Here is a 98,515-nt window from a genome sequence, read left to right on the forward strand (position 1 = left end):
GATTGACTGCGGCGAATGTCATTAAATACTTTGACATCTGATAACTGAAAAACACGTAAATAAAGCGTGTGAGGTTTACCATCTTGAAGATTCAATTGCTCAGGCGAGGTAAAGCGAAAAACCAAGGCTTGCGCATCGAAATCCCAAACTGTGTCTTGTTTTTTTATTTCTTCTGACCCACGGTAAAACCAAGCATTTCTTCCATCCTCCCAAATCCAGTCATTTGCTTGGTGTTGCTTATCATCAATATGAATAGGAGGCTGCTCGGTGATATTAGCCTGCCAAGTTGGCAGTTGACTTGCACATCCCGATAGCAAAGCAGCTGAAAGTAAAGCGATTGCAGAAAGCTTGCTCATTGTGTTTTTAACCATCAAATAATTCTTTAAATAAGGTGCAGCGCAACACTGCACCTACCTTAAGACTAAAATTAGTCTTCGAATGCTACTAGGTCAGCATTCTCACCGTTTGATGCAGTATCAACAGTTTCAGTACCACATACATCGTGCTTCCACGCTACTGCGTTGAAGCTGAAACGTAATGTTTCAGTTGCCATGATGTGGTCGTTTGCTGGATCCATTGCATTTGGAGAGTTAGTAACGATTTGCGTTAATTTCGCTTCTGCTACTTTAACCTGGTAGTAACGAACTGGCTCACCACCACTTGTTTCATCTGGAGAACGGTAGAACTCAACATGAATGTTTAGATCAGTTGGTTGAGAAAGTAATTGATTTAGAAGCGGGCTGCTCTTATCGATTAGTTTCGTGATTTCGATGTACTCGTGACGACGAACACCAGTCACTTGACCATTACGCTGATCGATTGGTAATACGCTGCTCTTTTGGAAAGCTTGTGCAAAGATTTTGTCTGCGTGATCTTCTTTGTAGTAAGAGCCAATGCTTTCTTTCGAAGATGCGCCTTCAGTTAGGTTATTACCTTCTGCGTCTTCAATTGTTACAAAAATTTCATTAGGCATAATGTCTATCCTTCTGATTTATAATAATTGATTAGCGCTGATGCGCTAATCAAGCTCGTTTCTTCTATACAGGCTTATGCTTTATCTAAGATACCGCTCAAGCTTAGCGTGAAGTTAGCACCCATAAACTTGAAGTGAGGCGTTACGCTTAGTGATACTGAGTACCAACCTAACTCGCCTTCAGTTTCTGACACAGTGATGCTCGCCTTACGTAAAGGACGAGAACTACGCGTTGCCGGGCTTGGATTCTCTTGGTCAGCTACATAGCGACGTAGCCATTTGTTTAATTCAGTTTCTAAATCTGAACGAGACTTCCAGCTACCTAAGTTTTCACGCTGAAGTACTTTGATGTAGTGTGCTAAACGGCTCACAATGAATAAGTAAGGCAGCTGTGTACCTAGCTTGTAGTTCATTTCAGCCATTTTAGACTCTTCGTCATTACCAAACTTCACCGCTTTCTGGATTGAGTTTGACGAGAAGAATACGGCGTGATCACCATTCTTACGAAGCGTCAGTGGAATGAAGCCAAGTTCAGCTAATTCATATTCTTTACGGTCAGAGATCTGTACTTCTACTGGACCAAATACTTCTTCACGGCCTTCTTGCTCTACGATATTGATAGGTAAATCTTCTACCGCACCACCAGACTGTGGACCGATGATATTCGGACACCAGCGGAATTCAGCAAAGCTATCAACTAAACGACTTGCATAAGCAAAAGACGCATTACCCCATAGGTAGTCTTGCTTTTGTGAAACGGTTTCTTCGTAGTTGAACGCACGTACAAGTAGGTCTTCACCGTATGTAGGACGTAGCATGAAGTTAGGCAGTGTTAAACCTACATTGCGTGAATCGTCATGTTCACGTAATTCGTGCCACTTACGGTACTGTGCACCTTCAAATACAGATTCAAGCTCTTTCAGGTTTGGTAATTCAGCGAAGTTATCTACACCGAAGAACTCATGATTTGCGTTACCAATGAATGGCGCATGTGTCATTGCTGATAATGAACCTAGTTGCTTAAGTAAGCGCACATCGCTTGCTTGATGTGTAAATTGGTAATCACCAATAATTACACCGTATGGTTCACCACCAAACTGGCCATATTCTTCTGTGTATACACGACGGTATAAACCGCTTTGTGTAAGATCTGGTGCGTCATCAAAGTCTTCTTGAAGGTCTTCTTTCGTCACATTTAAGATTTCGATCTTAATGTTTTGAGAGAAATCAGTACGCTCAGTTAAGAACTTCAAACTTCTCCAAGGACGCTCAAGCTCTTTGAACGCTTCATTATGAAGAATTTCGTCCATTTGTTGACTTAAACGTGCATCAAGCTCGTCGATTAAGTCATTTACAAATGATTTATCTACGCGTACAGCGCTGTCATCTTTTTTCAGGGCTTCTTGTAATAGTGCTTCTACACCTTGTTTTACAACCGGGTAGCTTTCATCCTGTTCAGCGATGCGAGTAAAGCCAAGTACCTCTGCGATAAGTGGCGTTTCCGTCATGGTTTCAGTAGTTGCCATTGTTTCCACCTTATTTTTCGCTAGTGCCGATCTCTTTGATCAGCTTTTCGCGCGTTTCACTATCTTGAATTAACTTTTGGATATGCTTACGCATTTGCGGCACATTTCCTAAAGGTCCTTTCAGTGCTTTAAGCGCAGCACGTAGCTCAAGTACACGCTTTAACTCAGGTACACTTTCAGCTAACTTGTCAGGTGTGAAATCACTGATTGATTTAGGAGAGAAGTTCACTTCTAAGTCTTCACCGCCCTCAGTCAGGTGGTTTTTAACCGTGAAGCTTGTATTTAGGTTTAAAGAAGCCATCACGCTATCAATGTTGTTATTGTTCACATTGATAACATCACGCTCTTCAACGATGCGGTCATCAGGTTGGTTAGTAAAGTCACCTAAAACAAGTAACTTCATTGGTAGTTCAATTTGTTTTTTGCCATCACCAACAGCTGGTTTATAAGAGATATTTACTCTCTCTTTTGGTGCGACTGAACCAGTATTTTTTTTACTCATTACATATCCCTAGCTATATGCATAATTCAAGTGTTACGAACAAGGCTCTAAGCATTAACTAAGGGAAAATTACTCAGTCTCGCAGAGGTTTGTTAAATGAATAAAAACCAATCCTTTGTGACTAGCTTTTAAATCAACGTAACAACTTAGCAACTTATTACTCAGAAAAACTAAATTACCGAGCAGGCGGATTTTACATGAATTTAAACTGAATACCATTACAGCCAATTACAAAATGAATAGAGCAAAGATTAAAAGAACACTTTTCAATCAGTATGTTATATAAACAAATCGTGATTAATTTATTCATAAACAGATTTTACCGAAGATAACTGTACATGATAAACAGCGTAATCATTCCGAAAAGCACAAGTAATAAACAGTTATTTAGGACTTAACTACTGCATTGTTTTTTCTAAAATTTGAGGGTTTGATTATTAAAATGTTATCAACAATATATTTATTAAATAAAACTGCATAAATTTTAAAGTGATTACTTTAATTTGAAGAGAAGAAATAGCGCTTCATTTTTTCGCTATAGTAAAAATATATAAGAAAACGACAATTTATAAATTGCCGCTTTCTTATGCAAAATTATTCTAAAAATGAAATGACACAACATTGATATAGATCACTTAAGCTCAGTAGAAAATGACCGTAAGTAAGATAAAGATGGTTTGCTTTCTAGTTCTGCCTAGTATGTTTCTTAAACCACCTTTTAATTAATGGGTATTAGCCAACAACTCTAATACTGCACTAATCACAATATCAGGGTGTTCAAAAAACACTTGGTGACTGGCATCTTCAAGTGCGTAGTATTTTCCTTGGGTTTTATTCGCAATATCTTTACTCCATTGCGTGCCCTCTTGTTGCCATTTTATTAGACCCGGCTTTTCATCCTCATTAGCATTGGCTACATCTAAGCGCTCAAAGTCGCTGTCAATGACACTAATAGGCACATTAATATTGTGCTGTAATGGCTCAGCAATATTCAGATCATCATGATAGTTCATCATTTCTTTTATTCTTGTTACTTGATTTTCGACTTGTAATCGCTTCTCAGTTACTCGGTCATAGTAGACCCAGTCCATTTTCTCATGATGATTTGAAGGAATGAGCTTGATGATCTCTTCACGTTCAATGGCAATACGCTCACGGCTCTTTTCTGTCCAATTTCCGCCACGTACATGCTCAACATATTCGCTTTTATATTTTCGCAGGCCTGCAACCGCACCACTTTGATATTGAGCAATCGAGTGAGGTAGTAAAATATCGGGATCAGCCCACACAACACCATTCACCTGAATTTCAGGGTTGGGATTATGTAAATACATTAGAGTCGCTAAGTTACTGTTGGCGAAACTCAAGAATGTCACTTTTTTAGTGCCTATTAAGCTGAGTAGTTCAGGTAAATCTGCTGCCAATTGTTTGAATGAAGGCTCTTCTACATCGGAGCTCCAAGCATTCCCTAACCTGTCTATTACATGGACTCTCGCATGCTCTGCAAGTAATGGTTGCAAAAGAGAAGCCCAAGCGGAATCACTGTGAAAAAACTTGTTCGCACCAGAGAGGATCACCACATCTCCCTGTTCAGTTTGTTTGCCCATACTTCTAACGTGGTAGTTTTTAGTATTCACCGAATAAAGAGCGGAGTATTCAGGTAAAGCGTACGCGCTGCTTTGATTAAAAAAGTCTAATAGTTGGTTTGAGGTTGAGTAGTGCTCAAAAGACCAAGCATGCCCCCCCCCATCAATGCTGACTAATTTGCTCAATAGTTTAGCGTCGATTGAAGAACGATATAGCTTCTCTGTAACGCGCTCACTGGGCGTACTTTCAGACACTATGGCATCAGGTATGGTCTGGCTAGTAATCAATTCGACTGCTTTAGGCGCCGAAATAAGCCCAAAGTTATGATGCACCAGACCTTGATAAGGTAACACTCTATCAGCGGTGCCTTGCACTAACATATAACTTGTTGGATCGGAAATACTGCACATACTCGATAGTCTATCTGACATAGGTGATGCCACACTTGCGACAGCTTGAAACTTTTCACTGAACTTACACAGCATGTTTTGACTGAACAGCCCTCCTTGAGAAAAGCCCACCGCGTAGTTTTCACCTTCCAATAAATTATATTCAGCATGCATTTTATCAATCAATTGAACGATAAATTCGACATCTTTAGCACCTAAACGATGTGCTATATTGCACTCACACCCTTCATCCCACTCTATCTCCTTTGATTTGGGGTAAATTACTAGGTAATCATCGCTTAAGAACTCAAATCGCGTCATGCGTTGCATGCCCTTTTCTGTTCCTCCTGAACCATGAAAAGCAAATAATAACTTGTATGCTTTTCCTTCTTTAATCCCTCCTTCAGGGAAGGCCAAGGTATAAAAATGACCTCCCAAACTTAAATGTAAATCACTTGAGGCTTCATCTGGTGTTTCATTAAATTCAACCTGCTCTGTGGGGTGGCTCTGGCTTCCACAAGCTTGTAGCAAACCAGACAATATAAGGGCTAATAATAACTTTTTCATTTGTCTCTCCTGTTTTGCCAAGAGACTAAAATTGCTGCTACATTATTGTCACAACCTTTAATCGAATTTATCGTTACCTTTTGCTTACCTAAAAAATAAGTATAAAAAACATTAGGCTAGGTATGAAATATCAAATCCACGACATCATCTTTGATACTCAAGAAAAAGCGCTTTTTCATAATGGAGAAAGCGTTTTACTGGAGGCCAAGTCTTACCATCTATTATTAGTCTTTATTCAAAGTGATGAACCTGTTCTATCGAGAGATAAATTAATTGAGTTAGCCTGGCCACAACAAGTCGTCTCTGACGGTGCGGTAAATAAAGCGATTTCTAAACTTAGAAGTCATCTAGAGCAGCTATCACCAGATGTCGAGTTTGTTGTCACTAAACCTAAGTTTGGATATCAATTTTGCGCACCAGTGAAAGAATTACCTGAGTCCAATAACAAACTGAGCTCGGCAACCATAAAACCGCCTGTACGACTTCAAAACAGATGGATACCCATCGTCATTAGCGCTATTTTTCTTGTCTCGCTGTTTTTCTTCTACATACATAATACTGTGCAAAACACAGTAGAAAAAACCACACAAACTGAGTTTAGCCAGTTTAGATTTACTGCACTCGATGGTGTAGAAACCAAGCTCAGCAGTGGAAAGGACGGGCAAGTGTTATTCATTAATACTGATGTAAATGGTCAAGCATCACTTTACTTGAGGGTAAATAAAGACATCCCAAAAGTATTACCCATAAACCTTACTGACGTTCGAGATATTCGACTTGCTCCAAATGGGAAAGTCATAGGGTTAGTCTCTCAAAATAGAGAAAGCTGTTTAATAGAACAGGTATCTCTCGCTGCTTTTGATAGAAAGACATTGCTCGATTGTAGTCAGTTTTCGGATGTAAAAATTGCATGGCACTACGATATGCAGAGGCTCTTTATTCAAGCCAGAAAGAATAATGCAATGCCCTATAAAATATATCAATTTAAGATAGCAACTCAGGTACTAGAGCAAATATCCTTGCCACAAAAGCACGCTGCTTTAAATGGCGACTTCCGTTTGGCCGCTCACCCCACTCGACCTCGTTTAGCATTTGCTCGATACCTTGAGTCTGATCGCAGTGAAATTCATGTATTGAATACTCATACATTAGAAAAGCTGACAACTTATCCTGTGCCTTATGTGGTTGATGCTTTAGCCTGGGACGCTGAAAATGATGTGCTATTTTTTACTGCAGAAAAGACCTTACTACAAATTGATACTCAAAGCGGTTCTGAACACGTCATCAAACAGCTGAGCTATCCGGTTGAGTCAATTACCAGTACCTTCTTTCCTAATGGCAAGGTATTACTCACGACTCAATATCACCCTAGCAGTCGTATAAAAAGATATGACCTCAACACACAGAAAACCCAAACTATGCTTAACAATGCTGCACTCAACCGTTTGCCAAAGCAAACTGATAATCAGTCATTGTTGTTTCTCTCAGATATGATGGGCACGCATGATTTATGGCAACTTAAAGGCGACTATTTACACAAGATCCCGCTACCATTTGAATTTGGCTTTAGACGCTTTCAAACTGATAACCAAGAAGAGCATATACTTTTTGAAAAACAGGGTGCTTTATATGAGCTTAATTTACTCACCAATGAAGTGAATAAACTCATAACTGCTGAGCACAAAGCGTATGTTGCAAACTATAGCCAGAACGATAAAAACATCATCTATAGCAGTCAAAAAAGCGGTGAATGGCAATTATGGCTATTTAACAAAACGACTTTGACACACACTCAATTAACACAATATGGTGGTTATAGTGGCTACCAATATCAAGGTGGACTGATTTACTCAAAAAGAAACCAAGCTGGACTATGGCGCTTATTTGAGGGAGAAGAGACTTTACTTATCAAAGATTTTAGCAACATAAACTGGCTAAACTTCCAGATAATAGAAGATGATGTTTATTTCTATCGCAAGAGCTCAGGCATTTGGCGCTATAACTTAACAACCAAAGAAACTGAAAAAGTCATGGCGGCTAATCAACATTTCATCAACCAGTTCCATGTTAATTCAACACAAAATGCAATTGTATTTGCTGAGCTCAAACCTATTCAGGGTGATGCGCAAGGTTTTGTGATCAACTAGTAGCTATATGCTCTAGTTGATCACTGTGAATTATATTTATAGATCCCAAAGCAACATTAAACCAACACTAGTATTGGTTGTTTCGCCTTCAGGAAATTCCACAGCAAAAGTAGATTCTCTATCAACTAAAGTGCCCGTCCATTCAACTGGGCCTTCTTGGCCTCTGTCTAACATTGAATAGCGTGCATAAGCACCTAGATGAATACCTTCAGTGACTTTAAAAGAGACATTCGCTTCTAGATTGTAGCGTAAAGTGTCAGTCGCGAAGTCTAATCCATCAAATTGTGTGTTATATGTTTCAGACCAAACTGTATGACCCACTGTCGCCTTTAATCCATAACGCATACTTTCTGACAGCTTACCACTTTCGTAGGCTATACCTGCATCAAGATAAATCTCGTTCGACTTTTCTTCTTGCATACCGCCTTTGATCACCGAGCCATCTTGTAAATTTAAATTAATGCCCGTTCTCTTATAAGTAATCAGTGACAGTGCTGTGCCACCGATAACCCTAAAGTTTTCAGTCAATTTATAGTGCAACGCAAGGTTCGTGCTGGCGTGAATGTATTCAAATTGATTACGTTGATACACCCCTAATGTTTCATGGGTCCATGCTTCATTGTCAGAATTCGGTGAGAAAGTCGCGAGCGCATCCACTGAGAATGCAAAGGTTTCATTAATGTCGTACAAGCCACCGCTGTTGAGCATCAGGTTGCTCACACTCGCATCTGATTTAACTGGCACAAGTGTGGCCGTTTCTTTATAACTGATAGATTCATTACCCACGGTCAGGTAACTATAAGAAATACCTTCACTTTGGGCATATGTATTGAAAGAGTTTAATAGAGAAAGTGCGGCTAACCCATATAGAAGCTTCATTGTTGCGTCCTTAATTTGCAAACAAAATTTACTAGAAAATCAGCTTTATAGGTTAGCAGCTTTTTGCATTTAAACGAGTAAATGAGACAACTTCTGATATTAACAACACTTACATTCTGGGTCTTTAAATAACCCAAAGGACTTTTGCTCTAACGTTAAGCCATCCACTTGCTTAAACACGCTACCACTATGGTGGCCTAAAATCATGTTCACCGTATAAAGCGCCTGCATTGAACCTATGACGCCTAACAACGGGCTGATTACTCCAAAGTTATCGCAGTTTTGCGATACTTGCTCGCCTCCTTCTGGGAATAAGCAGGCATAACAAGGACTTTCGCTTCTAAAGTCAAATACCATTACCTGACCTTGGGTTGCGATGGCTGCACCTGAAATCAGTACTTTTTGCTTCGCAAGACAGTATTCATTCAGTAGATAACGGGTTCTAAAGTTATCGCTACAATCTAGGATAAAGTCGGCATCAGCCAATAATGCATCTAAATTTTCTGCACTTAAACGTGCGTGCACAGGGTTTAGTGAAATTTGATTATTTAGACTGGTCAGCACTTTGCCTGCAGCTTTAGCTTTGCTTTGACCAAGGTGGTTTACCTTATACATGATCTGACGTTGAAGGTTAGACAGCTCAACCTCGTCATCATCAATGAATGTCAGTTGCCCTATGCCTGAGGCCGCCAAATACAGTAAAGCTGGGCTGCCTAAACCGCCACAGCCGACCACGGCAACGTTGGCACTTTTCAGCTTATTTTGCCCAGCTTCGCCAACTTCTTTGAGTAACAAGTGGCGGCTGTAACGTAGCCGCTCTTTGTCATCCAATGCCATTAAGTTTCACCTCGTCCTTTGCGAATTGCAGCTTTGAGCTCAAGAACCGCATTTTGGTGGTCATCAGCTAAAGTGATAGCACGTACAACCGCGACACTGCCCACACCGGTACTGGCAACTTGCTCAGTACGCGCAATATCAATACCGCCAATGGCTACGGTCGGATAGTGTGCTTTCATTAACGGCACAAAATGCTTAAGCTTTTCAAGCCCCTGAATTTGCCCTGTCATGTCTTTGGTTGTGGTTGGGTAGATCGCTCCGAAGGCTAAGTAACTTGGGCGGTAGTTGTGCGCTCGCACCATTTCATAAAAGCCGTGTGTCGATACACCTAAACGTAAACCCGCATTTTGAATTGCTGATAAGTTAGCTTCACTTAAGTCTTCTTGACCAAGATGTACACCATACGCACCATGCTCGATAGCTAGCTGCCAGTAATCGTTGATAAATACTCGGCCTTGATATTTCTCACCCAGCATAATGGCGGTTTTAATTTCTTCCTCTAGGTTTGGATCGTTTGGATCTTTAATCCGCAGCTGTACGGTTGGTACGCCGGCGGCTAGACACTTTTCAATCCAATCTGCGGTATCAACAACCGCATAAAGCTCCAGCTCACCGTTAGTGTCGGCAAAACCTGCCGCAAAGTTAAAATCATCCGGAGCAGCCAGTTCTAATTCATCGGCTAACCAACTGCCCGGCTCTATCACTTGTGGGAAATGCGTTAAATCTTCTGGAAAGCCGGTATGAGCCACAGGGCCAATGCCTTCGCCATAACGCACGGCACTTGCTAAACCTTGGTTGATATACGCTTTGCCTAAAATAAAGGCATCTTTTAACGGGTAATCTTTAGCAAGACAAGCCGCGATACATGACGATAAGCTACAACCAGTGCCATGAGTATGAGGGGTGACTACTGCCTCGTTTCCTAGCCAGTATTCTTCTTGGTTATCACTGCGACAGTAATCTATACAGTAACCTTTCGGGTAATCCCAGTGACCGCCTTTGATAACCGCAGAGCCTGCACCAAAAGCCTGTAACTTTTCGGCAGCTTCAACCACTGAGCTTGGGCCAATAAGATAAATACCTGTGAGTAACTGTGTCTCGTGTGTATTCGGGGTGATCACATCCACCAGCGGGAAAAGATATTTCTTTAGCGCGTCAACCGTGTCTTCTTCGGTTAAGGTGTCACCACTGGTTGCAATCGCAACCGGGTCATATACCACCACAGGCGGCACCGCCCACGTTTTTTTGTAGTGGGCGATATGCTCGGCGATTAACTCTACCTGCGCGATATTGGCGAGCAAACCTATTTTAATCACTTTTGCAGGCATATCTTGCGCCAATGCATTGAGCTGAGACTCAATCACGGCATTACTAACAGGGTTTATGGCCTCAACCCCAAGGCTGTTTTGTGCGGTAAGTGCCGTGATCACTGTACAGCCGTGTACACCAAAACTATGCATGGCTTTAAGGTCGGCTTGAATACCCGCGCCACCACCACTGTCTGAGCCTGCAATACTCCAAACAACTTCTGACATGTCAGACTCCTAAATTATTTATCTATTTCTATTTTTCAATCTTGATGCCAAAACGGCATGCCCATGGTCGGCGTAGAAGGTGCTGCCACCTCTTTTTCAGGCATGGCTTTGGCTTCATAACTAAAGCGCCCTGCTTCTACTGCTGATTTAAACGCTTTGGCCATGGTCACCGGGCAACCCGCACCAGCAATGGCCGAGTTTAATAGTACCGCATCATAACCTAGCTCAAGCGCTTGGCAAGCGTGAGACGGAAAACCTAAGCCAGCGTCCACAATGAGAGTATGATCTGGCAGGCGCTCACGAATGGTTTTTAAGTTATAAGGATTTATTAACCCTTTGCCTGTGCCAATTGGTGCGCCCCAAGGCATCAATACCTCACAGCCTAAATCGGCCAGTCGCTGACAGATCACTAGGTCATCGGTGCAATAAGGCAGTACTTTAAAGCCATCTTTGATCAAAATGTCAGTCGCTTCTAATAAAGCCACGGGATCAGGCTGCAAATTATACTCATCACCAATCAGCTCTAGTTTGATCCAATCAGTATCGAAGACTTCGCGACACATTTGCGCCAAGGTCACCACTTCTTTGACACTGTGGCAACCTGCTGTGTTAGGCAATACGCGCAGCCCTGTATCTTTGATTAATTGCCAAAAATCTTGCCCTGCTTCGACTGAATTTTGACGTCGCAACGACACAGTCACAATTTGCGACTGCGATGCCACCAGCGATTGCTGCATAATTTGCGGTGATGGATATAGCGCTGAGCCTATCAATAAGCGGCTATCAAAGGTTTCGCCATAAATGGTGAGTGGTTTATGCATGTTTAGCCCCCTTGAATAGGCGACAATAACTCGATTTGATCGCCCTCTTTTAATTCAGCCACAGCACATTGGCTGCGCGGTACAAACTGCCCATTCACAGCCACAGCAAATGGCGGCACTGCGCCTTGTGATTCAATAAATGCTTGTAAATTAGTATCGGTTAACGCGACTTGTTGACCATTGAATACGACGTTCAAAGTAACCCCTTGCTCAGTGCTTGCTGCACCACAAAAGGTGCAAGTAAATAACCATGGCGATATAAGCCATTAATTTGGATGAGGTTGCCATTCACCTCAATATTTGGACGATTATCAACAAACGCAGGTCTTAGCCCAGAATTAATCGACATTACACGGCCTTCACTAAAGCCGCTATGTACCGTGTAGGCTGCTGACAACAACTCAAGGGTAGAGCGCACCGTGATCGGGCCATTATCTTGCGACTCAATTTCAGTCGCACCAATCACAAACTCGTGATTTGGTTTCGGTGCAATGTAAATTGGGTAGCGAGGATGCATTAAACGCACAGGACGGGTTAATGTCACTTCTGGTGCGTATACGCGCGCGACTTCACCACGTACGCCACGCAGCCCTGTCACTTCGTCTTTGGCGCCTAAGCCGCGACAGTCGATGATCCAATCGAATGCTTCACCGTTAACTTGCCCCTGCTCGCAATGCACAGACTGACCAAAATGAAACTCAACATCTTGCTGTTGCAAGGTCTCAAAACTGGCGCGATAAAAAGCCAAGTTATCGAGCTGGCCTTCACAAGGTAAAAATATGCCTTGATGAAAGCGCCCTGCAAGTTCTGGCTCTAACTGAGCAATGTCTTGGCTATTGGCTATATGTGCTTGGTGCCCAGCGAGTGGTTTTAATCGTTGTGAGAAGCTTTGTAGGTCGCCCTTGTCTTGCTGATGCGCAACAACGAGAGTACCTGCTTGTTGAAAAAATACTGGGGAAGAAAGTTTTGCCAAAAGTTCAGGCCAAAGTGCCATGGCTTTTAAGCCATCTTCGGCTAAATCTGCTTCACAAATGACCGACTCAGCCAACGGTGCTAACATGGCCGCCGCTAACACACCTGCGCTGTTATTTGCTTGTGCGTCATCTTTTTCGAAGATACTCAGCTGATAGCGCTCCATCAGCATCAATGCTGCAACACGCCCCAACAAACCAAACCCTAAAATCGCAACTTTTGGTTTACTCATTTCTGCCCCTAAAAACCCGAAGGTTAAGACCTAAGACGCAATCATCTCAGGTCCAAAAAACAATGCCATGCGCGAAGCATGGCATAAATTGCTAAATCGCTTTGTGATATAGCTCAGAGCCTGTTTGTTTAAACTCTTCAGACTTGGCTTTCATTTCAGCTTCAACGTCGATCATCTTGATTTGGATCGCATTGTTATCAGAGATATCAACACCTTGTGCTTCTAAGTCTTTCGCGTAGTCACGTACTTCTTGGGTGATCTTCATTGAACAGAATTTAGGACCACACATAGAGCAGAAGTGCGCCACTTTGCCCGACTCTTGCGGCAGTGTTTCGTCGTGATAAGCAAGTGCACGCTCAGGATCTAGACCTAGATTGAATTGGTCATGCCAACGGAACTCGAAACGCGCTTTTGATAACGCGTTATCACGAATTTGCGCACCTGGGTGACCTTTCGCTAAATCGGCAGCATGTGCGGCAATTTTGTATGTGATAAGACCTTCTTTCACGTCTTCTTTGTTTGGAAGACCTAAGTGCTCTTTTGGCGTTACATAACACAGCATCGCCGTACCATACCAAGCGATCTGCGCAGCACCAATACCAGAAGTAATATGGTCATAACCCGGCGCGATATCGGTCGTTAATGGGCCAAGCGTATAGAAAGGCGCTTCATGACAATGCTCTAGTTGCTCGTCCATGTTTTCTTTGATCATATGCATTGGCACGTGACCTGGACCTTCGATAAACACCTGAACGTCATGCTCCCACGCAATCTTTGTCAGCTCACCTAAAGTACGAAGCTCTGATAATTGCGCTTCATCGTTGGCATCTGCAATTGAGCCCGGACGTAAGCCATCACCCAGTGAGAAACATACGTCATACTGCTTCATGATCTCACAGATGTCTTCGAAGTGTGTGTATAGGAAATTTTCTTTATGGTGCGCTAAACACCACTTCGCCATAATTGAACCACCACGCGATACAATACCGGTGACACGTTTTGCCGTCATTGGTACGTAGCGAAGTAATACACCAGCGTGAATCGTGAAGTAATCTACACCCTGCTCTGCTTGTTCAATCAGCGTATCGCGGAAAATTTCCCATGTTAGGTCTTCAGCAACACCGTTTACTTTTTCAAGGGCTTGGTAGATTGGTACCGTACCGATTGGCACTGGCGAGTTACGTACAACCCATTCACGCGTTTCGTGAATATAACGGCCTGTAGACAGATCCATTACCGTATCTGCACCCCAACGCGTTGACCATACGAGCTTCTCAACTTCTTCTTCGATTGAAGAGGTAACCGATGAGTTACCAATGTTAGCGTTCACTTTTACTAAGAAGTTACGGCCAACAATCATTGGCTCTGATTCTGGGTGGTTGATGTTGTTAGGAATGATAGCTCGACCACGTGCCACTTCTGAACGAACGAATTCTGGTGTGATGAACTCTGGAATTTCAGCACCAAACGACTCGCCTTTGTGCTGTTGCGCTAATAATTCTTCACGAATTTTTTCACGACCCATGTTTTCACGAATGGCTACGAATTCCATTTCTGGAGTGATAATACCCTGACGCGCATAGTGCATTTGCGTCACGTTCTTACCTTTTTTAGCACGGCGAATTTTAGGTAAATGTTCAAAACGGATGTGATCTAGGCCTTCATCCGCCATACGTTGCTGAGAGAACTGTGAGGTTACCGATTCAAGCTCTTCTGTGTCGTCACGCTCTAAGATCCACTGCTCACGGTATTTAGGTAAGCCCTTGCGAACATTTAGTTCAAAGCCCGGCTCTGTATAAGGGCCTGATGTATCGTACACACGGATTGGGTCATTTTTCTCAAACACAGGGTTTTCTTCTGTGCCACCAATAAAGCTGTCGCTTAGAGTGATTTCGCGCATACCCACACGAACACCCGCCTGCTCACCTTCTACATACACTTTTTGTGAGTTCGGAAACGGTTGACCAGTAAGGTTATAAATATATTCTGATGCCGCGGCACGGGTTTCGCGACGGCTTGGCTTGCTACTATTGTGTGACATGACTTGCCTCATGGTTAGTTAAGGTGTCTTGTCAGATCTCCAGATGGAGAGAGATGGGTGTTAGCCCAATTGGTCCGAGCTAAATGCATGCACGACGCATAATAGCTTTTTGCAGCCAGCAAAGGTATTTGCTTGCAAGGCAGCTTGTTCCCTACGCAGGTTTTAACCTGATCAGGTTCACGGATCCCGCAAATAATGCGATCTCAGCCCGAAGGCACTCCGACAAGTAACGAATTGAGTGCAGTCTACTTCATAAACAATGGCTTATTCAAGACCATCTAAACGTTTAAAATGTAGCACTGGCTTACCATTTAGTATTAGCGCCTTATCTGACACCGTAAAAGGCACACCGATTTCTAACATATTCAGTAGCATACGCTCTTGTTTATCGAGCTCATCGGAGCAGAGCATTTTTGTCATGCCGATTTGCTCAACATACAGCTGATTGTCTTCAATACGGGTTTTACCAAAGAAGCGGTTGCATCCTGTGTGGCCCATGATCTGATTGTCTTCAACGAGCTGAATGCGCATCTCACTACTAGTCTGCGCAACCTTATCAATCTGACTTAATTGCCAATGCCCTTGCGGTAGCGTCTTTTCAGAGAAAGGGTTAAGGCTATTTGGGTCATCCCACACCATGGTACAACCAGATAAAACAGCAGAGCCTGCTAAGCCCAAAACAATGGCCAAAGTAGATAACTTATTTTTCATGCAAGGTTTCCTATGTTTAGGGCTTAATTTTTTATGTAAATAACTGCTCAAGTTGCTCAGGCACAAACGGACGACCTTTTGCATTTACCGATGTGCCTGTCACAACTGCATCCAGCATCAGTTTATTGTCTGCTGAGCGGATCACCTTTTGATTAAAGGCGAATTTCAAACGGCTTAAACGTTCCACTTCGACTTCAACGTAAAATGCATCGCCTGGCTTTAATGAGTCTTTGTAGTTCATTTCTGAGCGGATCACCACTAAATTGACCTTATCACGGGCAAGTTGCGCAAAGTCGATATTTTTAGCTGCCAAAAACTCATGGCGTGCATGCTCTAGATAATTGAAATAGACACTATTATTGACGATGCCTTGTAAGTCGCACTCGTAGTCGCGCACTTTAAACTCAACTTTGAAACTCATTTAATCCTCATTAACTCGGTAGTCTTCGCCGCAGTTATAACACAATTAAACATAGTTTCACTTCTCTGTATGGTCTGATTTGTTAGAATAGCCAACGCGTGCCGAACTTAACTACTGATTTTGAATTGAACAAAACTGACATTCATAACGTATGCACGCTTCACTATTAAAACGGAATAGCCTGAAAATGAAAGCAAAAATCTCTCTGTTATGCGCAGCCATGCTGCCTTTATTTGCCACTAACGCGGTTGCTGAACAAACTAGCCTTGAAGTAATTGAAGTCACAGGTGACTTTAAAAAAGAAAGTATTCAAACCTTGAGCGCCAGTGCCAGTGTATTAGGCGAACTTGAAATTACACAGCGTGGTGCAAGCTACCTAGATGAGATTTTAAATTCAGCGGCTAATGTCAACTTCACAGCTGGCGCTTCGCGCGGCCGTTATGTGCAGATCCGTGGTGTTGGCCTTCGCTCTCAATTCCAAGACCCAATCCAGCCAAGTGTGGGCTTACTTATTGATGGCGTTAACTACTCAGGCCTTGGTGGCAGTGCATTGCTATTCGATGTTGAGCAAGTGGCGGTTTATCGCGGCCCACAAGGTACACGTTATGGTGCTGATGCAATGGCAGGTATGATTGATATGCAAACCACTGCGCCTAGCCAAGACAAGGCATTGAAGGTGAAGCTAGGTGTTGGTAACTATAATAGTTATGAAGCAGGTATTGCTGCAGGCACAGGCTTAACTGATAGCTCAGCAATCAGAGTGAGCGCGTTCCAACGTAAGTCAGATGGCTATACCGATAACTTATATCTAAATCGCCCAACTCAAGAGCAAGATGAGCAAGCTTTTCGATTGAAGCTCAGCAATGAGTGGAGCGATAACTTTAATACTTCACTTGCTGTACATCACATCAATATCGAAAACGGTTATGACGCATTCACGCTTGATAATAGCCGCAACAGTGTTGCTGATGAGCCAGGTCAAGATAACTTAGAAAGCGATGCTTTCTCTTTAACTGCAAATTACACCGGCTTTGAAACAATCAATATCACAGCAACAGCAACGGGCCTGCAAGCAGACTCACTGTATAGCTATGATGAAGATTGGGTATGTAATAACGCCAACCAAGCAAACTTATGTGCAGCAGGTCTTCACCCTTGGGGTTATAGCTCTACAGATAGCTATGCACGCGACACTGAAAAAGGCACTTTCGACCTGCAAATTAGCTCTAAGCAAGATGATTGGGTTGTGGGTCTTTACTCTGAGCGTCGTGATGTAGACCTTACTCGTGCTTATACTTGGCAATCACAAGATTTTCATTCAAGTTTCGATATTCGAAATACAGCACTTTATGGTCAAAAAATCACAGCAATCGCAAAAGATGTAGAGCTGATCACAGGCCTACGTGCGGAAAGCTATGAAGCTGACTACAAAGACAATAATGGCTTTACTGAGACAACCGATAAAACCATGCTGGGCGGTAAGGTAGCGCTAGAGTATCAAGTTGTCCCACGTACAATGATTTACACAAGCTTATCTCGTGGCTACAAAATCGGGGGTGTAAACGGCGAAGCGCTTGCAAAAGCAAAAGATGATGGCTTAAACATTCAATCAGAGAACTATACCTTCGACCCTGAATATTTATGGAATGCCGAGTTCGGTGTAAAAGGCCAATCTGAAGATAAGAGCCATACTTTACGTGTCACTGCCTTCTATATGAAACGTGATGATATGCAATTAAAGCAATGGCAAGTTCAAGACCAGCAATTCGCTGGATATTTAGATAATGCCAGCTCAGGCAAAAACTATGGTTTTGAAGTCGAAGGCACTAAACAATACACTGAACGCCTTACACTCAACTATAGCTTTGGCTACTTACGCTCGAAAATTAAAGGCTTCACAACCTCTGACGGCATCAACCAACACGGTAGAGATCAAGCGCAAGCCCCTAAATATCAGTATGCGTTTAGCTTTAACTATGCACTAACAGATAACTTAGAAGCGCAACTTGGCTTTGAAGGTAAAGATAGTTATTACTTCTCAGATAGCCATAACGACCAAGCGCCTAATCAAAACCTGATTAACGCCAGCGTCAGCTATCATAGAGAGAACTGGTCACTAACCGCTTGGGGTAGAAACCTAGCTGATAGAGATGTGCCTGTTCGCGGCTTTGAGTTCGGTAATAACCCACTTAAGGAATATGCCACTGAAAATTACTACCAGTATGGCGAGCCTCGCCTTGTAGGTTTGACGTTTAAATACGAGTTATAAATGAATTACCCTGTGACATAAAGCACGGGGTATTTTTTACCTCGCCAATAAAATTTAGGCACAAAAAAGCGCGCAATTAAAATGCGCGCTTTTCTTTTTCTGAGAGATTAACCTAATTCAGGCAGGTTACGACCATAGAATACTTCTTGGATCTCACGCTCTACTTTCGCGCGGATTTCTTTTTCTTCTTCTGCACTTAAATCATCTGTGCTTAATCCGAATAGATAAGTATTTAAATCAGTCTCTTTTAACATCATTTTAGTGTGAAATAAGTTTTCTTGGAAAACATTCACGTCCACCATGTGATACGCTTCTTTGGTGTCTTCAGTCATGTAATTCTGAATTGAATGAATTGCATGATCAATATAGTGTTTTACCCCTGTGATATCGCGGGTAAAGCCACGTACACGGTAATCGATTGTCACCACATCCGACTCTAGAGAGTGGATTAAGAAGTTCAACGCTTTAAGTGGAGAGATTACGCCACACGTTGATACTTCGATGTCTGCACGGAATGTACAAATACCATCGTTAGGGTGCGCTTCAGGATAAGTGTGAACACAGATGTGACTCTTATCTAAATGTGCAACCACTGACTCAGGAAGTGGTCCAGGTGTTTCGTTACTATCAAATGTCTGCTGCTCTACAGGCTCTTCAGACACCAAGATAGTTACACTTGCACCTTGCGGATCATAGTCTTGGCGAGCAATGTTCAGCACATTTGCACCAATGATATCGACAACTTCTTTTAGAATATCCGTTAGGCGATCAGCGCTATATTGCTCATCAATATATTCTAAGTATTCTTTACGCTGTTGCTCCGTTTTAGCGTAACAAATGTCATAGATACTAAAGCTTAAACTTTTCGTTAAGTTATTAAAGCCATGGAGCTTAATTTTATCAAAGGGCTTGTTCACTATACTCAACCTTTAAACAATAAATCTGCAACGCAGAACTCAAAGAGGGCGGATTTTATACGAAAAATCCGCACTGAAAAAGCGTTATTTTGCAACGCTTTCAACAACCTCATGACTGTGAGTAATTTCTACTGTTTTATCAAGCATTAAGGCCACAGAACAGTACTTCTCAGCAGACAGCTGAACCGCGCGTGCAAGGTGCTTTTCAGAAACATTTTTACCAGTAACTACAAAGTGTAGATTCATTTTGGTAAATACTCTAGGCGCACTTTCTGCTCGCTCTGCTGTTAACTTGACTTCAACATTCTCAACCTGTTGTTTTGCTTTTTTTAGAATGCTCACAACATCCACAGATGAACAGCAGCCCGTCGACATCAATACCATTTCCATTGGACTAGGCGCAGCACCATCAGCGCCTGTATCAAATACCACATTATGACCAGACTGCGAGCGGCCAATAAAAGTATCACCATCAACCCACTTAATATTTGCTTCCATTTTTTAACCTCTATAAATACAAACACCGCCTTAAAGCGGCGGTGTTATAAAATGCTATAAACTGTTTGAGACTGCAATTTTTTTAGATTGCTGCGTCGAATAGATTTTTAACCAAACCTGCAAACTCTTCGATAAACTCTCGTTGCTCTTTGGTCACTCGTTGCTCAGTGACACTAGACAGCACTTCTTGCAAGTCATAGACGATACCATCTACCTCACGGACAATTAAGCTGCGTTGTTCAGTTGTTAACTCTGTGTTTTGCTCACAGATTTTAATTACGTACTCAGCGATGACATCTTCAATTAACTCCATCACCCTTGGTGCACCCGGCTCAATCTCACCAGGCTTTTCAAACAAGGTTAAATTGTGGGTTAAGTACATTACTAACTCATCATAGCCCTGTTTATCTAATACCATAGTTTGTCCACCTGAAACTCTCAAAGCATCTCCTATTGATTTAAGCAGAAACTCACATGCATTGCTACTTTTACAGCTAACGGATGAAAAAAAAGCAGCCTAAGCTGCTTTTTTTAATACTTTTATTCTACCTAAATAGATAGAGCCTGTGAATTAGTCGATTGATAAACCTGGGCTTAATGCACCTGGTAATGTCACTTTTTCTAACTCAACAGACGCTACAGGGTAAGCACAGTAATCTGCGGCATAGTATGCACTTGCTCTGTGGTTACCTGACGCGCCAATACCACCGAATGGTGCAGCACTTGATGCTCCTGTAATTGGGCGGTTAAAGTTAACAATACCTGCACGAATACGGCGTAAGAAGTGGTCGTAATCTTCAGCATTGTCACTTAATAGACCTGCAGATAGACCAAAGCTTGTATCGTTCGCTTTTTCGATTGCGGCATCAAAATCTGTGTAACGGAATACTTTTAGTAATGGACCGAAGTGCTCATCATCTGGGAAGTCAGTAACATTTGAACACTCTAGGATACCTGGTGTTACAAAGCCTGTGCCTTCTTTATGCGTAAGTTCGATGATAGCCTCAGCACCTAAGTCAATCAGTTGCTGCTGTGCTGCAACCATACCCGCCGCCGCTTGATTTGAGATCATAGAACCCATGAATGGCTGATCTTCATCATCAAAGTTACCCACTTTGATTGCTTTTGTTGCACGTACTAGGTGCTCAAGGATCGCATCACCCTGCTCGCCTGCAGGTAAGAATAACTTACGCGCACACGTACAACGTTGACCGCTTGAGATAAATGCAGATTGAATAATGTCGTGTACAACCGCTTTTGTATCAGACGCATCTTTTACGATTAATGGGTTATTACCACCCATTTCTAGTGCTAAGATTTTACCCGGCTGACCAGCAAACTGCTCATGAAGGATATGACCTGTACGAGAAGAACCTGTGAAGAACAAACCATCGATACCACGGTGAGAAGCAAGTGCTTTACCAGTTTCTACTTCACCTTGTACTAGGTTGATCACGCCTGCTGGAAGGCCTGCTTTTTCCCAAAGCTTAAGCGTAAGCTCAGCAACATAAGGTGTTAGTTCTGACGGCTTAAAGATAACCGTGTTACCCGCTAACAGTGCAGGCACGATGTGACCGTTTGGTAAGTGACCAGGGAAGTTATATGGGCCAAATACAGCGACGACACCATGTGCTTTGTGGCGAATAACCGCGCGGCCAACTGGCATTGCGTTCTCAACCACACCAGTACGTTCATGGTATGCTTTTTCTGAAATGGCAATTTTACCAACCATAGCACCCGCTTCAGTACGCGTTTCCCATAGTGGCTTACCTGTTTCTTTCGCAATCGCAATTGCCAGCTCTTCGCTGTTTTCTTTTAACTGCTCAGCAAAACGCTTAACAACCTCTAAACGCGCTTCAAATGCCATGTCGCTCCAGCTATAAAAAGCTTCACGCGCTGACTTTACAGCTGTATCAACTTGCTCAGCCGTTGCTGAGTTTGCTTGCCAAATAACTTCGTTGTTCGCTGGGTTCAGTGATGAGAATGCCTCACCTTGACCTGCTAACCATTCACCATTAATAAATTGTGCGGCATGTGTTGTCATAATAAATCTCTATTCTTATATAGTTGCGATGCTGACTTTGTCACCATCCACTAAATTCAATGCGTTTGCCAACTCTGCTGAGATAACGACGGTATCAGTATTGTCCTCGATATGAAGTTCAGCAACGGTTGCACGATACCCTTGAAGTTTATCATTAGCAATCATCACAGGGGAACCACCCGGGTTATCACCAATTGACACTGTTCTAAAGCTTGATGAACGTACCGTGCGAATGTTATCTACTTTTGCTTCAACCGTCGGACCTGCGTCAAAAATATCTACATAGCCGTTAAAGGTAAAACCTTCGCTCTTAAGTAGCTCAATTGCAGGGCGCGTGTTGTCATGTACTTGGCCAATCACTTCTTGTGCATCTTTACTCAGCAGATTCACATAAATTGGGTATTTTGGCATAAGCTCAGCAATGAACACCTTCTGACCGATACCTGTTAGGTAATCTGCCGTTGGGAAATCCATTGAGAAGAAGTGCTCTTCTAGCCATTGCCAAAATGGGCTTTGACCATTTTCATCTGATACACCACGCATTTCTGCAATAACCGTATCTGCAAAGCGCTGCTGATGTTGTTTAATAAACATAAAACGCGACTTTGACAATAACTTGCCATTAAAGCCTCGACGATGCCCTTCTTTCAAGAACAAAGTACATAGCTCAGTTGCGCCGGTGTAGTCGTTACACAGAGTCAGAATATCAACCGCTTTATAAACATTTAAGGTGCGTGATGAGTGGATCACCTTACTCAGGTGGTAATGATAAAACGCATCATCTAAACCAACTGCTGCTTCAATCGCGCTGGTACCCACTACTTCGCCAGTTTCAGTGTCTTCTAAAACAAACAAATAGCCTTCATCAAAAGGGACATCCGTTTCTTTTTTGAAAGACGCTTCAGAGCGTTCGATTTTGCTTTGTAATAGCTCTTCATTATTAGGTAATGAAGTAAAGCCATGACCTGATTCATGGGCAATTTTTAAAAGCGCTGGATAGTCGCTTTGCTGGATTGGGCGAAGGATCATCATGAGTCCGCTTACTCCTAAAAAGTTAACTTGACGGTAGACAAGGCCAAGCAAGCTTGGCCACTCAAGGAATTAAGCGTTTGCAGCTACAACTGCAGCAACTGCTTTTTCGAAACGAGCCATACCTTCACGGATATCCGCTTCTGGAATAACCAATGATGGCGTGAAGCGAACAACATCAGCGCCTGCCACAAGTGACATCACACCTTCTTTAGTGCCTGCTACTAAAAATTCTTTCGCGCGGCCTTTGTATGTTTCGTTTACAACACCACCTAATAGTAGACCTTTACCACGAATTTCGCTGAATACGTTGTACTTGTCATTAATTGCAGTAAGTAGTTCGCGGAATAGTGCTTCTTTCTCTTTAACACCGTTTAATACAGCTTCATCATTTACCGTATCGAATGCCGCTTCTGCAACAGCACAAGCTAGCGGGTTACCACCATAAGTAGAACCGTGCGTACCAATCTTTAAGTGCTTCGCGATTTCAGTCGTTGTGATCATCGCACCGATTGGGAAACCACCGCCTAGTGCTTTTGCAGTTGTTAGAATGTCAGGAATAACATCTAAGCCTTGATAAGCGTATAGATCACCAGTACGACCAACACCTGTTTGTACTTCATCAAAAATAAGCAGCGCATTGTGCTTAGTACATAATTCGCGAACACCTTTCACGAAATCAGCTTCTGGAGATACGATACCACCTTCACCTTGTAGTGGTTCCATCATCACAGCACATGTGTTGTCAGAAATTAGCGCTTCGAATGCCGCTAAATCGTTATAGTCACAATGTACGATATCACCCGGCTTAGGACCGAAACCATCAGAATAAGCAGCTTGACCACCCACAGTTACGGTGAAGAAAGTACGACCGTGGAAGCCTTTATTGAATGAGATGATTTGTGATTTTTCAGCGCCGAAGTTATCTAGTGCAAAACGACGTGCTAGTTTAAGTGCTGCTTCGTTCGCTTCTGCACCTGAGTTTGCAAAGTAAACTTTCTCTGCAAATGTTGCGTCTGTTAATTTTTTCGCTAAGCGCAATGCTGGTTCGTTTGTCATTACATTTGATAGGTGCCAGATTTTTTCACCTTGCTCTTTAAGCGCATTGACTAATGCTGGGTGACAGTGACCTAAACAGTTAACAGCGATACCACCTGCAAAGTCGATAAACTCGCGGCCTTCCTGATCCCAAACGCGAGACCCATCACCTCGAACTGGAATAACTGCTGAAGGTGCATAATTAGGTACCATTACCTGATCGAATAATTCACGATTAATAGTCATTTTCTATCCCCATAAAGTTGAGTTAGGTGCGCTAAAACTAACACTCAGTGTTGCTAGTTTATGGCTAAAAATAGCCATATGGCACAAATTTCATTCACCCATTATTTCAGAAAAAAGCCTTAAAGTCTCATTTAAAACTTTCATAGAGGCCTTGATATTCAAGGGTTTGGGATAGTTTTTCATAGTGAGTGAATAACTATTTAAATGTCTAACGTTGATTTGTCTGTTTAGAAAAGGAAAAGCCACTAATCGAGTTAATTAGTGGCTTGAATGAATAGTCGCAAAAAAAATCTTAAATTTTACAAAATTGTTAGCTGTAAACTATTAAAGTTACATTTTGCTAGCGTAGTGAGTTCCTCTTTTGATAACCCAAGGTGAGCAAACCAATGAGCTGCTTCATCCTTTTCGATAAACTGGTTGTCTTTGAGGACCATGTACAAACTATAACCATGTGCCTTACGTAATACCTGACTTAAGGGTAAATAGTCGGCTGACTGACTATGCGACTGAGGTAAATAATTAGCTGAAAATTCTTCCATCGGCGCCATAAATGGCAAATACCTAAACGCCATTTTTTCTATTAGCTTAGCCGATAGGTTTGCAGAGTGATTGAGTAAAAGCCCCCTTAAAAAGAGTGGATCTGGTGATAACTCTAAAAGTGCTGAGTGAAGGTCTTTATGGCTTTTATCGCGGGCGATGCGCACCTTTTCCTGCCATACCCTTTCAAAAGTTCTTAAATACAAGCGCGTTAAAGCGACCTTACCCACATCTAATAGCATACCAAGGGTAAAAGCATGTTGCTCTTTCACACCGTTCAATTCAGCTAAATGCTTTGCTGCAATTCCCGTTGTCATACTATGATCACGAAGTTTGCGCTTTAATAAAGGAAATGGCGATGTATCGTGCGGCATCCAGTGTCGCATAGCAAAAGTCGGGATCACCATTTGTAAATTTTCAAGCCCAAGATAGCGAAGTGCCAGTGCTGGCGTGTCAACTTTGACTGTGACACCTTTTGAACTTTGCTTACGATATTGCGGTAAATTAACTAAGGAGACCAGATCTCTGCCTAACCAGGTTAATTCGTTAACGAGCGGTTCTAGTCGTCCAACCGAAGCTGACTTCACACCCAGAAGATCTAAAATAGTCGGTACAGCATCCTGAATACCTACAATCTCATGATAGATATTATCGATATCGTCAATTTGCTTTTGAATTGATGTCTCAATAATTTGATGTAAGTGATTACTAGCTTTGGCAATGTACTTATGATGGCTAGTGCTGCTTTCTTTTCGTTTGGCAGCCGCTGCTATTTCTACCTCAAGCATAGTGCGTTGCGGTATCTTTTCACCATAATTGATCTCAAGAGTATGAATATACCCCATTTGCATTTGCGCAAAGTTATGGCTAATAAACAGATCGTGCGCACGTTCATTGAGTGCGATTGCCGTCCTTAATTGCCGAGATTGTTCAGTCATTGAGCGTTCTATTGAATCCTATTAAAGCTTTGCTTTTACTTAGAAAAGCGGCGAATAAAGTTATTTAACAATGCCAAACCTTGCTCTGTGAGTATCGCTTCAGGGTGAAACTGCACTCCCTCTAAGGCCATTTCAGTATGGCATAAGCCCATAATTTCATCCACTTGTTGCCTGTCATTCTCTGTCCATGCAGTAATCTCGAGGTCTTCGGGCAGACGCTCTTTAGCAACAATCAAAGAATGATAGCGACATACGGTGAGTGGATCTGGTAAACCTTGAAACACGCCTTTATTTATATGGCGAATTTGCGACGTTTTCCCATGCATCACTTCTCTGGCTCTTATCACTTGTGCGCCCAGGGCTTGTGCAATCGTCTGGTGACCAAGGCAAATCCCCAGTATTGGAAACTGCCCTTTTAATTGTTCAACAACAGACAAAGAAATGCCCGCTTCATTGGGACTACAAGGTCCAGGAGAGATCACAATATGCTCAGGGTTAAGCGCTCGTATATCAGCAATACTCAATTCATCGTTTCGTTTTACTACAACGTCTTGATCTAAGCGTTGGAAATACTGCACTAGGTTATAGGTAAACGAGTCGTAATTATCGATCATTAATAACATAGAAATTTCCATAAAAAAGCCAGGCGATAAAGCCTGGCCTAAATTATAAAACCAAATTATGGGCGAGGTATGAAACCTACCGCATCATAAACCGCTTTTAGCGTTTTCTCAGCACGAGCACCTGCTTTTTCAGCACCATTACGCATGATGTTATCTAACAGCGTTTGATCTTCACGAATTTCTTTGAAACGCGCTTGAATTGGTTCGATCATATTCACCACCGCCGCAGCAGTATCTTTCTTCAAATGACCATACATTTTGTCAGCATATTCTGGCACTAAGTCTTCTACTGAGCGCTTAGTCGCCACTGACAATAAAGTAAGAAGGTTTGATACACCCGGCTTTTCATCGCGGTCGAAGTAAATACGTGCTTGCTCATCTGAATCAGTGACGGCTTTTTTCAGCTTTTTCTCGATTTTCTTTGGCTCGTCTAACAGCATAATGTAAGCATTTGGGTTTTCATCCGACTTAGACATTTTCTTCAGTGGATCTTGCAAGCTCATCACGCGCGCGCCAAGTTCTGGAATATAAGGTTCTGGTACTTTGAAAACATCACCATATAGGTTATTGAAGCGTGCTGCGATATCACGAGTTAACTCAAGGTGTTGCTTTTGATCTTCACCGACTGGTACTTGGTCTGCTTGATATAATAAGATATCTGCAGCTTGTAACACTGGGTATGAGAATAGACCCACATTCACATTGTTCGAATGCTTTGAAGACTTATCTTTAAACTGCGTCATGCGGTTTAGTTCGCCCATTTGCGCGTAACAGTTAAGTACCCATGACAACTGTGCATGTTCAGGCACTTGAGACTGTACGAACAGTGCTGACTTTTCAGGGTCAATACCACAAGCAGCGTACAATGCAACGCCATCTAACACGCGCTCGCGTAGCATTTTAGGATCTTGGCGAACAGTGATCGCGTGTAAATCTACTAGCATAAAGAAACAATCATGATCTTGTTGTAACTTAAGCCACTGGTTTATGGCGCCTACATAATTGCCTATCGTCATACCACCGGTTGGCTGAATGCCACTTAACACTACTGGTTTAGTCATGTTGTTCCTTTATTAAATTTACTGATTTATTGCTGATTAATGATTGGGATTATATCTAAGAACCCGTCGCATAGGTACTCGGGTTCAAGCTCTTTTAAGTTGAATCCTTGATTGTAACCATAAGTCAACGCGAGTACATCAATTTCTGCGCTTTTAGCCGCGATAATATCGCTTTTTGAGTCTCCAATCATGATTGCCTTTTCTGGCGAAATATTAAGTGCCTCACAGGCTTTTAAAAGTGGCGAAGGTGACGGCTTTTTCTCACCATCATCACCACACACTAATACTTTAAAATGTGACGTTAGGTTTAACTTTTCTAAAAGTTGCTCGGTAAAAACGCGATCTTTATTAGTCACAATGGCTTTTGGTAAATGCGCTGTTGCTGCTAAGCCTGTTTCAACATGTTGATAAAGCGAAACATAGTCACCCGCTAGTTGCTGGTAATGGCTTTTGAATCTCGCGACCGAATCGGTAACTAAGCGTGGAGGTAATTCTGGATTTACTTCCATGTCACCGCTCAATGCTCGCTTCACGAGCATTTCAATACCATTACCGACCCAAGTGGTTACTTGCGCATAACTTACGATTGGAAACGCCACTTCAGTCAAGGTTAAATTCAGCGCCATATACATATCTTGGGCGCTGTCGACTAAAGTGCCATCTAAATCAAATAGCACACCTTGATATTTCATCGTGAAACCTTCGCTAGCTCTTCACGCATTTGCGTAATGACTTGCGCATAATCAGGTTGATTAAAAATAGCTGAGCCAGCGACAAACATATCTGCACCCGCAGCAGCAATTTCTGCGATATTTTCAACTTTCACACCACCGTCTATTTCTAAACGAATATTACGACCCGATGCGTCAATACGCTCACGAACTTGTTTTAGTTTGTCTAAAGTCTGAGGAATGAAGCTTTGCCCGCCAAACCCTGGATTCACCGACATCAATAAAATGACATCCAATTTATCCATCACATAATCAAGATAATGTAATGGAGTGGCAGGGTTAAATACTAAACCCGCCTGACAGCCATGCTCTTTGATCAATGAAATGGTTCTATCAATGTGCTCGCTGGTTTCTGGATGAAAAGTGATGATACTCGCGCCCGCTTTAGCAAACTCTGGAATGAGTGCATCAACCGGCTTTACCATTAAATGCACATCAATCGGTGCCTCAATACCATAATCACGTAATGCCTTACAGACCATAGGACCAAATGTAAGGTTTGGTACATAATGATTGTCCATCACATCAAAATGTACGACATCAGCGCCTGATTTTATGACACGCTCAACGTCTTCGCCGAGTCTTGCGAAATCAGCAGATAAAATAGAAGGAGCAATAAGGTATTGAGGTTGTTTTTGCACGGTAAACTCTCTTTAAATGATACATCGGTTGTCAGCGTTACTTTACCGCAATTCATGCCTTGTACCCAAGTTTTATTCTACTCCTTCCTACATGGAAAATAGACTAAAAACTCCAATCATATTACTTCTCTTTATGGCGATTAACGCACAAATTTTTACGTTATCTATGTTTGTTTTCTGAACAGTAGCGGTGTATTATATTGAGATAACTGTTGGGTGGAGTTACACATGTTTAGTCGGCTTAAAACACGGATGCTTGCGGTGACAGCTGTTGTTACATTATCAGCGGGAGTTTACTCTGTTGATTACAGTGAAGAAGTTGCCAGTAGCACATGTTCATGTAGTACAAATACAATTCAAGTTAATAGCAATTTGCTTGAACAATGCAAACTTGAAGCACATACAAGCTGGTACGCTTGGTTAACAGGCGAGAGTAGCAGTGCGCAGTTTCATTATTTAGATTTACTTGAGTTACTTTTAGGGTCTGATGAAACCGAAAGTAACACTGAAAGTTTCACTTCACACTTTTAATTAAAATGCAGCTGCTAAGCATGATCCAAAGTGTTTTAGCAGCTATGTTTGGTGTCCAGAGCCAAGACAAGCGTCATCAAGACTTTTCAAACAAGCACCTCTTTATCTCATTCATACTGATTTCAATTGTATTTGTATTTCTTTTAGTGCTTTTACTTGTTTGGCTGGTAGGTATTATCACCAACTAAATATTTAATATTTTTTTATAGATGAGCGAAGGTGATTTTCTCAGAGTTGAAATTTGAATTCAGCCAGTACCTCGCGTCCTCAAAGTAATTTCGCATGGTTGAACATTGTTCTAAATTTTACGCTTTATACAACGCCATGACTTCTTCAATCTTGCTACGAACACTACCTTTGCAGCTTATATTACGTTGAACCTGCAAGGTACTTATTTTATCAGCACTTCGGTAAAGCTGTTTTGTAAAATCAACATAATGGTTTGAAATAAGTGTCGATACGCCTCGCTGTTTAGCTACAATGGCACATTCAACTAAACGAGTTTGATCTTCGTCCGTAAATTTATTACCGGCATAAGCCGTAAAACTTGAAGTGCGATTTATAGGAGAATAAGGTGGATCGCAATAAACGACGTCGTGTTTATTCGCTCTGCTAAAAGCATGCTCAAAATCATTACATACAAATGTCGCGCGCTTAGCCACATTAGCAAATTGCAGTAGCTCTTCTCGCGGGTAATAAGGATGCTTGTAACGACCAAACGGTACATTAAAGCCACCTTTTTGATTGTAACGACATAGGCCGTTGTAACCATGGCGATTAAGATAAATGAACAACAATGAACGCTTGTATGGATCTAAGGTATCGTTAAACTCTTCTCGTAGCTGATAATAGCGGGCTTCTTCGTTATGATCACCAATAAACAAATACTCGGCTTCGCGAATAAATTCTTTTGGTGAGTCTTTAAGAATATTAAATAGGTTAATTAGGTCTTTATTTACATCAAGTAGCAAATATTCTTCAAACTCAATATTTAAAAACACAGAGCCACCACCGACAAAAGGTTCAATTAAACGCTGTTTACCCTTTAAAGGTAAATTCGCTTTAATTTCTTCTATTATCCGCTTTTTTCCGCCCGCCCACTTCAATGGAGAACGACGATTAATGACCGATGAGCCGTTTGCCACTTTAGACCCTTACATTCTTTTTATTCTTTGCATACACAGCGCCACTAGTAGAAAACGACAGCTTAAAACATTCACAGCGATGCGACACTGTAAATAAAGTAACGTCATATTTAACCACAGATAGCGACATAAAAACCATTTTTGTTGTGATGCATTTAAAGTTGGGCGATTCTACACTAATTCACGCTAATTACCGAGCAACAAGCTGAATTTCCTGCTTGATACGCTCGAATTTTTTAAAAAAAGGCTGCCCTGCCAGTACATTTTCAGGCAACTGCTGACGCGCATTTCTTGCTTCATCAATATTTGCAAACGGCGCTTGAATAACAACCCACCAAGGCGTACTGTTTCTCACTGTTTGATAGACATACACGTCTTTTAACTCATTTGTTAAAACAAAGCTATTTGCTATCGCTTTGTCTTTCACTGCAAGTAACTGAATAGCCCATACGCTGTCATTTTGCGTCAGTAACCATTCTGTTGGAGATAAATCCAATTCGTGTTTTGTTGCTTCCACCGCTTCTTTTACAGGCTCTGATTTAAGAGTCAACTGTGTCGATTCAGAGGCGGCTACACCTTGCTCAACGTCATTACTTACTGAAGTTACTGTCTCGGCAGCCATGTCAGCTTCTCCACTTTTAACTGACTGTGAGCTATTTTGTGGTCTAACAACCTCAGCATCTTTACTTGCTCTTGGAGTTTCAAGCGCAGTTAAAACGGCAGAGACGGTATCTGAAGTTGAACCTTTAGATACTGCTACTAAAGTTTCTTTCGGCACTTCATCCATAGCTTCGTTAGCTTGTATCGCTGGCTGAGCTGCTATAGTGCCTTGTTGCTGCAATGACTTATCCGTTTGTGTTTCTGTACTATCTAGATTTAACACCTGCTCTGCAGGTATCACAGTTGCTAGAGGTTCAGCATCATCCACTTGACCACTAAAATAGAACTGAATTTGCTTATGATACATAAATGCGACAAGCAACAAAGCCAACAGCACTGTCAAAGCAGTTAAATGCCAACGATAACTCTTTTTAGGTTGCTGTGTTCTCAACTGGCTCTGTTGCGATACCTGCCAATTCAGCAGTAACGCAGGGTTGCCATGAGACTCTTGCAAAAACGCCTGAAAAATAGGGTCTTCTTCCATTGGCAAGTCTTTGAAGAACATCGCCATCAGTTGTTTAGACTCAGACAGTGACAAACGTTCTAAGTGAATATCGAGTGCACTAGGCAACATTCTAGGCGCTTGTGCTGTTACCAAAATAAACAGCTCAACAGGGCTTTTTGCTGACAATATTCTCAACTGTTCAATGATTTCATCTGAAAGATGCCTTGCACCATCCAATACCCAAAAACAAGGGCCACACGGCTGTGTTTGATAAAGTTGAAAAAAGTTGTCAGAAAGCGTTTGTGTTTGGTCGACCAACGGCGCTCTAAAGCTATTTTGTAGCAGCTGAGTCATCAACTCAGTATCTTTCATCTGTGCCGTTACTTGAATATAGGCTTTATTAAATTCAGGATACTTTTCAGTGATTAAGGTCTCTGCTAAATAGCTTTTTCCTAACCCTGAAGGACCAACCAAAGCAATGAGATTTTGCCCATATTCGAATTGCATCGCAATTCGATCAACCAAGGCAGCTCGACTCGGCAATATTTGCGATTGCATTAGCGCCCTATTAGCTGACTCACGGCTTCATCAGACACATCATCAACGAGTGCACATTGCCCTAGTTGTGTAGGGACAATGAATCTGATCTTGCCTTGTTGGTTCTTTTTATCTTTGCGCATATGACCAATAAACTGCTCGCTAGTCATGGTTTCTGGGGCACTCACTGGTAGGTTATAACTTGCAATCAGCGCTTCAACTCGAGCAACTTCAGAGTCAGTAACAGAACCTCGCATGTTCGCAAGCTTCATTGCTAACATCATCCCCGCAGCAACCGCTTCACCATGTAACCAGTTTCCATAGCCCATTTGTGCTTCAATGGCATGACCAAATGTGTGGCCTAAATTAAGAAGTGCTCTCAAGCCTGCTTCTTTCTCGTCTTGAGAAACAATTTCGGCTTTGATTTCACAACAACGATAAATCACCTTTTGCAGTACATCGTTTTGTAAATTACTTAAGGCTTCATGTTGCTCTTCTAAAAAGCTCAGAAGTGCTAGGTCGTAAATTAAGCCATATTTGATAACTTCAGCCATGCCCGCTGCGAACTCTCTACTAGGTAAAGTTTTCAAGCTGTTGATATCGATAAAAACTGCTTTTGGCTGATAAAAGGCCCCAATCATGTTTTTACCTAGCGGGTGGTTCACTGCTGTTTTTCCACCGACGGATGAATCAACTTGTGATAGCAAAGTCGTTGGAATTTGAATAAATGGTACACCGCGTTGGTAGCACGCCGCCACAAACCCTGTTAAATCTCCAATTACCCCACCGCCAAGCGCGATTAAACAGGTATCTCGTCCACAATTGTGCTCAAGTAAAAATGCTGAAACTTTTTCAAACCACTCTAGGGTCTTAAATTGCTCACCATCAGGGAGAATAAAATGCAGAGGATCTAACCCGTTGAGTTGGGTTAATAGTGGGTCTAAATATAGAGGGGCAACCGTTTCGTTGCTGATGATCACTGGGCGAAATTTACCTATGTGTGATAATAATCGCCCACTGTCGGTGAGAAGGTTTTCACCAATATAAATGGGGTAGCTACGCTCGTTTAAATCTACATTAAGTTCAAGCATCGGCTACTCCTTTTATAGTTTAGAAATCTAACTTCTCAATAATTTGATTTGCTACTACTTTTGCGCTTTGCTCATCAGTGCGAACAACAAAATCAGCAACTTCTTGGTATAAAGGCTCACGCTCTTCAGCTAAGCGCTCTAGTACATCACGCGGCGCTTCTTCAGTCTGCAGAAGTGGGCGACGCTTATCTCTTTGAGTGCGAGCAACTTGTTTTTCAATTGGTGTTTCTAGGTAAACAACAATGCCACGCGCTGACAGTTTGTTACGAACTTCTTTGCTCATAACTGAACCACCGCCAGTAGCTAATACAATACCTTGCATCTCAGTTAGGTCAGAGATCACGCCCTCTTCACGACGGCGGAAACCTTCCTCACCTTCAAGATCAAACACCCACGCAATATCTGCGCCAGTACGACGTTCGATTTCTTGATCTGAGTCGAAGAATTCAAGGTGTAATTGGTCTGCCAAATGACGACCAATTGTGCTTTTACCAGCCCCCATTGGGCCTACTAGAAATATATTACGTTTCTCAGCCATATCTATTTAGTACTAACGAACTCTAAAATTTGAAAATAAACCCCGCCTCACGACCTGGCCCCAAAAATTAAGGAGGGGATTATCTCAGTAATCCGTGCGCAATTTCAAGTCAAATCATTTAATTTACCGTAAACCACGCAGAATATAATCATTAATGCGCTGTTACTGGCCATCTAACATGATTTTCGGGGTAACGAATATCAGCAATTCTCTTTTTTCATTAATGTGACGCGTGTTTCTGAATAAAGCACCTAGGTAAGGTACGTCTCCTAATAGTGGCACTTTTGTCACAGCACTGGTGATTTCTTGCTGGTAGATACCACCTAGTACGATGGTTTGACCATTTTCGACCAATACTTGCGTTTCTATTTGCTGAGTATTGATCGCCACAGCAGGACCATTAGGTGTTTGTACGTTATCACCACGGGTATCTTGAGTAATAATTAAATCCAAAATGATCTTATTATCAGGGGTAATTTGTGGCGTTACCTCTAAACTTAACACTGCTTTTTTGAAGCTTACTGAAGTTGCGCCACTTGATGCCGCCTCAACATAAGGGATCTCAGTACCTTGCTCAATACGTGCTTTTTTCTGATTAGCCGTGGTGATGCTTGGCGTAGCGATAATTTCGCCTTTGTTTTCTTGCTCTAACGCAGAAAGCTCTAAGTCAATTAGCGTACCATCCGCTAATTTAGCAAGATGGACCCCTATGCTGCCAGCTGGGTTAGTGACCGGTAAATTGACATTTAAACGGTCTGTAAAGGCAGGAATAACACCGCCTGATAATTGGTCAGCACTAGACAGCTTACCAGAGATTGCATCTGACCCTTGTTGGTCACTAAAGCCCCAACGAATACCTAGGTCATCTGAAACGTTATCGCTCACCGTTACCATACGAGATTCAATGCGAACTTGCTTAACCGGTACATCAAGTGTTTCGACCATACGACGCACATTTTCAATACTTTTCGCAGTATCTTTGATGATCAAAGTATTGGTTCTAACATCCACAGAGACATTACCGCGATTACTGATAATGCTGTTAATTTCTGTTTTTAGTAAGTCTGCAAACTCTTCCGCTTTGGCATAGTTTAATTGCATATACTCGCTATATAGTGGCTCTAACTCTTCAACCTGACGCATTGCTTGCAATTCTTTCGCTTCCCTTGCGGCAAGTTCCTCTGCAGGCGCGACCATTAAAATTGAGCCTTCGGTACGCTTATCTAACCCTTTGACGCGCAGTACAACATCTAGCGCTTGATCCCATGGCGTACCTTCTAAACGCAAAGTGATATTGCCCGATACTGAGTCACTGGTTACCAAATTGAAATTGTTGGTGTCGGCAATAATCTGCAATACCGAGCGGATTGGAATATCTTGGAAGTTTAAGGTAATTGGCTCACCTTGATATACTTTTTCTTCACCAAACTTTTTAGTCTTATTATCTTTTTCGATAGTCAGTGTGAAGATATTGTCGAGTTGCTCATACTTAAACGCAAATGCGCTGTTTGGCTCAATCACCAAACGGCTTTTATTACCTTCTGAAAAGGTCTCGATTTTACTGACCACAGTACCAAAATCAACCACATCTAATTCATAAAGTAACTCGTCTAAAATGTCGATATGATGGAAGTCCGCAATGATTTTTCCACCACGCTCCTGCACATCTATCGCTGCTTGTGATGTTTCTAGAAACACTAATACTTTCGCTTCGCCTTTTTCACCACGGCGGAAGTCAATTGATTGAATACGATTTATGTGATGAGTGAGCTGACCTGTACCTTGCTCTGAAGACTCTGAAGACTCTGAAACGTCATAAATTGGATTTTCAGAAATTTGCAGGTATACCAAATTGTTTTTAACTTCCGTTTTATAAAGCTTCAGTTGATCCATTTCGATAGTAACAATAAACCCATCTTTGACCATAGTGCTTTGGATCTGCTTAATTCCCGCTTTATTTACCTTCAGTTGCTGCAAGCTCTCTTCAAACTCAGCGCCCGAGAAGAACAATTCTAAACGTGCAGGATCATTCAGCACAGAGACTTTGGGTTCCAAATTTAATTGCTCATCAAACACCAACTGCAATTCTGTTTCTGAATTAGAAATGGGGTTATAGCGCACATCATATAACATGGGTAAGGCATTAACTGAGCCAGATAACACAAGTAAAAGGCTTGAGAAAATGGTAGTTTTAAGCAAATTCGCAACCATGCGAGTCATAGTAGTGTACCTTTATTGTTATTCGCTTGCTGAAAGTTGAGTCGATTCAATAATCTCAACTTTAGTTAATCGTTCTTTCCAACAACCTGTTCCATCGGGGATCAGCTCTAATAATTCTACATGGTCATCATATATACCAACTACTTCACCATGATACAGACCCATGTATTCCCCCTGCTTCACTCGGAAAAGGCCCTGATCAGCAGCTCGGATCAATGCCCAAGTAACGCCAGATAACGCTATTGTGCCTTTCATCACAAGATTATCAATAGGATACTTTTCAAGAGGATCTCGAGCACGATTTTGATCTGGCTGTAAACAGTTTTTGACCTGAACTAACCTGCTTTCAATCACTTCAGGTTGAGGCGCATCAAATGGGCTACGCAGTGAACCGGCGCTATATGGAAAGTATTCAAATTCTTTCATATTAGGGATCGGCTCAACTTTCGGTGTTGCACTGGCTTGCACTTGATCAATAAATTCTTTCTGCTGCGCCGTATCATCATTGCAAGCAGCCAAAAAAATTAGGCTTAAACTGATTGCTATACTTTTAAGGTGCATCTATTTAGCTCCTTGTTCATAGCGATAAGTTCTTGCAACAACACTGAATACTAAGTCACGCTCGTTGGCTCGTTCTATTCTAAAATCATGCAAACTGACAATTCGTGGCAATTGTGCAACTTTACCAACAAACTCACCAAACTCATGGTAAGTACCGACCACCTCAAGATTAATCGGTAACTCTGTATAAAACTCTTTCTTTATCTCTGGCATCCAACCAATTTTTAAAAATGTTAAACCACTTGAAGTACCCACATAAGTCAAGTCATCTAATAAACCAGGTGTTTCGTTTGATGTAGGAAGTCGTTGCAAAAGTTGAGAGAATTGCGCTTCCATATCTTGCATTTGCTGCTTGTATAAATCTAAATTGTTCGCCCTTGCATACTTAAAACGATAAGAATTTCGTAGCTCTTGCTCTTTATTTACTGCAAAGTCATACTCATCAATTGCTGAAGATACTAAAATTGAATAGCCAATAAACAGCATGATCACAGTAACCAGAACGACACACATGGCTTTGACAGGCTTTGGCCATTCACCAATATTATCTAGTTCTATCTCATTCCAATCGATGTCTTGTAACGCTTTAAGATCAAAGTTCATCTAACCATTCCCTCACTTTTTCTCTTTGGCATCTTCAAGCTCTTGATAAGACTTGACGTAAAAGTGCATGGTAAAATCGCTCAGCAAACGATTAGTTTGTTCGCCAGCAATAATCCCCTGAATCGTAGGTTTTTCTAATAGATAAGAAGACTCAACCTGCCTTAGCATTTGTGACAGACGGTTATTAGATTCACTACGACCTACCACTTTTATCATGTTGCCATCACGCTGGAGACTGGTGAGATAAACGCCTGAAGGAACAACACGCGCCACTTCATCTATAATTTGTGTGCCAAGATTACGGTTACCTTGTAACTCTTCAATTAAGCGAATGCGACGTTGTAAATTACCCTTTTGCTTGTTTAGGTCGTTGATTTCTCGTATGCGTGTATCTAATTTTCGTATCTCAGATTGAAGGTAGTTATTTTTTATTTCTTGTCCTGTACGCAGGCTATCGTAAAAGCTACCAATTAAATACATCACAAATAAAGAAACACCCACAATACTGCCAATCAGAATTAGGAATTTTTGTTGTGAAGCTTGTCTTTGTTGCTCGCGCCAAGGTAGGAGGTTTATATGTGGCATGTGGTGAAACTCCTAAGCGCTAGACCTGTGGCAAGGGTAAACTGAGGTTTGTGCCTTAACAGTACGTTTCTGTCTACTTTAGGTGCAATTTCCATATCTGAAAACGGATCTGCAATAATCGTGTGTATCCCCAATTCATCGACCAATAGTCTATCGAGACCTTCAACCAAAGCCGTGCCACCTGATAGCACTAAATAATCGACATGGTCTTTACCACTGGTGGTCATAAACATTTGTACTGCTCGGCGGATCTGTTGTAACAAAGCAGTTTGGAATGGCGCTAGTACTTCAAAAGTATAATTTGGCGGTAAGTCCCCGGTTGTTTTTGCCAACTCGGCTTCATCGAACGTCTTGTTGTAGTAAGCAACAATACTATTGGTATATTGCTCACCACCAAAGACCTGATCTCGGGTATAAATAGTCTTGCCTGATTGAACCACGCTCATCAATGAAATCACCGCACCGATATCAACAATCGCAACGATTTTATCAAATGCATCGGAAGGAAGCTGACCATATAAAGTATCAAGTGAACGACTCAAGGCGTAACTCTCAACGTCAACCACTTTGGCTTTGTAGCCTGCCTCTTCTAATGCACTTACTCTTGCTAGTACACTCTCTGTTCTGGCTGCAGAAAGCAGTACATTCACTTTCGACGGGTCGGCTTCATTGACCGAGATCTTTTCAAAATCTAGACTAACTTCGTCTAATGGGTATGGAATTAAGCTGTCGGCCTCAATGGCAATTTGCGACTCTAGTTCAGCATCGGTTAATGAAACGTCCATAAAGATCACTTTGGTGATAACCGTTTGACCTGATACAGCAACTGCTGCGAAAGGGGCATGTTTTGGAAAGCGTTTTTTTAGTTTACTGATTGCACGACCGACCGCTTCAATATCTTGTACGGCTCTTTCAGTAATTGCACCTTTAGGGATAGGTTCAATAGCAACAGCCTCAACGCGATAACCGCTGTGAGTTTGCGAAAGCAGGACAGCTTTAACACAGTGAGAGCCTATATCTATGCCAACCATGAGTGGGGCGTGTGCTTTGAACAATTTACTTAACATACCCTGTGTATTTATCCTTTATTTTAATTTAAACAGGTTATTATTTATGAACAAAAAATACTAATCGAATTTTGTTCAAGCTATACTAGCAGCCTCTACCCACAATTGGGAGTCTAACTAGGGAATATTACGTGACTTTATTAAAAAGATTTTTACAGTTTATTATCGTCTGCGGGCTTTTAGGCGTACTCACGTTACTAGCACTATATTACTACGTAAAATCAGATATCCCTAGTGTTGAGGTACTTAAAGAAGTTCAACTTCAAACACCTATGCAAGTTTTTACCAAAGATGGAAAATTAATCAACCAATTTGGTGAAAAGCGCCGTATTCCCGTTAAGATTGACGACGTGCCTAAACCTTTACTCAATGCATTTTTAGCAACAGAAGATAATCGTTTTTATGAGCATTTTGGGATAGACCCCATCGGGATCGTCCGCTCGGCTATTGTATTGATCAGTACCGGTCAAAAGAAACAAGGTGCCAGTACTATTACTATGCAGCTGGCAAGAAACTTCTTTTTAACCCGAGAAAAGGCTTACATTCGTAAGGTAAAAGAAATCTTCATTGCGCTACACATAGAGCAATTACTTTCAAAAGATGAAATCTTAGAGCTGTATTTAAATAAGATTGAATTGGGCCACCGCTCGTTTGGCATTGGTGCGGCAGCACAGGTTTATTACGGTAAAGAGTTACATGAGCTCACATTACCCCAAATGGCCATGATCGCAGGCTTACCAAAGGCTCCTTCAGCGCTAAATCCTATCAGTAACCCAACTCGCGCCAAATCTCGCAGGAATGTTGTTTTAGGTCGAATGCTGACAGAAAAGTACATCACTCGCAGTGAATATAATGAAGCAACCCAAGCTCCTATCACTGCAAAACGCCACGGCGCTGAAATAGAGCTTTATGCACCTTATATTTCTGAAATGGTCCGTGCATATATGGTAGAACGCTATGGCGCTGACAAAGCCTACAACACTGGCTTTAGAGTTTATACAAGTGTTGAATCTGATATTCAACTTGCCGCACAGCAAGCACTCATTAACAACTTACATGATTACGACATGCGTCACGGCTATCGAGGGCCTGAAGCTGTGTTATGGCAACACGAGACAGATCCTATCCCTGCCCGTACAGAGCTACTTAAAACACTCAATAGCGTTAACGAAATTGACCCACTCGTCGCCGGCATTGTCACGCATGTTTACGAACAAAGTGCTGAGGTGCTATTAAAATCAGGTCAATCTGTAGTCATTGAATGGGATGGCCTGAAATGGGCACGCACATACATCAACGAAAAACGACAAGGTAATGCCCCTAAAAAAGCGGCCGATGTACTTTCGCCAGGTATGCAGATTTGGTTACGAGAAAATAATGGCTGGCAATTAAGTCAGTATCCACAACCATCGAGTGCCATTGTATCTTTAGATCCAAAAGATGGCCGCATCAAAGCCTTAGTCGGTGGTTATAGTTTCGCACAAAGCCAATATAACCGTGCAGTGCAAGCGAAACGTCAAGTTGGTTCAAACATTAAACCTTTTATTTATTCAGCGGCATTAGAAGACGGTTACACACTTGCTTCAATTATAAATGATGCGCCTATCAACCATTGGGATAAAAGCCTAGGTGTTGCATGGCGACCTAAAAATAGTCCTGAAGTTTATAGTGGTCCGATTCGAATTCGTCGCGCATTAGCGCAATCAAAAAACGTCGTTTCAGTTAGATTACTTAGAGGCGTTGGCTTGCATCGCTCTGCCGATCATTTGCTTAAATTTGGCTTTGCTGATGAAGACATTAACCGCAGTGAATCTTTAGCATTAGGCAGCGCCGCAATTACACCATTAGAAATGGCACGCGGTATGAGTACCTTTGCAAATGGCGGTCATCTAATCGAGCCATATTTTATCAGTGAAATAACAGACGCATACGGTAACTCGCTGGGTAAAGCTCAGCCATTAATCGCATGTGATGAAGAGCTGCGTCTCGAAAATACCATGCAATGTGCACCACAAATTATCAGTGAACAAAATGCTTTCCTCGTCTCAAGTGCATTACATAGCGCGATTTGGGGTGGCGGTAGCTGGAAACACAAAACAGGATGGGTTGGTACAGGTTGGCGAGCGCAAGCTTTAAAGCGTAGAGACTTATCAGGTAAGACAGGTACCACCAATAACTCAGTGGATACTTGGTTCACAGGTTACAACCGTAATGTATTAACCACAGTGTGGGTGGGTTTTGACGATGCAAGTAAATCTCTTGGTCGCGCAGCCTATAACAGCAATTTAGGTAAAGGCCAATCAGTTGGTGCTGAAGCTGGCGCGATTACCGCACAGCCAGCTTGGGTGCGCTTTATGAAAACGGCACTTCAAAACGAACCGCTCGCACCGATTGACCCAGCACCAGGCTTAACTTCTGTTAGAGTTGATTTAAAAACTGGCTTATTAAGTTCGAAAAACGATCATACTAGCCGTTTCGAATACTTTGAGTCTGACACTGTACCGACTAAATATGTACAGCAAGATAAGTCAAAAACCCCATTCTCTTCTGACTCTTTACCTGAACAAGATGAGCTGTTCTAACAAATCAGCTATATCTAACGGTTAAACAAAAAATGCGAAGTGTCAAAAACACTTCGCTTTTTTGATTTTAAGCAACAGTCACTCGTGGCTATTTAAGATTCTGACATAACCAGAATAAGTCTGAGTGAATACCTGCTGCAGTCACTTCTTTACCAGCGCCTGGCCCTTGAATAACCAGAGGATTCGCATCATACCATAGGGTTTTAACTACAAAGATATTATCGCCTGGTGTTAAATTGGCAATCGCAGAGCCTTGTTCAGCAAACGCAATACCCACTTTTGCGTCAACCTTGCCATCTTCAGTGATACTTAATAAACCGGTATAACGCAGTTCGCAATTATTGGCTTTCGCCTGTGCAATCTTAGTCTCATAAAACGCGTCTAGCTCGTCTTTCTTAGCAAGAAAGTCTTGCCAGCTACCTGTAGCTAAATGCTCAGGCATTAATGGTTCTAAACCAATATCATCTACATCCAGTGAAAGACCAAGCTCTCGAGCTAAGATTAACAACTTACGCTGCATGTCTCGACCTGATAAATCTTCGCGTGGATCTGGCTCGGTATAGCCCATAGCTTGCGCTTCTAGCACTAAATCTGAGAAAGCTTTGCTGCCATCATACTCGCTGCACAGCCAAGACAAAGTGCCCGAAAACACCCCTTCGACCTGAGTGATTTTATCACCACTATTTTGCAAATCAGCTAATGCAAAGTTAACTGGTAAACCCGCACCAACACTGGTGTTATAACGCCAGAGTAAATTGCGCTCTTCAAGTTGCTGACGCAAAGATAAATACCAATCTTGTTGCGCTGTGCCTGCATACTTATTAGCACTGATAAGATGACAGTCACGCTTCACGAACTCTGGATATAACAAGCTAAATGACTCACTCGCAGTGATATCAATCACCACTTTATGTTCGTAGTCGAGCTCTTCAATACGCTCTAGCACTTCATTTTGCTCGTATGCTTGCGCTTCATTTTGCCACTGCGTTTGCCAATTATCTAAATTTAAACCACTGGCTGCAAATAGCATTTGCTGCGAGCGTAATAAACCAACGACTTTTAAATCAAATTGCGCTTGTAAACGAGCAACCTGAGTTTGGCACTGCTCAAGGAAAACCTCACCGACATTACCTAGACCCGCAATGATAACAGCCAGCTCTCGACCTTTGTTAACTAGTTTGTCATGTAAAATAGCCAAAACATCGCTGTCAATCGCTTGGTCAGTTAAGAATAGTGCATAATCTTCGTCACTGTGCGCAAATCTGAGTACTACGTCTTGATCTGCTAGTACTGATTTAGCCTGCACTTCTAACGCAGCTATGTCCGCCTTTGGTGCTACCAACGCAAAGCCTTGTAAATGGCTTTCAACCAAGGTGACACGGCCTGCAAAATATTGGCTGACTTGATGTGTAAAGGCACCTGGTAACAATAAAAACTCTTCGCCATTTTGAACAAAGTGATGAATGCTATGCTGAATAAGCTGACTCACTTCACGCACTTCATTTACACCTAAACGATCAACACGCACAAGATCTAAGTTATCAAATGAAGTAATAAAACGTTTCGCCTTACTGTAACCCGCTTTGACGATTTCAGTACCTGGTGCTTCAGGATCAAAACTGCTACGAACCTGTAACTTGATGCTGGTATTTTTCAAAGGCGATAGGGTTTTAGCATGCAATACAGGGTTACCTAAACGCGCTAATAAATTTGCCTGTTCACGACATACTTTAGGGTATTTAATTGCATTGCTGACTTTACGCGGATCGGTGCTGAACACACCTTGCGTATCTGTCCAGATAGAAACTGCTTCTGCATCGCTATAATTTGCTAACAATGTTGCGCTGTAGTCGCTGCCATTGCGTCCCAACGTCACAGTATTACCTTGGTCATCTGCAGCAATAAAGCCTGTGACCACAAAGATGTGATCGTTATCTAAGGTCGCTAAGCACGCTTGCTTATTTTGCTGATGCACTAACTGACCATTATGCACTGTAAATAACGTTCTGGCATCAATCGCTTGGGCTTGTAAACCGCTTTCAGATAGGTAGTTTGCTAGAATGCGCGCAGACCATAATTCACCATGTGCTAATAGCTCAGCTTCATTTAGAGTTTTACTGTTCGCGGCTTGGGTGATAACTTGTAATTCAGTCAATAGAGTATCGGCTAGTTGGCGCTGCTTTTCACCCTGGAATAATGCATTAATCAGTTCGATTTGATGGTTCTCAACCTGCAACAAAATATCGTTAAAACTTTGCTGCTCTTGCTGCTGATAGCTTTGCCATAGTTTAACTAGGGTATTGGTGGTTTTACCTGCAGCAGAAACCACAACACAATCGCCCAACTGACACTGACCAACCACGATTTGTGCGACAGCCTGATAACGCGAGGCCGAGCTTAAGCTCGACCCGCCAAATTTATGTACTACTCTTGTCATTTTCTTTTACCAAAGTGCCGGATGGGCAGGTGTTAACTTACAGGCTTTGCTATCAGCAGACGCAGGCGCTTTACCTGGCTGTGTTTTAGAAAAAGCCGCTTCGAGGTCTGCAAGTAGGTCAGCGACTTCCTCAATTCCGACAGAAATACGGATCAAAGTATCGCCGACACCCGCTTCTAGGCGTGCTTTAGGTTCCATGCCTGCATGTGTCATGGTCGCTGGGTGACAAATTAAGCTTTCAACACCACCTAAAGACTCAGCCAACGAGAATTCTTTCACTGTTGTTAAGAATGCCGCCGCATCTTCAAGACCACCTGCGATATCAAAACTCACCATGCCACCAAACCCTAATTGCTGCTTTTTAGCCAGTTCATGTTGTGGGTGTGATTCAAGACCTGGGTAATACACTTTGCGTACGTACTCAGATTGTTCTAAGTATTTGGCGATAGCTAGGGCATTTTCTTCATGCTGTTTAAGGCGCACTTTAAGGGTTCTTAAACCACGTAATGTCAGATAGCTATCGAATGGTGCGCCAGTAATACCAATGTTATTTGCCCACCAAGCCAGCTCTTCACCTAACTCTTGGGTTTTCGCAATCACGGCCCCACCAACGACATCAGAATGGCCGTTAATGTATTTCGTGGTCGAATGCACCACAATATCAACACCAAACGAAATTGGGTTCTGTAGCGCTGGAGATAAAAACGTATTGTCAGCCCCCACTAAAGCGCCCACTGCATGGGCTGCATTCACAACCGCCTCGATGTCTGTAAGACGAAGAATTGGGTTACTCGGCGTTTCAATCCAAACCAGTTTAGGTTTGATCTCTGCAATTTGTGCAAGACTGTCAGCGCGGGTTAAATCTAAAACCTTTATTTTTAACAAGCCACGCTTTTCAAGTGAGGTGAATAAACGATAACTACCACCGTAACAATCATGCGGAATAACTAAGGTATCATCGTGATTTAAAAGTTGTGTTACTAGGTGTACCGCTGCCATACCGGTCGCTGTGATGATGCCTTTTTCTCCGCCCTCAAGCTGGGCTAGTGCTTCAGCTAGAATATCGCGATTTGGGTTACCGCTACGACCGTAATCATAATCACGCTTAGTATCGAAATCAGCGAACGAATACGTTGTTGAAAGATAAAGAGGAGGCACAACCGCACCATGATGCTTATCGGCTTCGATACCATGTCTGACTGCGACTGTTGATTTATTGCGTTGGCTCATATCACCACCTAGTATATGGATGTTTAGACGTCTAAAAGGTTAGATGATCAAATTGGAGAAGTCAAAACATTTATACTGCTAAATGGCTATTTAACTAGAATTTGACTATCTTTTTTAAACCGATAAAATTTCGCCACCTCGTTAACTAATATTGTTAATAAGACTGGGTTTTTGACCATAAATCGGTACATTAACCTTAGTTTGAGTTGGGCGTTAGTCAAACTAAGTCAATTAAAGCCGTCGCAAACGAGCGTAGTCTTATTGGCAGTAATTACTCTTAAGGCATCAGAAAAATATTATGGCTAAATGGAATGGTGAATACATTCACCCTTATGCAGAGCATGGCAAAAAATCAGAACAAGTGAAGAAGATCACCGTATCTATTCCTTTAAATGTATTAAAAGTATTGACTGATGAGCGTACTCGCCGTCAGGTGAACAACTTGCGCCATGCAACAAACAGCGAGTTACTGTGTGAAGCATTTCTGCATGCCTTTACGGGTCAACCGTTGCCGAGCGATGAAGACTTACGTAAAGACAACCCTGAGAAGATCCCTGTTGAAGTGCGTAACATTATGAAAGAGATGGGCTTAGAGATCCCAGAGATTAACGAAGAAGGTTAGTCAGCTTTCTTGTTATTACAAAGAAAACATAAAAAAACCTCGCCATTGCGAGGTTTTTTATTAATCTAGTCTTTTCTAAGATTAAGATTCAAATTGTGCCATGTAGTTTTCTGGTAAATCGATTTGCGCAACGCCAGAATCAATCGCAGCTTGTGCCACAGCTTTAGCAATGCGAGGCAATAAACGCGGATCCATTGGCTTAGGAATAATATACTCAGCACCGAACTCTAGCGACTCAACATCGGCTGCTTTAAGTACTTGCTCAGGCACAGGCTCTTTCGCAATACCACGAATAGCTTCTACCGCAGCGATCTTCATTTTATCGTTAATCGCTGTTGCACGCACATCTAGTGCACCACGGAAGATAAACGGGAAACATAAAACATTGTTCACTTGGTTTGGATAATCCGAACGACCTGTCGCCATAATTAAATCGTTACGTGCACCATGTGCAACTTCTGGATTAATTTCAGGGTCAGGGTTTGAACATGCAAACACGACTGGCTTGTCTGCCATAAGCTTTAGGTCTTCTGGAGAGAGTAAGTCAGGGCCAGATACACCCACAAACACATCTGCTTCTGCAATTACGTCTTGCAGCGTACGCTTATCAGTGTTGTTAGCAAATAGCTTTTTATATTCGTTTAAGTCATCACGACGCGTATGGATAACGCCTTTACGGTCTAGCATGTAAATGTGCTCACGCTGTGCACCACATTTAATCAGCAGCTCCATACATGCGATTGCTGCAGCACCTGCACCTAAACATACAATGATAGCGTCATGAATGTCTTTGCCTTGTACTTCCAATGCATTCAACATACCCGCAGCAGTTACAATTGCAGTACCATGCTGATCGTCGTGGAATACAGGAATATCACAACGCTCTATGAGCGCTTTTTCAATCTCAAAACACTCAGGTGCTTTAATATCTTCAAGGTTGATACCACCAAAAGTGTCTGCAATATTCGCAACCGTATTAATGAAGTCTTCAGTGGTGCGGTGCTTTACTTCAATGTCGATTGAATCTAAGCCTGCAAAACGTTTGAATAGTAGCGCTTTACCTTCCATTACTGGTTTAGAAGCAAGTGGGCCTAAGTTACCTAAACCTAAAATTGCAGTACCATTACTGATCACCGCAACCATATTGCCTTTACCTGTATATCGGTAAGCATTAGCAGGATCTGCAGCAATTTCTCGAACTGGCTCAGCCACACCTGGGCTGTAGGCCAACGCAAGATCTTTAACTGTTTCGGCTGGTTTAGTTAATTCAACACTGATTTTACCTGGAACGGGATGAGCATGGTAATGTAAAGCTTGTTCACGAAAGTCTGACATGACGCGATTTTTTCCTGCAAAAGAAGTTAAAAGTGAGAGTGAAATAATTCGCAATAACTAAAAGATACTCGCTTTCTAGATATATTCAAGCAATTTCAGGTCTATCCACTTTTTAGCGAAATTTATCTGCAAGATACCGCAATTTTGCAGATTTTATGAAACATTCTTTTAGCTTTTTTGACATTTCATTGACCTAAAAAAGGGTCAATACGTTTAATAAACCAGCAATTTATACGACTAAAAATGTCACCATGCCAACCACAGAAAGAAAACTAAACTTAGCTACATTTACTGAATTTTAGACTCTTTTAAACACATTTAGGTAACTTTAAATCTCAATCAAAACCAGTTGAAGCAACCATTTCTTTGAGAAAGCTAAAGTCAATCTCGATAAAAAGTGCAAAGTTATGCATTTAGTTATTGCGCCATTTTCTACGGCTGCGCTATGAAAAAGGTTTGATGTATCAGAAATAATTTTGCAGAAGAACGATCAGATAAGCGATGCTAAGCCAGCAGGAAATAATGAATATTCAGAGGATTAATGAGTTTTATACCAATCCTCAATAATACTCAATAATACTCAATAATACTCAATAATACTCAATCATTTTGAGGGACTAAAACTGACGCTAGCTTCATTAAAAATTTCTTATTTAGAACAACTAAAAAGCAAAATTTTCGCCTTGCCTACATGGAAGTAGGTACCTCAGCGATAGCAGGACGCGTGAGCGGTGCTATCGACCAGTTTTCCTTGCCTCAAAATAGTTCGCTTAATTAAAAGGATTGGTATTAGACATAAAAAAAGCACCCAAATGGGTGCTTTTCTCAAACAAGCGATGCTTATTTCTTGCTGCTAAGAGCACCGAAACGCTTGTTGAAGCGATCAACACGACCACCTGTATCAAGGATCTTCTGCTTACCTGTGTAGAACGGGTGACATGCAGAACATACGTCTAGGTGAATGTCTTTACATAGTGTTGAACGAGTTTCGAATTTGTTACCACATGAACAAGTTGCTGTGATTGACTCGTACTTAGGGTGGATACCTTCTTTCATAGTAAACCTCTAGGTTAGGCCGTATCGCTCTCCAAACCCGAAGTTTGGCACCATACGTAGTTATATTCAAATTAGTGGACGCGTATTTTATTGAAGTAGCCAGAGATCTACAAGCAATAATTGCACAAAAAGTAAATAAATCCCCCGTTCATTACACCTAATCCAATGAACAGCAATTTACCGAGCGTTTTTCACTGGGATTTCAAGGTCTGCTTTAGTACATTATAACCATCTACTGCCATGTTCGAACATTCATGCTATTTATTGAAGTTGCCCTAAAAGTCCCACTACATAGAACCTTTGATTATAAAATCGACCCGAATATTACAGTTCAAAAAGGCTGTCGTGTATGGGTGACTTTTGCCAATAGAAAATTGGTCGCCATGGTCGTTGACATCAAGACTCAGTCAGATGTGCCCGATAATAAAATCAAAGCCATTACCTCTGTCATTGATCAGCGCCCTATTATCAGTGATGCTTATCTTACCTTTTTGAAATTTACAGCACGTTATTATTGCCATTCGCTAGGTGAAACTATTTTTACTGCGCTACCAGCATCTCTGCGTCAAGGTGAGCATCCAGATAAAACCCAAGTGCCCGATTACACACTCACTGAGGAAGGAAAAGCATCTCTCAAGCTTCGCGCTAAAAAGCAATTAGCACTGATTGAGCATTTAAAAGGCTCGGGCGTTACGAGCCTCACTGAGTTAAAAGCATTAGGGTTTACAACACAACAAATAAAACCGCTCAAAGAGAAAGGCTTTATTATAGAAGCCATTAATCACTGTGAAGCTTGGTCGTCAAACACACTTAAGATTGCAAGCAAACCGCGTCTAAATGAAGAGCAAGCTGCAATTTGTGCCGCCGTGAATCAACAAGTGGGTTATCGTACTTTCTTAATCGAAGGCGTTACAGGCAGTGGTAAGACTGAGGTCTACTTACAATGTTTAGAAAAAGTACTTAATGCTGGTAAACAGGCATTGGTTTTAGTACCTGAAATTGGCCTAACGCCACAAACCGTCAATCGCTTCAGGCGCCGCTTTCCAAATACTCCGATTGATTTATGGCATTCAAATTTAACTGATAATGAGCGCTTACACACTTGGCGACGTGCTGAACAAGGTAGTAGCGCTTTGGTTATCGCAACTCGTTCAGGGATTTTCTTACCTCTTAAGGGGTTAGGCATGGTCGTGGTAGATGAAGAGCATGATGGGTCTTTTAAACAGCAAGATGGACTGCGTTATCACGCTCGAGACTTGGCCGTTTACCGCTGTGCGACACAGCAAATACCACTTTTATTAGGCACTGCAACCCCCGCACTCGAAACCCTACACAATGCACTCAATGACAAATACCAATTGGTGTCGCTGACTAAGCGTGCGCAAACCAAAGTTGATAACGCCTACTTGTTGGTTGATATGAAAGGCCAACCGCATCAAAATGGTTTTGCACCAACTACTTTACAGCATATTGAACGTACGCTTGCACGTGGCAAGCAAGTGATGGTGTTTTTAAACCGACGGGGTTATGCGCCTACTTTAATGTGTCATGAGTGTGGCTGGCTCAGCGAATGTCACCGCTGTAGTGCCAGTGCCACCTACCATAAAGGCATGTCACGCTTAGTGTGTCATCACTGTGGTGAGCAAAGCTATGTGCCACCCCAGTGTGTTGACTGTGGCAGTACCAATATTTTGCCAGTGGGTTTGGGCACTGAACAAGTTGAACAGTTTTTAGAAGCACAGTTTCCCGACACGCCACTGAGCCGTATAGATCGAGATTCAACCCGCCGTAAAGGCGCACTCGAAGAAGCCCTCAATGAAATTAATGAAGGTGGCGCACGTATTCTGGTTGGCACTCAAATGCTGGCGAAAGGTCACCACTTTGCCGATGTTAGCCTAGTGGTAATTTTAGATGTCGACAGTGGTTTGTATAGTAGTGACTTTAGAGCCACTGAGCATATGGCTCAATTAATCACTCAAGTCGCAGGTCGTGCTGGACGCAGTGGTGAACCCGGCACGGTATTATTACAAACTCATTATTGCGAACACCCGCTGTTACAAGATCTAGTCAATAATGGCTACGGCGACTTTGCCCGTTATGCACTCAAAGAGCGTGAAGAAGTTGCCTTACCACCATTTTCTTTCTTAGCTTTAATACGCGCCGAAGCTAACAATGCCAAATTAGTCATCGACTTTTTATCGGATCTGGTTCCTGCAAGCCCATTCTCTGGTATACAATTGCTTGGACCAATTCCCGCGCCGATGGAGCGTGTGGCAGGAAAATATCGATATCAATTACATATTCAAGCGCAGGATCGTGCAATTCTTCATAGTTACTTAACTCAGTTATTAGCCTATGTAGATAAGCATCCATTAGCAAACCGACTGCGCTGGAGTATAGACATAGATCCTATGGATACTTATTAAGTAACTTATGGCACAACACGACTTTATAAATAAAAAGCCCAAAGGCAGAAACACCAAAAAAGCGGCACCTAGCCCAAAACCCGTCTCAAAATTGCTTATCTTGCTGGCTTTATTGCTCGTTGGCGGTTTTGCATATGGCCTCTGGTATATCACACAAAATGCCGACCCTAAAAAAGTAGAAGAAGCCGCCAAACCAGTCGCTAAAAAAGAGCAACCGGTGGCGAAGCCAAAACCTAAAGATCCTGATTTTATTCAAGAGATTAAAGACGCTGAGATCAAAGTAGAAATTAAAGAAGTCAAAAAACGCGGTCCATACCAGATGCAATGTGGTTCATTCAGAAAACACGAAGACGCAGAGAGCATGAAAGCACAAATTGCTTTTGTTGGCCTAGTGGCTGAAATCCGCAGAACCGAAGGGTCAAATGGTGTCTGGTTTAGAGTACGTCTAGGCCCTTATGAAAGTAAGCGACAAGCGGAAAGCGATAAAAATAAGCTCAAGCGTATCAACATCGTAAGCTGTGGAATTTGGGGCTGGACTTGATTTCTCACTAACAGCCCATATACCTACAGCAATCTAAGATATTTAAGTAAGACAAGTGTGAGTTAACGCACAGTAAGGAATTTTATGACTACTATCGTAAGCGTGCGTCGTGACGACAAAGTTGTTATCGGCGGCGACGGTCAAGTGTCACTTGGCAATACTGTAATGAAAGGTAATGCCAAAAAAGTACGCCGTCTTTATAACGGTAAAGTATTAGCGGGTTTTGCCGGTGGTACTGCAGACGCATTCACTTTATTTGAGCGCTTTGAAAGCAAACTAGAAATGCACCAAGGCCATTTAACCAAAGCTGCAGTGGAAATGGCGAAAGATTGGCGCAGCGACCGCGCCCTTCGTAAACTAGAAGCCCTACTGGCAGTTGCCGATGAAACCGCTTCATTGATCATCACAGGTAACGGTGACGTAGTGCAACCAGAGCATGACTTAATCGCCATTGGTAGTGGTGGTAATTTTGCACAATCTGCTGCAACAGCACTATTAGAGAATACAGATCTAAGTGCACGTGAAATTGTAGAAAAAAGCCTAAAAATTGCTGGCGATATTTGCGTATTCACTAATAATTTCCAAACCATAGAAGAACTATAGAGGATTGCCATGACTGCGATGACCCCAAGAGAGATCGTGCACGAGTTAAATCAGCACATTATCGGTCAAGATAAAGCCAAAAAAGCCGTGGCAATTGCACTTCGTAACCGCTGGCGTCGTATGCAACTTGACGACGATTTACGCGCTGAAGTTACACCAAAAAATATTCTAATGATCGGCCCTACAGGTGTCGGTAAAACGGAGATTGCACGCCGTTTAGCAAAACTTGCCAACGCGCCTTTCCTAAAAGTTGAAGCAACTAAATTCACTGAAGTAGGCTATGTAGGTAAAGAAGTTGAAACTATCATCCGTGATCTGGTTGATATCTCAATCAAAATGACGCGTGAGCAACAAGCGAAAAAACACCAACATCGTGCTGAAGAAGCCGCAGAAGAACGTATTCTTGATGCGCTTCTTCCACCTGCAAAAGACGCATGGGGTGAAGCTCAGCCTGCAGAAAATAGCAGTACACGTCAGGTATTCCGTAAGAAGTTACGTGAAGGCCAACTGGATGACAAAGAAATTGACATTGATGTTGCTGAAGTCCCACCACAAGTTGAGATCATGGCACCACCTGGCATGGAAGAAATGACCAATCAACTACAGGGTCTTTTCCAAAATATGGGTGGCGACAAGCGTAAGAGCCGTAAGCTGAAAATCAAAGATGCTTTCAAGCTTCTTGTTGAAGAAGAAGCCGCTAAAATGGTGAATCAAGAAGAGCTAAAAGAACAAGCTATTTTTGCCGTAGAGCAAAACGGTATTGTATTCATCGATGAAATCGACAAGATCTGTAAACGCGGCGAAGCACAAGGTCCAGACGTGAGTCGCGAAGGTGTACAGCGTGATTTACTGCCTCTAATTGAAGGCTCAACGGTCAGCACGAAACACGGTATGGTTAAAACTGACCACATTCTTTTCATTGCCTCTGGTGCATTCCAAATGGCTAAACCTTCAGACTTAATTCCTGAGTTACAAGGTCGCTTACCTATTCGTGTAGAACTAGAAGCACTTTCAGCTGCTGACTTCAAACGCATTCTAACTGAGCCACACGCGTCGCTTACTGAACAGCAACAAGCACTTCTAGGCACTGAGCAAGTAACTATCGACTTTACTGATGATGCGCTCACTAAGATTGCAGAAGCCGCATGGCAAGTGAACGAGAAAACAGAAAACATCGGTGCGCGTCGCCTTCATACTGTGATGGAAAAGCTGATGGAAGAAATCTCTTTCGATGCTTCTGAGAAGACAGGTTCAACGCTGTCTATCGATGCAAGCTATGTTGAGCAGCATTTAGATATGCTGGTACAAGATGAAGACTTAAGCCGCTTTATTCTTTAAGTCTAGCAAAGAATATGCGTTACTATTAAGCGGGGCCTGTGCCCCGCTTTTTTGTAAGACAAAAAATACTCATTGAGAACAGTCATGTATATTGTCAATAAACTTCACTATCATACCGCTTCCAAAGCGCTCGACATTCATTTCGATGATAAACAAGTATTCACATTAAGCTGTGAGTATTTACGAACACACTCTCCTTCTGCTGAGGTGCAAGGCCATGGTAATCAATCTAAAGATCCACTGAATCTAGTATTGAATAAACAAGAGGTGGCCATCAAAAAACTTGAGCCTGTTGGGCATTATGCCATCAGACTGATTTTTGATGACGGCCATGATTCTGGGCTGTATAGCTGGCAGTATTTACGTGCCTTATCAGAAGAGCAGACTGAACGTTGGCAGAGATACCAAGCGAGGGTTGAGGACTATCACGCCAATCAAGATCGTATTCCAATCAAGTTCACGCCTTAATACCAATCCGCAATAACACTTAATCATTTTGAGGGATTAAACCTGACGCTAGCTGCGTTAAAGATTTCTCATTTAGAACAACTAAATAACGAAATCTTTGCCTTGCTACCAACAAGGTTTTCTTGCCTCAAAATAGACCACTTAGTTAAGCGGACTGGTATAATCTGGAGTGCTAAAACTTGAATATAAAAAAACGCAGCAAACGCTGCGTTTTTTAGTTTTATTAGCAATCTAGTAGCGGTACTTAGCAACCGCCTCATGTAGTACTTTGGCTTGTTCTGAAACCTCTTCACTACTTTGAGCGTTACTCTGTGCATGCTCAGATGCAACTTGCGCAATATCGCGAATGCGAACTACGTTCTTATTCACCTCAGACGCAACTTGATTCTGTTCATCAATGGCTGTTGCGATGTGCGTGCTCATTTCCATAATGGTTTGAACATCTGCCGTAATCGAGCTAAGCAACTCACCAGCCTTCTCGGCCTGAGAGACACTCTCACTACCTTGAGAACGGCATTGTTGCATGATACTTACAACAGACTGAGTGCGCTCTTGCAGAGTAGAAATGATACTCTCAATTTCTTGTGTTGAATCTTGCGTACGTTGCGCAAGTGATCGAACCTCATCTGCAACTACCGCAAAGCCTCGACCTTGCTCACCTGCACGTGCGGCCTCAATTGCTGCATTCAAAGCAAGCAAGTTTGTTTGCTCTGCAATACCACGAATAACGTCTAATACTGAGCCAATTGTTTCAGCGTCACGCTCAAGCTGCGAAACCACATCTGATGCGCCACCTAATGAATCAGATAAGGCCATAATACGCTGAATTGTCGCATCGACTTCTACTCTACCTTGTTGCGCATTGCCATTGGTTGACTCAGCTTTATTCGCTGCAGCTTCAGTATTATGCGAAATATCTTGAATCGTCGCCTGCATCTCAGTCGCTGCAGTCGCCACCATATCCGCCTCATGCAGCTGCTCATGCATACCCGCACTGGTTTGTGCGGTGGTTTCACTTAAATGATGAGTCGCTTCATTAATTGTGCCTAAAGCCGTGTTTACTTCTGAGATCAGAATCTTAAAGTCATCTATCAAGCTATTAAAGTCTTCTGTCATCGTGGTAATTTCATCATTACCTGTCGATTCAATTTTAATCGCTAAATTGTTTTCACGGCGAATTCGCTCAATGGTTTGATAGACACGCTCCACAGGCCCAATGATTGAACGACTGGTAGAAAGTACCAAAATCATGACGATGATCGCTGCGACTACAAATATACCTATGGCAGCAGCTTGCGTTGATTTCGCGTTATCTTCGATAGCTTGCTTAGTTTGCAATACGATATTTTCAACCGTTGCATCACCTTGCTTGACGATTTTAACCATCTCACCCAGTGCACCGCTATCAAGTGATACGCCTAGCTTAACTTGTGCATCAACCAGGTTGGTAAATTTATTTTTATACTCTAAAAGTAACGGCGCTAAACCGTAGGGCTGTAGTTTAGGGTAAAGCTCATCGTAGGTTTTATTAAATTTACCTAAGTATTTGGTATCTAGACGAAGCATAAAGTCTTTTTCTGCACGTCTTAGTTGTAGCATCAAGCTTAGTAATTCGAAGTTGTTATGCTGCTTCAATCCTGTTTCGACTTCATGCACAGCAGAACGTAACGCACCATATAGCGCATCTTTAGGATGTAAACCGATTTTCTTTTGCAAATCGACTACAAGATCAAACGTTTCTTTGTAAGATCGACTTAAACCTAGAAATTTTTCAAGCTCTCCTTGGTCTATAGATAAATCATTTAATAGAGCGTTTAACTGATCTATTTTTGTAATTAAGTGCTGATATTCTTTATCAAATTGACTAAGCGCTTCCGTGTCCTTATAGAATAGAAAATTCTTTTCATACTTGCGCATGGATAACTCATGAATTTCAAGCTCTTCAGCGTACTGAATTGCTTCATTGAGTTTAAGCATTGTGCGAGCTTCAAAGATAATCACCGCTAGCATTACCAGCATTGCAATGCCAACAACAATTGCATTGAGCTGTAAACGCCTTTTGATGGTTAAATTTTCTAATAAGGCCATACTGTTACCTAAGGTTATAAAACATATCTTTAGTATAGACCAAGGCTGAAAGTTAGGCTTTTAGATTTCACGTAAAAACAATAAAAAAGTGCCAACATGTGCAATAATTAAACGACTTATTCTTTGGAACTATCCAACCTTTAATGAATTCCAAGCAAAATCATGCAATGCGCTGACATCATGCCATTGCTCAGCTTTAATCCACTCAACAAGGGCACATGGATCTGCTGAAAAATCCACCGACTTTTTAGGCGCTGTGTCCAAAAAATCTTCAACCGCATTGGCATTTAAGTAATGCATCTGTTTTGCCCAGCCAAGCTTAATTAATAAACTTGCATCAATCACCTGTGTGAGCTCTTGCTCAAGCGGTTTAATTAATAAGCTTTTTCCCATATTCAGTGCCGCATTCAGCACTTCAAATTGCGCATGTGCAATCACGCCTTTGCAACTTTTCATATCATGTAATAACTGCTCATGATCATCGGGCCGGTAATGAATATTACCCACCGACCTCACCTCTGCTACTGGGTGAAAACAATAAAATTCCGTATTTGGAAAACTTGTCAGCAATGCCTCTATCGCCTCTAACTTTTCTGACGGCAAATAAACGACCACCTTATTTTTAATACAAGTCGTGTCATAGCTTGGCACAATAGGCGGTAAAATATTTTTCGCAAAAGGGATCCAATGAAACCCTAGACGGTAATCAGCAGGGACTAACCATTGCTGCCAAATTCTAGTTAGATTCGCCCCTTCAAAAGGCAGTTGGTGATGATTTACTGCAACATGATGCCCCAAAGCAAGCACAGGGATCCCTGAGAGCTTTGCCGACCAGGCGACAATCGACTCATTGTCAGTGATCACTAAGTCATAATTTGCGACTTTAAAATACGCTCGATGAGTGAAAATATCTGAGACTTTTTGCCTAAAGGTTTTAGTAAAGCGATTTGGCTTATGTCGCACCAAGCAACTACCCACTTTGAGCGCTTCAATTTCAGCAATTACTTGCTTACTCATAGGCTTTGACAAGCTATTGCCTGACAGGATCACGTCTGTGTTTACCTGATGCGCTTTGAAGCATTTAATCAACAAAAGTGTTTGCTGTAATTGTGCAAGATCGATGATTTTTGCTGCATATAACACTTTCAATGCAATTCACCTTATTCATTCCTTGTGGCAAGAACACCAGGACGTTGTCATAACTGGTACTTCTTACACAAAACCGTTGTCTACTGATTAAACTTTAGACTTTAAAAATAACAGTTGGGTGAACTTTTTAAGACACTATTATGGAATTCAATAGAGTTTGATTGAACGCACAAAGTGCCTGCTTTTACAGCAATTTTGCCATTGCTATGAGCTTGCATCAGAGTATACTTGAACAAACACATACTCTCTGGAGAACTCAATATGGACTACAGCACATCTGACTTATGCGATCATTTTGCAGATGCAATCGATGTACTTGAACCCATGTTCATTAACTTTGGTGGACACTCTGCATTTTGCGGTCGCATCGTCACAGTGAAATGCTTTGAAAACAGCGAACTAATTCAAGAGATTTTAGAACAAGACGGGACAGGCAAAATTCTATTAATCGATGGCGGAGGCTCTTCGCGCCGTGCACTGATTGATATCGAACTAGCAGAACTGGCTGTAGAAAATCATTGGCAAGGTATTGTTGTTTATGGTGCAGTTAGACATGTTGATGAGCTCGAAGAGTGTGAACTAGGCATTCAAGCGATAGCTTCTATTCCTGTCGCTGCAGATAGCCAAGGTAGTGGCGAGCAAGGTGTCCCCGTCAACTTTGCAGGTGTTTCGTTTTATGAAGACGATTATCTATATGCTGACAGCACAGGGATTATCATTTCCGCCGAAGAGCTGGTACTCGAAGATGCGCTTGAAGAAGTCGAAGCATAATGAGTCATTGGTTAATTCGATATAGCGAAGCTGACATAAAGAGCTTTACCACCAGCAGAACGAATGAAACTCGTTTTTGGCAATCAATCTCTTATTTAGACCAATCAGCGCCTTTAGAAAGTGCACTAAAAGATGCGGCAGAGTTTGGTATTAAGTATGTTTTACTCGGTATTAACGAGGACATAGGTCCAAGAGCAAACTGTGGTCGCGGAGGCGCAACACAAGGTTGGCAAGCATTTTTAAAACGCTTTATAAACTTACCTAGCAATGAGTTTTTAGATCCAAAATCAGTATTGCTGTTAGGCGAAGTCAATTGTGATGATTTGCAATCGCAAAGTGAAACATTGGATAACGCAAATGTCGAAGGTTTAGCACAGTTAAGAAGACTATGTGGCGAATTAGATGAACGAGTAACAGCCGTTTTGAAACCGGTTTTTGATGCTGGTTTAGAAGCCATTGTCATTGGTGGTGGCCACAATAATTGTTACCCAATTTTAAAGGCCTTAAGCACCAGTGAAGCTAAGTCATGTAATGCCATTAACTTCGACCCACATGCTGATTTTAGGGCCATTGAAGGTCGTCATAGTGGCAACGGTTTCAACTATGCATATCAAGACGGATATTTACATGATTACCATGTGGTTGGTATGCATGAGCAAAAAAATAACCAAACCATTATCAGCTCACTGACTAATGCCGGGTTTACATACACCACTTACCAAACTCTACAAGTTATGCGCAGCCGTAGTTTAACTTCAGACTGCACACACAGTTTAGCCCGCTTTAAAATTGATAAACCATTAGGTATCGAAGTTGATGTAGACGCCATTAGTGGCATGCCTGTTAGCGCTTTCACGAATTGTGGTTTTTCTGTCAGCGATGCAGAACATTTTGTTTATCTGGGTGCAACGCACAGTGCTAGCCGTTATTTACACCTGTGTGAGGCAGCACCTGCGACACATCCGAACGGTTTAGAGCAAGGCATAACTGAAGCTGGGCAAGTTTTAAGTGGTCTAGTCTGTAGTTACTTGTTGGGTAAACAGCAAGGGTAGCACAACGCTACCCCTTTTTAGTGATCAACTGAATGATGGTGCTCAAGCTGATACTGCTTTATCCAGCTCAACATACCCACACTACTCAACGGCCTTTCGAAATAGTACCCCTGAGCGGCAAAGGTATTTAAGCTTTGCGCAAAGTTAAGCTGCTCTTGGCTTTCAACGCCCTCACAAATAACCGCACAATCTAACTGATGCTGCATGTCTACCAACCCTCTGACAATGCCTCTGAGTGCACCTTGATGTTGATGATCTCGGGTAAGAGACTGCCCTACTTTGACGTAATCAACGGTTAGTTTAGGTAACTTAGCCAATACCAGCGGAGCCTCACCGAAGCCGTCTACACACAGACGAACACCGATGCTGCGAAGACGTGCTATCATGGCCACGCCCTGTGCATCCAAAGACATAAACAGAGCTGAAGGGCACTCTATTATTAAATCACCGGCTTCAAGATGGTGAGTCAGCAGTACATCGTCTAAAAACTCAATAAATTCTTCATGCAGCATTTCTGGACCAAAAACATTGACGCTCAACGCCATTTTGATCCCTTCCATTTTTAGCGCCATCGCAATCTCCGCTGCTCGCTCTATCACAAACTGAGCAACAGGCAAGGCTAACCCTGCAATGCGAATATCATCGATGAACTTACCAGCAGCTAAAATCCCCTGCTTTGGGTGCTGCCAACGTAACAATAGTTCTAGGAACTCGATACCATTGTCGCTATGACGAATAATCGGTTGAAAATATAGCTCGAGCTGATCTCTGAAGTCGTGATGAGTAAGCTCAGCCAAACGCGCTTGCTGCTCTTGTTTCGCTGTTCGCATACTATTTTGATATTCTGTCACGACCTTATTAGGCTCTGAATCGAGCGCTAAGAATGCACACGTGATGGCACTATCAAAATCACTGACCTTATCAGCGAAAGAGACATAACTTGCTTTGGCTTTTATTTCTATGGTGCAATGACCTACGTTAAACGGCTTTAACGTAGTTTGCACTATGGCACCTATTACTTGTTCATGGAGATGTTGCTGATGGGCCAAGGAGCATAAGAACACAAAGTTTAATCCTCCTAAGTGCGCAAGCTTAGCGCATTCATCACCTTGTTCTATATTTACAATGTCTTCGTTTTGCAATTGCTGCTTAATTCGGTTCGCTGATTGCGCAAGTAATAAATCGCCGTACTCTCGACCTAAGTGAAAATTCACCTGTTCAAACCCTTCGAGGCGGATCATCACTAATACAATAGGAGATGCATCTTTCTCTGTGTGAGTATAATAAGCATCTCTCAGCGCACTTCTCGGGGGCAAACCCAGCACATCTTGCTTTCTTAATTCGCCCTGCTCTGGTATATCTGAGGCGCCATTTTTACTGGTTTTTATAGAGAACTCATAAAGCTGTGCGATATAAACTAAGAGTAAAGGCAGTAATGTTAACTGAATTGGCCAGTACCACACTACCGCCCCACCTAATAACAGTAAATATGCCGCCGCTGCGAGGAACGACACCACAAGTAAAAGTTTTGAACCAAGTTTAAGCGCTAGGTAGAGGTGGCCGAATATCACCAGAGAGATGGCATATGTAGCCCACATATTGGGAAGCAATGCAGTGAAAGCCACCAGCATAGTGACAACATGAAGTGCACGACTTGATTGCGAATGGGTAAGGATAATTAAAGCGATACTGCCCATTAACACTAACCCACCTAAAAATGCGGTTAGTAGTGCCAGCTCCCCCTGTTGCAATCCATTGAATACAGGAAAGCTGGTCAATGTACCTAGTAAGGTCATCACCAACTTTCACCTATAAATTAAATACTTCTTATTGAATCAGTTTACCTGAGATCCACAAATTTGATAGCTCATTTACACCAAATTGATAACTTAATTGCGCTGGTGTTGCAATATCCCACAGAGCTAAATCGGCTCGCATGCCCACTTTAAGCATACCTCGATCTGCCAGCCCTAATGCTTTCGCAGCGTTTACCGTTACCCCCTGCAAAGTCTCTTCTGGTGTTAATTTAAAGAAAGTACAGCCCATATTTAGCATCAAGCGCAAAGAGCACAGCGGTGCAGTGCCTGGGTTAAAGTCACTGGCGATCGCCATCGGGACCTTATATTGACGAAGTAACTCAATCGGTGGCATTTGTGTTTCTCGCAGAAAATAAAAAGCACCAGGTAATAACACTGCAACCGTTCCGGCATCGGCCATCGCTTTTACACCTGCTTCATCAAGATACTCAATATGATCTGCCGATAGGCCCTTAAACTCAGCAACCAACTCCGTGCCATGTTGATTCGATAATTGTTCAGCATGGCACTTCACAGGCAAGCCTAACTGACGTGCTTTCTCAAATACCCGCTTTGTCTGCGCATAACTGAATCCTACATTTTCACAGAATACATCCACCGCATCTGCCAAATTAAGCTCAGCCACTTTTGGCAACATGACATCGCATACTAAATCGATATATGCATCTGAATCATGTTTAAACTCAGGCGGTAATGCATGTGCGCCTAAAAATGTACTTTGAATATCAACAGGGTGGTTGTCATTTAAGACTTTATTCACTTCAAGTAACTTAATTTCAGTGTCTAAATCTAAGCCATACCCCGACTTACTCTCAACCGTCGTTACGCCTTCGCTCAACAAGCTATTTAAACGATTCTTCCCAGCAACAAACAAGGTTTCTTCATCCGCCTCTCTAGTTGCTCGAACGGTACTGGCAATACCACCACCTTGTTGTGCTATCTCTTGGTAAGAAACACCATTTAGACGTTGTTCAAACTCACCAGCGCGGTTTCCTGCAAAAAGAATATGCGTATGACAATCTATTAGGCCCGGCGTTAACCATTGCCCCTTTGCGCTGATCACAGGTATCGCTAATGCATCGAACTCAGGCAAGTCACTTTGCTTGCCGAGCCAAGCAATTTTATCGTCTTTGATTATCAATGCGCCTTGCTCAATAGCACCATAAGGAGCATCTACATTGCTATCCATGGTTGCCAAATTAACATCGGTGATCACTAAATCTGCTTCAAACATCACTGCCTCATTAGAGTTTGTTTAATTGCCTATAAGCCTATCATGCAAACTTGTATATACAAGAAATCTGTGCCATTTTTAATGGCATATACTCTCTATTTAGTTATCTAGTATGGCCAACGAACCTAAATTTGCATTGATAAAGCAGCATATCACCGACCAAATTAGTGCCGGTATTTGGAAAGAGGACCAACGTGTTCCCTCTGAAAATGAACTTGCTGAGCAATTTAGTGTGAGCCGTATGACCGCCAGACGCGCATTGAGTGAGTTGACTGACAGTGGGGTATTAACCCGAAGTCAAGGTTTAGGTACATTTGTAGCCAGCCTCAAATCACAGTCTTCTATATTAGAGATTAAAAATATCGCCGATGAAGTAAAAGAGAGAAGTGGTGCGTACAGTGCTGAGGTCTTGGCCCTAGAAGAAATCGCTGCCATGGCGCCTATCGCTATTGCACTCGGTGTTGATATAGACAGTAAAGTCTATCGCAGCGTGATTGTTCACCACGAAAATGGCCAAGCACTCCAAGCTGAAGAGCGCTTCGTCACCCCAGCACTTGCACCTGATTATCTGGCACAAGATTTTACTATCGTCACACCACATGAATACCTTTCGGCAGTGGCGCCGCTGACTGAAGCAAAACACACTATCGAAGCCATTATGCCAAGCCAAGATGTTTGTCAGTGGCTTGGCTTATATAACGAAGAGCCTTGCTTACAAATGATCAGAAGAACATGGAGTGCTAATGGTATTGTCAGCTTTACTCGGCTCATTTCGCCGGGCAGTAAATACCGTCTCGGCGGTCATCTCACCTTTAAGAAAAAGGTAAAATAACGCACAGTTAAATCTCAGCTTGGTAGCAAAAACCCAAGGCTTCAATGGCTGAACCATCTATCACTCTTGCACTGGCGATGTCACTTGCAAATGAAGGGGGCTGCGTGCCTAACTTAACGCATCTTTGCTGGTAATAATCTTGACGAGTTGGGTGGTTAGGATGACACACGTTATAGACGCTATCGGCTTCTGCCCAGTTGAATATTACCGTCTCAATAGCTGCAACGACATCGGCTTGGTGCACCATGTTTACAGCAGCTTGACTGCTACTTTTAAGTGTTTTACCCGCAACAAATTGCCCTGGTTCTCGATTTGGCCCCACCAGTCCCGCCAAACGCAAAACCTTCCCCTTGGCATCAAATACTTTTTGCTCTGCTGCAAGTAAAATCTTTTTACGCGTGGTTTCACTGTCTAATTCACCACTTTCGGTATAGGTCCCATCTAGCTCTGAATACACACCTGTACTTGAGCATAACAAAAAACCTTTACACGCTAATTCATCAGAAAGCCTTAACGCAGCAGATAGAGTTTCAAGATAATTGCTGTCAGCATGACGTGCTCTTGGAGGAATAGCGCACACCCAATAAGCCTCTTTTAAATCCACAGAATGAATTAATTTATCTTCTTGCAATGCAAATTGTCGAATGATGGCACTACTGGAGTGTGAGCCACGGCTTGTACCCTGCACTTGCCAATTAGCTTGTATAGCTCTATCGATTAATGCACTTCCCAGCCAACCAGCCCCCAAAATAACTAGCTTCATCTCATACCTCTGTATTAATTTAAAACCGCAAAGTATTATTATAGGAACAATATAACGTCAATCTTATGTTAACTGTGGTCAAAGCGACTCAGATATGATTTGATTGTGTAGTGCGGTTACCAATAAAAAGAATATATCATGCTTAACAACTTATCCCTCAGGAGAAAAATACTCCTACTGATCGGTGGTACAATTTCTGTGCTGCTTATTATCGCCTCCAGCTACTTTGTAAATCACCTAGCAACGATTTCTCGCGACAGTGTTGAACGTGAAGCACAAAGCTATATTTATGCTGAAAAACTGTCGATGGAATCGTTTTTCGCCCAATACGGTGAACTAGTCAGCACCTTTGCACAAAGCGCCCATGTTGTAGACTTTTTTGAGCAATACACCGAGCGCGAAGCTGAGTTATCAAGTCAACCAGGTTATAACCTAGTGAATAGAGATTTTGATAGGCTGACGGCAAACAATGATAATGTGCTGTCAACTTTCTTTGCGTCTGCTATCACAGGTGAGTACTTCAAAGAGAACGAACGTACCTCTCATTTCTCTGATGGTCGTCCATATTTTGCTTATAAGCGTGGATGGTGGCCTGAGGCTATGGCGATTGGTAAGTTGCATGTTAGCCCGGTTTCAGTCGATGCGAACACAGGCGACGTATCTGCTGTGATCAAACTACCTGTCTACAATTCATCTCGTAAGTTATTGGGGATAGCAGGTATTGATTTGCAAATGGAACAAATCAATCAGTTGGTTGAGCAGATCCGCTTCCAAGGTCAAGGGTACGGCTTCCTGCTAGATAACAACTTAAACGTTGTTCATTTATCAAAGCAAACTGGCCACAAGCTGTCTATTACTGATGAGGGTCCGAATGGAAAAGAAGGCCTAGACGGGCTAGAAAAACAGTTTTCAGATACCAGTGGCTTCCGTGCATTAAATTCTGAAATTAAAAATAATGAGTCAGGCACGTCAGTTGTTACCTTCAAAGGCCAAGACTATTACGTAGTGTATAACAGTGTAAAACTCGATGAACCATTACTTGATTGGCATGTGGGTGTCATGATCCCAGTATCATTTATTGAAGAACCGGTAAACGAAGCCGTCATGAGTACCGTTATCGCATTCCTAGTGATTATTAGCATTGTGGTTCTTATGATCTTATGGGCGACACAAATGATCACCAAACCGATTGTGTCTCTTGCCGATACTATGCGTGACATTGCGTCAGGTGAAGGCGACTTAACGCGCCGGATCAATATTGAAAGCAACGATGAAGTTGGTCAGCTTGCTTCCCATATGAACACCTTTATAGAGAAGCTGCGTGCCATGATGCAAACCACAGCGCAACAAGCCTCTCAGCTAGGTCATGCCTCTGAGCAATTAAGCTCTGTGTCTGCCAGTACCAATAGTGAAATCCAACAAGAGAAAGAGCAAGTTGACAGCGTCAGTGCTGCGGTAACAGAAATGGCCGCAACTGTGACTGAAATCTCACGCAACGCACAAGAAGCAAGTCATGCTGCTGAGCAAGTACAGAACATGACAAATGACGGCGCGACGCGCTCAAGCCAAGCACAAACAGTGATGACGGAATTGGCTAGCCACATCGGTGAGGCTGCGAAAGTTGTTGAAGGTCTTGAAAAAGAAACCACTAACATTGGCGCGGTAATTGACGTGATCAATGGCATTGCAGAACAAACCAATTTACTGGCACTCAACGCTGCGATTGAAGCGGCACGTGCTGGTGAACAAGGTAGAGGCTTCGCAGTAGTTGCTGATGAAGTGCGCTCACTGGCAAGTAGAACGCAAGAATCGACAGACGATATTCGCAATATGATCACGCGACTACAACAAATTGCACAGCAAGCATCAACCATGATGCAACAAGGCCAAGATCAGGCTGAAGGCTCTGTATCACAGACGCAAGAAGTGCTCGATTCATTGCAAGAAATCGCCAGCTCTGTAGCAACAGTTCAAGATCAGAGCCATCAGATTGCAACCGCGACTGAGCAGCAGACTATTGTGGCTGAAGACATTAACACCAGCTTAAATGCAATTAATGACCTAGTTAACAGCACTGCTAATCACGCTCACACTTTGGCTGATGAGGCACATGATCTAAATGGATTGGCTAAATCACTTAATAGTACGGTAAACCAATTCAAGCTTTAACTATTCTGAGCAGGGCATGATTTATGCCCTGCTTTGCTACAGATCAAAACCGACCTTCACTTCTCGTCATACACTACACGCTCTAATCTAATAGATGAGTGCGTATCGTGATTAATTTACCAACTTGGGATGAGTCCCTAATCAAAAAATATAATGTATCTGGGCCAAGATATACTTCTTATCCAACTGCGTTATCATTAGAAAGCGGTTATCAACAGACTGATTTACATACCGCAGTGAAGCAGTCAAAAAATCAGGCTTTATCGCTCTATATTCATATCCCATTTTGCCACCAACTTTGTTACTACTGTGGTTGCAATAAAATCGTGACACGCCATCAGTCAAAAGCTGACGTCTATTTAGATCATCTAGAAAAAGAAGTACAGGCGCAGTCTTCTGTGTTTGCGCATTACCGTGTTGAGCAATTGCATTTAGGTGGCGGTACGCCAACGTTTTTAACTGCCGAGCAAATGACACGCCTGATTAATATTGTAGAAGCACACTTCAACTTCACTGAAGACGCGCAACGCGGCATTGAAATCGACCCGCGCTCTATTGCTGACGACATGTTAGTCACCTTGAAAAACTTAGGCTTTAACCGAGTTTCATTTGGTATTCAAGATTTCAATGATGAAGTACAAGCCGCAGTAAACCGCCCGCAATGTGTCGAAGAGGTTTTAGCACTGGTAAAACAAGCAAGAACACTCGGGTTTAAATCAATCAATACCGATATGATCTACGGCTTACCTCACCAAACACCTGAAAGCTTTAAGCAAAGCATTGAGCAACTGATAGCGCTGAGCCCAGACAGAGTGTCAGTGTTTAACTATGCTCACCTCCCTGATAGATTTGCCGCGCAGCGAAAACTAAAAGAAGCGGACATGCCAAGTCCGCAGCAGAAGCTTGAGATCTTCAAAAATACGCTTCAGCAAATGACTGAGGCAGGTTATCAGTTTATCGGCATGGACCACTTTGCTAAAAAAGACGACGAGCTTGCTGTTGCGCAAAGAAATGGTGAGCTTCATCGTAACTTCCAAGGCTATACAACACATGGTAATTGCGACTTATTAGGCCTAGGAGTTTCATCTATTTCACAAATTGGTAATGCGATTTTGCAGAACCAAAAAGAGCTCAAAGCTTATTACTCAGACATTAACGAGATTGGCTGTGCGACCCATAAAGGAATGCGCTTGAATCATGATGATGAGCTCAGAGCCGATGTTATCAAACAGCTTATCTGTCATTTTGAATTAGATATTAAGGCGATCGAAGTTAAATATAATATCGACTTTAACGATTACTTTAGCGAAGCCCTAGAAGCACTCAAACCACTGGCAGAAGATGAGCTCGTGACATTGTCAGCGCAGCGTATTGAAGTCACCAGCAAAGGTAATTTATTCATTCGCATTATCTGTATGTGCTTTGATGCGTATTTACAACAGCAGATTAAAAATACGCGATTCTCACGCGTTATTTAAGCGCGCTAGTATCTAGAAAAAACATACAAAAAAGGATGGCTGAGCCATCCTTTTTGCTTTCTTAATCAGATTTTAGGCCAAAGCCGGTAAATAGACTTCAGCACTTAAACCGCCCTCTTGACGATTACGAAGCTTCACCGTACCGCCATGTGTCGCGACTATGCGTTTTATAATTGCCAAACCCAAACCACTGCCTTCACTGCCCCGCGCTTGGTCACCTTGTTTAAAAGGCTCAAAAACACTTTCCAATTCGGCTTCAGGAATACCCGGTCCACGGTCTTTTACTGTGACAATTACCATTTTCTTACGTGGGTTGTATGCGGTACTAACATCAATGGCCTCATCGGAATAACGGATGGCATTTTCGATCATATTGGTAACAACGCGCTTTAACGCAACCGTATTCATAATCACTCTTGGTAAGCTCTCAGCGGCTGTTAAGTTAATTTCACGCTGATGTTGCTGCTCAGCATGCACCACCTCAGACACTAAACTATTCACGTCATCAGGGTGCATTTCCCCACTGTTATGGTGACGAAGATACTCGATAAACTGATCAATAATGGCATTCATATCTTCAATGTCATCAATGATCCCTTCTTTTAAGTAGTCTTCTTCGTCTGACATCATTTCGGTAGCTAAACGAATACGGGTCAATGGTGTACGCAAGTCATGAGAAACGCCAGCCATCAAAAGACGTCGGTCATTCTCGAGTTCTGCAATGCCTTTCGACATTTTGTTGAACGCTTGTGTTACTTCAACGACTTCAGTAGACCCTCGCTCCACGAGTCGAGTAGAAAAGTCTCCCACACCGACACGACCTGCCGCCGTCTGTAACGCTTTTAGTGGGCGGTTAAGATGCCTTGCAAACCACCAGCCCCCCAATACACTCAAAAAGCCGATACTCGACAGGTAGAAGATCAAAAACTCCATTTTTGTTTCACTAAAGCCTGTCAGTGGTACTCTGACCCAATAGCCAGGTGCTTGCGGCGCTTCCACCCAATAGACCACTGGGTCGCCTTGACTGATCCTCACTCTCGCAGAGCCATTAAGCTGCTCAGACATACTCTTTGACAACAAGCTATATTCTTTAGCTTTCTCTAAACCGTTCATATAGGCTTGTCTTTGGGTCATCACTTCAATGCCCGTTATTTCAAAGAACTTATCTGAGGTCGCTTTATTTATTTCGACCCCTTTTTCCCAATCAATGAATACTGTTTTGACTTGCTTAGCCAACATCAAGTTCACTTGTTCAAAGGTTGGCTTAAACACATACAGTGTCACGGTAATATAGGAAACGATTTGGTTGATTAGCAATAAAGCACCAACAAAGAAAACCGTTTGTCCAAACGCGCTACGTGGAAAAAAGCTCATAAACGAAACTACTTTTCACCGTCTGGCACAAACACATAACCTAGACCCCAAACTGTTTGGATGTATCTAGGATTCGCTGCATCATCTTCGATCATACGGCGTAAACGCGATACTTGAACATCAATACTACGCTCAAGGGCACTGTAATCACGGCCACGAGCAAGATTCATTAACTTGTCACGACTCAATGGCTCTCTTGGGTGGCTCACCAACGCCTTCAATACCGCAAATTCACCACTGGTAAGCGAGATAACTTCATCGCCCTTTTGCATTTCACGGGTCGCCAGGTTCAGTTTAAAAATACCAAACTCTACTTCGTTTTCTTCGGCGGCTGGTGCACCCGGCACTTCTTTGGCACGACGACGTAAAATTGCCTTAATGCGCGCCAATAATTCTCTTGGGTTGAATGGTTTCGGGATGTAATCATCAGCCCCTAACTCTAGACCTATGATACGGTCAACTTCATCACCTTTAGCTGTCAACATAACGATGGGGATCTCGTTCTCTTTTTGGCGTAAGCGGCGGCAAATAGACAAGCCGTCTTCGCCAGGAAGCATTAAATCTAACACCATTAAATGAAAGTTTTCGCGCTCCAGTAAGCGATCCATTTGCTCACTGTTAGCCGCAGCACGAACAATAAAACCTTGCTCGACGAGATAACGCTCTAACAAACTGCGTAAACGCATATCATCGTCGACAACTAATACCTTGGTAGTTTCATTTCCCATGATTGATTTCTTCTTTTTATCCAATATCTTTGCTTAATATAATTGAAAATGTGATTTCTCGACACCATTACTATGAAGAGTTTTGTTACCGAACATTACAATTTTTTAATATTTTGCTAGCTCGACACCCAGATGATTTTTTATTACCGTGTCAGGTGAGTAAAGATGACCCTAATTAGCGTATGAAAACTAACTTAATTACCCCTGAGGGTTATAACCAACTGCAAAAAGAGCATGACCACCTCTGGTATGAAAAACGTCCTGAAATCACCAAAATAGTGAATTGGGCAGCCAGCTTAGGTGATCGCTCAGAGAATGCTGATTACACTTTTAATAAGCGCTTATTAAGGCAAATAGACCGTAGGGTACGCTATTTAAGAAAACGTTTACCCGACTTAAAGATTGTTCAATATGACCCACAACAAGCCGGCAAAGTGTACTTTGGCGCTTGGGTTGAAATTGAAAATGAACAAGAGGAAATAAAACGTTTCAGAATTGTCGGTCCAGATGAAATTTATGACCGGAAAGACTATATTTCTATAGACGCACCAATGGCACGAGCACTATTAGGTAAGGAAGTCGACGACGAGTTTGTCGTGCGCACACCAGAGGGAGAAAAGCTCTGGTATGTAAATACTATCGAATACCTGAAATAAGCTTCTCATTCATAGACGCTATGCTATGATCGCCCACATAAAATACGCTTAGACAGCACGTATACATCTGAATTTATAAGGATTTTGCATGAGCAACATCTCTGCACGTTTGGCACAAGAGCTAAATGCAAAAGAACAGCAAGTCATTGCTGCAACTGCACTTCTTGATGAAGGTGCCACAGTTCCATTTATTGCTCGTTACCGTAAAGAAGTAACCGGCGGTCTAGACGACACGCAATTACGTCTTCTAGAACAACGACTTGGTTATCTAAGAGAACTAGAAGACAGAAGACGCTTCATTCTTGATACCATTTCAGAGCAAGGTAAGTTAAGTGATGCCCTTGCTGGCGATATCAACAACGCGCAGAGCAAAACCGAGTTAGAAGATTTATATCTACCCTACAAACCTAAGCGTCGTACTAAAGGTCAAATTGCCATTGAAGCGGGTTTAGAGCCACTTGCGGATGCCCTTTATAAGGATGCTGGTTTAGAACCTGAAAGCCATGCGGCTCAATTCGTAAATGCTGAAAAAGGCATTGAAGATGTCAAAGCAGCACTAGACGGCGCTAAATTTATTTTAATTGAACGCTTCGCCGAAGATGCTAAGTTACTGGCAAAGCTTAGAAAACAAATCGACACACAGGGTGTGATCGAAGCCAAAGTAATTAAAGGCCAAGAAGACGCTGGCGCTAAATACCGCGACTACTTTGAACATTCTGAGAAGCTCACGAAAGTCCCGTCGCATCGTGCGTTAGCTATGCTGCGTGCCCGCAACGAAGGCATATTACAGTTAACCATTAACCCTGAGCCAAGCAGCGAAAACCCTGCACAGTATTGTGCGCAGATCATCGCTGATCATTATCAATTAAATGTAAGCTCAGCAACAGCAAGTCTTTGGTTAATGTCAGTGGTTCAATGGGCTTGGAAAGTAAAACTATCTCTGCACCTAGAAAATGAGTTTTTAGGGACCATGCGTGAAAAAGCAGAGACACAAGCCATTGATGTATTTGCCAAGAACTTAAAGGACCTATTGATGGCAGCCCCAGCAGGTCCTCGCGTGACTATGGGCATCGATCCTGGCCTGCGTACAGGCTGCAAAGTAGCTGTAGTTGATGCGACAGGTAAGCTGTTAACTACGAATACTATCTTCCCACATGCACCGCAAAATCATTGGGACAAGTCAGTTCGTACTTTAGAGCAATTATGTCGCCAGCATAAAGTAGAGCTAATCGCCATTGGCAACGGTACAGCATCTCGTGAGACAGATAAACTTGCAGCTGAACTACTGGCTAACAACAAAGAGCTCAACATCAGCAAAATCATGGTCAGCGAAGCAGGTGCATCTGTTTATTCTGCCTCTGAGTTTGCCGCGAATGAATTCCCAAATTTAGACGTATCGTTACGTGGTGCAGTTTCAATTGCTCGTCGACTACAAGACCCGCTTGCAGAGCTGGTAAAAATTGAGCCTAAATCAATTGGTGTAGGTCAATACCAACACGATGTTTCTCAAAGTCAGCTAGGTCAGTCACTGATCTCTGTGGTTGAAGATTGTGTAAACTCGGTGGGTGTTGATGTAAATACCGCGTCAGTGCCATTGCTTACACGCGTTTCAGGTTTAAACAAAACGCTAGCAAGCAATATTGTGCAGTTCAGAGACGAAAACGGTTCATTCAATAACCGCACGCAATTGAAAAAGGTCGCGCGCTTAGGGCCTAAAGCCTTCGAACAAGCAGCCGGTTTCTTACGTATCGTGAATGGTGCTGATCCACTTGATAGCTCATCGGTTCACCCTGAAGCATATCCTGTGGTTAAACAGATTTGTACTGAAAAGAATATCGAAGTGAATGACTTGATAGGTAACAGCGAAGTTTTAAAACAGCTCGAGCCAGCTCAATTTACTAATGAAAAATTTGGTTTACCAACGGTTACCGACATCATTTCTGAACTAGACAAGCCGGGCCGTGACCCTCGCCCTGAATTCAAAACGGCAGTCTTCAAAGCCGGTGTTGAAACCATTCAAGATCTTAAAGTTGGAATGATTTTAGAAGGAGTGGTCTCAAATGTAGCTAACTTTGGTGCTTTTGTTGATGTCGGCGTACACCAAGATGGCTTAGTTCATATTTCTGCGATTACCAATAAATTTATTTCAGACCCGCGCGAAGTCGTAAAAGCGGGCGATATCGTAAAAGTGAAGGTGTTAGAAGTCGATGTGGCTAGAAAGCGCATTAGTTTTACGATGCGCCTAGATGATGAAGTGCCGCAGGCTGCGCCTCAGGGTAAGCCTACTTCAAGTAAACCTTCGCAAAACAAACCTGTGAACAAGCAAGCCAAGGGACAGCGTCCTAAAAAAGATGCTGGTAATGCTGCAATGGGTAATGCCTTTGCTGAAGCCTTTGCTAAATTGAAAAAGTAATAATACTTTTTAACAATAAACCAGCTTTTCAATTAGAAGCTGGTTTACTGTTAATCAAACCTACCCTGCCTAATAACTATTCCATATTTTCCAAAACAAACGATACATAAACACACAGCAGCATAATCTACTACTCGCTGCATGTTCAATGAAAAGTGTCTTGTGTTTTATTAGGCATTACAAGCGCCTTAAGAGCATTGCTTTCTAAACGTTCAAAGACAAATTACTAGCGGGATTTGGCACTGCGACATGCTGATAAAAGTCATTAATTCGTAAAGATCTTGCCTGAATTTCAGGATCTGCTGCTATCGGCAACGCGACAGAATATGGTTCAGAGGCGCTTTGTAAGGCTGCATTATCATTCGACTCAACTTCAGAGTTTATTTCTGTATCTTCATTTAAACGGCGTGTTTGGTATGCACCTATTGAAGAGGCTTTCTTTTCCTGCTCCTCACCGTTAATCGCCTCTTTTGCCAAGTCTGCTTGAGCTGATGCTAATTTTTGGGTTGCATCAGCGGCAATTGCTCGATCAGCACCAGAGGGCTCAGCTGGGGCGAGTGCAGCTGCGCGTACTGTTTGCATCTTGTCTATGGTTGCACGTGGATTGTCAGGGATCTCAGCAACATCAATCATCACCTGACCGCCTATCGCATAATTATTTCCATCTGGCCCTCGCTGGAACTCATAACTCGGCGAGCCAGCGTATTGTCCGCCGACACGCGCATGCGCTTCTTCGTGAAGTCTAACCTCGCGATCTCGTGCCTTTAACTCTACAATTTGCTGCTGTTCGGCCTCTTCTTTGCGCTGTTCTTGTTCTGAATTCTCTTCTTCAGAATTAGAGTTTTCTTGCTCTGAATTTTGATCCTCACCATCTTCTGCAATAACCTTATTTTGTTGCAACTGACCTGTACTGTCGTAAGTACCGCCGTCTTCAGCAAGTTGAGGACGCGATTTGTCACCGTCATTCAATGCTTTATTTTCTGAGTGACTTGCATTGGAAGGGGCTGGTTTAGGTATCACTTCGCGCAGCTGGTTGTCTCGTCTAGCAGTTTCTGTGTAGACGTTTGAAGTATTAAGGTTAATCGCCGGCTGCGGCGTTACAATATTCATTAGAATTAGACTGAAATATCTATTATTGTTCCTAAGGTCTCGTCCGCTGTTCGGATCGATTGAGTATTTGCTTTAGCATTAAACTCTTCAACTTTGAGATTAACTAAAGCCTCATCTATTTTTGCAGGCTGAGATACAGGTGCAGTGACAGCTTCGTCGGGGCTAGCACCTTGCAGCTGACGTTGTTGTGCAAGTTGAGATTCATCTTGTTCGGTCACCGCAGCACGGTTTATCTCTGCCGTAGCTCGTTCAATACCTTGACTGGCCCGGTTGTAACCGTCTATACCATTATTTAGCACATCACCAATTGGCATAATAAGCACCTTTGCAAAAATCTAAATATGTTTAATTATTGCGCAAATGTAGTGCAAAATAAAGTTTTCGGCAGTAAAAAGCGGCAATTTTTTGCCGCTTTTTATTAAAGTACTGATTTTAGGAAATTTAAACTTTCAGCTCGGTGTGAAATAAAAGGCGCATGTGACGCTTTTGGTAAAACCTCTGCTTGGAAGTTACCGTTTAAGGCCTTCATTTTAGCAATGCTTCGTCTTGGCACTAAAGAATCTAACTTACCAAATAAGCCATATATTGGCTGCTCAAGCGTGCTAAAAACTTCCCGATAATCATCATTTAAAAGAATATCGAGTCCAACACTCAAGGCTTCAGACTTTGCCTCGGGCGCTTCTAATAACCAAGCTCTTAATTGTTTGACATCTTGCTTAGCGTGTTCTGACCCCATAGCTTGTATCGCTAAAAAACGCTCTATGGTCTTAGCACTATTCTCAAGCAATTGAACTTTAAAGTTTTCTAACACTTCTACCTTAATACCTAACCAATTATCTGATTCGGCAAAGAACGGCGTTGAAGCGATCAATACTACTTTATTTACCTTTTTCGGATAATGCTTTGCAATATGAAGTGCAACTAAGCCACCAAGTGACCAACCAACTAAGGTAGTGTTGTCAGCTAGTTGTTCAGCAATAAGCTCAGCAGCGGAGGCAAGAGAATAGGGTTGTTCAGGCATGGGAGCATGGCCAAAACCCGGTAAATCCAAACTTTTTACCTGTCCTTCAACAGCAACTTTTAGCTCTTGCTCTAATAACTGCCAAACCTGTCGGTTCATACCCCAACCATGAAGCAACACGATTTCTTTTTGCATTATTTCTACTCTCAACCAAACTTAGCCGTATGATACTGATACCATGGATGAACACAATGTCACTATTAAGAAATTTAGCGGAGGCCTTATTTCCAAGTTCCTGCCATATTTGCCATAACCCACTTGCAAGTAACGAGGGGATCTGTCAATTTTGTCTATCAGACTTTCCTTTTATCTCATTAGAACAACCAAACTTATTATTCCAGCCTGACATAGCGCGCATGTTTAATTTGCCCCATTGCCATGGGTTAATGGCATGTGCTTGGTATCAAGATGTAATGAAGCAATGGCTGAGTGAGTTTAAGTTTACCAAACAGAGTCATTATAAAACGGCTATCAATGCTGTTATTGCAACTCAACTTGCTCACTTTGAAAGTACATTTACCTTCTCACCCGACATATACATCATTTTACCGCTTCATAAAAACCGCTTTATTAACCGGGGGTTTAATCAAGTCGCACAGACCTGGTTGAGCCATTTGCCTCACACCAAAGTAAGCACCAATATTTTAATTCGCATCAATGCCACAAAAGCGCAAAGTGGTTTGAGTCTCAAACAACGCAAGCAAAATGTAAAACGCGCATTTGAAGTGGAGCAAAATCTAAAAGGTAAGAAAGTGGCGATCATCGATGATGTGATCACCACAGGGTCGACTATCAACGCTGCTGCAAAAGCGTGTTATACAGCAGGCGCTGATGAGATATGGGCTTATGCCACAGCATTAACGCCCTTGCACAGCCAAAGTGTGACCAAAAAATAATGTATTCGTTAGTAAACGGCTGCTGCCTTTCCAGAAACCTCTAAACACAGGGTTATCGATCATACCAACAACACTGCCCTGACCATAACGGTGGCCTATCAATGCTGCAGTGTTTGCAATTTGAGTGACATTTTCTGTCGCAGCATATCCTGCCAATAAAGGTTTTGACTGATATTGGCTAACCGTTAGAAATGGCTTGCCGGGCATCTCAAACAGCTGTGTGCTATTTTTAAATAACGGCAGCAATTCACGCTCATAACCAAAACTTAGAGGGTGTGTTAAATCAAGTTTTGACGCAAAGATAGCGCCAGCAATACGCTGCTTACCAGATAAAACTTCTCTATCTCCATAACTTAAACCAGCAGTATCAAACTGCTCTGCCACTTGCTTAGGCGAGATCAATTGTGCGCTCAGAAGTTGATTATCAACTAACCATTTAGCACCGCCTTTGTGGCCCCAGATCACACCGCCTTTACTCACCCACGCAGCAATTTTAGTTTTGGCTTTTTCTGACATACGACGATAACTGCCATGGGCTAAGATAATGTGTGTGTATTTAGAAAGTTCTGCACGGTGCAATCTATCTTGCTCTATGAGAGTCGGCGCTATACCTAACTGCGTATCTAAATGGTACCAAACTTCGCCCACTTCATATTGACTGCTGCCAGCCCCCCCTACTAGTAAGACTTTCGGAGCTTTAATTGGTCTTAACTGACGAGAGCCTAGATCAACGCCTTCGCTGGTTAAGCCACTTTGAATTGCGTGAATTTGTACGCCATAGTCAGCTTGTGCTCGTTGCATGATGGTCACAATGTCAGATTGCTTTTGCACACCTGAAGCGACAACAATACTTCCCGCTTTGAATTCTCGATTTCCTAGTGCCGTTTTTGCTTTAAAACCTTTAAGTGCAACACGTGCATCAACCCCTTGCTGTAAAAGTGCATTTAATAGCTTAGGCGCTGCGCTTGGCTGCCAATCAAATGCATAAGCATAACTCTCTTTGACTGCAGAAAAACCAGCATCTTCTGACTGCCAAGCTTGTTTTGATACATCTAGACCCCAGCGGCTAGATACTTGACCAAACTTTAAGTTGTAAGCATGTGGTAGTGTCCAACCCGATACATCATAAAAGGTATTATCTTGAAAACTTGTTTGCTCAGAAAAAATGGCTTTAATTAAACGGAATTGCGCTTGTTTCAATGGAATATACACATCACCCTGCATGAAGCTTTTATCAGAGGCTTTGATGGCTTTATTTAAGCCATAGGCTTTAATTTGATGCTGTGACAGCACAGACATAAACTCATTGAAACGTTGTGGGTCTTCCCCTTTGGCAACGACATAGCCCATAAACTTCTCTTTATCAGCCAAAGTGTCAGCTTGATGGTAGAAGTTATTCTTGTAGTCAATTAATTGCTGCTTGTTTGCCATCGCGCCAGCAAAAGTAGACAAGCTGGTTGTAACTTGGTTTTTAATGCTTTGTGCAAACGTCAGTTGACCATTAATGGTCTCTTGGACATGGCCTCGACTACTTGCCTGTTCAAAGAGAATGCCCACCGAGCCATTTATATCAGGGTATGTTGAGCCTTTTCCGTAGTAAAAGTCATCAAAGCTTTCTTGTGTAAAATAAAGCTGATTTTGCGCATCTAAAGCTTGCGCATGAAAATCTGCAAGCGCTGTTGTTAACTGGGTATTTTTCTTAGGCGTAAGTGGGTGAGTTCGCGTCGGGATCCCCGGCTGGAAGAAATACGTGCTGTTAGGGCCCATTTCATGAAAGTCCGTTAAGACATGTGGCTGCCACTTATGAAATGCGGCAATTCGAGCACGTGATTCAGGATGCTGAAGTAACAGCCAGTCTCGGTTCAAATCGAACATATAATGGTTTGTTCGGCCTGAAGGCCACTGCTCAACATGCTCTCTATGCTGCGGATCTGCAGATAAAGTTTGCCCTCTATTACTATTTGCCCATTGAGCGAAACGTGCCAAACCATCAGGGTTTAAGGCAGGATCTAGTAACACCACAGAATTATTTAGCAGTTGCTCTACTTCTTCTCCTTGTGCTGCGGCTAAATAATAAGCAACTAATAAAGCGGCATTACTGCCAGATGATTCGTTGCCATGCACGCTATACCCCATCCAAATGAAGGCAGGTAAATTTTTCGCTGGCTGCTTTGCAAATACTTGTGCGCGATGCTGCTCACGAAGCTGATCTAACTGAGCAATATTCTCTGGTTGACTAAACTTTAGTAGCAGTAGCGGTCGCTGCTCATGACTAAAACCTATGGTTTCAATGCTCACTCTAGGGCTTTTTTCAGCTAACACCCGCATATACTGAACCAGTTGGTCATGACGCACATGCCACTGGCCTACTTGATAACCTAATACCTCTTCTGGCTTAGGAATAGCGGGGTCAAACTGGACATTTTGTTGGAAGTAATAGGAAACCGGTTTTGCTATTACACTACTTGAGAGTAAGTAAGTGCAGCAAAAAAATATAAGTGCGAGGAGCGTGCGCATACTAAAACCTTTTGCTTAAAATTGTAGCAAGTAAGCTAACAACCAAAACCTGATAAGCCAAATTTTTACGTTCAACACTGGCGACAATGCCACCAGCGGAGTATCATAGCCATTAACCGAGTAATTTAGTCAAGTATAGTTCGATTATGATCACAATTTCTGAAACTGCACAAAGTCACTTTGCCAAGCTATTGGCTGATCAAACTGAAGGCACAAACATTCGTGTTTTCGTTGTAAACCCTGGTACTTCTCAAGCTGAATGTGGTGTGTCTTACTGTCCACCTGATGCTGTTGAAGAAACTGATATTCGCCTACCATTTAATGGTTTCGACGCGGTTGTTGATGAAGAAAGCGCACCATTTTTAGATGAAGCTGAAATCGACTTCGTAACTGACAAAATGGGCACTCAGTTAACCCTTAAAGCACCTAATGCAAAAGCTAAGCGTCTTAAAGATGATGCTTCTTTAGCTGAGCGTGTTGAGCATATGCTAACGACCGAGGTAAACCCACAACTTGCCAATCATGGCGGCCAAGTAAGCCTAGTTGAAATCACTGCTGAAGGTATCGCTGTTGTGCAATTTGGCGGCGGTTGTAATGGTTGTTCAATGATCGATGTAACGTTAAAAGAAGGCATCGAAAAAGAGATGGTTGCTAAGTTTGAAGAGATCACTGGGGTACGTGATATCACAGAGCACCAAGCTGGTGAACACTCTTACTACTAATTATGTTGAAGCCCATAATTTACCGTCTAGGGCAACAACCTAAACTCAGCCTCAAACGCTTCTTTATTGGTTTGGGGCTGTTTGCCATTTCTGCGGCTTGTATTGCCTGGGGTTATTATCATCAAGCCTGGATACAAATAGTTGGTCTAGTTTTTCTGGTACCAGCACTTTTCTTTGCGGGCTGGGGCTATTTAGGTATCTTTGCCAACCGCTTTTCGCAAGTTATTGCAACAATAAACCCTGCCGTTGAATTTGACGATAACGATAAGCCAAAGTAACACCTCTCAATAACATAAAACAACTCATGGCAAACCAAAGGCCATGGTTCTCATACTCCAATGTAAGCCAAAGAGGCACCATAAACCCAAATATAGCTGAGAAGAACATGCTATTACGCATATCTTGAGCTCGGGTTAAGCCGACAAAAATGCCATCGAATATAAAACACCACATTGCCAATAAAGGTAGAAGAATGAGCCAGAATAGGTAAGTTTTTGAGGCACTAATAACCTCTGGAATATTTGTTAAAAGCTTAACGATACTTAAACCAAACACAGCAAAGGCTAAGCTATAGAGCAACGCAAATAGCGCCCCCCAAAACAAACTTAAGTTGACCCAGATTTTCACTTTTGCTTCTGAGCCTTCTCCCTTCGCCTGACCTACTTTTGCTTCTGCGGCATACGCAATGCCATCTAAAGCAAAACTCACCAACATTAAAAAGTTTAATAAAACGGCGTTGACTGCCAGTGTTGTTTCGCCCAATCGTGCACCATGAAAAGTCATAAAGCTAAAGCAGAGCTGTAATAACAATGAGCGAATAAAAATATCTCGATTCAGTGATAACAATGTCAAAAACTGCGCTTTGTTTGGCAGCAGCCAACGCCAATGAACTTGGTGCTGTGCCAGTTGCTTTCTAATTAATACAATCGCGACCAGCAGCGCCGTGTAATCTGCAATCACCGATGCCCAAGCAGCGCCTGCTACTTGCCAACCAAAGCCAATCACAAACAGCACATCTAGAATAATGTTAGTGATATTTGTAAATAGCAGTAAGTAGAATGGCCCTTTTCCGTATTGCATGCCCAGCATAAGACCCAAAAGCACCAAATTCGTCATCGCCGCCGGTGCACTAAATATTCGAATTTCAAAATAGCTTTGTGCTTGGGCAAAAACATCTGGGGATGCATTCGATAAGGCTTTTATGCCATCTAATAACCAAGGAGATAGAAGGATTAATGAGATTGAAAAAGTCCAAGCGATAAGCAAACTCGCTAAAAGCTGCTGCTGTAATCTAGACCAGTTTTTTGCCCCATAAGACTGAGCGAGCACGCCTGTTGCACTCATTCTTAGAAAGCTTGCAAGCCAAAATAGCAATGAAATACTGCCCGACCCTAATGCGATACCTGCCAGAAAGTGAGCTTCTGATAAGTGGCCGATCACCGCTGTATCAACTAACCCTAACAATGGCACAGATATATTTGATAAAATCATCGGACCCGCTAGCAATAGCAGACTTATATGGTACGTTTTATGATTTTTAAATATCTCTTTCATTGCTTTGTTTTCGCTTTGTTATTGTTTTCAAACCCATCACTATCAGCGGTGATCTTACAGTATCACCACGTCAGCGAGAAGCTACCAGCGGTGACATCTGTGAGTGAAGAAACGTTTAAAACCCACTTAACCTATCTTAAAGACAATAACTTTAATGTTATTCACTTGGATAAATTGCTCCAGCATACACAACAAGGTAAGGCACTGCCTGCAAAAACTGTCGCCATCACTTTTGATGATGGTTACGACAATAACATTCAGCAAGCGGCTCCTATTCTTGAAGCATTTAGCTACCCGTATACCATTTTTGTAAACCCTCAGCTTATCGATGAAAATAAATCGTATGTGATGACTTGGGAGGAGCTCAGAACTTTAGCAAAACGCGGTGCATTAATTGCCAATCACAGCGCGAAGCATGATTACCTACATTTAAAACAAGACGGTGAAACGCAAGCGCAATGGTTGAAACGTATCCGTAAAGATATCCTATTCTCAGAACAGCGTATCAAAGAAGAAGTGGGTCATAATGTAAAGTTACTCGCCTACCCCTATGGTGAGTTCAATAGACCACTGCAAAACCTCGTTAAAGAACTTGGTTATATTGGTATTGGACAGCACTCTGGTGCGGTGTCAAAATTTACCGACTATACACGCGTCCCACGATACCCTGCATCAGGCTTTTACAGTAAGTTAGACACCCTAAAAACCAAATTGCACTCTCTGCCTTTTGCTATCTCGGAGCTTGCTTACACAGACTCTGTGACAACTAACCCAACACCTACTATTGAGATCGAGTTTGCCAGTAAAGATTTTTACAAATCTCAGTTTGCATGTTTCGTGTCAGGTATTGGACGTGCTGATATTATTTGGAAAAACGAGAAAAGGGTGTCGGTCACTTCACCTAAAAACATTAAAAAAGGCCGTACACGTTATAACTGTACAGCCCCTTCTATCAAACACTCAGGTCGGTTTTATTGGTTTTCGCAGCCTTGGGTGTTGCAAACTAACGACTAGTAGACTTGAGCAAATGTGCTGCCACACTTTGTAGTGGTAGCACTTTTTGTGCAGCGTTCATATCTACAGCCGCTTTTGGCATCCCCCACACAACACAGGTTTGCTCATCTTGCGCAGCAGTTTTAGCGCCTGCTTCTAACAAACCTAACATCCCTCTTGCGCCATCGCTACCCATGCCTGTCAGTAGCACTGCTGATACATATTTTGCAAATGGCTTCAAGGAATCAAACAACACGTCTACCGCTGGTTTATGCCTATTTACGAGCTCGCCATCGTCTAATACACAGACTTTATTTAACCCTTTACTGACCACTCTTAAGTGTTTATCACCTGGCGCAATATAAACTTTGCCAAACTCAAGAATATCTCCATCTTCAGCTTCTTTAACATGCATTGCACAGGTCTTATCCATCCTCATTGCAAACGACGTGCTAAATACAGGAGGGATATGCTGAGTAATGACGATAGGTGGTGCATCTTTTGGCATCTGAACCAAAACCTCTTTAATCGCCTCAGTGCCACCTGTTGAAGCGCCAATAGCAATAATCGAGTTTCGCTCGAACGCTTGCCCTGAGGGTAATTGTGCTTTATGCGCTGCTGCCTCAGAAGTACGATATGGCCGTAAGCGGGCAGTTGCAGCTGTGCGTACTTTTTCTTGCACTGTTTCTGCATAGTGTTGCAGCTGTTCAGCTACATTGACTTTGGGTTTGGCAATAAAGTCTACAGCGCCAATCTCTAGTGCCTCTAAGGTAATAGGAGAGCCTTGTTGGGTTAAAGTAGAAATCATCACAACAGGCATAGGACGAAGACGCATCAGGTTTCTTAAAAAACTAATGCCGTCCATTTTTGGCATTTCAATATCTAGCGTAATCACATCTGGATTAAGCGACTTTATCATCTCTCTCGCTTGGTAAGGGTCTTCAGCACTACCTACCACTTCAAGATCATTAGCCTGCTGGATCACCTCTGTCAGTATCCCTCGGATTAAAGGCGAGTCATCAACAATTAAAACTTTTATCATGCCAACTCCTAAAACAGCTCAATGTCTGTCTGTGCATCTTGCGATTCAATATCATGTAAATAACGCACTTCTCGTCTTTCAATCGTGTCGTTATGCATTTCTCTTAATTTCTTAACTTGCGCACGACCTGTTTGTGGATGAAATACCACTTTGCGTGGCCATGGACCACCGACATCATGAGAAACCAGCTCGAGTCCTTCCTCTTGTATGTATGCATGTGCGAAACGAATATTGCCAACACCAATATCTGTCATAGAGCGAATTATTTTACCACCACCAAAAAGTTTAACTTTCAGATTAGCTTTTGATGCGCCGTTTTTGAGCACTTCATTGATTAGGTATTCCATTGCCCAGTTTCCGTAACGGCAAGTTAAATCATCGGCATGAATTTCTTTAATCCCTTTTGCTGCTGGCAGCATAAAGTGGTTCATCCCACCTACGCCCAATTTATCATCATATACACAAGCAGCAATACATGACCCTAATACTGTTGAGATCAGCTCATCATTTTTAGAGACATAAAACTCGCCAGGTAACACCTTAGCTATTACACAACCTCGGCCTGAATCCCAAAATCGTTTAACGTGTTCAAAGCCTCTGATAACCGGCTTAAATCGATTATCCATACTATACCTTTTGATACATAGTGCGGCCTAAGTTCTTGAACTCATGGTGCTCTTTACCCATGGTTTCTGAATGGCCTATAAATAAGTGCCCATCTTCACCTAGCATTTGATGGTAACCTCTAAACAACTTATCTTTTGTTTCCTTGTCAAAATAAATCAGCACATTGCGGCAAAAAATCACATCAAAAGGCCCTTTCATTGGCCATTTTTCAAGTAGATTTAACCTTTTAAAAAAGATTAATGACTGCAAGTTTGGCTTAACCTTATATGCTTGATTGTCAGAGCTTTTCAAAAACCACTTTTTCAAAACGTCATCATCAAGCCCAGTCACATTGCCTGCATCATAAACACCACTTTGCGCCTTTGCGAGCACATTGGAATCTAAATCTGTTGCGAGAATTTTCACATCCCAATCAGACGGGAAACGGTTTGCGATTGTCATGGCGATACTATAGGGCTCTTCACCTGTAGAACAGCCAGCCGACCAAATTCGTATTCTCTTCGAGAATTTATTTTCTTCTAGCAGCTTAGGAATAACCGTATTCGATAAGTATTCAAAATGATGATTTTCTCGAAAGAATGAAGTGAGGTTTGTCGTGATTGCGTTGATAAATTGACTGAACTCTTGTTCTTCATTCTCTTCTAAGAAACTTAAATATGAAGAAAACGAATCCAACTGATTTGCCCTAATACGCCTCGCCAGTCTTGAATAAACCATTTCCCTCTTATGAGGACCAAGAACAATACCACATGCTTTATAGACTTTTTGTGCAATGGTCTGAAAGTCCTGATCAGATAGTGCAAATTCTCTCATCATTTATCCTATAAACAGGCAACACTAAAACGAGTGACTCAACAAGAAAGGCGTATTTAAGATTTGAAGGTGCTCACAATAAGCACCTTCTTCATACCTATTTAAAACTCTTCCCATTCATCAGAGCTATCTGCGAATTGATTAGCAGTCGCTACAGGATTCACAGGAGACTTCACTGGTGACTGGATCTCTGACTTAGTTTCTTGAACAGCCGAAGGCGTCGGAGCTATTCTTGCAGGTGCTTTGTTTGGCTTAGCCTCTGAAAGCATCATCGATGTTGAAGTCGAGTCATCTATTGTAAAGAAATTAAGTAAACGGCGCATATCATTAGCTTGCTCTGCCATAGACTCGCCGGCAGCAGAAGCTTCTTCTACTAATGCCGCATTTTGTTGCGTCATTTCGTCCATTTGTGTCACGGCTTTGTTTACCTGCTCAATTCCAGAACTTTGTTCAACAGATGCTTCAGCAATATCTGAAATCATGTCAGTAACACGCTTCACCGATGCGACAATATCTTTCAACGTTTCACCTGACTCATTCACGAGAAGTGTTCCGTCTTCAACTTTACTTACACTATCGCGGATCAAGTCTTTGATTTCTTTCGCAGCACCAGCTGAACGTTGTGCCAAGTTTCTAACCTCACCTGCCACAACTGCGAAACCTCGTCCTTGCTCGCCAGCTCTAGCTGCTTCTACAGCTGCATTTAATGCAAGCAGATTGGTTTGGAAAGCAATCTCATCAATAACCCCAATGATATCAGCAATCTTTTTACTAGATTCATTAATCCCCGACATACTCTGTACTGCACGGTTCACAACTTCGCCACCTTGCATTGCCTTGGAGCTTGTTTCTTCTGCAAGTTCATTGGCAACTTTTGCATTATCTGCATTCTGACGAACTGTACTTGTCATTTCCTCCATACTTGAAGCTGTTTCTTCAAGCGAAGATGCTTGTTCTTCTGTACGCTGACTTAGGTCTGCATTACCTTGCGAGATTTCTTCAGCCCCACTGGCCACAAGAGTCGCGGACGAACTAATACGATTAATGACCTCAGTTAATTTATCAGCTGTCACATTCGCATCGCGTTTCAGCTTATCAAATGAGCCGTGATATTCCTGCGTAATTCTTTGTGTTAAATCACCATTCGCCAACGCATCAAGCATTTGTGCAGTGTCTGTTACTGCATCATCAACAATGCTGACCAGTTGATTTAAACCTTGTGATAATCTGAGGTAGAAGCCTTCCTTACCCGATTCATTAATTCTCTGAGTCAAGTTACCTTCAGAAGCTGCACTAACAAGATCTGCAACCTCTTTCTCTATTACGACTTCACTTGTTCTATCATTCCATTCTACTATGGTGCCAATTCTTTCATTTTCATCGTTGAAAACTGGATTCGCAACCAAAGCAAAAGTCCTTCCACCGACAACGATTTCTGTTTTATAAGTAGAACTTAACCTTTCTAGCATCGCCCTTTGGTGCGCTGGATTCTTATGGAAAATATCTATATTGGCACCCAATAACTTGGACGAATCGAAGTTAGGCAAGTCTTTCTTCAGGTCACTTTCTGCATTACGCATCATGCTTACAACAGCGTCATTTAAATACACAATGTTAAATTCAGCATCTGCTATCATTGCATTTGTGGTGACATTATCGAGTGCACTCTTAACACGAGCGTTTTCATTCGCAAGCTTCGTTGCAGCTTCTTCTGCTGCAAGTCTTTGAGTCTTATCATCCCATTCGACCACAGTACCTACTTTATCGCCTTGGTCATCATAAACAGGGGTTGCGATTAACCCAAAAGTAAACCCAGCAACATTAATATCAGTTTTATAGGTATCAGTTAAGGCACTTAGCATCTGTCTTTGATGGGCTGGGTTTGCATGGAATACATCAATGTTTTCACCAATTAAGTTGCTTGCATCAAAGTTTGGCAGTGCAGTGCGTAACTGCTCTTGATTATTACTCAGCATTTCAAGTACCGAGTGATTAGCAAAAACAATATTTAGATCTGTGTCAGCCAACATGACATTCGCTTGGCAAACATCTAATGCACTTGTAATTCTGGCATTGTGCGCTGCAGAAATTTGTTTTTCTTTCTCGAAGGCAATTTGTTCGGTGAGGTCTTTCCATTCAACAAGCGTTGCTATACGCTGTTGTTGGTCATCAAACACGGGGGTGGCTATAAGATCAAATGTTAAACCTGCTACGGTAATTTGAGTCTTATAAACCGTTCTTAAGTTGGCTAGTAAGCCCCTTTGATGACTTGGATTTTTATGGAATACATCAATATTCTGGCCTACTAAAGAAGCAACACTAAAGTTCGGCAGGTCTCTTTGTAATTTATGTTCATTGGCAGAGAGCATGTCCGTTACTGAATCATTCAAGTAACTTATATTTAAATCAGCGTCTGCAATCATAATATTTGCCTGACATACTTGTAGTGCACTAATCATGCTTTCAACAAGTTGGCCATTATCCACCTGCTCTGCTTCTGTATCATCTGAAACCAACAAAGTACGAAGTTGAGGGTAAGCATCTAAGTGTAATCGCTGTGCGGCTTCTTCATCTTTAAACTTTAACAAGTTTATTGCACTATCAACCGTTTCTAATTGTGCAGCATAAGTGCTGAAACTTTGCTTTAAATAAAACATAACCGCTAGAGTGATGACGAAAGGCAAGCCTAACCCAATCGCATTTTCACCACTCAATGGCACACCTAAAATTTGCAATGCAATTGCGATTGACGCCACTATAACTACCGCTGCTATCAATAGCTTATTGGTTATTTCACTTTGAACGTTTCTACCACTCATCTTGACCCTACCCGTGCTTATTTTTACTCTAAGTTTAAAACGCTTTCCAAATTAAGAAGAACAACCATTTTCTCCCCAACATTAACCAATCCATGAACAAACTCGGCGTTATCTGAATCTTGAAAATCAGGCACATCTTTAGCCTGCTCTTCAGAAATGCTATATACATCTGAAACAGCATCAACCACGATACCCATTACTTTGTTCTGACCATTTATTTCAACTGCGACAACAATAACAACTGTAAGTGGACCATACTCATTATCTGCAATACCGAATCGTAGTCTTAAATCAATAATTGGTACAATTGTGCCACGTAGATTAATGGCACCTTTCACAAAACTGGGAGAATTAGGGATTGCAGTGACATCTTCCCATCCACGGATCTCTTGTACAGCCAGAATATTCATTCCGTATTCTTCGCCTGCCATCATAAATGTCAGGTATTGATTCTCGTCGTGCTGACCTTCCAAGATCAATTGCTGATTTTGTTCTGCCTGTTCTGACATTTATGCTGCCCCCCCTACTGCGTTTTGCTCGACAATTAAGTCTTGGGAACCCGGCCTTTTTAAACCGCTTAATTTAATTAAACCACTGATATCAATAATCAAAGATACTCTGCCATCGCCTAAGATAGTTGCCCCAGAGATACCATCAACTTTTTGGTAATTTGCTTCAAGGCTCTTAATGACCACCTGCTGTTGAGCAAGTAAATCATCGACCAATAAGCCAACTTTATGGTTATCACTTTCAACAACAACAAGTAATGTTTTATCTAACTCTTCAATGGCACCGCCATGATTGAAAATGTCGTATAATCGAAGTATCGGAATATATTCATCTCTAAGCCTTAGCACATCGAGATCTTTCCCAACTCGGCTGACCTTACTAATATCTATTTGTAATGATTCAACAATTGAAATAAGCGGGATTATGTAGGTATGTTGCGCAACCTTAACTAATTGACCATCCAAAATAGCCAACGTAAGCGGCAAGCGAATTGTAAAGGTTGATCCAACTCCTGGTGCGGAGGCTACTTCAACCGAGCCGTTTAACGCTTGAATATTTCTTCTGACAACATCCATGCCTACGCCTCGGCCGGATATATCACTTACTTCATCAGCCGTAGAAAAGCCTGGCATAAAAATTAGCTCGTTTATTTCATCCGGCGAGAGTTCATCAGTTTCTTGAATTAGGCCATTGGCGATGGCTTTGCTTCTTATTTTTTCAGTATTTAAACCTTGTCCATCATCCATTATCTCAATGACAATGTTACCGCCTTGATGGAACGCATTTAACGTAACAGTACCAACCGGATCTTTACCTGCCGCAATACGCTGCTCCGGTGTCTCTAAGCCATGATCTAAAGAGTTTCTCACAAGGTGAACCATAGGATCTGATATCTTTTCCATAACGGTTTTATCAAGTTCAGTTTGTTCACCTAATAATTTCAGTTCAACTTGCTTACCAAGTTTTTGAGATGTGTCTCTTACTAGTCTTGGGAATCGACTAAACACGAAACTAATCGGCAGCATGCGGATCCGCATGACATTTTCTTGCAAATCCCTAGTGTTGTGGGCGAGTTGGGCTAACCCTTCTTGTAATGCTGTAATCGTTGATTCGGTAATTTCTTGCTCACCAATTTGACTCAACATGGCTTGTGTTATCACAAGCTCACCCACCATATTAATTAAGGAATCAACTTTATCTATACCAACACGAATAGAGGTTGCTGAGGAGTCGGATGGTTTCTTAGCCTCTGCTTTTTTCACAACAGGTGCATTTGTGGCGATTGGCGTGACCGCTTTGCTTTCAGGCTCAAGGTTTTCCAATCTACTCTCAGATTCAGTGGGCACTTGTTCTAAGGGGGTAGAGTCTTCATCATCTGATAAATCAGATTCAAAAAGCCCACCACATAAAACAATGTCTATATCTGCATCGTCTTCAACCCACTCAAATATTTCAGAAATCGCAGATTCAGGCTTAGATGTCGTTAAGAAAAAGCGCCACGCTAAAAAGCACTCTTCAGCATGTAATGAATCTATATCGGGTATGGCATCATAAAATGCCTGCGTTTCTAACTCACCTAGCTCAGCAAGTTCTGAAATCATATATAAGGGCTCGTTACCCGTTTTGAATAAATGAGGGTGAGGCTTAAAGTCAATTTGGTAAGTATTTTCGCTTTGCGTTTCTGGAGTATCTGAGCTGGTTGAGTCAGTATCTTCTGAAAGACCCAAAATAACTTCAAAGCGCTTTCTAATTTCATCGGCTTCTGTCAAATCAGGCTCTTGTTCTGCCTGTAACGCTGCCAACATGCCTCTTAAACAATCAACTGATTTCAGCAAAAGGTTTACATGCTCTGCTGTTAATGCACGTTGACCATCTCTGATTTGATCTAACAATGTTTCTAATACATGTGTGAAATCAGAAACAGAAGTAAAACCGAACGTGCCACTTCCTCCTTTTATAGAGTGCGCAGCACGAAAAATAGTATTGATGGTTTCCATGTCTTCATTGCCGGGCTCTAAGTTTAGGAGCTCCGCTTCCATTGCATCTAACCCTTCGAGGCTCTCTTCAAAAAAAACCTCGAAAAACTGACTTAAATCAATACTCATAATGACATCCTAGCTTAGCGAATAACTTTTTTAAGAACAGCTAGTAACTGATCTGGGTTAAAAGGTTTAACAATCCACCCTGTCGCGCCTGCAGCTTTACCTTCAGTTTTTTTGTCTAAACCTGATTCGGTCGTAAGCATTAGTAGTGGTGTAAACTTATAGCTAGGTAATGTTCTTAGCTCTTTAATAAGTGTAATCCCATCCATCACAGGCATGTTGACATCGGAGATCACGGCATCAAAGCTTTGTTGCTTAGCAATACCTAAAGCCTCACTGCCATCCTTTGCTTCAACTACTTCAAAACCAGCTTTCTTTAAAGTAAAACCAACCATTTGTCGCATAGATGCTGAATCATCCACTGCCAAAATCTTTTTCATAATGACCTCTTAATTCACGCCGATAAGGCGAGTAATTCTGTTAAACCAAGCTCATCAACCGCTTTATTAAGCGACTGACTTTCACCATGCCAACGAATTCCATTGTTAATTTCAAGAAGATGCTTTTGCAAAGCACATAAAACTTGTATTGATGCTGTATCTACACGTATCACATCTGACACATCAATACTGACATCGTGCTCAGCATGAAGCACTTGTAATACCTGTTGATGAAACTCTTCAACATGACTTATTGTGAGTTCTGAAGGAAGTTTTAACATGCGCGATGCGCTCTCCTTGTGTAATTTTTATAATTTTAGCTTAGACCTAGTTAGCAGAAATGCCATAAAAGTTATTAACTAAAAGCTAAAAATAATTAGGGTGTTAGCTCGATTTATGAATCAATCATAAAGCTCACCCAGTTTATCCAAGCACTCTAATGCACGATAGCATTAAAATCTTTTATTACTTGCGCTGCATCAATTAATGGTACTTCATTCGCTGAAAATTTAGCCTTAAAAATACCACTTAGATTTCCCTGTGGGCTAATAAGTGCAACTGAAGCACTGTGGTCCACATAATACTCAGTTTCCTTACTGTTATTGATTGCATATATCAAGCCGATATTTCTGACAAAAGGAAATAGGTTTGCATGCTCTGCCGATACCGCCTTAAAGTCTGAGTTGAAATAGTCTATATATGCCTTGCGCTGTTGCTGAGTATCTCTATTAGGATCGACCGAAACAAACCAAACTTTAACATTATGTTGTTGTGCTAATTCAGTATGTATTTCGGTAAGCTTTGCTAGTGTCATTGGACAAATATCAGGGCAACTTGTGTATCCCAAAAATATCAATGTCCACTGCCCAAGTAAGTCTTGCTTTGTGACTGTATTGCCATGCTGATCTTGCAAATTAAAATCTTGGATTTCTTTTGCTTGTTTATAGTGAATAGCATGCTCTGAAACAGGCGCATCTTTATCACATCCAAACAATAATAAAGCTAGCAAAAACAATATGTAGCGCATCAAAGGATCCATTTATCAATAAATAGCGATATAAAGAGTAGCAGCAAATAAGTAATTGAAAAATGAAAAAGTGCCATCGCAGCTTCATCTGAACGTTTTATATACAGAACAATGCTTTTATATAAAAAAATACTGTTAAGTATAAGTACACAAAGCAAATATATGTTGCCTGACATAGTAACTAGATAAGGTAACAAGCACACTACAAATAAAAGTATTGAATAAATTACAATGAAGAATCTAGTAAATTCACTACCATGTGTCACAGGTAACATAGGTATATTGGCGCGTTTATAGTCATTTCTTCTTGCTATGGCCAAAGCCCAAAAGTGTGGAGGCGTCCAAATAAAGATGATCATGACTAACAGCCAAGCTTGCACATCGAGCTGACCTGTTTCACTGATCCACCCCAATAACGGTGGCATTGCACCCGCTAAGCCACCAATAACAATATTTTGTGGTGTCGCTCTTTTTAAAAACATGGTGTATACCACCGCATAGCCAACTAATGCGCCTAGCGTCATAAAGAGCGTTAAGGTATTGCTCCAATAAAATAACGCCACACTTCCTATCAAACCGATGAGTGCTGCAAACCCAAGTGCTTGTTTCACACTAAGCTGAGTTTGCGCTAACGGCCTATGTCGTGTTCTTGCCATTTTTTTATCTATCTCTCGATCTACGACATGATTTATCGCAGCGGCCGATGCTGACAATAGCCCTATACCTAATAAACTCATGCTTTGCTCAAAGAGCGTTCTGTTCATATCAGGTGCAAGCATTAATCCAACCCAAGCAGTAATGACTAGCATCACGACTACTTTTACCTTACAAATCCCCAAGTACGCAGATAAATAAAATGATTGGAACAGTGCTTCGGGCTTGAGAGTAAGACTTTTCATACTGCCTCCTTGGTACTTTTATAAGTAAGTAAAAACCATAAAAATAAGCTAACAATCAGCAAACATGCCGCCATTAAATTATGAAAAAGTGTAATTAATATTGGAAATTGCAGGTGCACGATCAATGCCCCCAAAAATAACTGAAGGATTAAACCGACAATAAGTAAACTTGCAGTATTCTTTAATAGTTTTTCTTTACTGTTAGCCAACACATACCAAGCCCATAAACCAAGCGTAAGCACCGTGACAACCGCCCACACTCGATGAACCATATGTATGGATAGCCGAGTTTCAAATGGCAATACACCATATTCATAGTTCAACTCACCAATGGGAAGATGAAATAAACTTTCTACAGAAAATAAATGGATATTCTCACAAATGGGCAACCCAACGCAGTGTGGTGCTGCATAATTAGCAGCGACCCAGCCACCTAATGCGATTTGTAACACCAAGACAATCAAGCTAATTGCTGACAACCTTGCAGGGATTTTTGGAGGAGATACGAGAAAACGCTTTTCTGGTGTAAATAAATAAAAACAATGCATTGAAAGAAGTGCCAGAATAGTAAAGCCACCCAGTAAATGGCCCATCACGATAAACGGCTGCAGGTTCATAGTTACTGTCAGCATACCTAATTTACCTTGCAGTAAAATCAACACAAACAAAGCAACAGTCAACTTTTTTGGCACTTTTTCAACACGCTTCCTGAGCGCAAAATACAACAAGCCAATCACCAACAGACCTAACGAAGAAGCAAAATAACGGTGGATCATTTCGATCCAAGCTTTAAAGGGTTCAACTGTAGTGCCAGGAAATGCATTTGCAGCCGCTTGTAACTCATCTGCAGAGTTTGGTACCGTCAAAAAACCATAACACCCAGGCCAATCTGGGCACCCTAGGCCCGCATTACTTAACCGAGTATAAGCCCCTAAAGCAACAACACAGAATGTAATAAAAGTACTGATCACAGTGAGGTAAATATATTTTTTATTCATTATTCCTCCTAGCTACTGCGCGCATAATTGAGTAATTTTTTTAAATCTGATAACAATCCTTTGTGCAACATTCTACTTTTTTGCTCACTTTCTTCGTATGGATAAGCAAGCACAACTAAACCATGGTGATCGACAAGATAAAGCCAACCAGCTCGCAACTCTGGTAGTGCCGGATACTGAGTAACTTCATTATTTTTCGCCTCCCCCAAAATCACGAGACTTACTTTGTCTTGTTTTTTGCCCAAAGCTTGATACACATTTTGTAGGCGTTGATTTTGTTGGGTACAAACCAATCCGCAATCAACCGGTGCTGAGAGTGCGATACTCCAAAGCGTATTATCATTTACCTGCCAATTAGGTACTTGTATATCGTTACTGAGAAGACGCCCTTTATTCGTTGTATTATCTGGCAGCCAGTTTGTATGAATTGCCGCATACGCTAAAATAAATGGCGTAATACAGCAGATAACAAACATCCACATTGGTTTAAGCTTCATTGGGCACCTCTGTTCTTGTTGCTTTGAATGCGATAAAAGCCGCTGCGACTGCAATTAAAAACCACTGTAAAGCATAGGCATGATGTTTTTCAGGACTCATTACTACTGGTTGGTAGTGAGGTTCAGCAATCACTGCTGAGTCAGGTAATTGATAAAAAATGGCAGGGTAGATATCTTTACCGGTTAAATTTGATAAGTACAAATGATCTATAAACTGTAACCGCTTAGAGTGAGTTTCAAGCGCTGACTTTGCTAAAGTAAAGTGCTCTAAATGACGGCTTTTTACCACTAAATTTAAGTTCTGAATTTCGTCAAAAAAGAGTGTTTCAGGTTGCCCTCGGCCTTGAAGCGGTATAAACCCTAAATTAACCAATAGATACTTTTCTAAACCCGCAACTTTAAAAAGAGAAATAACATCAACACCGACACGTCCATCTACAATTCTATTATCTAAAAACCAGGTGTATTGTTGCTCTAGTCTTCCCATTAAAGAAACAGCTTGTCCATGCAACCCTTCAATAGAGCGATTTTGCAATGCTTGGATAAACTCGAACGAAGTCAGCTCAACTTGACTAAATTCATCAAGTTGAAGCTGTTTTTCTTTTGCTCTAGAAAATTGCCAGTAAGACAAACCTAGACACGTTGTCACAACCGTGATGCATACTAGCCAAATGATTATAGCTTGCCATGGCAGCGCTTTGATTAAAGCCATATAAATCCCTCATTTCGCACCTATAAAACGTAAACGAAAACAAATAAACACACCCACACAACATCGACAAAGTGCCAATACCAAGCAGCGGCTTGAAAAGCGAAATGTTTGTCTTCGGTAAAATGTCCTTTTGCCACTCTTATTAATACAATCGTTAATAAAATTGCGCCTATGGTGACATGCATGCCATGAAACCCAGTTAAAAGATAAAAGGTATTACCATAGATACCAGACTGAAGCGTCAAGTTGAGTGCTTCATATGCATGAACGTATTCTTGGGCTTGGAGCGCTAAGAATATAAAACCAAGTATTACCGTGATTAGTAAATAAATCGTAAGCGGTTTACGCTTATTTGACTCTATGGCTTTATGCGCGAAATGTAAGGTAACTGATGAAGTAAGCAGAATAACCGTATTAATAAGTGGTAAGCCATACCATGGCATACTCTGTGTTACATCACCGGCGGGTGTAGTAAGCAGCGGCCACATTGCTTCAAAATTTGGCCACAAAACCTCATTCGTCATCTGGTTATTACTGGCTCCCCCTAGCCAAGGCACAGAAAATACCCTCGCATAAAGAAGCGCTCCAAAGAATGCAAAAAAGAACATCACCTCAGAAAAAATAAACCAGCTCATACCTTGCTTGAATGAGCGATCCATTTGCGCTGAATATAAACCTTTATCTGACTCTTGGATAACATGCTTAAACCAGCCAAAAAGCATATAAAGTAATATCAAAACACCTAATCCTAATATGAGAACACCACTTAAATCTTCACTACCCAATTGCATGACTGTTAGGCCAGCCCCAACAGCAATAAAGAACATAGCTACAGCACCTATAATTGGCCAAGGACTTTGGGCGGGCACATAATAACTTTGAGATTGCATAATTCCTCCTAACCTTTATAAGGTTCGGTTTTCGCGTCATCACGCGCTAACGCGACGTCACTGATATCAAAAATGGCGTAAGATAAGGTTAGCTCTTGAACGTCTTGAGGTAACTCTGTATCAACATAAAATACGAGCTTGAACTCAACTTCTTGATTAGGTTCGAATGGCTGTCTATCAAAGCAAAAGCAAGCTACTTTATGTAAGTATTTGGCTGCTTTTCCCGGTGAAACAGACGGCACTGCCTGCATCACTCTCTGATATTCACTTAGGTTTTTAGCGACAAAAACAAGCTCTGACATCTCCCCTGGCTTTACAGCGACAGAAAACTGTTTTGCTCTTACACTAAACGGCACGCCTTGCTTGGTTTGAGTGATAAAGCTCACATCAACCATTCTTGATTCATCCACTAAACTACTAACCTGTGCCGCTTCCATATCAGGCTTTCCGTTTAAGCCTGTTACTTCACAAAAGACGTCGTAAAGCGGCACCAGTGCAAAAGCAAAAGCAAACATGCCTACAACAGCAATTATGAGTTTCTTAACAAGTGCCGCATGCATACTATTTCACCTTAGGCGGAGTACTAAATGTATGTAAAGGTGCTGGAGAGGGTACCTCCCACTCAAGCCCTTCTGCACCATCCCACACTTTAGCTGGCACCGATTCACCACCTCGTGCGCATTTAAATACGCACCACACAAAAATGAGTTGGGAAAGGCCAAAGGCAAAACCACCAATGCTAATGATGGCATTGAAATCAGCAAACTGGAGTGCGTAATCAGGTATACGTCTTGGCATACCGGCAAGGCCTACAAAGTGCATTGGAAAAAATAAAATGTTGACGCTAATTAATGACATCCAAAAATGCCACTTCGCGGTGGTGATGCAGTACATATTGCCAGTCCATTTAGGTAACCAATAGTAAACAGCCGCCATGATGGAAAATACAGCCCCTGTTACAAGAACATAATGGAAGTGCGCCACAACAAAATAGGTATCATGGTATTGGAAGTCTGCAGGAGTGATCGCAAGCATCAATCCCGAGAAGCCACCCAATGTAAAGAGCACGATGAATGCGATAGAAAACATCATTGGAATTTCAAAGCTTATCGAGCCCCGCCACATAGTGGCAACCCAGTTAAATACCTTCACTCCTGTTGGTACTGATATCAACATAGTCGCATACATGAAAAATAACTCTCCCGCTAACGGCATGCCCGTCGTAAACATATGATGCGCCCAAACAATGAAAGACAAAAAGGCAATAGAAGAGGTCGCGTATACCATGGAAGAGTAGCCGAATAGCTTTTTCCTGGAAAAAGTAGGCACTATGGTTGAGATAATGCCAAATGCTGGAAGTATCATGATGTAAACTTCAGGATGACCAAAGAACCAGAAAATATGCTGGAACATAACCGGATCACCGCCCCCTGCGGCATCAAAGAAGCTGGTACCAAAATACTTATCGGTAAGTACCATGGTTACAGCACCTGCCAATACAGGCATTACAGCAATCAATAAAAAAGCGGTAATTAGCCATGTCCATACAAAGAGAGGTAACTTCATCCATGTCATGCCAGGGGCTCGTAAATTGACAATGGTTACAATGACATTAATTGCTCCCATGATTGAACTGATGCCCATGATATGAACTGCAAACACAAACAATGCTGTATTGTCGTTACTATATGTTGTGGATAACGGTGCATAGAAAGTCCATCCAAACGCAGGTCCTCCCCCTTCCATAAATAGAGAAGCAAGTAAGATTGCGAATGCAAAAGGTAAGATCCAAAAACTCCAGTTATTCATTCTAGGCAGCGCCATATCCGGTGCGCCTATCATCATGGGGATCATCCAATTAGCAAGGCCAGTAAAGGCTGGCATAACAGCGCCGAAGACCATGATCAAACCATGCACTGTGGTCATTTGATTAAAGAAATGTGGGTCAACTAACTGCAGTCCAGGCTGAAATAACTCAGCTCTGATCACCATGGCCATGGCCCCACCAATCAAAAACATCACCAGCGAAAAGATTAAATAAAGAGAACCAATTTCTTTATGGTTAGTTGTAAACAGCCAGCGCTTGATGCCTGTAAGATGCTCCTCATGAGCATGTTCTGAACTTTGAACCTGAGTACTCATGATTACTCTCCTGAGGTTTTATCAATAAATGCTTGAACTTGGCTAGGCTGGATTACTTCACCCGTATCATTACCCCAGCTATTGCGTTTGTAAGTGATCACAGCCGCAATTTGTTTGGCTGTAAGCTGCTTTGCAAATGCCTGCATTGCAGTACCAGGTCGACCATTCAACAACACATCGATGTGCGCATCTAGGTCCCCTTTAACAACCGCGTTGTCCTTCAGGCCAGGGAAAACACCTGGCAGCCCTAATCCTGTAGGTTGATGACAAGCTGCACAATACCCCATGTAAACACTCTGACCTTCTGTCATCAGCTCTTCTTTGCTTAAAGTTTGTGAGAGTAGAGCTTCAGCCTCTTTGGCTGCTGCAGTTTTAGCTAATTGTTGTTCAGTTAACCATTGTTCAAATTTTTCAGGTGAGACAGCTTCAACAACAACAGGCATGAAGCCATGATCTTTACCACATAGCTCAGCGCACTGACCTCGGTAAATACCTTCTTCATTTACTTTGGTCCAAGCTTCATTGATAAAGCCCGGATTGGCATCTTTCTTAACCGCAAAATCAGGTACCCACCAAGAATGGATAACGTCATCTGACGTCATTAAAAATCTGACTTTTTTGTTTGTAGGTATTACCAACGGTTTATCTACATCCAATAGGTAGGTCTCAGCCTTTTCTTTCTCATTATTAATTTGAGATAAAGGCGTAGATAAAACAGAAAAGAAATCGACGTCATGACCAAGGTATTCATAGTGCCATTTCCACTGTGACCCCGTGACCTTGATTGTTATGTCAGCCTTGCTGGTATCCTCCATAGCTATTAAAGTCTTAGTTGCAGGGATCGCCATGATGACAAGAATAAGAAAAGGAATTGCAGTCCAAACAATTTCTACTTTGGTACTTTCATGAAACTGTGCAGCAACAGCTCCTTTTGACTTTCTGTGCTTTATTAAAGCCCAAAACATAACAGAAAATACAATCAAGCCAATGACACAACAGATTAGAAAAATGGTCATATGCAGTTCATAAACACTATGACTTACATCAGTAACCCCTTTTCTCATGTTGTAGTCACTATTGGCTAATGTGAGTGGACTAAGCAACAAAAAAGTAAGCAAATAAGCAAATTTACTTATTCTCATACGACGCCCCCATTTATCGACTTCAGCTAGAAGTTCGCAGTTAGAATTATTGGATGACCGTCATAGGATCCGACTAAAGTCGAAGGCAATACATGACCTATTAACAATTAGTCAATAAATAAACAATTAGCAAGAAAGGTAAATAGAAGAATTTGATATATAAAAATGGAAAGCAAGAAGAGAAATGGTTAGCTGGCTGAAGAAACTAAAGAAAAGTACAGCTAACCTATTGTAAGAACAATATTGACGTTACATCCAATTAGAATTTCTTATAACACCTACAGCGAGACCTTCAATAGCAAAAGATTCGTGCTCTAGATCAACTTCAATAGGAGAAAACTCTTTATTTTCAGCATGCAATAGCACTTTTCGGCCTTGTTGCTCTAACCTTTTAACCGTTACATCGTTGTCTACTCTAGCTACGACAACTTGACCATTTTGAGCTACTTGTGCTTTATGTACTGCCAAAAGATCGCCATCAAGAATACCGATATCCTTCATACTCATACCATCTACACGTAATAAGTAATCTGCAGCAGGCTTAAATAAACTCGGATCGACTTCATAATGACTTTCAATATGCTCTTGAGCCAAAATAGGCTCACCAGCAGCAACTTTACCAATCAAAGGGAGGCCAGCATCCTCAGAAGAGCCATCGTCGACTAAACGTATACCACGGCTAGCCCCTGGCACCATTTCTATCACCCCTTTCTTAGCTAAGGCTTTTAAATGTTCCTCGGCCGCATTAGCACTTTTAAAACCAAGCGCATCTGCTATTTCAACACGTGTTGGAGGCATACCTGTATCTTTGATGAAGACTTTGATGAGTTCAAATACTTGTTCTTGTCGTTTCGTTAGTGGTCGCATACAACTGGTTTTCCATACAGGTAAAGATACTGTGAGTATATACAGTTATATAAAAATGGCAAATTAAATCTGTATAGATTTAGTGCAAGAAAGGTGTAAAAGGCTAGCGACAGTGAACGAAGTGAACCCGCTCTTTTTACGCAAGGTGAAATGAGTAAGTTTAACTAGAGTTGAAGGTGTATTAACTAACTATTAAGAAAAATGTTTCAAAATGAAAAGAGTTACTGCTGTGAAGGTTGCTCATTTCACCTTGCGCAGAAGTTTCCGCTTTATCACTTCGTGATGCGAAAATTCTGCACACAGCAAAAAACCCGCTGCATTGCTGCAACGGGTTTCTTTAATTAGGCCCTGGCGATGTTCTACTTTCACATGGGAAGC

Annotated in this window: 90 protein-coding genes and 1 riboswitch (1 of these 91 running past the window's edge); of the genes, 22 read left to right on the plus strand and 68 right to left on the minus strand. The window is 42.0% G+C overall.

Annotated elements, in window-relative coordinates:
- The 5 genes from AC1HJP_RS09620 to AC1HJP_RS09640 form a co-directional block, all read right to left on the minus strand.
- Positions 1 to 371, minus strand: partial view of a type VI secretion lipoprotein TssJ gene (locus tag AC1HJP_RS09620; RefSeq protein ID WP_480361614.1) — the 5' portion only. 340 nt of this gene lie to the left of the window's left edge; 371 of the gene's 711 nt are visible here — the first part of the coding sequence; the start codon lies at positions 369 to 371; its stop codon lies off the left edge, out of view.
- 56 nt (positions 372 to 427) lie between these two features.
- The gene (tssD, locus tag AC1HJP_RS09625) at positions 428 to 973 is read right to left on the minus strand and encodes a type VI secretion system tube protein TssD (RefSeq protein ID WP_480361615.1); all 546 of its coding nucleotides are present in this window, start codon (positions 971 to 973) and stop codon (positions 428 to 430) included.
- A 74-nt stretch (positions 974 to 1,047) separates the two neighbouring features.
- Positions 1,048 to 2,499 carry a type VI secretion system contractile sheath large subunit gene (gene tssC, locus AC1HJP_RS09630; RefSeq protein WP_480361616.1) on the minus strand — a complete coding sequence of 484 codons (1,452 nt, stop codon included), beginning with the start codon at positions 2,497 to 2,499 and terminating at the stop codon, positions 1,048 to 1,050.
- Between the two features lie 10 nt (positions 2,500 to 2,509).
- On the minus strand, positions 2,510 to 3,001 hold the full coding sequence (tssB, locus tag AC1HJP_RS09635) for a type VI secretion system contractile sheath small subunit (protein ID WP_480361617.1): 492 nt from the start codon (positions 2,999 to 3,001) through the stop codon (positions 2,510 to 2,512).
- Between the two features lie 722 nt (positions 3,002 to 3,723).
- Entirely contained in the window at positions 3,724 to 5,544 is a 1,821-nt protein-coding gene (locus AC1HJP_RS09640) for an alpha/beta hydrolase (RefSeq protein ID WP_480361618.1), read from the minus strand.
- 122 nt (positions 5,545 to 5,666) lie between these two features.
- Between AC1HJP_RS09640 and AC1HJP_RS09645 the strand changes: the two genes are divergently transcribed.
- Positions 5,667 to 7,691: a winged helix-turn-helix domain-containing protein gene (locus AC1HJP_RS09645; protein ID WP_480361619.1), complete on the plus strand. Its 2,025-nt coding sequence runs from the start codon at positions 5,667 to 5,669 to the stop codon at positions 7,689 to 7,691.
- Between the two features lie 36 nt (positions 7,692 to 7,727).
- Here the strand turns inward: AC1HJP_RS09645 and AC1HJP_RS09650 are convergent, their stop codons facing one another.
- From AC1HJP_RS09650 to AC1HJP_RS09690, 9 genes are all read right to left on the minus strand, one after another.
- The gene (locus tag AC1HJP_RS09650) at positions 7,728 to 8,570 is read right to left on the minus strand and encodes a hypothetical protein (RefSeq protein WP_480361620.1); all 843 of its coding nucleotides are present in this window, start codon (positions 8,568 to 8,570) and stop codon (positions 7,728 to 7,730) included.
- A gap of 99 nt (positions 8,571 to 8,669) precedes the next feature.
- A complete protein-coding gene (locus AC1HJP_RS09655) occupies positions 8,670 to 9,407 on the minus strand; it encodes a HesA/MoeB/ThiF family protein (RefSeq protein WP_480361621.1) in 738 nt (245 codons plus the stop codon).
- Positions 9,407 to 10,942, minus strand: a complete 1,536-nt coding sequence (gene thiE / locus AC1HJP_RS09660) for a thiamine phosphate synthase (protein WP_480361622.1) — start codon at positions 10,940 to 10,942, stop codon at positions 9,407 to 9,409. Before thiE ends, AC1HJP_RS09655 begins: the two co-directional genes overlap by 1 nt.
- 35 nt (positions 10,943 to 10,977) lie before the next feature.
- Positions 10,978 to 11,763, minus strand: a complete 786-nt coding sequence (locus AC1HJP_RS09665) for a thiazole synthase (protein WP_480361623.1) — start codon at positions 11,761 to 11,763, stop codon at positions 10,978 to 10,980.
- 2 nt (positions 11,764 to 11,765) lie between these two features.
- Entirely contained in the window at positions 11,766 to 11,960 is a 195-nt protein-coding gene (thiS, locus tag AC1HJP_RS09670) for a sulfur carrier protein ThiS (RefSeq protein WP_058031113.1), read from the minus strand.
- Positions 11,957 to 12,967: an FAD-dependent oxidoreductase gene (locus AC1HJP_RS09675; protein WP_480361624.1), complete on the minus strand. Its 1,011-nt coding sequence runs from the start codon at positions 12,965 to 12,967 to the stop codon at positions 11,957 to 11,959. The genes thiS and AC1HJP_RS09675 overlap by 4 nt, the downstream gene beginning before the upstream one ends.
- Before the next feature lie 91 nt (positions 12,968 to 13,058).
- On the minus strand, positions 13,059 to 15,008 hold the full coding sequence (thiC, locus tag AC1HJP_RS09680; protein WP_480361625.1) for a phosphomethylpyrimidine synthase ThiC: 1,950 nt from the start codon (positions 15,006 to 15,008) through the stop codon (positions 13,059 to 13,061).
- Positions 15,009 to 15,139: 131 nt separating this feature from the next.
- A riboswitch (TPP riboswitch) is annotated at positions 15,140 to 15,240 on the minus strand.
- 32 nt (positions 15,241 to 15,272) lie between these two features.
- The gene (locus AC1HJP_RS09685) at positions 15,273 to 15,719 is read right to left on the minus strand and encodes an META domain-containing protein (RefSeq protein ID WP_480361626.1); all 447 of its coding nucleotides are present in this window, start codon (positions 15,717 to 15,719) and stop codon (positions 15,273 to 15,275) included.
- Positions 15,720 to 15,750: 31 nt separating this feature from the next.
- A complete protein-coding gene (locus AC1HJP_RS09690) occupies positions 15,751 to 16,140 on the minus strand; it encodes an acyl-CoA thioesterase (protein ID WP_480361627.1) in 390 nt (129 codons plus the stop codon).
- A gap of 187 nt (positions 16,141 to 16,327) precedes the next feature.
- Here AC1HJP_RS09690 and AC1HJP_RS09695 point away from each other — a divergent pair, with 187 nt between their 5' ends.
- Positions 16,328 to 18,409, plus strand: a complete 2,082-nt coding sequence (locus AC1HJP_RS09695) for a TonB-dependent receptor (RefSeq protein WP_480361628.1) — start codon at positions 16,328 to 16,330, stop codon at positions 18,407 to 18,409.
- A gap of 107 nt (positions 18,410 to 18,516) precedes the next feature.
- Here AC1HJP_RS09695 and speD read toward each other — a convergent pair whose 3' ends face one another.
- The 11 genes from speD to rpe all read right to left on the minus strand — a co-directional run bounded on the left by speD (position 18,517) and on the right by rpe (position 28,712).
- Complete coding sequence (gene speD / locus AC1HJP_RS09700; RefSeq protein WP_058031119.1) at positions 18,517 to 19,326, minus strand: adenosylmethionine decarboxylase; 810 nt, start codon at positions 19,324 to 19,326, stop codon at positions 18,517 to 18,519.
- 84 nt (positions 19,327 to 19,410) lie between these two features.
- Complete coding sequence (locus AC1HJP_RS09705; protein WP_349285086.1) at positions 19,411 to 19,824, minus strand: OsmC family protein; 414 nt, start codon at positions 19,822 to 19,824, stop codon at positions 19,411 to 19,413.
- 82 nt (positions 19,825 to 19,906) lie between these two features.
- Positions 19,907 to 20,242 carry a DUF3802 family protein gene (locus AC1HJP_RS09710; RefSeq protein ID WP_480361687.1) on the minus strand — a complete coding sequence of 112 codons (336 nt, stop codon included), beginning with the start codon at positions 20,240 to 20,242 and terminating at the stop codon, positions 19,907 to 19,909.
- Between the two features lie 153 nt (positions 20,243 to 20,395).
- Entirely contained in the window at positions 20,396 to 21,868 is a 1,473-nt protein-coding gene (astD, locus tag AC1HJP_RS09715; protein WP_480361629.1) for a succinylglutamate-semialdehyde dehydrogenase, read from the minus strand.
- 15 nt (positions 21,869 to 21,883) lie between these two features.
- Positions 21,884 to 22,900: an arginine N-succinyltransferase gene (astA, locus tag AC1HJP_RS09720; RefSeq protein WP_480361630.1), complete on the minus strand. Its 1,017-nt coding sequence runs from the start codon at positions 22,898 to 22,900 to the stop codon at positions 21,884 to 21,886.
- 69 nt (positions 22,901 to 22,969) lie between these two features.
- Positions 22,970 to 24,181: an aspartate aminotransferase family protein gene (locus AC1HJP_RS09725; RefSeq protein ID WP_480361631.1), complete on the minus strand. Its 1,212-nt coding sequence runs from the start codon at positions 24,179 to 24,181 to the stop codon at positions 22,970 to 22,972.
- Positions 24,182 to 24,480: 299 nt separating this feature from the next.
- Positions 24,481 to 25,656 (minus strand): HDOD domain-containing protein, encoded by a 1,176-nt coding sequence (locus AC1HJP_RS09730; protein WP_480361632.1) that lies wholly within the window; start codon positions 25,654 to 25,656, stop codon positions 24,481 to 24,483.
- Positions 25,657 to 25,691: 35 nt separating this feature from the next.
- The gene (locus AC1HJP_RS09735) at positions 25,692 to 26,279 is read right to left on the minus strand and encodes an anthranilate synthase component II (protein ID WP_480361633.1); all 588 of its coding nucleotides are present in this window, start codon (positions 26,277 to 26,279) and stop codon (positions 25,692 to 25,694) included.
- A 56-nt stretch (positions 26,280 to 26,335) separates the two neighbouring features.
- On the minus strand, positions 26,336 to 27,340 hold the full coding sequence (gene trpS, locus AC1HJP_RS09740; RefSeq protein ID WP_480361634.1) for a tryptophan--tRNA ligase: 1,005 nt from the start codon (positions 27,338 to 27,340) through the stop codon (positions 26,336 to 26,338).
- 26 nt (positions 27,341 to 27,366) lie between these two features.
- The gene (locus tag AC1HJP_RS09745) at positions 27,367 to 28,032 is read right to left on the minus strand and encodes an HAD-IA family hydrolase (RefSeq protein ID WP_480361635.1); all 666 of its coding nucleotides are present in this window, start codon (positions 28,030 to 28,032) and stop codon (positions 27,367 to 27,369) included.
- Positions 28,029 to 28,712: a ribulose-phosphate 3-epimerase gene (gene rpe, locus AC1HJP_RS09750; RefSeq protein WP_421965366.1), complete on the minus strand. Its 684-nt coding sequence runs from the start codon at positions 28,710 to 28,712 to the stop codon at positions 28,029 to 28,031. Before rpe ends, AC1HJP_RS09745 begins: the two co-directional genes overlap by 4 nt.
- A gap of 228 nt (positions 28,713 to 28,940) precedes the next feature.
- Between rpe and AC1HJP_RS09755 the strand changes: the two genes are divergently transcribed.
- Positions 28,941 to 29,243 (plus strand): hypothetical protein, encoded by a 303-nt coding sequence (locus tag AC1HJP_RS09755; RefSeq protein ID WP_421965365.1) that lies wholly within the window; start codon positions 28,941 to 28,943, stop codon positions 29,241 to 29,243.
- 20 nt (positions 29,244 to 29,263) lie between these two features.
- The gene (locus tag AC1HJP_RS09760) at positions 29,264 to 29,431 is read left to right on the plus strand and encodes a DUF2970 domain-containing protein (protein WP_480361636.1); all 168 of its coding nucleotides are present in this window, start codon (positions 29,264 to 29,266) and stop codon (positions 29,429 to 29,431) included.
- A gap of 117 nt (positions 29,432 to 29,548) precedes the next feature.
- Here AC1HJP_RS09760 and AC1HJP_RS09765 read toward each other — a convergent pair whose 3' ends face one another.
- The 9 genes from AC1HJP_RS09765 to AC1HJP_RS09805 all read right to left on the minus strand — a co-directional run bounded on the left by AC1HJP_RS09765 (position 29,549) and on the right by AC1HJP_RS09805 (position 38,695).
- Positions 29,549 to 30,388, minus strand: coding sequence for a Dam family site-specific DNA-(adenine-N6)-methyltransferase (locus AC1HJP_RS09765; RefSeq protein ID WP_480361637.1), 840 nt, complete (start codon positions 30,386 to 30,388; stop codon positions 29,549 to 29,551).
- Positions 30,389 to 30,578: 190 nt separating this feature from the next.
- The gene (locus tag AC1HJP_RS09770; protein WP_480361638.1) at positions 30,579 to 32,051 is read right to left on the minus strand and encodes an AAA family ATPase; all 1,473 of its coding nucleotides are present in this window, start codon (positions 32,049 to 32,051) and stop codon (positions 30,579 to 30,581) included.
- Positions 32,051 to 33,121, minus strand: coding sequence for a 3-dehydroquinate synthase (gene aroB / locus AC1HJP_RS09775; RefSeq protein WP_480361639.1), 1,071 nt, complete (start codon positions 33,119 to 33,121; stop codon positions 32,051 to 32,053). The genes AC1HJP_RS09770 and aroB overlap by 1 nt, the downstream gene beginning before the upstream one ends.
- A gap of 19 nt (positions 33,122 to 33,140) precedes the next feature.
- A complete protein-coding gene (aroK, locus tag AC1HJP_RS09780; protein WP_138478285.1) occupies positions 33,141 to 33,659 on the minus strand; it encodes a shikimate kinase AroK in 519 nt (172 codons plus the stop codon).
- A 162-nt stretch (positions 33,660 to 33,821) separates the two neighbouring features.
- Positions 33,822 to 35,879 carry a type IV pilus secretin PilQ gene (locus AC1HJP_RS09785; RefSeq protein ID WP_480361640.1) on the minus strand — a complete coding sequence of 686 codons (2,058 nt, stop codon included), beginning with the start codon at positions 35,877 to 35,879 and terminating at the stop codon, positions 33,822 to 33,824.
- Positions 35,880 to 35,897: 18 nt separating this feature from the next.
- Complete coding sequence (locus AC1HJP_RS09790; RefSeq protein ID WP_480361641.1) at positions 35,898 to 36,440, minus strand: pilus assembly protein PilP; 543 nt, start codon at positions 36,438 to 36,440, stop codon at positions 35,898 to 35,900.
- On the minus strand, positions 36,441 to 37,043 hold the full coding sequence (locus tag AC1HJP_RS09795) for a type IV pilus inner membrane component PilO (protein ID WP_480361642.1): 603 nt from the start codon (positions 37,041 to 37,043) through the stop codon (positions 36,441 to 36,443).
- A gap of 12 nt (positions 37,044 to 37,055) precedes the next feature.
- A complete protein-coding gene (locus AC1HJP_RS09800; RefSeq protein ID WP_138478277.1) occupies positions 37,056 to 37,628 on the minus strand; it encodes a PilN domain-containing protein in 573 nt (190 codons plus the stop codon).
- Positions 37,616 to 38,695, minus strand: a complete 1,080-nt coding sequence (locus AC1HJP_RS09805; protein ID WP_421965357.1) for a pilus assembly protein PilM — start codon at positions 38,693 to 38,695, stop codon at positions 37,616 to 37,618. The genes AC1HJP_RS09800 and AC1HJP_RS09805 overlap by 13 nt, the downstream gene beginning before the upstream one ends.
- Positions 38,696 to 38,826: 131 nt before the next feature.
- On the opposite strand from AC1HJP_RS09805, the gene AC1HJP_RS09810 reads away from it, so the two are divergent.
- A complete protein-coding gene (locus tag AC1HJP_RS09810) occupies positions 38,827 to 41,277 on the plus strand; it encodes a penicillin-binding protein 1A (RefSeq protein WP_480361643.1) in 2,451 nt (816 codons plus the stop codon).
- Between the two features lie 88 nt (positions 41,278 to 41,365).
- Here AC1HJP_RS09810 and metL read toward each other — a convergent pair whose 3' ends face one another.
- Both metL and metB read right to left on the minus strand, forming a co-directional pair.
- Complete coding sequence (metL, locus tag AC1HJP_RS09815) at positions 41,366 to 43,714, minus strand: bifunctional aspartate kinase/homoserine dehydrogenase II (RefSeq protein ID WP_480361644.1); 2,349 nt, start codon at positions 43,712 to 43,714, stop codon at positions 41,366 to 41,368.
- A 6-nt stretch (positions 43,715 to 43,720) separates the two neighbouring features.
- The gene (gene metB, locus AC1HJP_RS09820; protein ID WP_480361645.1) at positions 43,721 to 44,944 is read right to left on the minus strand and encodes a cystathionine gamma-synthase; all 1,224 of its coding nucleotides are present in this window, start codon (positions 44,942 to 44,944) and stop codon (positions 43,721 to 43,723) included.
- Positions 44,945 to 45,242: 298 nt separating this feature from the next.
- Between metB and metJ the strand changes: the two genes are divergently transcribed.
- Positions 45,243 to 45,566 carry a met regulon transcriptional regulator MetJ gene (gene metJ / locus AC1HJP_RS09825; protein WP_058031143.1) on the plus strand — a complete coding sequence of 108 codons (324 nt, stop codon included), beginning with the start codon at positions 45,243 to 45,245 and terminating at the stop codon, positions 45,564 to 45,566.
- An 81-nt stretch (positions 45,567 to 45,647) separates the two neighbouring features.
- Here metJ and AC1HJP_RS09830 read toward each other — a convergent pair whose 3' ends face one another.
- Positions 45,648 to 46,901: a malic enzyme-like NAD(P)-binding protein gene (locus AC1HJP_RS09830; RefSeq protein ID WP_480361646.1), complete on the minus strand. Its 1,254-nt coding sequence runs from the start codon at positions 46,899 to 46,901 to the stop codon at positions 45,648 to 45,650.
- An 840-nt stretch (positions 46,902 to 47,741) separates the two neighbouring features.
- Positions 47,742 to 47,957: a 50S ribosomal protein L31 gene (gene rpmE / locus AC1HJP_RS09835; RefSeq protein WP_058031145.1), complete on the minus strand. Its 216-nt coding sequence runs from the start codon at positions 47,955 to 47,957 to the stop codon at positions 47,742 to 47,744.
- Positions 47,958 to 48,211: 254 nt separating this feature from the next.
- Between rpmE and priA the strand changes: the two genes are divergently transcribed.
- The 5 genes from priA (at position 48,212) to AC1HJP_RS09860 (ending at position 53,333) form a co-directional block, all read left to right on the plus strand.
- Positions 48,212 to 50,383, plus strand: coding sequence for a primosomal protein N' (gene priA, locus AC1HJP_RS09840; RefSeq protein WP_480361647.1), 2,172 nt, complete (start codon positions 48,212 to 48,214; stop codon positions 50,381 to 50,383).
- 7 nt (positions 50,384 to 50,390) lie between these two features.
- Entirely contained in the window at positions 50,391 to 50,924 is a 534-nt protein-coding gene (locus tag AC1HJP_RS09845) for an SPOR domain-containing protein (protein ID WP_480361648.1), read from the plus strand.
- Between the two features lie 84 nt (positions 50,925 to 51,008).
- On the plus strand, positions 51,009 to 51,527 hold the full coding sequence (gene hslV / locus AC1HJP_RS09850) for an ATP-dependent protease subunit HslV (RefSeq protein WP_058031148.1): 519 nt from the start codon (positions 51,009 to 51,011) through the stop codon (positions 51,525 to 51,527).
- Positions 51,528 to 51,536: 9 nt separating this feature from the next.
- A complete protein-coding gene (gene hslU, locus AC1HJP_RS09855) occupies positions 51,537 to 52,865 on the plus strand; it encodes an HslU--HslV peptidase ATPase subunit (protein WP_480361649.1) in 1,329 nt (442 codons plus the stop codon).
- A gap of 84 nt (positions 52,866 to 52,949) precedes the next feature.
- Positions 52,950 to 53,333, plus strand: coding sequence for a gamma-butyrobetaine hydroxylase family protein (locus AC1HJP_RS09860; protein ID WP_480361650.1), 384 nt, complete (start codon positions 52,950 to 52,952; stop codon positions 53,331 to 53,333).
- 231 nt (positions 53,334 to 53,564) lie between these two features.
- On the opposite strand, the gene AC1HJP_RS09865 is transcribed toward AC1HJP_RS09860, so the two are convergent.
- Both AC1HJP_RS09865 and AC1HJP_RS09870 read right to left on the minus strand, forming a co-directional pair.
- A complete protein-coding gene (locus AC1HJP_RS09865) occupies positions 53,565 to 55,421 on the minus strand; it encodes a methyl-accepting chemotaxis protein (protein ID WP_480361651.1) in 1,857 nt (618 codons plus the stop codon).
- A gap of 129 nt (positions 55,422 to 55,550) precedes the next feature.
- A complete protein-coding gene (locus tag AC1HJP_RS09870) occupies positions 55,551 to 56,564 on the minus strand; it encodes a glycosyltransferase family protein (RefSeq protein WP_480361688.1) in 1,014 nt (337 codons plus the stop codon).
- A 267-nt stretch (positions 56,565 to 56,831) separates the two neighbouring features.
- Between AC1HJP_RS09870 and rraA the strand changes: the two genes are divergently transcribed.
- Together rraA and AC1HJP_RS09880 are read left to right on the plus strand one after the other, a co-directional pair.
- On the plus strand, positions 56,832 to 57,341 hold the full coding sequence (rraA, locus tag AC1HJP_RS09875; RefSeq protein WP_480361652.1) for a ribonuclease E activity regulator RraA: 510 nt from the start codon (positions 56,832 to 56,834) through the stop codon (positions 57,339 to 57,341).
- Positions 57,341 to 58,393, plus strand: a complete 1,053-nt coding sequence (locus AC1HJP_RS09880) for a formimidoylglutamase (protein ID WP_480361653.1) — start codon at positions 57,341 to 57,343, stop codon at positions 58,391 to 58,393. Before rraA ends, AC1HJP_RS09880 begins: the two co-directional genes overlap by 1 nt.
- Positions 58,394 to 58,410: 17 nt before the next feature.
- Here the strand turns inward: AC1HJP_RS09880 and AC1HJP_RS09885 are convergent, their stop codons facing one another.
- Together AC1HJP_RS09885 and hutI are read right to left on the minus strand one after the other, a co-directional pair.
- Positions 58,411 to 60,189 carry an EAL domain-containing protein gene (locus tag AC1HJP_RS09885; RefSeq protein WP_480361689.1) on the minus strand — a complete coding sequence of 593 codons (1,779 nt, stop codon included), beginning with the start codon at positions 60,187 to 60,189 and terminating at the stop codon, positions 58,411 to 58,413.
- 31 nt (positions 60,190 to 60,220) lie between these two features.
- Positions 60,221 to 61,444: an imidazolonepropionase gene (gene hutI, locus AC1HJP_RS09890; RefSeq protein ID WP_480361654.1), complete on the minus strand. Its 1,224-nt coding sequence runs from the start codon at positions 61,442 to 61,444 to the stop codon at positions 60,221 to 60,223.
- Positions 61,445 to 61,556: 112 nt separating this feature from the next.
- Between hutI and hutC the strand changes: the two genes are divergently transcribed.
- On the plus strand, positions 61,557 to 62,276 hold the full coding sequence (hutC, locus tag AC1HJP_RS09895; protein ID WP_480361655.1) for a histidine utilization repressor: 720 nt from the start codon (positions 61,557 to 61,559) through the stop codon (positions 62,274 to 62,276).
- Between the two features lie 7 nt (positions 62,277 to 62,283).
- On the opposite strand, the gene AC1HJP_RS09900 is transcribed toward hutC, so the two are convergent.
- Entirely contained in the window at positions 62,284 to 63,039 is a 756-nt protein-coding gene (locus tag AC1HJP_RS09900) for a Rossmann-fold NAD(P)-binding domain-containing protein (RefSeq protein ID WP_480361656.1), read from the minus strand.
- Between the two features lie 138 nt (positions 63,040 to 63,177).
- Here AC1HJP_RS09900 and AC1HJP_RS09905 point away from each other — a divergent pair, with 138 nt between their 5' ends.
- On the plus strand, positions 63,178 to 65,208 hold the full coding sequence (locus AC1HJP_RS09905) for a methyl-accepting chemotaxis protein (protein WP_480361657.1): 2,031 nt from the start codon (positions 63,178 to 63,180) through the stop codon (positions 65,206 to 65,208).
- Positions 65,209 to 65,315: 107 nt separating this feature from the next.
- On the plus strand, positions 65,316 to 66,686 hold the full coding sequence (gene hemN / locus AC1HJP_RS09910; RefSeq protein ID WP_480361658.1) for an oxygen-independent coproporphyrinogen III oxidase: 1,371 nt from the start codon (positions 65,316 to 65,318) through the stop codon (positions 66,684 to 66,686).
- 72 nt (positions 66,687 to 66,758) lie between these two features.
- On the opposite strand, the gene envZ is transcribed toward hemN, so the two are convergent.
- Together envZ and ompR are read right to left on the minus strand one after the other, a co-directional pair.
- A complete protein-coding gene (envZ, locus tag AC1HJP_RS09915; RefSeq protein ID WP_480361659.1) occupies positions 66,759 to 68,060 on the minus strand; it encodes a two-component system sensor histidine kinase EnvZ in 1,302 nt (433 codons plus the stop codon).
- Between the two features lie 8 nt (positions 68,061 to 68,068).
- Positions 68,069 to 68,788, minus strand: a complete 720-nt coding sequence (ompR, locus tag AC1HJP_RS09920) for an osmolarity response regulator transcription factor OmpR (protein WP_480361660.1) — start codon at positions 68,786 to 68,788, stop codon at positions 68,069 to 68,071.
- A 182-nt stretch (positions 68,789 to 68,970) separates the two neighbouring features.
- Here ompR and greB point away from each other — a divergent pair, with 182 nt between their 5' ends.
- Both greB and AC1HJP_RS09930 read left to right on the plus strand, forming a co-directional pair.
- Positions 68,971 to 69,444 carry a transcription elongation factor GreB gene (gene greB, locus AC1HJP_RS09925; RefSeq protein ID WP_058031162.1) on the plus strand — a complete coding sequence of 158 codons (474 nt, stop codon included), beginning with the start codon at positions 68,971 to 68,973 and terminating at the stop codon, positions 69,442 to 69,444.
- 88 nt (positions 69,445 to 69,532) lie between these two features.
- Positions 69,533 to 71,857 carry a Tex family protein gene (locus tag AC1HJP_RS09930; protein WP_480361661.1) on the plus strand — a complete coding sequence of 775 codons (2,325 nt, stop codon included), beginning with the start codon at positions 69,533 to 69,535 and terminating at the stop codon, positions 71,855 to 71,857.
- Positions 71,858 to 72,061: 204 nt separating this feature from the next.
- Here the strand turns inward: AC1HJP_RS09930 and AC1HJP_RS09935 are convergent, their stop codons facing one another.
- The 3 genes from AC1HJP_RS09935 to bioH all read right to left on the minus strand — a co-directional run bounded on the left by AC1HJP_RS09935 (position 72,062) and on the right by bioH (position 74,123).
- Positions 72,062 to 72,967 carry a putative metalloprotease CJM1_0395 family protein gene (locus AC1HJP_RS09935; RefSeq protein WP_480361662.1) on the minus strand — a complete coding sequence of 302 codons (906 nt, stop codon included), beginning with the start codon at positions 72,965 to 72,967 and terminating at the stop codon, positions 72,062 to 72,064.
- 5 nt (positions 72,968 to 72,972) lie between these two features.
- Positions 72,973 to 73,281, minus strand: coding sequence for a hypothetical protein (locus tag AC1HJP_RS09940; protein WP_138478233.1), 309 nt, complete (start codon positions 73,279 to 73,281; stop codon positions 72,973 to 72,975).
- 104 nt (positions 73,282 to 73,385) lie between these two features.
- Positions 73,386 to 74,123, minus strand: a complete 738-nt coding sequence (gene bioH, locus AC1HJP_RS09945; protein WP_480361663.1) for a pimeloyl-ACP methyl ester esterase BioH — start codon at positions 74,121 to 74,123, stop codon at positions 73,386 to 73,388.
- A 56-nt stretch (positions 74,124 to 74,179) separates the two neighbouring features.
- Here bioH and AC1HJP_RS09950 point away from each other — a divergent pair, with 56 nt between their 5' ends.
- A complete protein-coding gene (locus AC1HJP_RS09950; RefSeq protein ID WP_480361664.1) occupies positions 74,180 to 74,884 on the plus strand; it encodes a ComF family protein in 705 nt (234 codons plus the stop codon).
- Here AC1HJP_RS09950 and AC1HJP_RS09955 read toward each other — a convergent pair.
- The gene (locus tag AC1HJP_RS09955) at positions 74,846 to 77,401 is read right to left on the minus strand and encodes a M14 family metallopeptidase (RefSeq protein ID WP_480361665.1); all 2,556 of its coding nucleotides are present in this window, start codon (positions 77,399 to 77,401) and stop codon (positions 74,846 to 74,848) included. The two genes, AC1HJP_RS09950 and AC1HJP_RS09955, sit on opposite strands and share 39 nt — an antisense overlap.
- 146 nt (positions 77,402 to 77,547) lie before the next feature.
- Here AC1HJP_RS09955 and nfuA point away from each other — a divergent pair, with 146 nt between their 5' ends.
- Both nfuA and AC1HJP_RS09965 read left to right on the plus strand, forming a co-directional pair.
- Positions 77,548 to 78,123, plus strand: a complete 576-nt coding sequence (gene nfuA, locus AC1HJP_RS09960) for a Fe-S biogenesis protein NfuA (protein WP_138478225.1) — start codon at positions 77,548 to 77,550, stop codon at positions 78,121 to 78,123.
- A gap of 2 nt (positions 78,124 to 78,125) precedes the next feature.
- The gene (locus tag AC1HJP_RS09965; protein WP_480361666.1) at positions 78,126 to 78,401 is read left to right on the plus strand and encodes a hypothetical protein; all 276 of its coding nucleotides are present in this window, start codon (positions 78,126 to 78,128) and stop codon (positions 78,399 to 78,401) included.
- Here the strand turns inward: AC1HJP_RS09965 and AC1HJP_RS09970 are convergent.
- A complete protein-coding gene (locus AC1HJP_RS09970) occupies positions 78,346 to 79,677 on the minus strand; it encodes an MATE family efflux transporter (protein ID WP_480361667.1) in 1,332 nt (443 codons plus the stop codon). The genes AC1HJP_RS09965 and AC1HJP_RS09970 overlap by 56 nt on opposite strands.
- Between AC1HJP_RS09970 and AC1HJP_RS09975 the strand changes: the two genes are divergently transcribed.
- On the plus strand, positions 79,654 to 80,691 hold the full coding sequence (locus AC1HJP_RS09975; protein ID WP_480361668.1) for a polysaccharide deacetylase family protein: 1,038 nt from the start codon (positions 79,654 to 79,656) through the stop codon (positions 80,689 to 80,691). The two genes, AC1HJP_RS09970 and AC1HJP_RS09975, sit on opposite strands and share 24 nt — an antisense overlap.
- Here the strand turns inward: AC1HJP_RS09975 and AC1HJP_RS09980 are convergent.
- From AC1HJP_RS09980 to lexA, 18 genes are all read right to left on the minus strand, one after another.
- On the minus strand, positions 80,681 to 81,712 hold the full coding sequence (locus tag AC1HJP_RS09980; RefSeq protein ID WP_480361669.1) for a protein-glutamate methylesterase/protein-glutamine glutaminase: 1,032 nt from the start codon (positions 81,710 to 81,712) through the stop codon (positions 80,681 to 80,683). The two genes, AC1HJP_RS09975 and AC1HJP_RS09980, sit on opposite strands and share 11 nt — an antisense overlap.
- An 8-nt stretch (positions 81,713 to 81,720) precedes the next feature.
- Positions 81,721 to 82,338 carry a chemoreceptor glutamine deamidase CheD gene (gene cheD, locus AC1HJP_RS09985; RefSeq protein ID WP_480361670.1) on the minus strand — a complete coding sequence of 206 codons (618 nt, stop codon included), beginning with the start codon at positions 82,336 to 82,338 and terminating at the stop codon, positions 81,721 to 81,723.
- Position 82,339: 1 nt separating this feature from the next.
- Positions 82,340 to 83,152, minus strand: a complete 813-nt coding sequence (locus AC1HJP_RS09990; protein WP_480361690.1) for a CheR family methyltransferase — start codon at positions 83,150 to 83,152, stop codon at positions 82,340 to 82,342.
- A 101-nt stretch (positions 83,153 to 83,253) separates the two neighbouring features.
- Positions 83,254 to 85,971: a methyl-accepting chemotaxis protein gene (locus AC1HJP_RS09995; RefSeq protein WP_480361671.1), complete on the minus strand. Its 2,718-nt coding sequence runs from the start codon at positions 85,969 to 85,971 to the stop codon at positions 83,254 to 83,256.
- Between the two features lie 23 nt (positions 85,972 to 85,994).
- Entirely contained in the window at positions 85,995 to 86,480 is a 486-nt protein-coding gene (locus AC1HJP_RS10000) for a chemotaxis protein CheW (protein WP_138478211.1), read from the minus strand.
- Positions 86,481 to 88,586 (minus strand): chemotaxis protein CheA, encoded by a 2,106-nt coding sequence (locus AC1HJP_RS10005; protein WP_480361672.1) that lies wholly within the window; start codon positions 88,584 to 88,586, stop codon positions 86,481 to 86,483.
- Positions 88,587 to 88,600: 14 nt separating this feature from the next.
- Positions 88,601 to 88,963, minus strand: a complete 363-nt coding sequence (locus AC1HJP_RS10010) for a response regulator (RefSeq protein WP_058031180.1) — start codon at positions 88,961 to 88,963, stop codon at positions 88,601 to 88,603.
- A 14-nt stretch (positions 88,964 to 88,977) separates the two neighbouring features.
- Positions 88,978 to 89,244, minus strand: coding sequence for an STAS domain-containing protein (locus tag AC1HJP_RS10015; protein WP_138478207.1), 267 nt, complete (start codon positions 89,242 to 89,244; stop codon positions 88,978 to 88,980).
- A 155-nt stretch (positions 89,245 to 89,399) separates the two neighbouring features.
- Positions 89,400 to 90,002, minus strand: coding sequence for an SCO family protein (locus AC1HJP_RS10020; protein ID WP_480361673.1), 603 nt, complete (start codon positions 90,000 to 90,002; stop codon positions 89,400 to 89,402).
- Positions 89,990 to 90,889: a heme o synthase gene (gene cyoE, locus AC1HJP_RS10025; RefSeq protein WP_480361674.1), complete on the minus strand. Its 900-nt coding sequence runs from the start codon at positions 90,887 to 90,889 to the stop codon at positions 89,990 to 89,992. Before cyoE ends, AC1HJP_RS10020 begins: the two co-directional genes overlap by 13 nt.
- Entirely contained in the window at positions 90,886 to 91,887 is a 1,002-nt protein-coding gene (locus AC1HJP_RS10030; RefSeq protein ID WP_480361675.1) for a COX15/CtaA family protein, read from the minus strand. Before AC1HJP_RS10030 ends, cyoE begins: the two co-directional genes overlap by 4 nt.
- Positions 91,888 to 91,895: 8 nt before the next feature.
- The gene (locus AC1HJP_RS10035; RefSeq protein ID WP_480361676.1) at positions 91,896 to 92,384 is read right to left on the minus strand and encodes a transmembrane cytochrome oxidase associated protein; all 489 of its coding nucleotides are present in this window, start codon (positions 92,382 to 92,384) and stop codon (positions 91,896 to 91,898) included.
- A complete protein-coding gene (locus AC1HJP_RS10040; protein WP_480361677.1) occupies positions 92,374 to 93,096 on the minus strand; it encodes an SURF1 family protein in 723 nt (240 codons plus the stop codon). The genes AC1HJP_RS10035 and AC1HJP_RS10040 overlap by 11 nt, the downstream gene beginning before the upstream one ends.
- A 20-nt stretch (positions 93,097 to 93,116) precedes the next feature.
- On the minus strand, positions 93,117 to 93,986 hold the full coding sequence (locus AC1HJP_RS10045) for a cytochrome c oxidase subunit 3 (protein WP_480361678.1): 870 nt from the start codon (positions 93,984 to 93,986) through the stop codon (positions 93,117 to 93,119).
- Between the two features lie 8 nt (positions 93,987 to 93,994).
- Positions 93,995 to 94,546, minus strand: coding sequence for a cytochrome c oxidase assembly protein (locus tag AC1HJP_RS10050; protein ID WP_480361679.1), 552 nt, complete (start codon positions 94,544 to 94,546; stop codon positions 93,995 to 93,997).
- A 1-nt stretch (position 94,547) separates the two neighbouring features.
- Complete coding sequence (ctaD, locus tag AC1HJP_RS10055; RefSeq protein WP_349285140.1) at positions 94,548 to 96,128, minus strand: cytochrome c oxidase subunit I; 1,581 nt, start codon at positions 96,126 to 96,128, stop codon at positions 94,548 to 94,550.
- Positions 96,129 to 96,130: 2 nt separating this feature from the next.
- A complete protein-coding gene (gene coxB / locus AC1HJP_RS10060) occupies positions 96,131 to 97,270 on the minus strand; it encodes a cytochrome c oxidase subunit II (RefSeq protein WP_480361680.1) in 1,140 nt (379 codons plus the stop codon).
- Positions 97,271 to 97,519: 249 nt separating this feature from the next.
- Positions 97,520 to 98,137 (minus strand): transcriptional repressor LexA, encoded by a 618-nt coding sequence (gene lexA, locus AC1HJP_RS10065; protein WP_480361681.1) that lies wholly within the window; start codon positions 98,135 to 98,137, stop codon positions 97,520 to 97,522.
- Positions 98,138 to 98,515 lie beyond the last annotated feature (378 nt).

The organism is Pseudoalteromonas sp. NFXS53, assembly GCF_056629255.1.

Bases quoted from the DNA above. Each gene is read 5' to 3' on its own strand.
- AC1HJP_RS09865 (WP_480361651.1), bottom strand. From the start codon at position 55,421: ATGGCCTTATTAGAAAATTTAACCATCAAAAGGCGTTTACAGCTCAAT.
- metL (WP_480361644.1), bottom strand. From the start codon at position 43,714: ATGACAAGAGTAGTACATAAATTTGGCGGGTCGAGCTTAAGCTCGGCC.
- AC1HJP_RS09705 (WP_349285086.1), bottom strand. From the start codon at position 19,824: ATGGAAGCAAATATTAAGTGGGTTGATGGTGATACTTTTATTGGCCGC.
- cheD (WP_480361670.1), bottom strand. From the start codon at position 82,338: ATGGATAATCGATTTAAGCCGGTTATCAGAGGCTTTGAACACGTTAAA.
- AC1HJP_RS09880 (WP_480361653.1), top strand. From the start codon at position 57,341: ATGAGTCATTGGTTAATTCGATATAGCGAAGCTGACATAAAGAGCTTT.
- AC1HJP_RS09655 (WP_480361621.1), bottom strand. From the start codon at position 9,407: ATGGCATTGGATGACAAAGAGCGGCTACGTTACAGCCGCCACTTGTTA.
- AC1HJP_RS09675 (WP_480361624.1), bottom strand. From the start codon at position 12,967: ATGAGTAAACCAAAAGTTGCGATTTTAGGGTTTGGTTTGTTGGGGCGT.
- hslV (WP_058031148.1), top strand. From the start codon at position 51,009: ATGACTACTATCGTAAGCGTGCGTCGTGACGACAAAGTTGTTATCGGC.
- astD (WP_480361629.1), bottom strand. From the start codon at position 21,868: ATGACAACACATGCCGCACAATTTATTAATGGTGAATGGTTAGCAGGT.
- coxB (WP_480361680.1), bottom strand. From the start codon at position 97,270: ATGAGAATAAGTAAATTTGCTTATTTGCTTACTTTTTTGTTGCTTAGT.
- AC1HJP_RS09965 (WP_480361666.1), top strand. From the start codon at position 78,126: ATGTTGAAGCCCATAATTTACCGTCTAGGGCAACAACCTAAACTCAGC.
- nfuA (WP_138478225.1), top strand. From the start codon at position 77,548: ATGATCACAATTTCTGAAACTGCACAAAGTCACTTTGCCAAGCTATTG.
- AC1HJP_RS10050 (WP_480361679.1), bottom strand. From the start codon at position 94,546: ATGCATGCGGCACTTGTTAAGAAACTCATAATTGCTGTTGTAGGCATG.
- tssB (WP_480361617.1), bottom strand. From the start codon at position 3,001: ATGAGTAAAAAAAATACTGGTTCAGTCGCACCAAAAGAGAGAGTAAAT.
- thiE (WP_480361622.1), bottom strand. From the start codon at position 10,942: ATGTCAGAAGTTGTTTGGAGTATTGCAGGCTCAGACAGTGGTGGTGGC.
- AC1HJP_RS10035 (WP_480361676.1), bottom strand. From the start codon at position 92,384: ATGAAGCTTAAACCAATGTGGATGTTTGTTATCTGCTGTATTACGCCA.
- lexA (WP_480361681.1), bottom strand. From the start codon at position 98,137: ATGCGACCACTAACGAAACGACAAGAACAAGTATTTGAACTCATCAAA.
- AC1HJP_RS09900 (WP_480361656.1), bottom strand. From the start codon at position 63,039: ATGAAGCTAGTTATTTTGGGGGCTGGTTGGCTGGGAAGTGCATTAATC.
- greB (WP_058031162.1), top strand. From the start codon at position 68,971: ATGAAAACTAACTTAATTACCCCTGAGGGTTATAACCAACTGCAAAAA.
- AC1HJP_RS09995 (WP_480361671.1), bottom strand. From the start codon at position 85,971: ATGAGTGGTAGAAACGTTCAAAGTGAAATAACCAATAAGCTATTGATA.
- thiC (WP_480361625.1), bottom strand. From the start codon at position 15,008: ATGTCACACAATAGTAGCAAGCCAAGCCGTCGCGAAACCCGTGCCGCG.
- AC1HJP_RS09755 (WP_421965365.1), top strand. From the start codon at position 28,941: ATGTTTAGTCGGCTTAAAACACGGATGCTTGCGGTGACAGCTGTTGTT.
- AC1HJP_RS09805 (WP_421965357.1), bottom strand. From the start codon at position 38,695: ATGTTAAGTAAATTGTTCAAAGCACACGCCCCACTCATGGTTGGCATA.
- AC1HJP_RS09990 (WP_480361690.1), bottom strand. From the start codon at position 83,152: ATGAGAGAATTTGCACTATCTGATCAGGACTTTCAGACCATTGCACAA.
- AC1HJP_RS09710 (WP_480361687.1), bottom strand. From the start codon at position 20,242: ATGGTATTAGATAAACAGGGCTATGATGAGTTAGTAATGTACTTAACC.
- AC1HJP_RS09930 (WP_480361661.1), top strand. From the start codon at position 69,533: ATGAGCAACATCTCTGCACGTTTGGCACAAGAGCTAAATGCAAAAGAA.
- rraA (WP_480361652.1), top strand. From the start codon at position 56,832: ATGGACTACAGCACATCTGACTTATGCGATCATTTTGCAGATGCAATC.
- AC1HJP_RS09745 (WP_480361635.1), bottom strand. From the start codon at position 28,032: ATGAAATATCAAGGTGTGCTATTTGATTTAGATGGCACTTTAGTCGAC.
- metB (WP_480361645.1), bottom strand. From the start codon at position 44,944: ATGAGCCAACGCAATAAATCAACAGTCGCAGTCAGACATGGTATCGAA.
- AC1HJP_RS09975 (WP_480361668.1), top strand. From the start codon at position 79,654: ATGATTTTTAAATATCTCTTTCATTGCTTTGTTTTCGCTTTGTTATTG.
- envZ (WP_480361659.1), bottom strand. From the start codon at position 68,060: ATGAGCTTTTTTCCACGTAGCGCGTTTGGACAAACGGTTTTCTTTGTT.
- AC1HJP_RS09685 (WP_480361626.1), bottom strand. From the start codon at position 15,719: ATGAAAAATAAGTTATCTACTTTGGCCATTGTTTTGGGCTTAGCAGGC.
- AC1HJP_RS09830 (WP_480361646.1), bottom strand. From the start codon at position 46,901: ATGTCAGACTTTCGTGAACAAGCTTTACATTACCATGCTCATCCCGTT.
- astA (WP_480361630.1), bottom strand. From the start codon at position 22,900: ATGATGATCCTTCGCCCAATCCAGCAAAGCGACTATCCAGCGCTTTTA.
- AC1HJP_RS09860 (WP_480361650.1), top strand. From the start codon at position 52,950: ATGTATATTGTCAATAAACTTCACTATCATACCGCTTCCAAAGCGCTC.
- trpS (WP_480361634.1), bottom strand. From the start codon at position 27,340: ATGACTAAACCAGTAGTGTTAAGTGGCATTCAGCCAACCGGTGGTATG.
- AC1HJP_RS09940 (WP_138478233.1), bottom strand. From the start codon at position 73,281: ATGCCAATTGGTGATGTGCTAAATAATGGTATAGACGGTTACAACCGG.
- AC1HJP_RS09730 (WP_480361632.1), bottom strand. From the start codon at position 25,656: ATGACTGAACAATCTCGGCAATTAAGGACGGCAATCGCACTCAATGAA.
- tssD (WP_480361615.1), bottom strand. From the start codon at position 973: ATGCCTAATGAAATTTTTGTAACAATTGAAGACGCAGAAGGTAATAAC.
- AC1HJP_RS09970 (WP_480361667.1), bottom strand. From the start codon at position 79,677: ATGAAAGAGATATTTAAAAATCATAAAACGTACCATATAAGTCTGCTA.
- aroB (WP_480361639.1), bottom strand. From the start codon at position 33,121: ATGCTTGAACTTAATGTAGATTTAAACGAGCGTAGCTACCCCATTTAT.
- AC1HJP_RS09725 (WP_480361631.1), bottom strand. From the start codon at position 24,181: ATGACTATTAATCGTGAATTATTCGATCAGGTAATGGTACCTAATTAT.
- AC1HJP_RS09955 (WP_480361665.1), bottom strand. From the start codon at position 77,401: ATGCGCACGCTCCTCGCACTTATATTTTTTTGCTGCACTTACTTACTC.
- AC1HJP_RS09665 (WP_480361623.1), bottom strand. From the start codon at position 11,763: ATGCATAAACCACTCACCATTTATGGCGAAACCTTTGATAGCCGCTTA.
- AC1HJP_RS09760 (WP_480361636.1), top strand. From the start codon at position 29,264: ATGATCCAAAGTGTTTTAGCAGCTATGTTTGGTGTCCAGAGCCAAGAC.
- AC1HJP_RS09690 (WP_480361627.1), bottom strand. From the start codon at position 16,140: ATGAGTTTCAAAGTTGAGTTTAAAGTGCGCGACTACGAGTGCGACTTA.
- AC1HJP_RS09770 (WP_480361638.1), bottom strand. From the start codon at position 32,051: ATGCAATCGCAAATATTGCCGAGTCGAGCTGCCTTGGTTGATCGAATT.
- AC1HJP_RS09785 (WP_480361640.1), bottom strand. From the start codon at position 35,879: ATGACTCGCATGGTTGCGAATTTGCTTAAAACTACCATTTTCTCAAGC.
- AC1HJP_RS10000 (WP_138478211.1), bottom strand. From the start codon at position 86,480: ATGTCAGAACAGGCAGAACAAAATCAGCAATTGATCTTGGAAGGTCAG.
- priA (WP_480361647.1), top strand. From the start codon at position 48,212: ATGCTATTTATTGAAGTTGCCCTAAAAGTCCCACTACATAGAACCTTT.
- AC1HJP_RS09885 (WP_480361689.1), bottom strand. From the start codon at position 60,189: ATGACCTTACTAGGTACATTGACCAGCTTTCCTGTATTCAATGGATTG.
- AC1HJP_RS10005 (WP_480361672.1), bottom strand. From the start codon at position 88,586: ATGAGTATTGATTTAAGTCAGTTTTTCGAGGTTTTTTTTGAAGAGAGC.
- AC1HJP_RS09640 (WP_480361618.1), bottom strand. From the start codon at position 5,544: ATGAAAAAGTTATTATTAGCCCTTATATTGTCTGGTTTGCTACAAGCT.
- ompR (WP_480361660.1), bottom strand. From the start codon at position 68,788: ATGGGAAATGAAACTACCAAGGTATTAGTTGTCGACGATGATATGCGT.
- rpmE (WP_058031145.1), bottom strand. From the start codon at position 47,957: ATGAAAGAAGGTATCCACCCTAAGTACGAGTCAATCACAGCAACTTGT.
- AC1HJP_RS09735 (WP_480361633.1), bottom strand. From the start codon at position 26,279: ATGTTATTAATGATCGATAATTACGACTCGTTTACCTATAACCTAGTG.
- bioH (WP_480361663.1), bottom strand. From the start codon at position 74,123: ATGCAAAAAGAAATCGTGTTGCTTCATGGTTGGGGTATGAACCGACAG.
- ctaD (WP_349285140.1), bottom strand. From the start codon at position 96,128: ATGAGTACTCAGGTTCAAAGTTCAGAACATGCTCATGAGGAGCATCTT.
- AC1HJP_RS09905 (WP_480361657.1), top strand. From the start codon at position 63,178: ATGCTTAACAACTTATCCCTCAGGAGAAAAATACTCCTACTGATCGGT.
- cyoE (WP_480361674.1), bottom strand. From the start codon at position 90,889: ATGAAAAGTCTTACTCTCAAGCCCGAAGCACTGTTCCAATCATTTTAT.
- metJ (WP_058031143.1), top strand. From the start codon at position 45,243: ATGGCTAAATGGAATGGTGAATACATTCACCCTTATGCAGAGCATGGC.
- AC1HJP_RS09695 (WP_480361628.1), top strand. From the start codon at position 16,328: ATGAAAGCAAAAATCTCTCTGTTATGCGCAGCCATGCTGCCTTTATTT.
- AC1HJP_RS09935 (WP_480361662.1), bottom strand. From the start codon at position 72,967: ATGAATATTGTAACGCCGCAGCCGGCGATTAACCTTAATACTTCAAAC.
- AC1HJP_RS10010 (WP_058031180.1), bottom strand. From the start codon at position 88,963: ATGAAAAAGATTTTGGCAGTGGATGATTCAGCATCTATGCGACAAATG.
- AC1HJP_RS09800 (WP_138478277.1), bottom strand. From the start codon at position 37,628: ATGCCACATATAAACCTCCTACCTTGGCGCGAGCAACAAAGACAAGCT.
- hutC (WP_480361655.1), top strand. From the start codon at position 61,557: ATGGCCAACGAACCTAAATTTGCATTGATAAAGCAGCATATCACCGAC.
- AC1HJP_RS09950 (WP_480361664.1), top strand. From the start codon at position 74,180: ATGTCACTATTAAGAAATTTAGCGGAGGCCTTATTTCCAAGTTCCTGC.
- AC1HJP_RS10045 (WP_480361678.1), bottom strand. From the start codon at position 93,986: ATGCAATCTCAAAGTTATTATGTGCCCGCCCAAAGTCCTTGGCCAATT.
- AC1HJP_RS09650 (WP_480361620.1), bottom strand. From the start codon at position 8,570: ATGAAGCTTCTATATGGGTTAGCCGCACTTTCTCTATTAAACTCTTTC.
- AC1HJP_RS09845 (WP_480361648.1), top strand. From the start codon at position 50,391: ATGGCACAACACGACTTTATAAATAAAAAGCCCAAAGGCAGAAACACC.
- AC1HJP_RS10015 (WP_138478207.1), bottom strand. From the start codon at position 89,244: ATGTTAAAACTTCCTTCAGAACTCACAATAAGTCATGTTGAAGAGTTT.
- aroK (WP_138478285.1), bottom strand. From the start codon at position 33,659: ATGGCTGAGAAACGTAATATATTTCTAGTAGGCCCAATGGGGGCTGGT.
- AC1HJP_RS09795 (WP_480361642.1), bottom strand. From the start codon at position 37,043: ATGAACTTTGATCTTAAAGCGTTACAAGACATCGATTGGAATGAGATA.
- AC1HJP_RS10030 (WP_480361675.1), bottom strand. From the start codon at position 91,887: ATGAATAAAAAATATATTTACCTCACTGTGATCAGTACTTTTATTACA.
- AC1HJP_RS09980 (WP_480361669.1), bottom strand. From the start codon at position 81,712: ATGATAAAAGTTTTAATTGTTGATGACTCGCCTTTAATCCGAGGGATA.
- AC1HJP_RS10040 (WP_480361677.1), bottom strand. From the start codon at position 93,096: ATGGCTTTAATCAAAGCGCTGCCATGGCAAGCTATAATCATTTGGCTA.
- AC1HJP_RS10020 (WP_480361673.1), bottom strand. From the start codon at position 90,002: ATGGATCCTTTGATGCGCTACATATTGTTTTTGCTAGCTTTATTATTG.
- hslU (WP_480361649.1), top strand. From the start codon at position 51,537: ATGACTGCGATGACCCCAAGAGAGATCGTGCACGAGTTAAATCAGCAC.
- AC1HJP_RS09645 (WP_480361619.1), top strand. From the start codon at position 5,667: ATGAAATATCAAATCCACGACATCATCTTTGATACTCAAGAAAAAGCG.
- AC1HJP_RS09790 (WP_480361641.1), bottom strand. From the start codon at position 36,440: ATGCACCTTAAAAGTATAGCAATCAGTTTAAGCCTAATTTTTTTGGCT.
- hutI (WP_480361654.1), bottom strand. From the start codon at position 61,444: ATGTTTGAAGCAGATTTAGTGATCACCGATGTTAATTTGGCAACCATG.
- tssC (WP_480361616.1), bottom strand. From the start codon at position 2,499: ATGGCAACTACTGAAACCATGACGGAAACGCCACTTATCGCAGAGGTA.